Below are 115,343 nucleotides of genomic sequence, written 5' to 3' on the forward strand. Positions count from 1 at the left end.
TTTTAAAGGTTACTTCCACATCCGACCTGATTTCATCCATTTTAGAGGGTTCAATCCCCTGCAGCTGCATGCGCTTCTTTTCAATGATGCTGTTGATATCCTTGTTGATACTGTTTTCTATGGTGATGCTTGCCTGGCCGCTGCTGTAAAATTCAAAGCCGGAGGGCCTGTTGATATCAAACTCGGGGATATACAGCACTCCTTCATAGCCGAGATCACTGTAATGCAGTTTGAGGCTATCGATGGGCTGGTTTTGCACGTATTTGAAATATACGCCTTTGGAATCGGGGAACTTGTTTTCAAACAACCCGCTTTTGTCTACCACCGCAATGAGCTTATGTTCGCTGGAAGAAGTAGATAAAAGGATGGGCACAATGATCATGGCGGCAAAGGCCAGTGGTACCAGTATAGTGGTGATGAGGAATGATTTTTTACGCACGCGGGTAAAGAATTCCCTTTTTATAATGAGCCAGATTTTCTCCATAAGTAGCAGGTTAATCAGGCCAGCGGCAAAGCAGCTACGGGGGCGTTGCTGTTTTCGGTTTGCTGTACCTGGGTGATAAATACCTCGTTGATAGAAGGAAGGATTTCTTCAAAATATGTAACAGGAATGTCCTGGCGGATGAAATGCAGCAGGATATCGTTGGTACTGCTGTCTTCATTCATTTTTACGGTAAACGCCTTATCATGTGTTTGCACAATGTTAAAGTGATAAGTAGCCATTTGTGCAGGATTAGGCATTGTGCCCAGGCCTACTTTAAAAAGGCCCTGTTTAAAGTCCTGCTGGATCTGCTTTACACTGCCATCCAGTATTTTATGACCTTTGTTGATCAGCATGATATGGTCGCAGATTTCTTCTACCTGTTCCATGCGGTGGGTAGAAAAAATGATGGTGGTACCTTGCTGACTGAGGTTGAAAATTTCCTGTTTAATGAGATTGGAGTTGATAGGGTCCAGGCCGGAGAAGGGTTCATCGAGGATCAGCAGCCTGGGCTGATGTAGAACAGTGGAGATGAACTGCACTTTCTGCTGCATGCCTTTACTGAGTTCATCGACCCGTTTGTTGTACCAGGAGTTGATATCGAATTTATCAAACCAGTATTGGATCTTCTGTACCGCTTCTTTCCGGGAGAGTCCTTTGAGCTGGGCGAGATAGAGTGTTTGTTCGCCTACCTTCATTTTTTTATAGAGACCTCTTTCTTCCGGCATATACCCGATGTACTGCACATCGTTTTCCGGGTTGAATTTTTGCCCGTTGAAAATGATCTGGCCTTCATCGGGGTAGAAGATACCGGTAATCATGCGGAGCAGGGTTGTTTTACCGGCGCCATTAGGACCCAGTAATCCAAAGATGCTGCCCTGCTGTATATCAAAGCTAACATCATCCACCGCTTTGTGGGTGTCATAATGTTTTTTCAGGTGTTTGACTTCGAGTAGGTTCATGGTGAAAAATTAGTGATTAATCCCCAATAAATAAGTCGGAATATCGTTACGACAACTTTGCGGCAATGATGGCGGCCACGCGTTCGCCATCCATTGCAGCGGATACGATCCCTCCGGCATATCCGGCGCCTTCGGCGCAGGGATAAAGACCTGCCACCTGCGGGTGTTCCAGCGTATCATTGTTGCGGGGAATGCGTACCGGTGAAGATGTGCGTGACTCTGTGGCCACCAGTACAGCATTTTCGGTGTAGTATCCTTTCATTTTGCGGCCAAAGGCTTTAAAGGCGCCGGCGAGGCGCTGGTGTACTACTTTGGGTAATACGCTGCGCAGGTCCACGCTGTTGAGGCCAGGTACATACGAGCATTCAGGCAACGAGGCAGAAACTTTTTTATTGACAAAGTCGGTCATACGTTGTGCGGGCGCTACGAAATTGCCGCCACCGGCATGATACGCCTGTTTTTCAACCGCCTGTTGAAAGTACATCGCTGCGAGCGGGCCGTGATGTGCGAATGGTGCAAAGTCGGATTCATCAACGGTAACCACCATGCCTGAATTAGCGAAGGGGTTGTTTCGTTTGGAAGGCGACCAGCCATTCACTACCAGTTCGCCGGGATCGGTAGCTGCGGGGGCGATTATGCCACCCGGGCACATACAGAAAGAGAATACGCCGCGGCCTTCCACCTGTTCTACCAGGCTGTAACTGGCTGGCGGGAGATATTCGCCACGCACCTGGCAATGATACTGTGCATTGTCGATGAGTTCCTGCGGGTGCTCCACGCGCACACCGAGGGCAAAGGGTTTGGCTTCCAGCAAAATGTTTTGCTGGTGGAGCATGATAAATATATCGCGGGCGGAGTGGCCTGTGGCGAGAATGAGTTGTTTGCCTTCAAATATTTGCCCGGTGGCGGTTTGCACGCCTGTAACTGCGCCGTTGCTGATTTGTATGGCGCTTACTTTTTGTTCGAAGTGTACTTCTCCGCCGCTGTTGATGATTTGTTCGCGCATAGCGGTGATGATATGCGGGAGTTTGTTGGTGCCGATGTGCGGGTGTGCATCGATCATAATCTTATCTTCTGCACCGAAGTGTACGAATATGTTGAGGATGCGGTTAATATCGCCGCGTTTATTGGAGCGGGTGTATAGTTTACCATCGGAGTAGGTACCGGCGCCGCCTTCGCCGAAGCAGTAGTTGGAGTCGGGGTTTACGATACCTGTTTTATTGAGGGCGGCGAGATCACGGCGTCGTGCGCGTACATCTTTACCGCGTTCCAGTATAACTGGTTTTACGCCTGCTTCTATGAGCCGCAATGCGGCGAAGAGGCCCGCGGGTCCGGCGCCTGCAATCAGCACCCGTGGTGCATTGGCTGGCAGGGATGCATATACCGGATGGGTGTGTTGCCTTTCTTCAAAAGGTTCGTTAATGAATACCTGTATGGTAAGGACAAAGAACACCTGCTTGGAACGTGCGTCTATAGAGCGTTTCAGCAGATTGAATCCTGTAATGTCGGCAGGCTTTACACTTAGTGCGGCAGCAGCGTGCTGTATGATATTTGTATGAGAGGCGGCATCGGCCGGCAGTAATTTGAGAGATATTTGTTGTATCATATTAGCGGTTAGGTGTTTATCCTAAAACTGCGGCAAAGATAGCAAATGCGGGGTAATGTATAAAATGAGTAAAGCGAAGACATAAGGGGATGTAATCCGCTTATATCTTCGCTTCAATAGCTTTTGTGTGATGCTTTCAGCTTAGAAAGGCAGGTCGTCGCCGCCATCTCCGCCGCCTGCAGGCATCTGTGGAGTATTGTAGTTAGGCTGTGGATCTGTGCCCGGAGCAGGTGCTGCCATTACAGATTCCATACGCCATGCGTCCAGGTTGGTGATGTAGTTCACTTTACCATCTTTTTCCCATCTGGTGCCTTTGATATTGAAATAAACTTTAACGTTTTCACCTTCATTGAACCGGTCTACAATACCAGTGCGGTCTTGCACCGACTGAAACTTTATATAGTTGTTGATAACACGGCCATTGATGTCGTCGGACTTCTCAATAACGAACTCTCTTGTCTTAAAAGTTTCGCTACGTTGTACCGTGTTGTACTTCACAATCAGCTTTCCGGTAATTTCAAAACTCATAGAAAAATTATTTTAAATTCAGAAGGGTCAAAGATAAGGTATTCGGCTTAGTGCGGACAAATATTTTTTATTAATCCGGTGCGCGCGGATATAAATAAATACTTTCACAATTACTATCCCCTAATACATTTTTTTAAATGGAGATACTAACATAGTTTTGCACCCTCTCCCGAAAAAGTGTGAATATCTCATGACTTATCAGTGAACGTTTTTTTTTGAGAGAAAGGATACAATATTATTTTATCAATTATATATCCATATTTATGATAAAAAGGAGAATGGAAAAGATAAAGGTGCTGTTAATCAATGGGGTTTATAGTAATGAAAACCTTGTCACGTCTGGGCTGTAAAGCCACAGCAGTAGTGGAAAAAGGGGTTTTGGTACTCTGTAATCAGGAGAATATAAACAAGGGTAGATAAATTTTTTTTTTCAACATTTTCTACAGATATTCGTCGTCCTGTCTGAAAATTTTTCAACTTCCTGCGTTGGGGAATTTCGAATTCGAGAACTAAGCATCCTTAATTAAGAAACAACTAATTTTTTTTATCTCAATGAATAAAACTTGCGAACAAGTTTGGGAAAAGTGTCTTAATATAATTAGGGATATAGTAGAATGGCAGCCGTTTAAGACATGGTTTGAACCTATTAAACCCATTAAACTTGAAAACAATGTTTTAACCATCCAGGTCCCCAGCCAATTCTTTTATGAATACCTTGAGGAGCATTATGTGGGATTGTTAGGAAAAACCATCAAGAGAGAATTAGGTAAAGAAGCCCGGTTGGAGTATCGCATTGTAGTAGAGAACGGTACGCCACATCAGCATCCCAGAACAGTAAACATGCCCACGCAGTTTACCAAACCTCAGAAAGACAATGAAGTAGATTTTCCTTTAACGATTCACAACCCGGTTAAGAATCCCTTTGTTATTCCGGGCATTAAAAGGGTACAGATTGACTCGCAGCTCAATCCCAATTATACGTTTGATGCGTATGTAGAAGGAGACAGTAACCGTGTGGCAAGACGTGCAGGTAAAACAGTGGCCGAAAAGCCCGGTGGCACCTCTTTTAATCCGCTGGTAATATATGGTGGGGTAGGTTTGGGAAAAACGCATCTTGCACAGGCAGTAGGCAATGATGTAAAACGTATACATCCGAACAAAGCGGTGTTATATGTAAGTGCAGAGAAATTCATTAACCAGTTTATAGATCACTCCAAGAATAATATCATCAACGACTTTATCCACTTTTACCAGTTGATAGATGTGTTGATCGTAGATGATATCCAGTTCTTTGCCCGCGCAGAGAAAACACAGGACGCCTTCTTCGCTATCTTTAACCACCTGCACCAATCCGGCAAGCAGCTGATCCTAACGTCTGATAAGGCGCCTAAAGATCTGGATGGCGTACAGGAAAGATTACTGAGCCGTTTCCGCTGGGGACTGAGCGCTGATATCCAGATCCCCGATTTTGAAACCCGGATGGAAATCCTGGAAATGAAGATGCGGAACGATGGACTGGAAATGCCGAAAGAAGTAGTGAAGTATGTAGCCTATAACATCCAGACAAACGTACGTGAACTGGAAGGCGCACTGATTTCCCTGCTGGCACAATCATCGCTGAACCGTAAGGAAATTGACCTGGAACTGGCGAAGCGCGTATTGAAATCTTTTGTAAAAACATCTTCCAAAGAAATTACAATCGAGAGTATCCAGAAAATGGTCTGCGAATATTTTGATGTGCCTTATGATAAGCTGTTGCAAAAAACACGTAAACGTGAAATTGTGCAGGCCAGGCAAATCACCATGTATCTCGCTAAATCATTTACTAAAAATTCCCTGAAAACAATCGGTGAACATTTTGGTGGACGCGATCATACCACCGTTATCCACAGCTGTCAAACTGTAAAGGACCTGATGGATACTGACAATAACTTCCGTGACAGCGTAATTGAATTGCAACAGAAAGTACAACTGGCGGCCATGTAAAGCCTGCCTTAGCCCTGAGAACCTATTTTAAAAAGCCGTGCACAACTGCACGGCTTTTTCATGTTCACCCGCATGGGGACTGCCTTTCAGCGGATTTTTATATACTTAGGGCAAGTTTTTTTGTAAAAAACCGAATTTGCTTTTGGAGAATATAAAACTTTTCCTATTTTTGCAACCCCTTCAGGGAAATAATGGAGAGATGCCTGAGTGGCCGAAAGGAACGGTTTGCTAAACCGTCATACGGGTTAAACTGTATCGAGGGTTCGAATCCCTCTCTCTCCGCAAGGAAAAAGCCTTCAAATCGAAAGATTTGGAGGCTTTTTTGATTTGAGGGATTGAGATTGGATGGGCAGCAATCCCACTACCAAACCTTATCCGATCTTACGCGCTACCATCATATGTCTATAAATCTGGCATGTCGATTTTGATGTTTCGCTAATCTTAGGTGCTTGCTTAATAACATTCTCCAAAAAGCTGCGATTAGCATCACCCCATTGGTTCATGGCATCAATAATAGGCATCAGTGAACAGCCGATCTCCGTAAGCGAATACTCCACTTTAGGCGGTAGTTGCGGGTAGGTTTTCTTCTCTATCATTCCATGTCCTTCCAATTCTTTGAGTTGTACATTCAGCACCCTGCGGGTGGCGCCAGGAAATAAGCGTAGTATCTCGCTGGGACGCTTTACATCCATCGAAATAGCACGGAGGATGGCTGGCTTCCATTTGCCATTCAGCACTTCTTTAGTCAGGTGCAGTCCGCAATCTATTGTGAGGGGAGTCTTTCTTTCATACATATGCTGTTCACTTTATTCAAAAATAGGCATTGTATTTTAATTCCTTAATGGGATAAATTTATCCCTATGGTATTAGTTTTTCCCATATTGTAACGCTGGGGCATATGCCCGAAGTTTGCCTTAAAAAAACAATGGGAAATACAGCACAACCTCTGTTAGAGGAATATCAGATAGGTGATTTGAAATTGAAAAACCGGGTGGTAATGGCGTCACTTACGCGTGGACGTGCCACCAATAAAGGCCTGGTTCCTACACCATTGATGGCCAGGTATTATGCACAACGCGCTTCAGCAGGCTTAATTCTGAGTGAAGGTACCTGGGTGAATCCGAAGTCTATTGGTTTTATTAATGTGCCAGGCATTTATACGCAGGAGCAGATTGAAGGATGGAAACTGGTGACCCAGGCAGTACACAACAAAGGAGGACTAATCTTCTCTCAATTAGGGCATATTGGTGCTGCATCTCATCCGGATTTTTTTGATGGTGAATTGCCGGCAGGCCCTTCCGCCATTAATCCGCAAAATCATTCTTATACACCCCAGGGCTTTAAAGATACACAAACGCCCCGCGAGTTCACCGTTGCTGAAATTAAACAAACTATACAGGATTACAGGCAGGCGGCTAAGAATGCGAAAGAAGCAGGATTTGATGGCATTGAAGTACATGCACAGGCTGGCATGTTAATTCCTCAATTTTTAAGCCTGGCCACTAATCATCGTACCGATGAGTATGGTGGCAGTATTGAAAATCGCGCACGTATTATATTTGAAATACTGGATGCCATCTTAGAAGTATGGGAAAGCACAAGGGTAGCGATCAAGTTTACACCGGTCGCATATAGTCATGTAGGCATCGTGACGCCGGATGAAGAAACTATCCCCATGTTCCAGTACATCCTTAAAAAACTGAATGACTACAATCTCGCTTTCCTGCACATTGTTGGGCCTGCAGAAACTTTAACAGGTACCCCGGTAGAAGTATTGCAGGATAATTATTTCAGCCATTTCCGCTATCACTACAGCGGCAGGTTGATGGCTAATCTGGGCTTTACGCAGGAAAGCGGGAATGCCATCCTGAAAGAAGGCATAGCCGACCTGGTATCTTTTGGTGCACCATTCATTGCCAACCCCGATTTGGCAATCCGCTTTAAATATAATTTGCCATTGTCAGAAATCAACCGCGATACGTTGTATAGTGGGGGTGAAAATGGATATACCGATTATCCTGAAGCGATGTTTTAATATTCCGGACATTGAAGTAAATACTTCTTATATCAATGCAAGAAGTATTTACTTCAATGTCGTTACGTGAAGACAACTAGTCTTTGTAAAAAGACTATCATTTCATGAAAGAAGCGAAAGATTTAGAGGCTTTTTAATTCCAAACATAGTACCCTGACAAAATAACTTAATCTGTTTAGGCTTATAGTTAAACCCTGGGCTTGTAATACAAATGGTACCTCGTCGGGAACATGAATACTTTTCCTTTTTTACGATACGCTCTTATAGAAGAAAGAAGCCATTTTGAATAGAAGGAAAAGTCTGCATCACTGTAGTCGGAAACAAGCTCAAATATTTCACCGTGTCAGTCTACGACTACGTAGGAATAATACTCGCCAATTTTTCCTGCGCTCCACAAGAGACTGTCTGTAGTTCGATACATTGGGTAGCCAAAGGCTTCTGCCATGAATTTTTTATAGTTATCATCGTTCCAGTTGTAATCGCTGTCATATGCTCTGAAAAAGAAATGCATTTGAAAAACATCTTTCCCATTAGAGTACCTATCGTCTTCTCCGGTAGTATTGTCACCTTTTATTAATTTAAACCCCTTAGGAAAGGATGCTTGTCCTAGAGTAGTGATTGCGTAGAGCAAGAGGAGAAAACTAAATAAATATTTCATAAGTCGGATTGTGTTAGTTACTTGATAAATAAGTTCAATTAGTAATATTATCGACTATTCATTAAATAGCAAATAATCTCTCGTAAATTTTCATTAAATAGGTTCGAACTTTGCCCCTCATAGCCCGTTAAATAAATCGAAAGATTTAGCACATAGTTAAAAGCCTTTAGATAATGTCTGCTGCATAGTTTTGATCCTTTTCATCCCAAATATTTCCACTTACGTAACATTTTCATAGATCATTGGACTCATTCGTGTATTTTTAAAATCAATGCCAGGCGCATTGATTCAGGACACATTTAACAAATCTCAATGACTAGAGTAAAGTTGATCCATACCCTATTGTTACTATCGCTGATAATTTGCACTTCGCTCAATATTGCTTCAGCACAAAGCCTTGAAAGCAGGATGGATAGTTTGATTCTAACCCTGTTCAATGATAAAGATGGCCCCGGTGCTGTATTTATGGTTGCTCAAAATGGGAAGCCTATTTATCAGAAAGCGTTCGGCAAGGCTAACCTGGAATCAGACGTGAATTTGACGCCGGAGAACGTGTTCCAGTTGGGTTCCATGACCAAACAATTTACGGCTGTAGCGATTCTCATGTTAGAAGAACAAGGCAAATTAAGTGTAAAGGACCCTGTCTCCAAATACATAGCCGATTATCCTTCAGGAAGTAAAATAACGATACATCATTTATTGACCCATACTTCAGGCATTAAGGACTTCACCAGCATGAAATCTCTTTCGACGATTGCGCAGAAAGATATGAGTCCTGAAATGATGGTCAATTTTTTCAAAAACGAACCAGCTGATTTTGCACCGGGAGAAAGGTTTGCGTATAATAATTCGGGGTATGTGCTGCTGGGATATATCATAGAATTGGTTTCCGGAGAGACATATAAAGATTTCATCGGGAAACATATTTTCGATAAAGTTGGGATGAGTCAATCTTACTACTGCAGCGACAGACAAATCATCAAAAAAAGAGCATACGGGTATCACAAAAAGGAATATGGATACGTGAATAAAACGATGATCAGTTTCAGTGTTCCTTTTTCATCTGGTTCGCTCATGTCCACCACCGGCGATATGCTGAAATGGCAGAATGCTTTGAATCAGCACCTGTTACTCAATGCAGCAGCAACCCAAAAGGCTTTTACGAAGTATAAATTGAACAATGGAGAAGAGTTTGCCTATGGGTATGGCTGGCACATCAGGGAAATAAAAGGGATGCCGGCCAGGGAACATGGCGGCAGTATATTCGGGTTCAAAACAATGGGCGTTTATATTCCCGGTGAAGATATTTACGTAATTGGAATGAGTAACTGTGATTGTAATTCACCGACGAAAATAACAGAAGATCTGACGGCATTGGCGCTGGATGAGTTAAGAAAGCAGAAGTGACGAATGAAAATTTGTTATACCCTTAAGGGTATAACAAATAATGAAAAACCCCATACAATACACTCAACCCAATCAGGTATAAAATATTCATTTTAAACCTCAGCATCAGCACCAATGATACGATCATCCATACCAGCGCCAGGATATCCGGCTTGCTGAATAAAATGCCACCCGGAAAAATCACATCTTTCCCGAGATATAAAGTAAGATTTAGTATCACACCCACTACAGCGGCGGTAATTAATCCAAGAATACCTTCGATGATGTCAATACCGTGCGTTTTCTCAATCAGGGGAGCCCCGGCGAAAATCATCAGGAAACAGGGCAAAAAGGTAAAGTACGTAGTGGCGAGCAGTCCGGCTGCACCCATCCATAAAGAGCCGCCAAAATGGTTATAACCGGCCATAAAACCCACGAATGATAATACAATGATGAGCGGACCGGGTGTTGTTTCCGCCAGTGCAAAACCATCGATCATCTGTAGCTTACTGAGCCAGTGTAGTTTTGTAACACTGTATTGCGCCACATAAGGCAGCACCGTATACGAGCCGCCTACAGTCACAAACGCGGTTTGTGTGAAGAACAACCCCATATTTTTCCAGAAAGTAAAGTCGCTGAAAAACAACAGAAACAGTCCAAACGGAAGCAGCCAGGCGATAAAGGCAATACCCAGTAATTTCAGGAGCCGCCGTGCCTGGAAGCCCTCTCCGGGCGATACGGTGTTTTTATTCAGCACATACGTATGTTCTTCATCTCCGGTTGTTGCTGTATTTTTTTCCTGGTGTTGTAATGCGGCTGGCCATATCATGCGCGTGACGACACCAATAACAACTACGCCGCCAATGATGGCTAGTAAGGAAATATTGAAGAAGAAAATACATACAAATGCCAGCGCCGCCACGCCGTAATGCAGTGGTCCGTGTAACGCTTTCTGCCCGATCCTGAACATGGCGATAAGGATGAGGGCAATCACAGCAGGCTTTAATCCGGCGAACATGGCGGTTACCCACGGGATATTGCCAAAGAGCACGTAAATAATGCTTAGCCCAAGTAAAATGAACATCGATGGCAATACAAACAAGATACCGGCGGCAAGCCCCCCTTTTCTGCCATGCAGCAACCACCCGATATAAATGGATAATTGCTGTGCTTCCGGTCCGGGCAGGATCATACAATGATTCAGGGCATGCAGAAACTTACTGTTGCTGATCCACTTTTTCCGGTCCACTAAATAATCATGCATAATGGCAATGTGGCCGGCGGTACCGCCAAAACTTATCCATCCTAATTTAAACCAGAATTTAAGCGCTTCTCTAAACGCCGGCTTCTGTGTAATAATTTGTTCTTCCATATGATTATTCTTCCTGCCACTGCTACTTTAAAAGCAAATAATCCCCTCCTGTATCCGGAGATACCGTTTTTACATGCAATAAAAGCAGTTGAAAACAACCGGGCAATAACCACCGGCTGAGTGGCAAAAAAAGTAGCTGTTTTACGATTAAAAAAGACTGTCTGATGGCTTCCGGTAAGCAGCAACGAAGATACGAAAATGCTCCCGGTAATGCAAGGATTTTAGCCGGTAAAAGACTGATTTATTTGACATAGCAGGATAACCGTAAGTCCAAAAATAAAGAGACTATTTACCCGTGGAATTGCTCCTGATTTTATGCATGTATTGCGAAATAATATTTTTATCGGCAGCCGTTTTTGCCAGTTGCAAAGCGCTGGCAAAATATTGCAGCGCCTTTCCATCATCGATGCCGGTAGACTGCGGTCTTGTCCTTCATATAAAATATACGCGCCGGAATCACTGGTCCTGGCTTCAAACCGAGAGGCGTGGAAACACATCAGCGACATCAATGCCTTTACGGCTGGCGTATTGGTAGGCGTATTTTCCAACAGAAAATAATTCAGCCGTATGGCTTCCAGGCACAACTCTTTGCGCAGCACAAAGCCGCACAGGATACGGAGAGAAAGCCCTATCCGGGCTTCCGTAGGGATAGCCGGGTGACAGATGGCAAACATCATTTTCAACTGGCTGTCCTGAATGTTGGCGGCGGAGAGATCAATATCAATTTCCTCCGGTGGTGGCCGGTGCAGTTTCAGATCGGCAGCTATCTTTTCGCTGAAAATTTTATTTCTTCTGAGGTAATCTTTTGTTTTGTTTTTAGCAACGGTGTACAGCCAGGCGGAAGGATTCTCCGGAACGCCTTTTGAACTCCATGTTTTAGCTGCCAGCAGAAAAGCATCATTAACGACGTCTTCTGCCGTTTCCATGTGCGGGAGGCCGAATAGTTTACAGAGTACAGCAATAATTTTGCTGTACTCTGTTTTGAATAGTTAAGGAAGAAGATCATTATACACCGGACCTGATGATTGTGTTAATTCATTTTTATAATGTCCCTTACTTCCACATGGCCGCCTGCAAGGAGAATAGGACAACCATCAACCAGCTGCATCGCTTCTTCCAGTGAAGTGGCCTTTACAATCAGGTACCGCCTACTATTTCCTTTACTTCTGCATAAGGGCCGTCGGTAATCACGTTATCGGCCCGGAGCGTTTTTGCCTCCTGCCCCAGTTGATCGGTGCTTAAAAACTTCCCCTGTGCAGCAATACCGCCTATCCAGTCCTGCCGCTGCCGGAGGATGGCCTGCATTTGCCCGGGGCTTATCACCCGGTTGGGGTCCGGTGCATGTCGGAAGATCATCATGAATTCTTTCATTTTTTCTGAATTTTAACGTTAAATGATGTTGTTTACGACCTTATGACGAATGACATCCGGACTATTGGACAAATTATTTTTTGCGGAAATTAAGAGGCAGATTTTTGCAGCGGATTAAACCTGCAATCTGCAGGCAGGACAGGTTTAAAAATGAACATATTATGCTTTAAAACCGGACACATTATAAATACTTTAAAGTATAATTATCTAGCATAAAGATATTTCATATCTGGCACCTTGTTGGCTTTTCACAAAACAATCAATCTTGCACCCGTATGTTCAAAAGTTATCTGAAAACAGCCTTCAGAAACCTTTTCAGGAATAAGTTATTTTCCGGCCTCAATATTTTCGGATTAGCTACAGGCATGGCCTGCAGCATTCTTATTTTCCTGTGGGTGCAGGATGAACTGAGCTACGACCGCTTTAACGCTAACGCAGGGCATATTTACCGCCTCACGGCCCGTGTAGGGGATATAGCAGCAGCAGTGGTGCCCGTGCCTGCTGCAATGGCCATCAGGGAAGCTGTTCCGGGCATAAAGAACACCACCCGGCTGGCCGCCCTGCAAAGCATGGTAACAGTAAATAATCAAAAGTATGAGGAGAAAAACATCTACTACGCCGACAGTAATTTTCTCTGCATCTTCGATTATCCCCTTTTGCTGGGAGACGCGTCCAGCCTACTGTCCAGGCCCGATGGCGTGGTACTCACCGCCAGCAGTGCAAAGAAGTACTTTGGCAGCCCGGAAAATGCCATGGGCAAAACCCTGCACATTGACAATGATTACAATGGCAATAACCTGCTGGTAACGGGTGTACTGAAAGACATTCCCCGTAATTCGCACCTGCAGTTTGATATGTTGCTTCCCATTCAGCTCTATGAAAGAACCATCAACCTGGAACAGGGATGGGGTAATTTTGATGTATATACTTACCTGCTGATGGATGATCATTTCAGTGGCACACCAGCAGCCCTGGCATCGTTACAGCAGCAGATCCAGGCGCTTTACCGCCGCCTGGATATAACGAAAACAAATGGATTCCTGTACGTTCAGCCGCTAAAGGATGTGCATCTGCGTTCCCGCCTGATGCTCGATGTAGCCGGCCAGGGTAACTATCAACAAGTAAAGATCTTTTCCCTGATCGCGGTTTTTATTTTACTGATTGCCGGCATCAATTTTATGAACCTGTCCACTGCTTTGTCCGGGCAACGGGCCAAAGAAGTAGGGATGCGTAAAACAGTGGGCGCTTTGCGGTCGCAACTTGTAATGCAGTTTTTAAGTGAGGCGTTATTATTATCTTTTATCTCCCTGATTATCGGGCTGGTGATAGCATGGGCATTGATACCATTGTTCAACCAGCTGGCAGCGAAATCCATCTCCATTAACCTGCTGAATATAAAATTCATAGCGGGTCTTTTAGGAATAGCAACAGGTGTAGGTTTGCTTTCCGGAAGTTACCCCGCGCTGTTCCTTTCTTCTTTTAACCCGGTGAAAGTGCTGAAAGGTGTAAAGATGCTGCATGGCAGGAAAACGTTTTTCAGGAACAGCCTGATCATCGTGCAATTCTCCATTGCAGTGATCCTGATAGTGAGCACTATTGTAGTGTATAAACAACTGCACTTTATCCGGACCATGGATATCGGTTACAACAAGGAAAACCTCCTGTATATACCGATTCCCCGCCTGGGCGACCTGCAGCGGAACCAGGTGGCGCTGAAAGCTGTAATGAGCCAGTATCCGGAGATAGATGATTATACTTTTATCAGTCACCTGCCTACAGATCTGCCCACCGGTACCCGTTCGGTTGAATGGGAAGGAAAGGACCCACAGGCAAACCTGGTATTTCCACAAATGTGGGTGGATGATCATTTTGTGCATACTTTCAGGATGCAGTTAAAGGCCGGCAGGTTTTTTTCCAAAGATTTTAAAGGAGATGAAAATAACTATGTGCTCAATGAAACGGCCATAAAAGCAATGAAGCTAAACGTGGAAACTGCGCTGGGAACGAGAATAACCATGGATAGCCGTACAGGCATTGTCATAGGAATAGTAAAAGATTTTAACTTCAAGCCAGTGCAACAGCCCATACAACCACTGATTATCAGGAACGGCAGTTCCGGCAATTTTAACGGGAACACAGGGTATATTGTACAGCGGACTACGGCTGCCAATATGCAGCAAAGCCTGGCGACGATGAAAAAAGTATTTCAGCAGGTATATATCGATTTCCCATTTTCTTTCGGTTTTGTAAATGAAGACCTGTCGCGCTTATACCTCGCCGAGCAGCGCATGGGAAAGCTTTTCAATATTTTCTCTGTGTTATCTGTAATGGTGTCTTGCCTGGGACTTTTCGGCCTCGCTACTTTTGCCACACAAAAACGTATTAAGGAAATCGGGGTCAGGAAAGTGCTGGGCGCCAGCGTAGCGGGTATTGTAGGGATGTTGTCGAAAGATTTTTTAAAGCTGGTGGTATTTGCTTTGCTGATCGCCTTCCCCGTGGCGTGGTGGGTAATGAATAAATGGCTGCAGAATTTTGCCTATCATATCAGCATCCGCTGGTGGTTTTTCGCGTTGGCTGGTGTTATTGCCATTGTCATCTCCTTTATAACCGTCAGCTACCAATCGATCAAAGCGGCCAGGTCCAATCCGGTAAAAAGCTTGCGTACCGAATAAATTTTTCCGGAAAGGGATGGGCTTTGAGCGATCTTATTTCACAGGTTTGTTACTTTCTTGAGAAAATTGTCACCTCGTGTAATCCAGCGTAGCAGGGCATTCTATTATATTTTGCGTCTTTTTGTTAAAAAAATTTGTTTTTATGTTAAACATTTTCCTACATTTGCACTCCGCAATTGAAGCAAAGGTATTGCCGCAAGGGCAGCTGTTAATGCAGAAGATGCGGACTAAGAAGGGATTTCGGGGCGTAGCGTAGCCCGGTATCGCGCCTGCTTTGGGAGCAGGAGGTCGCAGGTTCGAATCCTGCCGCCCCGACTTAGCATTTAAAAGGCTTTCCGTAAACGGAAAGCCTTTTTTAATTATGTATAACCTCATAACTGCCTCACAGCACTATTTCAAACAAGCTGGAAGTACCCCCCTTATAATGCGCAGGTAACTCATCACTCGCCAACGGCGCCACAACACCAAGGTAGTTAAAGCCACAGCTTACATAATAATTGTTCAGCTTATCATTACCGCTGCCGGTATCCATCCTGATATAGTTTTTCCCGATACTTACTGCATAGTCCCTGGCCCACTGTACAATATGCTTTACATAACCATTGCCCCTGAAGTCCGGATGAGTGGCGATACGGTGAATGTAAATGGCCGGATCTTGATCTTTCTCTTTCCATATAAAGGGATCCTGGAATGTAAGAGAAAAGATGCAGGCAATCCGGTCGTCCTCCATTATCTTCCATAACCTCTTTTCACGGATATCTGTTTCCACCAGCGCCTGGTCAAATCCCTCCCAGTGCTTCTGTGCAATTTTCTTTTGAAGTTGTGTGCCGGCTTCATAAAGACTAAAGATTACATCGATATCTTCCGGCGTGCTGTTAATTATCTGCATCATAGAACAAATATTGAGACCGTAAAATTCAGCTATAAAAGGCAAATAAAACAGATTCAGTTTTCTTTATTTTAACCATATCAGATTTGTCGTTATACCTACTGGTGGAGAGTCTGTAAAATATGTCTATCTTTATAACATAACTAAGAACCACTGATGAAGCTAACGATATCAGGCTACTCTACCGCCTTATTTTCCACCTGGTACTTCCTGGAAGAACTGGGTATTTTAATGGATGCGGGAGATGGATTAACGGCTGCACTTTTGCAAAAAAGCAGGAAGATCAACTATGTATTTATTTCTCATGCGGACAGGGATCATTTAACGGGCCTGCTGCAGCTAAACCAGCTGAATGCACGGGATGGACTGCCGGTAATCTGTTATCCAAGGGACAGCAGTTCTTTTCCGGCGATGGAAGCATTCTCCAAAAATTTTGATCCTCATATTGCCGGTACACAATGGAGGGCGGTAGCACCGGGCGATGAAATATGGGTAAAAGACGATGTAGTGGTTATTCCTGTGCGTAACGAACATGTAACTACCGATGCGCACATCATCCGGAGCCTGAGCTATAAGGTAATGCAGGTGAAACAAAAAGTGAAGCCGGAGCTGGCAGCGCTTCCCCCCGAAACGATCCGGCAAATCATTATGGAGCGAGGAAAAGAAAGCACCACAATGGAAGTAAGAACCAACCTGGTCGGCTATTCGGGCGATACGCCTGTGCAGGATATGGAACGCTGGGATGGCACCGATATCCTGATCCATGAAGCTACGTTTCTAGCCAGTGAAGGGGATGTGAAAATAGTAGCACATAAGAATAAGCACAGCAAACTGGGAGAAGTGATGGATATGGTAAGCCATATCCGCGTAAAACAGCTGATCCTCGGACATTTCTCCTCCAGGTACAGCGCGGAACTCATTGACCGGAGCATTAAAGAACTGTGCAATAAATACGGCATCAGTATTCCCGTATTCCGTTTGTTACCCGGCCTAACGGTGAGGGATATACTTTCCGGTGCGCCTGTCAATAAATGAATATCATTACTGAAGTTTTTTTCAGCAGGATTTGTTTTTGTGGATATTTATTTCCTACATTTGCATCCCGCTACACAGCGTCGGAGACGGGGCGTAGCGTAGCCCGGTATCGCGCCTGCTTTGGGAGCAGGAGGTCGCAGGTTCGAATCCTGCCGCCCCGACTTAGAAAGATTAAAGCCTTACAGTTTGCACTGTAAGGCTTTTTTATGCTGCAAAATCCGTTGCTCTTTTAAACACAGTCCGGAGCCCACCATTCCTACAAAGTGTTAACCGAAAAAATGAACTGACCATCCTGCTGACCTGTTTCTTATCACTCCAAATAAATAAAGCCTGTCCCCCGGTACGTATATAGAATGCGTTGCATCCTTATATGTTTACTATAGCAACATCATATTTGTTTACCCTCTTAATTATTAATTATGATTATTCAAAACATTGATGCCCTTAAGGCACTAGCTTCCCCTGTAGCTACTGAAATTTATGAGGTATTATGCTATTATACCCCCGGCGATAACGGGGGCGGTTCATTTTACTGGGACAGTTTATCCGGAGAGGCCCCTAATAATGGAACTATCATTCAGGGTGTGGCATCAGGCCGGTGGAAAAGAATTTATACTACTTTCATTGATTTACGGTGGTTTGGTGTAAAAGATGGGATTGATTGTTCTGCATCTTTAACTGCGGCATTGGGACTCAGTAACATTGTGATATTAGAAAATAAGGTATTTACCACTAGTACAACTGTCGTAGTACCTTCAAATAAGCAATTATCCGGTAAAGGAGCCACTATTTCTTCTACCGCCAATCCGGTGTTATCTGTACAGGCATCTTCAGAAAGAATTGAGATTACAGGCTTATCTATCGCTGGAAACGGATCTAATACTGCTATCGAAATCACCGGAAATTATACGAACTCATATGCTTCAACCGCCAAAGCGTGTGATCTGAATTTTGTCCGGGTAACCAATTGTGCGTTAAGTCTCAAGCTCACTAATGCCAGAAAGATCAATCTCCAATCTTGTGAATTTAATTCCAAGTCCGGCATTTATTATTACGACAGAACCGCAGAAGTAAATATTGATAATTGCTTCATTGTTTCCAATTCAAGCGGTCCTGATGATTATGGATTGAAAGCAGAAGCTAATCCGGGAAATGCCCCGCAAACGCCTGAAGGCTTAACGGTATCCAATACGCTATTCTATTTATTCCCTGTGAATATATGGATTAAGGATCTTTTCATCAGCATGTTTTCGAACTGTTATTTTGATGCAACCGGCAGAGCACAGAATGTCCTCATGGAATATGAAATTAAAAATGAAGGGTCACAATTTAATAACTGTTGGTTCCTTAATCAAGGCATTTCCTATGCTCCTGTTGCTGCAACGAACGTTAAACCGTATAGATCGTCAGTTAGTAACTGTTATTTCCAGAGCCAGTCGGGAACAACTATTAATATCAAGTCATGGGCCCATGAAATAGCTATTTCTTCAAGCAGATTTAATGGTTTGCTTACAGGTACTCAGGTTGGGCTGGTTTGTGCTAATCTTAACAACAATATATCCCTTTCAGATTGCAACTTTTCATATTATGAAAGTGTAGCGCAGTTTAAGGGTAACGGGCAATTCAACACGGTGTCAAATATTGTCTGCAACGGAACAGTAGCGCCTTATTATTGTCAATACCCCGTTAACATTTCTAATGCTGAGGGCATGCCCCGCAGCTTGCAAAGCACTATAGCGCAAGGGTACAGCTTCCCGGTTGCGGGAAACATTTCAAGTATTACCGGAATCTTCTTTGGGGGTATATACAAGGTTGTGCTCAGCGGTGTTATTTCAACCAGTCATGCGGGATATGTTGTGCTTAATTTGCCAATGGGGTGCAAAGTGTTAGATGGAACATACAGGTGGCTGGAAGTTTCAAATACAGCAGTTGAAATATCCTGGATGGTACAAATGGCAGATTACGGAGTAAATGGCACTATCTCCCTCATGTCTGAAACTGGTGGTAATGGTTCAGCAGGTAGTTTTTCTTCATTTTTCAATTATTTTACTGCAGTAAAATTGACTTAATCCTATGATCATTCCTGCATAGCTTATTTTAGTCCCTATACCAACAATGACAAAATGGAGTATCTCATTTTGTCATTGTTGGTATAGGGATTTTGTGATTTAGAAATTAGTATTAATAATTATGTATTCCTGCCGGAATTAATAAAATCCACTGGGAAATGTGCCCTGCCGCCCCAACTTAGAAAAAAGCTTTGCATGTATGCAGGGCTTCTTTGTTTTAGCCATTCCCGGGCAGGTGAAGCTGATCAGTTCCGGATAAGAGAATTCTTCCTTAAGAGCCAACTTCAAGCCTATATCCTTTTCCTCGTATAACCACAATTTTGATATTCGGATCAAATTCCAGTTTTTTTCTAAGCTTTGATATGAACATATCCAGGCTACGCCCTACAATAACACCTTCATCTTCCCATATCTCTTTTTGCAGCCGGCTTCTCTCTATAGTCTCGTTAGGAGACAACGCGAAAATTTGTAGAACACGGGTTTCAGTTCCGGTTAAGTCTATCGTCTTTCCATCAATTATGAGCTTACGATTCTTCGCATCAAACAAAACCGAACCCAAAGTAATGATGCCCGTATCCTGATCATCCCCTGGTAAAGCGCTTTTCTCAGGTACAGGTCTCCGCGGCTTAACAGATCTCAAAAAAAGAAAACCAACAAATGCTAAAAAACGGCAGGCTGCCCAGGAGATATCCATTCTTTGCAGTATTTATACCCACCGGTTTGAATTTAACATTGATCATGTAACATCCTTTGGGCTGTTTTCTTCCCATACAGGTTACAATATCATCTTTTGTATTTTTGGAGATAGCGTATCCATAGGCTACACTGGAGTTGCTACAGTTCAGCACATTAACAACATAATCACGTGCGAGCGGGTCTTTGGCCAGCAAACGCCGGGTGGTATTCACCAGGGAGTCCGGTTGAAAAGTAAGATCATTCTCAAACGTGATCCGGTATTCATTTTCAGCGATCTTTTTTACCGGGAGCACCCTTGAGGTACTGTCGCCCGACTGTAAAAGTAGTTCATGTCCGATCCTGCGAAGTAAAACCTCCCTTCTGGAAATATCAAAATCGTCACTTCCACCCATAATGAAAGCCACGCAGATGACGGAGACAAACAAGAATAGGATCAATCCCAACAGGTATTTGCGTTTCCCCAGGAGGAGATTTTGACCAAGGTGCATAGTGTCAAGTTATTATTTACAAAGTTTACAATTTTATTTACAATCCAAGCTCCCTGTACTGAAAGATATCAAAGTAATTTCGCCAGATCAACTTTGAGCCCCGCAAAGGCGAAATCGTGGAGCTGGTTGCCCACCAGAAAGACAACCTGGTTGATACAATATAAATACATTATCAATAACAAATTGACATAATGATGTATAAATCTAACAAAACAATTATTCAGACAATCTTCCTTGGCGTCTTTATTGTCGCAGGCATCTTTAATGTTTCCTACGGACAAACTAAAACCGGACCTAAATCCATCACCCGAAATATCATGCAAGATAGAAAGGGCAACATCTGGATTGCCTCGTGGGAGGGAGTTTTTCGATACGATGGAAAATCTTTTACCAATATTACCAGTAAAGTGAGTACGGCCCGTTTTTTTTCTATTTTAGAAGATAGTAAAGGCAACTTGTGGTTCGGCTCTATTGGTTCAGGTGTTTATTATTATGATGGGAAATCCTTTCAAAATCTCACCACCAGGGATGGACTTCTCAATAATGATGTTGGTAGTATTTATGAAGATAAAAAAGGCAACATCTGGTTCGGTGTTTTTGGAGGAGCAAGCCGTTACGACGGGAAATCCTTCCGGAATTATATCATCAATGGAGATGTAATGAATGAGGACCGGACAGGGAAAACTTTTCCGGAGAGGCCCCCTTATGAAGTTACTGCTATTATTGAAGACAAAACAGGTAAGTTTTGGTTTGCTACAAGAGGCAACACTTTCGTGTATGATGGAAAAACATTCTCCGTTTTTACCCATGAGGACAAACCTTTTAAGAATGTTCGTTCCATAATCGAAGATAAAAAAGGTAATATCTGGCTTGGCGGACCTGATGGTCTTTGGCGCTATGATGGCAGTACATTTACAAATTTCACACAGAAGTTTGTTGGTTATATAGTTGAGGATAAAAAAGGTAATATCTGGACTAGTTCAGAGAGGGATCATAGCCAGGCTTTGGCAGTTCCCAAGTACGACGAAAAGTTTCTGCGCAATCAAGCCTGGGCACTTTCCCGGTATGACCAAAGGTCTTTGCCTGATCAGAGGCCAACGGTAACCGAAATAACGTATAACCCAATGTTCTTTGGGATTCTGGAAGCTAACGATGGAAGTATTTGGTTTGGATCTGTAAACGGAGTGTATCGTTATGATGGAAAGACCATTACGGATTTTAAAGGCAAAGAGGGTCAGAAGTAATGTGTAGAGAGCAACCTGTGATTACACCCTGACTACCAGATATACGAGCCGTTCAAAACAATAAGTTAACTTATCTTTGAACGCGCATAAAAAAATAATGAAGCCTGATATCCTTAAACAATGGTGCATCAAAAAAAAGTGGTGGCTCGCAGCGGCCGCTATTGTGCTCATTGCCTACTATTTTTGTTTACCCAAACAACTCTTTACCAGCCCTACCTCCTATGTGCTGGAAGACAGCAACGGCGATCTGCTGAACGCCAGCATTGCACCGGATGGCCAATGGCGGTTTCCGTACAATGCGCATGTGCCGGATAAATTTGAAAAGTGTATCGTCGCATATGAAGACAAACGTTTCTATTATCACTGGGGCATAGATCCTATCGCCATAGGCCGGGCTATTAATCAAAACGCCCGTGGCAGAAAAGTTGTAAGCGGTGGCAGCACCCTCACGATGCAGGTTATTCGCTTGTCGCGCAATCAGCCCCGCAATATCTGGCAAAAGATGATGGAAGCGGTGTTGGCCACGCGGCTGGAATTTGCGGCCTCTAAAAAGAAGATTATCGCGTTATATGCTGCTAATGCACCTTTCGGGGGCAATGTAGTTGGACTGGAAGCCGCCGCCTGGCGGTATTATGGCCGTAAGGCCGATTTATTGTCGTGGGGCGAAATGGCCGCGCTGGCGGTATTACCTAACAGTCCCTCGCTGGTACATCCCGGCCGCAACAGGGTAACGTTGCTGAATAAACGAAATCAACTGCTGAATAAATTATATCACCAGCGCACCATCGACAGCATCACCTGCCAGCTGGCAAAAATGGAACCCCTGCCGGATCAACCCTTGCCATTGCCACAGGAAGCGCCGCACCTGCTGGACCTGTTCCGCCGTGATTACCTGCAACAGCAAACGGACGAACCTACCCGCATCAAAACAACCCTGCAGGCCGACCTGCAACATAACGCCACCGCCATCGCCGAACGTTATCATAATGCTTATAAGGCGAACGGCATCAATAATGCAGCTGTATTGGTACTGGACGTAGAAACCGGCAACACCCTGGCGTATGTAGGCAACATTTATCATCCTTCAGACCCCGAGCTGGAAAGTCATGTGGATATTGTGCAGGCGAGAAGAAGTCCGGGCAGTACATTAAAGCCCGTGCTCTATGCCGCCATGCTCAACGACGGCCTCATATTGCCCAATACACTGATCCCCGATATTCCTACGCAGATAGCCGGCTATTCGCCGCAAAACTTTGATCTCGGTTACGATGGCGCGGTACCTGCTTCCCGCGCGCTGGCCAGATCCCTCAATATTCCCGCCGTACGTATGTTGCAGCAATACCGCTACGAACGGTTTCATTCCCTGCTGCAAAAAATGGGCATCACCACCCTCAACAAACCGGCCGACCACTATGGCTTATCACTGATCCTCGGCGGCGGCGAAACCACCCTCTGGGAAATGTGCGGTATGTATGCCAGCATGGCCCGCACCCTGATACACATGGATCAATATAAAGGCAGGTACGATATGGATGATATTCATCCTCCCAATTACCGGCTTAATATCCAACGCCCGTCGAAATACGGATTGAGTAAAGACGGCCTACTGGATGCAGGCTCCATCTGGTACGCCTTTCAGGCAATGACCGAAGTGATGCGGCCGGGCGAAGAATTGCTTTGGCAGCAGTTCTCCTCTTCGCAACGTATCGCCTGGAAAACAGGCACCAGCTTCGGCTTCCGGGACGGATGGGCGATTGGCGTAACGCCGCAATATGTAGTAGGCGTATGGGTAGGAAACGCCGACGGAGAAGGCCGCCCCGGCCTGATAGGGGTATCCACTGCCGCGCCTATTCTCTTTGATGTGTTCCGTTTATTGCATACCAGCGGCTGGTTTAACACGCCTTATCAGCAACTGAAAAAGATTGAAGTATGCCGCAAAAGCGGATTCCGCGCAGGCGAACTATGCGATGAAAAAGATTCGATTTATGTACCGGCGGCCGGGATCAGGGCAGGCGTATGTCCGTACCACCAGCTGGTACATCTCGACAGAACCGGCCAGTGGCGTGTAACAGAAGCCTGTGAATCACCCTCGCTCATGCAGCATAAATCCTGGTTTGTATTGCCTCCCTCACAGGAGTATTACTACCGCAGCAAAAACTATTATCAGCAGCTGCCACCGTATAAGCCGGATTGCCTCGCCTCACTGGGACAAGATAAGGCGCCTATGGAACTGATCTATCCCCGGCCAGGGGCGCGTATATTCGTGCCCGTTGAAATCGACGGAAAGCCTGGTCAAACCATCTTTACCGCCACTCACCGGAACAATGCCACTAAAATATTCTGGCACCTCGATAACAACTTCATAGGCGCTACCACAGAGTTTCACCAGATGGCGCTACACCCCGCAGCCGGGAAACATATTATTACACTGGTAGATGAAAACGGCGAAAGGATAGAACAATCATTTGAAATTTTAGATAAAGAAAGAGAGTAGTATAAGCACACTATCTTCCGGGAACCAGTAATACGGCATCTGCCACAATCACGCCACCCGCCTCATTATTGGAAATAGTGATGTCGGCTTTTTTGCCTGCCGGCAGATTAAATTTCCCTAAATGTACCCATTCACCACTGGTCTGACCGTTTACAATCACCTTCTCTTTAACAATAGTTATCTCCCTGGATTGTTTGCCATCAAATACCATTACTTTGGTAGCGGGAGATACATTATTTATCCGTGGCAACACATAGGTGTAGATGTCATAGTTTCCACCTTTCTTCACTTCCGGTATAAATTTTACGGATTTAGGCTCGTCATTTTCAGAAGAATAAAGAGCAGAAGGACCGTAAGTGCCTCCTTTTTTAAGCGACCACTTACCGGTGATTTCCACATGGGCAGCATCATCATTATCCACCAGGATCTCTGGCGTGCTGCCATCCATCAATGGATTTGCAGCCAGCAATGTCTGTATCTTTTTTACATCTACCTGCTGCACCGTGGTGTGCCCGTCAACCGCAAACGCAGCAGCCACCGCGGCCGACTGCCCCAGTACCATGAATACCGGTTCCATTCTTATAGAGCCATAACCAATATGACTGGCAGACAAACAAACAGGCACCAGCAGGTTTTTACATTCGTTCTCTTTCGGTGTCAGTGACCGGTAAGCAATAGGGTACGGACCAGCGCCGCCTTTTTCCACATCTCCCTCATTCTTTACCATCCCGTTAATAACAAGACGCTGGGTATTGTGAGAATCCATGCCATATGCGGCCATCCCTATACCATCCGTTACCACTTCCTTCCGCTCACAATTAGCCTGCGTCATTACATATACGCCGCGCATTCTGCGGGCTTCCCTGATGTACATTTGCGGGCTCCAGTGATTGTTATCAGCGTATTCATCTTTAGGGTATCCCCAGTTCAGCATAAACCGGCGCACACTGTCCGGTATACGGGGATCATGCCCGATAAAATACAGCAGCCCCTTGTTGTACAGTTCATGTTCCTTTTGGATTTTTTCCCTGGTAGCGTAATCTCCATCCGGATATTCCCAATTCCTGCCTATCATGTCGGTAGAAAAGCCGCCACCATTGTTGATGTCTGTTTTATGATTAGGCATCAGGTCAAATTTCAGGATCTCCCGGATATCATTCGGTGTAGTGAGCTTTGCTATATAGCGGGGCAATATTTCATACCGGCTGGAATCATAGTCCTCCGGGCGGGTAATAGGTATACGGTTAGCAGGATCGTCGGTTAAACAGATCCGGAAATTATAAGCCTGCACATGGTTATCGCCGCTTCCTATTGGCGCCAGCCTGGCATTGCTGATGCCCCACAGCAAGCCACTGGATGGATTGCCGGGTATCTTATACGGGTCTACGCCGTCGGGTACCTGGTTACCATGCTGCGGTGTAGCGGGAGGCTGCACCTGCACGCCATTGTACGATTCGTTGTAAACAGCGGAAGATTCCCTTCCTACCGTATAAGATACACCGGCCCTTGCCATCAGGTCACCTTCATAGGAACAATCAATAAACACGGTTGCACGGATATGTTTTTGTTGCTTCGATGGAGCCGCTGTGCTCTCCACTGAGATCTCCTTAATAAAACCATTTTCCTTTACCGCCGCCACCATCCTCGACTGGTAAAGCACCGGCACGTTGGCTTCCCTGATATACTGCATAAATACATCCTCTGCCACATGCGGCTCAAATATCCAGGACTCAAACTGCCCGTAATGATTACCCACCCTGCGGTAAAAATCAATACCCAAACCGGTAACCGCATACTTGTTGCCGATATCAGTGTATCCCAGTCCGCCGGATGACATGCCGCCAAGGTGCTTCCCCGGCTCAATCAGCAATACCGACTTTCCCATTTTCTTCGCCGTATAAGCCGCTATTACACCCCCGGAGGTGCCGCCATACACGCATATATCATACGTTTCCTGCGACTTTGCAGCTATCGAAAAAATAAGACCCGCCAGTAAAAGAAAGTTTTTCTTCCTCATTATATATGTTTTGAAGAGATAATAATTTATTCCGTGTAGTTAAGATCTTTGGAGAAAGTTTCTTCCATCTTCCATACTGCCAGCAGCGCAAGTATAATGGTAATAATGCCCACCATACCCGCAGCAACGGTAACACCTGAATGATTTTTCAGCAAAAGGAATGCAGGCGTAAAAATATTCACGCTGCCACGTACAAAATTGGGAACCGTAGTGGCCACCGTTGCCCGCATATTGGTACCAAATTGTTCTGCGGCAATCGTTACAAACAACGCCCAGTAACCAATGGCATACCCCAGAAAACCGCACAGTGAATAAAAGACAACAATACTCTGCGACCGCTGACTTAAGTAAACAACTATCGCCGCACAGGTGAGCATCACAAAAATAAGCACCGTTTTTCTCCTGCTTTTTAAATACTGGCTTAACAAGCCACTGCTCATATCTCCCAGCGAAAGCCCGATATAACAGAACATCACCGCTTTTCCTGCTTCCACAGCTGTAGCAAGGCCAATAGCCTTTCCGAACTCCGGCGAAAAAGTAATCAGGATCCCGATCACGAACCAGATAGGTAACCCGATCATAATACATCTCAGGTATTTAAAAAATATTTTACCGGAAGAAAATAAGGAGAAGAAATTACCGCGTGATCTTTGTGCTTTTTTTACTTCTTTAAAAATACCCGATTCAAATACATTAAACCGTAGTACAAGCAACGCCAACCCTAGTCCACCGCCAATAAAATAAGCGATCTTCCAGTCGAAAAGGTCTGCTATAAAATAGGCCAGGACTGCTCCCAGCACGCCTACTGACGCTACAATGGCGGTACCATAGCCACGTATTTCCTTTGGCAGTATTTCCGCCACCAAAGTAATGCCGGCGCCCAGTTCCCCCGCAAGCCCTATCCCCGCTATAAAACGCAACAGGGCATATTGATCCACTGTAGTCACAAAACCATTCAGGATATTGGCCACCGAGTATAAGAGAATAGAGCCAAACAATACAGACAGTCGTCCTTTCTTATCTCCTAATACTCCCCAAAAAATGCCGCCGAGCAACATCCCCGCCATCTGCATATTGATCAGGTAAATACCCTTTTCCATCAATTCATTTTCTGCCACGTGCAGGGCTCTTAAGCTCGGCATGCGCACAATGCTGAACAGCAGCAGATCGTAGATGTCAACAAAATAACCCAACGCCGCTACAATCACCGGGATGGAAAGCAGCTGGCCTGCCCTTGTACTCTTTTGCATAATGTTTAGTTGATTATTGGTGAATACCGGCCACTTTACGGGTTTCTGCAGGATTGTGCTGCATCCTGATCCGCCATAAAAGTTCTTCAATGGAAACAACCTTTGTTCCTTTATCAAGGAGATCCTTTGTCCATTTAACCGGTGTTACGCCGCGTTGGGCGGTAGTAATGCTTTTATCTTTAGTAACAATGGAATGATGTGTGGCAATGTCGCTGAAATGCGACCATGCATGTACAATGGTCCAGTTCAGTTGTTTGCTTCCTGAAGAAGATGATGCGTTGTCGTTGTTTATCCAGCCTGCCAGCTGCACCGGATCACCGGAGCCTTGCTTGCTCAGGTTGGCCCATAGCTGGTATTTACAGGTAACTACCGGTATCTCTGTTCCTTTTTTATTTTTCACCCAGAAAACTTTTCCATAACCGCCATTATAAGGCGAATACTGCACGGCTATCATACCGGTGAGGTCTTCTATCTCTTCCGCATAGATCCTGTAGGCTTCCAACGCCTGCTCACCTGAAACATCTTTACAGATAAATCCGAAAACTTTTGCGCCGGTTCTTTTCATCTGTGTGTTGATCATACCGGCATATTCCCGGAGCAGCTTAGCTGGTTCCGGTCTTGACCTGGCAAAGAGATCCGGGTAATAATAGCCGGCGCCATACTCCACTATGGAGTTGTGTTTGGGCTGGGACTTCGCCAGGCAGGTATATACATCGCTGCCCGCCTGGGCAAGGTTAAGCACGCAAGTGGTAAACGACATCGGGATATCTTCATTATAGGGGTTACTCCAATAGTCTTTATTGTGTATAAAATTGCCGAATGTCCACTGCATGTTGTCACCGTCGCTCATTACAAAGGCATGATAGTTTAGCTGCTCCTCCCAGTTAATTTTCCGGGGATCAAGAGACCGGATCTGCGGCAATTTATTTACCGGCGGTATCGATAACAATGCCAGGTTCATGCACCAATCTGAAGCAGTATTGATCAAACCCCATCTGGTGCAAGGTTCTACATGTTTAAATTCTTCTCCCTTATTCCATCCTATTACCGGAGAAAGCGGCTTTACCCACCTGATAATGGATTGGAAAATAGTATCCACGCCATAATAAACCATAGTTTTCTGCGCAATCGCGTAATCCCTGTTATTGGAATAAGCCGGGTTGGCAATCACCAGCGCATGAGGATTCAGCTCCGGCAGTAAGGCATGAAGAGTGGCTTCCTTAATATCAGCTTTGGTGGCATCATATAATTTTTTCAGCCCCTTACTGCTGGCCATGGCTTCCTGTGTAATATCTATCAGCACTCCTTTTTTAAGAGCGGCGTAAATGGTAGCAAGGTTAACGGAGTTATCATTCCTGTTGAAATCATACAGGATGTAACCTTTGATAATTCCCCTGGCCTTGTATCTTTCTACCAGTTGCCAGGGAGTAAACGTACCCGGCACTTTAGCCTTTAATCTTGCTACCAGTGAATGAAAATAAATGTTGTAGTCGGGATTGGATGTTTCAATCCACACACCTTCATCGCCGGTGCCTTCATTCAGCGCCTGTGCAGCCAGCCCGGCAACAGATTGCGCCAGGTTCATTTCACGGATATCCGAAGGATGTTTTATGGCAGCAATTACAATTGACCGTGGCACTTTTTGCCCTGGCCACCAGCCAGCATGGGCCGGCAGCCAGAACAGCAATAAAAAGATAAATACTCGCATTTTTAGTCTATTGACGCTGGTGCAGGCAAGTCGCTGAGTTGCTTTATTTTTGACTCCAGCTTAGCTCCCTGTGCTATTAATTTATTACCCAATACTTTCGTATCCACATCCTGCACGGCTTTATTTTCCTTAACAGCCAATGCCGCCGCTGCGCCTGCTGCCTGCCCCATGATCATATACTGCGGCTCCATCCGGATGGTGGCATATACCACATGACTTACCGATATACACACGGTTACCAGTAAATTGCTGGCTTCTTTTTTCTTTGGCAACAGCACGCGGTAAGGTATCTGGTAAGGAATATGCTTCATCCGTTCAGGTTCGGTACGTTGTAACCCGCCCTCATATTTGAGACGGCCTTTACTGTCGGCGTACCCTTGTACACGATGCACATCCAGGCCATAGGAGCCCAGGCCAACTGGATCGGGTTTCTGCATTTCTGAAATCACATCTTTCTGTGTCATCACCCAATCACCAGTCATGCGACGGGCCTCACGCACATATAACTCATAAGGCCAGTTATTATTATCTGCAAATTCATCTTTCGATAATCCCCATTGATTAAACACATTCCTGAATTCGGCAGGCAAACGTGGATCATTTGCCAGGAAATAAACATACCCGGCTACATAATCAATATGGTCCTGCCATATTGCTGCCCTGCGCTTATACGAACCATCAGGATAATCCCAGTTGCCACCAACATAATCCGCCATGTTAAGATCTACTTTACTGTTGGGTATTTTTCCCATGCCAGGGAACAGCTTTGCAGCGGCTTCCGCGGCGCCGAGTTTTTCAATGGCATCCATAGTAGAATAATAAAGTTCAATGTACCTGGCAGGATCATATTTGGCCGGTTTAGGATAAGGTACCTGGTTCGCTTTATTGTTGGTAAGGGAAAGTCTGAAGTTATAAGACTGGGTTTTCTTATCGCCAGCGCCTATTGGCCCCGGAGGTGTTGGCTGGATGCCAGGCAATAATTTCCCGTTTTCAAAAGCGCTCCTGGTCCCGGAGCCTTCCCTGATACCGGCAGAATATTCATCGTACAGGCTCTGTGCTTCCCGGCCCACGATATACGATACGCCTGAAAACGCCATCAGGTCGCCTTCATAGGTGGCATCAATAAATACTTTGGCAGAAAAAGAAGCGCCGTTCTCCATGGTAATCGCGGTTATTTTTCCCTCTTTCTTTTTAACGCCGTTCTTTTCTTTCAGGCGGTGATTAAAAAATACGGTCACGTTGGCTTCTTTCACCATATCGTTTAATATTTTTTCGGCTACATGCGGTTCAGGAAACCAGGCAACCGTATCAGTGAGACCGTAATATTTACCGCAGCGCTGGTATACTTCTTTCGCATATCCGCCGATCACGTCTTTACGCCCGAGATCAGTCGCAGAAAGGCCGCCGGTGACCATGCCGCCGAGATGCTTCTTTGGTTCCAGTATGGCTACTTTAAGCCCTTCACGCGCCGCTGTAACCGCCGCCATTACGCCCGACGCGGTGCCGCCGTATACTACCACATCATATTCAGCCGGCGCCATACTATTCGCGCTAACAGAAAATGGTAAGATCATTCCAATGATCCATTTGATTAATACGCTTCTTACTTTCATTTTAGTAATTCGGGTTTTGTTTAAAGTTTTCTTTGTTGGTAGACAAGTCTATTTCAGATTGTGGAATAGGAAACAGGTAATGCTTTGCCGGATCAAAACTGGTGGCTGTATTTACAATTTTTGTATTGCCGGCATCCCGGTTCTTTTTCAGGAATGCCTCAAACCTGCCTGTACGCGCGAGATCGAACCAGCGTTGAAATTCAAAGCAAAGCTCCCGGGCTCGTTCCATCAGTATTTCATCGGTAGTAATATCTGCAGCGGTATAATCATTAAAGCCCGGCGTTTGTGCGGCGGTAACAGGAACACCGCTGGCATCCAGTCCGCGGGCGCGTTGCCTCACTTTATTGATCGCAGCCAGCCCTTCTGCTGAAATGATTCCGTTCATTTTATAATCCGCTTCCGCAAACATCAGCAACACATCTGCAAAGCGCAGCACAATCACATTGTTAGGGCAATTGGAATACAGGTATTGCGAAGTGGTTTGCCAGGAAGCCCCCCAACGGTATTTGGTAACGCCGCAGCGTCCCAGGATAGTTTGGTTGTAAGCATCCGGCGAGTAGGGCGAAGTCCAGATATACGTCAATTTAGACGGTGCATTATTCGCCACATTGATCATGGAATCGGAAAGGTTCCATACCCTTCTTTTATCATAATCCACGTCTTTCGGCGTTTTCTTGTAGTAGGTGTAAAACTTCGGCACATACACGAGGTTATTCACGCCGGCCATAGAATTGGTATAGTAGAGCGGGTTACCATTCACCAGGCCGCCTGTGTAAGCCATACCATATTCCTTGGTCCACTGTGTGCCATAAGGAACGACCGGGCTAAACTGCAATTCAAACAACGATTCCCTGTTCACATTTTTATTCTCAATTTTGAACACATCTCCGTACACCGGCAGCAGATCCGCACCACTGTTATCTTTCACGTCCTTCAGCGCTTCCCAGGCTTTTGTATACAACGCTTTTACATCCATTGCTATATCCTTGTAGCCATCTACTTTGCCCGTTTGTTTGGTGAGTGCGGTTTCCTTTGCAGAGGCCATGGTGAGATATACTTTGCCCAGCAACGTTTTGGCGGCCCATTGATTGGCATGTCCGTCGTTTGTTTTTTGGGTTGTCAGCACACCATCCTGCGACGCAAAGGTGAGATCGCTGAGAATGAAGTCGTACACTTCTTTGAGGGGTCGTCTCGGAAGACCGTAATCAAATTTTCCACTGATTGGCTTCTCTATGATGGGAATATCCCCAAAAGCCTGTACCAGCCGGAAGTACACAAAGGCGCGGATAAAACGGGCTTCTCCTGTAATCACTTTCCTGTCGGCATCAGAGATGGTGGCAACTTTAGCGGCAGCATCAATAACAATGTTAGCCCTTGCCGCAATTTCATAGTGCCTGATCCAGTATTCATAGATCGATCCTTCGCTTACAGAAAAAGTATAACGGTCGAAATTAAAACGTACGCCGGAAGTCCCTTTGAACATGGCTTCATCTGTACCTATTTCTGTCATGAACAACGGGGTATTGGTGTATACGCCGAACAGGTCTTTTGCAGAAGAATACATTCCTACAATTCCTGCTTCCAGTGTGGACTTATCAACAAAAAAATTGTCGGTGGTATATTGAGTTTGCGGTTTTTCTTCCAGAAATTTTTTACAGGAAGAAAAAAGTACGATCGTACATGCAAGTATAATAGCTGATTTCATAACATTTAGAATTGAGCTTTTAAACCGAATGAGTATACCCTGGAGCGTGGATAAGAGGCGTAGTCCAATGATGGCATCAGGTCTCCGAAACCTCCCTGGCGGGTGTTTACCTCCGGATCATACCCGGAGTATTTTGTGCTGATCCAGAGATTTTTACCGCTTACAAAAAGCGTGATATTCCCTACATTCCGCGCAGTAAAATGATAGGACAAGGTTACATCGCTCAGGCGGATAAAACTGCCATCTTCTATCCAGTCGGATAACATCAGCAATTCTTCCGGACTACCGGGCATGCGGTAGCTGTTATTCGGATTCCCTTTTTCAACCAGTTCCCCTGATGTCATATCGTATAAAGACGGACGCCAGGCGTTAATGGATCCTTTCGACATATTATTTGTGCTCCTTCCGGCTTCCATTGCCACCCTGTTGGCATTGTACAGTTTATTGCCATAACTGTACTGCACCACCACATTCAGATTAAATGCTTTATACCGGAGTGAATTAGTGAGGCCGCCGGTAAAGGATGGTTGTCCCTGCCCCAGCACCACACGGTCGGCTGCATTGATGATACCGTCGCCGTTCTGGTCAATAAACTTCCTGGTTCCAGGCCGTATTTTACTGATGGCCTGTCCGTTGATAACGGTAAGCCCCGATGCATCTATTTCCGCCTGCGACTGGAAAATGCCATTGGTTTGGTATCCGAACCATTGCCCTATCGGCTGACCGTTCCTGATAATAGCGGTGGTACCAATTCCTGCTACCACGGCAGGATCGAGACCCAGATCCGGTCCTATTTCCACCGCCTTTGAGCGGTTAACGCCAATGTTAGCATCCAGGTTCCAGCCAAATTGCGCCCGGGTAATCAGCGGGGAGCTGATATTAAATTCGAACCCGCTGTTCTGGATGGAACCGAGGTTATTCCATGAACTCCTGTAGCCGCTGTAACCAGGCGTGATTTGTTGTATCAGCAGGTCTTTAGTCCGCTTCAGGTACCAGTCGGCCGTAATATTTACTTTATCATTCCATAATCCGAGGTCCATGCCGGCATCCACCTGTGTGGTGGTTTCCCATTTGAGGGAAGCGTTTTCAGGTCTTTCCACCACCACCCCAAAATCGGGAGTGTTGCCATCCATCGGGGAAAAGTAAGTAGTAATCGTAGATAGTGTCAGGTAAGACGGGATCGCCGTATTGCCGCTTTGCCCCAGGCTTGCGCGGAACTTCAGGTTACTGATTGCGTGTACAGATTTCAGGAACTTTTCATCGCTGGCTCTCCAGGCTACTGCGGCAGAAGGAAAGTAGCCCCACTTGTTATCTTTACTGAAGCGGGAAGACCCGTCGGCCCTCATGGTAAGTGTAGCCATATATTTTTGGCGGTAACTGTACTCCGCCCTTCCCAGGAAAGAGGCCATCGTCCATTTGGTAATGTTATAGGTGGGTATTACCGGCACGGTACCGTTTCCCAGGCCGTATGGTCCCAGCAACTCTATATCGTAATGCTGGTTTTCGGCGGTAACAAGGCTCGCTTTGTTCTGTTCAAAGATGGCGCCGCCCATGATGTTAATACTGTGATCCCTGCCTATATTGCCTTTATAGTACAGCAGGTTTTCATTCATCAGTTTATCAGTGGCGCCTCTCGCCAGCACTGCGCGCCCGCCGTACTTGGCGCCGGAAGATGTATTCTTGGGATAATAGGCATCTGTATTGGTATTTACAGCAGAATAATTGGCGGTTGTGCGAAAGGTGAAATGCCTGTTAATGTTCCAGTCCAGCGCCAGGCGCGTTACCCATTCGGCATTGGATCTTTTATTGGTAACATTCTTTGCCAGCGAATAGGGATTGGTGCTGATGTAACCTTCCACCCCTTCATTATCTTCAATATCGGAAAAGGTGAGCGGCTTTACCGGCTGCTGGCTGAACATACTGGTGATAACACTATTGGAGGTGATGCCGCCGTTCTGTGAACCGGAGATAAAACCGTTGATAGTAGTCCGGCTGCCGGAAATATTGCTGGTCAGGGTTACCGCAGGTGATAGTTTCTGTTGAAAATTAAACCGCCCGTTAAAGCGCTCATAGCCGCTGTAAACGATCAGTCCTCCCTGGTTGAGATAACCGCCCATAAAAGAAAACTTCGTGTCTTTTGAGCCTCCGGAAGCGATAATACGGTATTCCTGTATGGCGCTGTTCTGAAACATGGCCTTTTGCCAGTCGGTATTTGTTGAATCGGGGTTATTATAGTTGTACCAGTCGTGATATGTTTCATCGGTGGCTACTCCCCAGAAACCGGCGGGACTGCCCAGTGGGGCATCCCGGTAATAGGTGTAGCCGGTGAGTTCTGTGGCCGGCTTATTGGGATCTGTGGCATCTGCGGGCGTATAGGTATAGGCCGAAGCCAGGAAGCGGGCATGCGCGTACTCCGAAGCGTCCATTACGCCTACCAGGTGGCCGGGTGTCTGAAAACCGGTATTGGCGTACAGTTCCACCACTGTTTTTCCTGCCTTGCCGGTTTTGGTGGTGATCATGATAACGCCGTTGGCGCCCCGGGCCCCGTAAATAGCAGTGCCGGAAGCATCTTTCAAAATCTCAATGGATTCAATATCTCCCGGGTTAATATCATTGGCATTTTCCTGCATCACCCCATCTATTACATACAAGGGCGTGCTTCCGCCACTGATGGAGCTGGCCCCGCGGATGCGGATGGTGCTTTCAGAACCAGGCGTGCCATCGTTCTGGGTGATCTGCACACCCGCTGCTTTGCCTTTCATGGCATCTGCCAGGGAAAACAATGTTCTCTCCGACATGGCTTCCTTTGAGATAGAGGATACAGATGCGGTCACATCTTTCTTCTTCACCGTACCATAACCTATTACCAGCACGTCGTTCAGGGTAGATCCTTCGCCCATCAGGCTTACATTGATCTGCGAGCGGTTTTTCACGGCTACTTCCCGGCTTTGAAACCCGATATAAGATACCACCAGTATCCCCGCGCCGTGCGTAACATCGGGGATGTCAAATTCCCCTTTTTCATTGGTAACGCCACCCTTGTCGGTGCCTTTCAGTTTCACGGAGGCGCCGGGCAGCAGTACGCCTTTCTGGTCTGTGATCTTCCCCGAAATACGCATAACAGTATCCGTTAATGCAGGCGCATTGCGCGTGGAATCCGGGGGCAGACCTTCCTTTTTTTTAATGTAAATGACCTTGTCGCGGTACTGCCAGGTAAAACCGTTTCCCAATACGGCTTTCAGTACTTCCTGGAGAGCCGCCTCCTTCAGGTTCAGCGACACCTTTTGCTGGTCGTTGATCTGCTGATTGCTGTAAAATAAGTCGTAGCCGGTTTTAACGGTAATCTGATTAAAAATTTCTTTTAACGATACATTCCTGACATTCAATGAAATTTTGTCTGACGGTAATTGGCCACTGGCCGGGATAAAGTAAAAACATGACAATAGAAAAATAAAAGCACCTCGTACATAATGTGGCATACGTTCAGTTTTTCAAGTACGTGAAATTTGTTCTATAGACAACTTTTGTCTGTAACGGGTGACAAATTTTTTATACTGTTTTGAATATTTTTTTTGTTTAGGTTTGTAAGAGAAATTCCAACCTGTTCCTCGTTAGATTGCTGCTATAAGATGTCAGAACAAAACCAGAAAGCATTCGGTGAAATATTCTCTGTTCATTACAGAAGAATGGTAATGGAGGCATTTTACCTGCTGAGGGATGAGCAGCAGGCTAAAGATGTGGTACAGGAAATATTTATTGATCTGTGGCATAAACAAAACCTGGAAGATATTCTATCCATAAAAGCATACCTGACCCAAAGCGTCCGCAACAGGTGTCTTAATTTAAAAAAATCAGAGAAGTCGCGCGAGCAGAAAGAATTAGGATATCAATATGCGGTACAGTCAGATACCGCTGTAATAAAAGTACACGGAGACGAAGATCAGGCCGTGCAATATCAGCAGAGGGCCGATCATTTATTACAGGTAATGGGGGAATTGCCGCCAAAAACCGCGCGGATCTTCCAGTTGTATTACATAGAAAAGAAAAGCCGTAATGATGTAGCGGCAGAATTAGGGGTGAGCATTAATACTGTTAAAACAGTACTATCCCGTGCCCTGCAATTTTTACGAAAGAAAATGCTTTGAGCTCAAAATATATGGACCATACTGCAGAAGAAATAAAAAGCCTGATGATAGATAAACTGGACAATCATATTGATCCGGAAGATGAGCTGTTGCTACAGCGCCTGATTTCGGAACAGGAAGATGTACAGGTGATGTGGGAGGAAATGCAGCAGCTCTTCTCTGTTGGCAAAGGCAAGGTAATGATGGAGAAACTGGATACGCGCGAGGAATGGGCCAACCTGCACAATGAGTTGAAAAAAGCACGGAGAAAAAAAATCACCCGGTATATCGGCATGGCAGCCGGCATTGCTGCCGCTGCAACAGCCGTTTTGCTGTACCTGAAATTGCCCGGGGCTACTCACCAAAAATCCATCGCCGCTACGGCGCCGGCCAAAGCCATTCTGCTGAAAATTGACGACGGCAAGGAAATTGATCTTACTGGTAGCGGCAGCCAGGCTATTGTAGCCGGAGATGCCCGCTTTCATAACAACGGGAAGGTATTAACCCTGCAGGGAGGCGCCAGCAATCAATGGAGTACGATCAGCGTTCCAACCGGAATGGATTACCAGGTAAAGTTATCCGACAGCTCCGTACTTTGGCTGAATGCAGCTACCACCGCGCATTTCCCGGTGAATTTCACCGGCAACACCCGTGAAATAGAGATCAGGGGAGAAGCTTACCTGCAGGTGGCCAAAGACGCTTCGCGGCCTTTTATCGTGCATTTGCCCGGCGGCGCAGCCATTGAAGTACTGGGCACCGCTTTCAATATCAACTCCTATGACCCCGCAGCAGTAAAAGTTGCACTGGTGGAAGGAAGTGTAAACATGCGCACGTCCACGCAAACCGTAGGATTGAAGCCCGGTTACCAGGCACGGGTTACTGCCGGTGCGCCTGTACAAGTAGCTGCTTTTGATGAGCGGCAGGTGCTGTCGTGGATGAAAGGACAATATATATTTTACAATACGCCCGTACAGGAAATTGCACTGACCCTTCAGCGCTGGTACGATGTACAGGTAGTGATAGATAACCCCGCAGTAGGGAAGAAGTGCTTTACAGGGGTTATTAACAAACAAAAGAAACTCCAGGACTTCCTCGACAACCTCATTTCAACTGCTGAAGTGAGTTACTATTTCCAGGAAGGTGTTTTGCATTTCAAATAGGGGAAGTGTATAGGGAGTGTATGAGGCGTGTATCATGAGTGTATCACGAGTGTATGGGGAGTGTATCGGAAGTGTATAGGGACTGTATGGGGAGTACGACACATACGCTACTCCTAAGTATCTGAGAAGTATCCGAGAAGTATTGAAGAAGTATCCGGGAAGTAACGCCTGCATAAAGACAAAGCGGCCTGTTCAGCAAACTGAACAGGCCGCTTTGTCTTTAATACTTTATCTTTAATAATTATATTTTTCCTTCCACAAACTCTTCAGGTAATTCCTCAATTCATTTTCACGCGGGTTATTTCCCGGATCATAAAATTTCGTTCCCTTGATAGCATCCGGCAGAAATTCCTGTATCACAAAATTGTTTTCATAACTATGTGCGTATGCATACCCTTTGCCATAGTCCATCTCTTTCATCAATTTCGTAGGGGCGTTCCTGATATGCAAAGGCACGGGCAGGTCACCGGTTTTAGCGACTACCGACTGCGCCGCGCTGATAGCAGCAACCGCTGCATTGCTTTTGGCAGAAGCAGCGAGATAGGTAACGCATTGCGACAGGATAATCCTTGATTCAGGAAAGCCGATCAGGTTTACGGCCTGGAAGCAGCTGGTGGCCAGCAACTGTGCATTGGGATTGGCATTGCCGATATCTTCCGACGCCAGGATCACCAGCCTGCGGGCAATGAATTTCACATCTTCTCCGCCGTCGATCATCCGGGCGAGATAGTACAATGCCGCATTGGGATCGCTGCCCCGGATGGACTTGATAAACGCGGAAATAATGTCGTAGTGCTGTTCTCCTTTTTTATCGTAGATAGCTACCCGTTGCTGGGCGATGTCCATTACTTTTTTATCGGTAATCACAAGCGGATCTTCCCGTAAAGTAGTCACCACCAGCTCAAAAAGATTGAGCAGTTTACGTGCGTCTCCGCCGGAAATATTAAACAGGGCGCTGGTTTCCTTTATCTCGATATTTTTACTGCGCAGCCACTCATCCCGTTCCATGGCCTGTTGCAGCAACTGCATCAGCTGATCGTTGCCGAGAGGTTTCAATACATACACCTGGCTGCGGGATAATACCGCCGCATTTACCTCAAAAGAAGGGTTCTCGGTAGTGGCGCCGATAAGCGTAATGATCCCTTTCTCTACAGCGCCCAGCAGGGCATCCTGCTGTGATTTATTAAACCGGTGGATCTCATCAATGAATAACACCGCATGCTGTTGCCGCCTGGCCATTTCTATCACTTCCCTCACTTCCTTCACCCCGGCCGATATAGCACTGAGTGTGTAAAAAGGCACCTGTAATGTATGTGCGATGATATTGGCAATAGTTGTTTTTCCAACACCGGGAGGACCCCACAAAATCATGGAAGGAATCATTCCCTGCTCTATCGCTTTTCTTAAAATACTGTCCTTGCCGGTAAGATGCTCCTGCCCCACCAGTTCATCCAACGTTACCGGTCTTAACCGCTCCGCTAATGGTTGCATACTACACTTATTGGTTTATTGTTTATTGCCCGGGTTAACGAGCGGAATTTGATTGCCGGTACCAGGATGATTGATCTGGTTCATTTTAAACGACATAATCCCTTTTACAGACCGGGCGCGGGTAACTGCCAGTGCGGCTTTCTCTCCCGTAAAATTTTCGGCGACGGTGGCTTCAAACAGTTGCAGCCAGCGGTCAAAATAGGCAGGCTCCAATGGGATCAGTTTATTCAGCTTAAAATGAGGATCCATCACATTTCCCTTGTAATTACCGCCGTCCAGCAGAATCCCTTCCCAAAAATTATACATAATGGGCAGGTGATGCGGCCAGTCTACCTTTGCTACATCATTAAAAATAAAGCCGATCAGATCATCCGCTTTTACTTTATCGTAAAAACTGTTTACCAGTAATATGATATCATCCCTGTTGGCTATCTCCCGCTTTTCCATAACTCCGTTTTTTATTCTTCATGTTCTTCGCTCCTCCCGCCCTGCAATTGCAGCCACTGACGGAGATACCGGAACGACAACCCTATATTCAATGCGATCAAACTTCCCACCACCAGCAGAAAAACGCCTATCGGCGCTATCAGGGTTTGTTTAACCGCCGCCTGCTGATCCGGCGGCAGATTGTCGATCTCCGCTTTCATCTGCTCCGGCGTAACCAGCAATATGGTTAACCCCGACAAAATGAGCAGAACAGCAAATATCAGCCCTATTGTACCCATAAATCTCATGCCACCCGGCGTACTCTCTTTCAGCGGAATTTCCGGTAATAACAGGCTCCGCTGAAGATATAATGATAAAACGCTATGAATAAAACAGGCCCCCATAGAAAGCAGGAATACAATTGACCCGAAGTTGGTACCCAGAAAAAGTATGCTGGACAAGAGCATGAATGTGAAAATACCGGATATCATCAATACTATAGCCGTGGTAACCCTGTACAATTTAAACCTGAAATCCATTTATATGTTAATTTACGTAACACAAACCTACCTAATTATTTAGAGATTCCGGGATTTGATCGGCAACAGCCATCATGGCGGCGATTGCCGTTCATAAAAAACCTTTCATGCAACCTGACCCGTTTTCCATAACTTAGGATACTAAACCTGTTTTAAATATGAACAAAACCAATGCGGTAAAACTACCGTTGCTGGCTGCCATGGTTACATTTGCAGCCTGCAATTCCAACAGTTCCTCGCAGCAGGCGGAAACGGCCGACACCACCAAGGTGCCCGCTTTTAACCTGGCTGATATCGATTCTTCCTACAAAGCCTGTGATGATTTTGACAACTACGTGAATGGTAACTGGAAAAAAAACAACCCCATCCCTTCTACAGAAAGCCGCTGGGGAGCGTTTAACGTTCTCGATAAAGAAAACAAGGAAGTTCGCCTCAAAGGAATCATTGCTGAAATTACCAGCAAAACAGACCTGAAAAAAGGCACAGAAGAACAACAGATCGCCGACTATTACTCATCTTTCCTGGATACCGCTACTATCGAACAACGCGGCATCACCCCGCTGCAACCCTACCTCGATAAGATTGCCGCCATTAAAACACTCGCCGACTGGGCCAGCGTAACCGGTGAACTCCAGAAAATCGGGGTATCTTCCTTTACCGGTTTTGGTGCAGACGCAGACGCCAAAAACAGTAAAATGAATGTGCTTTACCAGGCACAGGATGGCCTGAGCCTCGGTGAAAAAAGCTACTACGAAAGACAGGATTCCGCTACCAAAAATGTGCGCAGCGAATTTGTTAGTCACGTTGATAAAATGTTTAAACTGGCAGGTTTCCCTGAAGCAAGCGCCGGACAAACCATCCTGGATTTTGAAACCAAACTCGCCGCTATCCAGCTGAGCAATGTAGAACTGCGCGATCCGGTTAAAACATACAACAGGGCCGCCTTCTCAGAACTGAAAACACTGGCGCCCGACTTCGACTGGGAAAACTTCGCCGCTAAACAGGATATCAAAACCGATACCCTCGTGCTCCAGAACAAGACCTATCTCACCAAAGCCAACGCTTTGCTGAAAGCTACGCCACTCGAAACACTGAAAACATATTCCAAATGGCAGCTGCTCGGCCAGTTTGCCGGTTATTTACCTGCTACTTTCGATAATGAAAATTTCCATTTCTACGGTACGGTAATGACAGGTAAAAAGTCGCAGAAAACCCGCGCAGAACGCGCTATCCGCTCCACCGACGGAAAAATGGGCATGCCGCTGGGTAAACTGTTTGCCAAAAAGTACTTCCCGGAAAGCAGCAAACAGAAAGTATCTGAAATGATCGAAAATGTGCGTAAAGTATATGGAGAAAGAATCGATAAACTCACCTGGATGGGCGATTCTACCAAACAAATGGCACACAAAAAACTCGCTTCCTTTACCTATAAAATCGGTTACCCCGACAAATGGAAAGATTACTCTTCCATCAATATAGAAAAAGGTAAACTGGTGGAAAATGTAATCGCCGCAAGCTTATATGTACACAAAGAAAATGTTGATAAAATAGGCAAACCGGTAGATAAAAGCGAATGGGGTATGACGCCTCAAACCGTAAACGCATACTACAACCCGTTAAACAACGAAGTAGTATTCCCTGCAGGTATTCTCCAGCCTCCTTTCTACAATCCTAATGCAGATGATGCCATCAACTATGGCGGTATCATCGCCGTTATCGGCCACGAATTTACCCACGGCTTTGACGACCAGGGCTCACAGTTCGATGCAGAAGGTAACCTGAAAAACTGGTGGACAGAAGCCGACCGCAAGAACTTCGATAAACTGACCAAGCGCTATATCGACTACTTCGGCAGCCTCGAAGCACTGCCTGGTTTCAAAATCAATGGCGCCTTAACCATCGGTGAAAACGTAGCCGACCTGGGTGGTTTAACGCTTGCTTATCATGCCCTCGTAAAATCGTTTGAAGGTAAAGGTGAACCCAAACCTATTGATGGATTTACCTGGCAGCAACGTTTCTTCCTGGGCTGGGCTCAGGTATGGCATGGCAATATCACAGATGCTGCCCTGCGCAACCAGATCCAGACAGATCCGCACTCACCGGCAAAATTCCGCATCAACGGACCACTGCCTCACCTGGCTGAATTCCAGGCTGCATGGGGCTGCGCTCCGGGCAATAAAATGGTGCTGCCGGAAGCAGAACGGGTAGTGATCTGGTAAGATAACTGCTGCAATTACTATATAGTATTACGGATTTGTTGGAAGAAGTGTAATCAGTTCACTATCTCCCGCAAATCCGTAATTCTTTTTTATCTATACCTTCGTTAAAAAATTCTATGAAATATATATTCATTACGTGTAGCGCCTTATTCCTGTTTGCCTGCGCACAAAAGCAGGCGCCCGCTGAAAATACTACTGCTCCCGCTGCCGAAACACCAGCAGCTATTGCAGTCAATAAACTTCCGGACCCCGTTTGTGAAATGCCCTACGATACCAGTTATAAAGAATGGGCAGTATATAAAACAGATACCCTGCATTTTTGCTCGGCTACCTGCAAAAATGTGTTTGAAAAAGCACCGGAGAAGTATATGGCTAAACTGGGCAAATAAAAAATAGCCGCCTGGGTAAAAACCCGGGCGGCCTAAGATTACAGTTTATGAAATTTAAATAAATACTATTTATCTGCAAATTTGGTCCAGCCTTTAAACCAGGTGTCACCTGCTGCTGCTGCACCCACATAGGTAGTGGTAGTAAAAGCGCCACCACCTAATTTCGCGTTGGTGAAATCCGCACCAGCCAACAGCGGAGAACCAGCTGCGGGGCTTGGATCAAAAGTAGTATACCCAGTATTGGTCAGTTTCACATCAGTAACAGCAGCCAGTGTTTTATTGGCAAATGCTGCAGTGCTGAACCAGGCCAGGGAATTAAATGTTGCGGTACCAGCAGCCACCACCAGTGGACTACCGGCAATGGTGTTATTCTTGTACTCCAGTGCATTGGAAGTAGCATTTGCTTCTGTCAGCGCACCATCCACAAACAAGCCAACAGGCCAGCCAACAAATACAGAGTTGAATATTGAAATTTTACTGTTCCTTCTGATATGCGCACCTCTTTTGTAAGGAGCAGCAGTAGCAGCCGGAGCGGCGTTAGCGTAAGGTCCTACAATAGTCATGTTGCTGAAAGTAGCAGCAGTTTGCGGCGTTTTGGTAGTACCGTCTGCATCGTTGTCAGATTCAAAACCGTTGGAAGCACCGCTCGGACCGAAATCAGCGATAGCAGCATCACGCAGTACCAGGCCAAACTGGATCTTTCCGGAGAAACCGTTATCAGTATCGAAATCGTCATCTGTACCGCGATAAGCGATCAGGTGCTTACAATTTACTGTACCACCAAACCATTCGAACGAATCATCGCCGGAATAACTTACCTGTACATAATCAATGGTAGTTCCGGAACCAACGCTACCAAAAGTAACACCATTGATTTCATCGTTTACGGCAAAGGCAATACCTGGATATTCTACTCTGACATATTTCAGTATGCCGGAGTTATCATCAGCTTTGGTACCACCATGTAAACCGTAACCAGTAGCCGTTTCATTTACACCGCCTTCAATGGCCTGTAAGCCGGCAATACCATCTTTTGCACCATTGTTAGGCGCATTACCCAACAGGATAATACCACCCCAGTCGCCACTGTTAGGAGTAGCCTGGCTGGATGTAAATACAATCGGAGCGGCAGCAGTACCCTGTGCATCAATCTTACCATTCCTGGTAATGATCAGCGCACCTTTATTCGGAGACTTGGATCCTTTAATGGTAACACCTGGTTCTATTTTAATAGTTGCACCGTTCAATACAAAAGTAAAATCAGTCAGCAGGTAAGTTTTACCTGTTTTCAAAACAGTATTGGAAGTGATCTGCTTTGGCAGTGTTTCAGGAGATTCCTTAAATTCACTGTTATCGCTGGTTCTTTCAATAGTAGCCTTAGTCATGTCTACTGGCTGAGCCGGTGGCGGAGTTGTAGGATCATCGTCTTTGCCGCAGGATGAGATAATCACCGCCAAAAACATTACAGGAAACAGAATTTTTTTCATGTCAGATGGATTGAAATTAAATGCAATTTTTAAAATCTACTATTCCTATTATTACGCTTCTCTTTATCAGAATTTATAAGAGAAAGAAAGATTCACATTGGTACCGCCTTTGGTACTTATTCTCAGGAAGTCTGATGTTTTGTCGTACTTGCCGTTGTCGTCATTATCCTGGTAAAAATTAGCCGGCTGATTCAGGATATCACTTACGGTCAGCTTGATTTCTCCTTTACGGAAAACCTTCTGCGCTACCATGAAGTCCAGTAAAGATCTCGGCGCTTCATATACATCAGGCTCCGTGTCGTTACCTACAATGAAAATCCTTCTGCCAATTCGGTTAAATAATACATTCGCCACAGTACCGGTAGATTCTTTTTCAAACTGTAAACCTACATTGATCACATAAGGAGATTGCCCCTGCATAGGCCGTGCTTTCAGCACTTTATCTTTTTCGAAAGAAACTTTATTATAGATATAGGCCACATTAGAAAACACCGTGAAAGAATGCCAGAATCCTGCATTATCAGGATTCAGAAAATCGAGATTCTTTCTAAATTCTACTTCGGCGCCGGCGCTATTCGCCTTAGGAGCATTCAGGTAGGTTAAGCCAACAGAACCCGCACCACTATTGTAAAATCTTTCAATAGGAGATTCAAAGTGCTTGTAGAAACCAGCAATGGTTAATACTTCTCCGGAGCGGGGATACAGCTCATAGCGCAGATCTACATTGGTCACCTTACTTCTCTTCAGGTTAGAGTTACCGGATTCGGTAGCCATGAGATCAAAGTTGTAGAAGGCAAACGGCGCCTGCTCACGGAACTCAGGCCGGATAACGGTTTGAGATGCGCTGAAACGGATATTTGTTTTTGCGTTCAGCAGGTAGGTCAGGTTCACGGAAGGTAATATATCCGTTACCGTAGTTTTATTATTCTGTGGTCCGTTCTGGTTATATTTAATCGACTGGTCAAAGTTCTCCACTCTCACCCCCCATACCAGTCGCCATTTCTCATAAATATTGTTATCAAACTGCAGGTAACCTGCGTTGAGCAGCGCATTGGCGCCATAAGCATCCGGCGTATTGGTAATTTCATCCATCCGCAATAAGCGGTCGGTAAAGTTCTCCGGTGCAAATAATTTATCGGGAGTTAAGCGCACCAGGTCATGTGCATAAGGATCGCCGGCATCAAAAAGGGTGTAGCCAAGCGCACGTGGCGTGAAACCACGTTCCTTACTCTGAACCAGGTAACCCATCTTTACCTGTTGTTGCCGGCCACCGATTTTCACAAACCGGCTCAGGTCCAGGATACCACCGTAAATATTATCATTCAGTTTGGAATAGAAACGGCCGGAACCAGTAAGGGTAGCGGAACCACCGGAAGATATATTGGCATAAAAATCATTCTTACCGGCAATGCTGTTATAACCCAACCGGCGAAGATCCGGCACATCCTGTTTCATGTTGGTGTAGCTGCCGTTCCATTTGATCTTCACCTTTGCTTTCTCCCAGAAATGCTCACCGGATAATTGCGAAGTATAGATGCGGTTGCTGTTGAATCCCAATTCATAAGCGCGTACATCTGTTTCGGATGGAATATCGTTACCAGTTCTTACTGTGGTAGCCACGGTAGAATTAACACTGTACAGGTTTTTGAAGCTGATCTTATTCTTGCCAAACTGGTAGGATAAATTAGCAAGTCCGCCCCACAATACATTCTGAGTAGATTTTTTATCGTAATAGTTGTAGATACGGGATCCGTCATTATCAAAGTCGGTACGGTAAGTATCGAAATTACGGTTGTTACGGTTATAGCTTAGCGACAGTACCGCACCAAAACGGTTACCTTCTTTTCCTTTATTGATACCGCCGGCAATCTGGAAATTAGAGTTAAGCGGTGTTGTTTTTGTATTTACCGACCATATATCCGGGAATGATTTGGATACAGCAATTTTATCTGCTGTTGACAGTTGATCATAACCGGCTTTAGTAGATGGAAATGAGGATGGGAGCTTTCTGGTATCATCGTCTACCCCAAGCCAGTCTTTGTTGCCGCCTTTATAAGTGTTAAAGTCCTTTCCGGCCGACATGGTATTAAAACCCGTACCGGCCAATACTGTCAGGAAATTTTCGGAAGGGATATCTTTTGTATTTACCTGTACAAGGCCCCCCGCAAATTCTGCCGGTAATTCAGGTACAGCTGCTTTATTGATGACGATGTTTTCAACAATATTGGATGGAAACAGGTCAAAGGAAAATGTTTTCCGGTCTGGTTCTGTACTGGACAACAGGGCGCCGTTAACCGTGGCCTGATTATAACGGTCGGCGAGTCCGCGTACAATGAGGTATTTACCTTCCTGCAAAGAGGCGCCGGATACTCGTTTCAATACTTCTCCGGTATTTCTGTCCGGCGATTTACGGATGGCTTCTGCAGATACTACCTGTGCTACTGTGTTGGTATTCTTTTGCAGCGTAAGCAGGGAATTGATGGTTTCCTGTTTGGCCGTTCCGGTGATTACCACTTCCTTCAGGCTTTTGGAGCTTCTTTCTTCCATTACAATGTCCAGGTACGTAGGTTTACCTGCACTTACGATTACTTCCGAAACTGATTTCGTCTGGTACCCCATGAATTTAAACTCCAGGGTATAAGTGCCGGGGTCAACTGAAATCTGGTACCTTCCTTCCACATCTGTTACTGCGCCTTTGCCGGTACCAGCTACTACTACAGTTAACCCGATAATGGCTTCACCTGTTTTCTTGTCGGTAACCTTACCGGTGATTTTGGCGGGATCAGCTGCAAAGGAAGCATTAGCGAAGGAGCAACACGCTAACAGTGTCCAGATAAGTATAGAAGAGATTCGTTTCACAATAATTTTTTAATCAGATTTTAATACGGTTTTAAGGCCGTTTTAATATTTGATGGCAAAAGTATTGGCACTACATTACCGCAGTGTTAACGGGGTATTACGAGAATGTTAATTGATAAAAGGTTTTTCGCGTAGTTAATTTTAAAGAGAAGATAAGCCGGGTCAGCTGAGAGGATATATAAGGGGGCGAACAAATAATTACCACATATTTTGCTGGGGCGACTGGCGGTTATTATTCGTCAGCATGTCAAGGGAAATATCCAGCTGGTAATTACGATCTGTGTTTCTGTCGGCTACCGGGCAGGCAATCTGGAATAAGTGCTGGCTTTTATTCATGAAGGGTTTGTTGTCCTTGTTGCACAACTCCAGTGAAAAATTGAACCTTTCTTCCACTTCTTCTTCAAACTCCCGCAAACTCAGTGTTTCATCGATAGGATATTCAATCAGAACATCTTCTTCAAAACCTGCGTCTTTTAATGTATCAAATGTATTGGCAAGCGAATTACGCACATACACGGCCACATTACAATAAAGCAAACGCTGGATCTGCATTTGCAATAGGGAGATCGTCATTAAAGGATGTAACTTCAATACTTTCATCTAGCTGTTTTTCTTGCTTATCTAAATGTGCCACTATCGTCACACTTAATTATTTCTCTGGCAAACTTAGTAGTCTACTTTTAATTTAATATTAAGCGCTTGTTATGATTTTGTGAAAATAGTATTTAAATATAAATATATTTAAAATATTTAAATGTAATAATACGAAAGAAAAAATCAGGAGCCGGGGAAGGTAATAATACGGGTAGCATCCCAGTCGGTGAGTCCATCATCGTCGTCCTCAGCGAGTACCGTGCCCTTCCGGGTAACGGGGTGTTGGTACAGGGCCCATTGCTGGTTGGTATATTCAAGGGAAGTAAGACTTTCCACCCAATCGCCCGAATTCAGATAGGTGATTGTTTTATCGCCCACCTGCATTTCTTTGATCAGAGGCTGGTGGATATGACCGCAGCACACTACATCAAACTCTTTATCGGCGGCTATTTCGGCAACGGTTTGTTCAAAATCGGAAATGAATTTTACGGCCGACTTCACCCCCTGTTTTACTTTTTTGGAGAAAGACATCTTTTCCCTCCCCATGCTTTCCAGCACATGATTGACGAGCCGGTTGAGGATAATCAGCAGATCATACCCTTTTCCGCCCAGCTTGGCCAGCCACTTGGAGTTTTTCATGGTTACATCGTACACATCTCCATGAAAGAACCAGTGCCTTTTGCCATCTACGTCCAGCACCAGCTTATTATCGATCGTAAAGTTACCCAGCTCAAACCCTGCGTATTTACGGAGGGCCTCGTCGTGGTTACCTGTCAGGTAATACACCTCGGTGCCTTTGCCGATCATCTTCAGGATTTTGCGGATCACTTTGGTATGCGCCTTTGGAAAATAGCGTTTGCTGAATTGCCAGATATCGATAATATCCCCATTCAGCACCAATATCCGCGGGTCGATACTATCCAGGTACTGAATCAGCTCTTTGGCGTGGCAGCCGTAAATTCCCAGATGAACATCTGAAATTACGGCTATATCTAATGGGCGTTTATCCGACATTATAGGTTTGTATGTACAGGTTGTAGGCAGCCTGTTTATGAGTATAATTTTCTATGCAAAGGAAAAATCGCTATATTACTTTTATATTAATCCAGTGTTAAGGAATTATTAATTCACGTTTTTTACTGGCTGGGATAGATTCTGAAAGCTATTTTTGCGGCAAATTTTATAAACTCAAACGTATGGGAGGCTTCAATTCTTTTGTTAAACTATTCATGCCGAAAGACCGGGTATTTTATTCTTTGTTTGAAGATGTAGCTTCCAATCTGGTAGAAATGGCGACTGTGCTCAATGAGCTGGTAGCCACCACAGATCTGGCTGTGAGAAAGGATAAGGTACACCTGATAGAACGCCTGGAACACAAAAACGACGATTACACACACCGCATATTTGTAGAGCTCGGACAAAACTTTATCACCCCGTTTGACCGTGAAGACATTCACTACCTGGCGGCAACACTGGACGATGTGGCAGATTATATCCACGGTTCTGCCAAAAGAATGGATCTCTATAAAGTACACTACATCAACGACAGCATCCGCAAACTGGCGGAACTGATCCACCTGGGTGTACTGGAACTTGCCAAAGCAATCCCCGAACTGCGCAATATGCAGAATATGCGCATCATTACCGATGCCTGCGTAAAGATCAACAGCCTGGAAAACCATGCTGATGATATCTACGATATGGCTATCGCCGACCTTTTTGATACAGAGCAGAACGCCGCAGAACTGATTAAAATGCGTGAAATCTACCAGGCCCTGGAAATCGCTACCGATAAGTGCGAGGACTGCGCCAACGTAATAGAAACCATTATTATCAAGTACTCCTGATAAAGGGGAATACAGTTCTGAACGCATAATTCTCCTGATGTCATGACTTTACTAGTAATTATTATCATACTGGCATTCATTTTCGACTATATCAATGGTTTCCATGATGCCGCCAACTCTATCGCCACTATTGTGTCGACCAAAGTGCTTACGCCTTTCCAGGCAGTTCTCTGGGCCGCAGTATTCAACTTTGTGGCCTTTTTTGTTGCCAAATACTACATCGGTGAGTTTAAAGTAGCCAATTCCGTAGCCAACTCGGTATTTGAGCAGTTTATCACGCTGAAAGTAATCCTTTGCGGCCTGGTGGCAGCTATTACCTGGAACCTCTTCACCTGGTGGCTGGGAATTCCCTCCAGCTCCTCGCATACCCTGATAGGTGGTTTCATTGGTGCAGCTGTAACCGCCTCCGGTGGCAATATTGACGTAATCAATTTCCACAAAGTTTTGCCCACAGTATATTTCATTGTACTGGCGCCCCTCATAGGCATGGTGGTGGCCTTTATAATAACACTCATCATTGTAAATATCTGCCGTAAGGCAAATCCATACCGGGCAGAAAGCTGGTTCAAACGCCTGCAGCTGGCCTCCTCCGCGGCATTAAGTCTCGGTCACGGTAGTAACGATGCCCAGAAAGTAATGGGGATCATCTCTGCTGCAATGGTATCTGCCGGCTATATCGGCAGCCTCAAGGAAATGCCGGACTGGGTGCCACTGGCGTGCTTTACCTGTATCGCACTCGGCACCATGAGCGGTGGCTGGAAAATTGTGAAAACAATGGGAACCCGTATCACCAAAGTAACCCCGCTGGAAGGCGTGGCTGCTGAAACCTCCGGCGCCATTACCCTCTTCCTCACGGAACACCTGGGTATTCCTGCCAGTACCACCCACGTTATTACGGGTGCTATCATGGGCGTAGGGGCTACCAAAAGGTTATCTGCCGTTCGTTGGGGGGTTACCGTATCACTGCTGTGGGCCTGGGTTTTAACCATTCCCATCAGTGGATTACTGGCCGCAGTCACCTATTTCATCGTAAACCTGTTCATTTAAAAAAGTGAACCAACAGATACTTTTAAAAGCTCTCCGTAACCTCCGGAGAGCTTTTTTTATAAAAAAAAGACGCCAATTGAAAGAGAGCCGCTATTTTTGTGCGGTTTTCTTCTGATTGGAAGAGTTAAGTTAGTGACCATCAAAAATTGATCTTGCAAATGAAAGGAATAATCCTGGCCGGCGGCTCCGGCACCCGGCTGCACCCCATTACGTATGCTATCAGCAAACAGATCATGCCGGTCTACGATAAACCAATGATCTATTACCCGCTGTCTACCCTGATGCTGGCGGGCATTAAGGATATCCTGATCATTTCCACCCCACACGATCTGCCGGCTTTTCAACGGCTCTTCGGTAATGGTCAACAATTGGGACTGAATTTAACTTATGCGGAACAACCCAACCCCAATGGGCTGGCCCAGGCTTTTGTAATCGGCGAGGAATTTATCGGCCAGGACACAGTAGCACTGGTATTGGGTGATAATATCTTTTACGGGGCAGGACTCGGTACACAACTGGCTCATAACACCAACCCCGACGGCGGTATCGTATATGCCTACCAGGTATCCGACCCGGAAAGGTATGGAGTAGTGGAATTTGGTCAGGACATGAAAGTACTGTCCATCGAGGAAAAACCCACACAACCGAAATCCCACTTTGCTGTACCCGGACTCTACTTCTACGATAATGAAGTAGTGGAAATCGCTAAAAACCTGCAACCCAGTCCACGCGGCGAATATGAAATTACAGATGTAAATAAAGAATATTTGCAGCGGGGAAAATTAAAAGTTTCTATCTTACCACGCGGAACAGCATGGCTGGATACCGGCACATTTGACTCGCTGATGCAGGCATCCCAATTTGTACAGGTAATAGAACAAAGACAAGGAATTAAAGTAGCCTGTATCGAAGAAATCGCCTACCGTAAAGGATTTATTGACGCCGGCCAACTAAAGGATCTGGCAAAGCCTTTACTGAAAAGCGGCTACGGAGCTTACCTCGAAACGGTGCTCAATCAAAAAGTTTTCTGAAATATCAAATAAACGTAAATCTGAAATATCATGAAGGTTCTTGTTACGGGTGGTTGTGGCTATATAGGCGCGCATACTATTGTAGATCTGATCAATAATGGATTTGATGTAGTATCTGTAGACAGTAATATCAGGAGCAGCACCCAATTATTAGATGGTATCGAAAAAATTACCGGAAAAAAGGTACGCAACTACAAAGTAGATCTTTGTAACCTGGAAGACACCAATGCGGTATTTCATGAAAACCGGGATATCGTTGGCGTCATCCATTTTGCTGCCCTGAAAGCAGTGGGAGAATCTGTAAACGAGCCCCTGATGTACTTTCAGAACAATATCACCTCGCTGGTCAATGTGTTGAAATGCGTGAAAGAATACAATGTACCCAACCTCGTATTCTCCTCTTCCTGCTCGGTTTACGGCAATACCAAAGCCCTCCCGGTAGTGGAAGAAACACCGCTCGGCGAAGCTCAGTCTCCATACGCCCGTACCAAACAAATGGGTGAACAAATCATCGAAGACTATAGCCGGGTAAATGAAACCAACTCCATCCTGCTCCGCTATTTTAACCCGGTAGGCGCACACCCATCTGCACTTATCGGCGAACTGCCGCTGGGAAAACCAGACAACCTGGTTCCCGTAATCACCCAAACCGCCATCGGTAAAATTCCAAAAATGACGGTATTCGGCACCGATTACGATACCCGCGACGGCTCCTGCGTACGCGACTATATCCACGTAATGGATATCGCCGCCGCTCACACGAAAGCGCTCCAATACCTTATAGAACACCACAATACCAGCAACTGTGAAGTGTTTAACCTCGGTACCGGCAACGGCGTAACCGTGCTGGAAGCTATCAAAGCATTTGAAAAAATTTCCGGCATCAAATTAAACTACACCACCGGCCCACGCAGGGAAGGAGATGTGATCTCTATTTACGCCAATAACAGTAAGGCGAAGGAAAAGCTGAACTGGGAGCCAAAAATTGGTATCGAAGACAGTATGCGCACCGCCTGGCAATGGGAAGTGAGCCTGCGTAATAAAGTACTGAGTAACTAGGATCCTCATTTTTTAATGTTTACATTTACGCTTCATTTTTAAAAAGACCACAATGGTAAAAGATATTCAACCACTAAATGAAAAAGAAACCCGTGGCGGGTTTGGTGAGGGCATACTCGAAGTAGGTCGTAAAAACCCCAATGTAGTTGCACTGACAGCAGATTTGCTCGGTTCTATGAAACTGAACGCTTTTATTAAAGAATTCCCCGATCGCTTTGTACAGGTAGGTATCGCAGAAGCCAACATGATTGGCATCGCTGCAGGCTTAACCATCGGCGGTAAAATACCATACACCACTACTTTCGCTAACTTCTCTACCGGAAGGGTATACGACCAGATCCGTCAGTCTGTTGCCTATTCCAACAAGAACGTAAAAATATGCGCTTCCCACGCAGGACTTACCCTGGGTGAAGATGGCGCCACCCACCAGATCCTGGAAGATATCGGCATGATGAAAATGCTGCCCGGAATGACTGTCATCGTACCTTGCGATTTCAATCAAACCAAAGCCGCTACCATCGCCATCGCCGACTACGAAGGACCGGTATACCTCCGTTTCGGTCGCCCGAAATGGCCCAATTTTACCGCGGAAGACCAGAAATTTGAAGTGGGTAAAGCACAGATCCTCCACGAAGGAACAGATATCACCTTATTCGCCTGCGGTCACCTGGTTTGGATTGCCATCGAAGCCGGTAAAGTTCTGGAAGAAAAAGGCTACAGCGTGGAAATCATCAACATACACACCATTAAACCACTGGACGAAGCAGCAGTAATCGCTTCCCTGAAAAAAACCGGTTGCGCCGTTACTGCTGAAGAACACAACGTACTCGGTGGCCTTGGCGACAGTATCGCACAGGTAGCCGCCCGCCATACACCCGTTCCCATCGAATACGTGGGTACCAACGATACCTTCGGCGAAAGCGGTAAACCACTGGACCTGCTGAAAAAATATGGCCTCGATGCAGATCACATCGTTGCAGCAGCAGAAAAAGCCATCCAGCGCAAGAAACAGGCGTAAGCGGATTTTGTCTTTCTCAGGATTACGCTGATTATACTGATTAGCTGGATTTTTACTTTTGGATTTTTTTGATTTTCATAAGATATAATTAAGGGAGATAGAAGCGAATATATCCGCTTCTATCTCCCTTAGTCGTTATTAAATCTAAAAATCCAAAAAAATCCAAAAGTAAAAATCCAGCTAATCAGTATAATCAGCGTAATCCTGAGCCAAGACAAAATTCGCGCATTAAACTTCGCTCCAATCTCCGCGTCTTATGAACAGGTTTTTATTTATATTCAATGAAATAAAACCTGTTAAGAACCATTTAACCTATGGCCGTTTCACAGGACGATAAATCACTCTTGGCATTATACCGTATACCTGATACAAAGGAAAAAGGGTTTACCCTTATTATCCAAAAGTACCAGGAAAGGCTCTACTGGCATATCCGCAGGATGGTAATGGATCACGACGATGCCAATGATGTGCTGCAAAACGTTTTTATTAAGGTGTGGAAAAACCTGGAAAACTTCCGGGAAGATGCCCAGTTGTATACCTGGCTGTATAAAATAGCCACCAACGAAAGCCTCACTTTCCTGGAGCAGCAAAAACGGAAAACGTCGGTTTCATTGTCTGATGTGGAAAACGGCCTAAGCAACAAACTCAGGGCAGATCCGCAGTTTGATCCCAATAAACTGGAGTGGAAACTGCAGCGCGCTATCCTCAGTTTACCCGATAAACAAAGGATCGTATTTAACCTGCGCTACTATGATGAAATGCCCTACGAGGAAATGAGCAAAGTGCTGGAGACCTCGGAAGGCGCCCTGAAAGCCTCTTATCACCATGCTGTTAAGAAGATCGAAGAGTTTATCCGCAATGGCTGACCATAAATTTTACAAATATTTATTTTAAGTAATTTTTAAAGAATTTTACCAAAAGATTAAAATCACATTAAACTATTAATACCGTTTACTGTCTAAAAAACAGCAAATATGAACAGGCAGACCTACATAACAAATGAATTAATGCAAATAGCGCCAGGCACCAACTGGCCGGCAGAAGTACCATTTACGGTACCAGCAGGCTATTTTGAACACCTGCCCGCCGCTATCCTGCTGCAAATTCAACTGGAAGATCTGCGTTCCGGAACAGCCGCTGTTCCAAACCAGCCGCCAACTATTCCTGCCGGCTACTTCGAAGGATTACCACAGGCCATCCTGCAACGGATCCAAACGGAAGAAGGAACCAGCTCCCTCACCTCCGTACACACGGAACTGGAAGCCATTTCGCCCTTCCTCGCGGCAATACCCAAACAGACGCCATTTACAGTACCCACCGGTTATTTTGAGTCCCTGCGGGCCAGTTCCAGCCCCGTTATTCCACTGCGGGCAGCCCACCGGAACCGGACCGCCACCTGGTTGAAATGGACCGTAGCCGCCTGTCTTACCGCTTTCATCGGTAGCAGTGCCCTGCTGTTCGTGATCAACAACAACAACCATCATAATGCTATAGAAAGACAACTGGAAGACCTGAATGACCAGGATATCGTTAATTACCTGCAAACCCACACTGATCCCTTTGATAATGAAGCTTTCTTCGCCAGTTCCGCGGAAATAACCCCGGTGCAAAGTCAGCTGAAAGAAGCAGTTCCACTGGAAGCCATCGAAAATTACCTGCAAAAAACCGATTTATCAAAGGAAGTGTTACCTGAAAATAAATGATGAAACATCTTTACTTTATATGGATTACAATGTTTGTGCTCCTCACCCATGCCGGCGTGAGTAAGGCCCAGCAAAACCCGTCGGAAAGTGCCGCCGAAAAAATAAAAGCCATACAGGTCCAATACCTGGCCCAGAAATTAAACCTCACCCCGGAAGAAGCCCAGAAGTTCTGGCCGGTTTATAATAATTATACCCACGAAGTGGAACAACTGATCGCAGAACGCCACCAGAAAAGAGACCAGGAAAAATTAGCCACCGACAACGCCGATGATGCCGCCCGGAAAAATATGGACAAGGAGCTGAAATACGAAAAACGGATGCTGGACATCAAATCACGCTACAGTACAGAATTCCAGCGTGTACTCCCCGGTAGAAAAGCAGGCATGGTGTTTAAAAGCGAAAGAGAATTCCGGACCATCATGGTAAACCACCTCAATACCCAACGCATGAACAGGATGGGCGGAGGCCCAAGAAGACGACCATAAAAGAATTACGGGGAACTACCCCGCAATTCCCCCTTACTCTATTATTTATAATGTGCCCTTACTTCACTCACCAGCCCCTTTTCATTAATCACCATCATCTCCGTACTTAATTTATCATTGATGCTTTTATAATAAAGCACAATAGAATTCACCCCTTCCAGGATATGGTATAACTCAAAATGCAGATCAGGATAGGCTTCCAGCCCACGGGTAAAGTAAGCCTTCAGGTTCTCTTTCCCCCGGATACAACCGGTAGGATCATTGTTGATTCTTTTAATTAACGGGGAATAGAAAATAACATCCGCATCGTAATGCGACATGATCTCGTTGAGGTTGTGGGAATTCCAGGCCTGTAGCCAGGCTTCACCAATTTTGGTCAAACTTTCCATTGTCTTTTTTTTCACAATGTAAGCCATCCGCCGGCACAACTATTTGCTGAAAAGATCAGTTTCCATTTTACGCCATTGCAATGGCGTTGCTTTAAAACAGCGGCGAAACTGCCGGTAAAAATGGGTCACATCTTCAAAACCCGTACTGTAAGCTATTTCCGCGATCGGCTGTTCTGTGGTGCGCAGCAGGAAACCCGCCATCTGCAGCCGCTTCTCCAGCACCCAATGCATGGGGGAACTATGATAGATATCCCGGAAACGGCGTTTCAATGTGGCCGTACTCATATGCCCCATAGCGGCCACGTCTTCCAGCAGCCGCACCTCCGCAATCCCGGTACTGAGCTTCTCCATCACCTCCGGAAGCGGGTACATGGCCGCTTTGGCAAGCATGGCACTTATTGCCTCCTCACCGGAAATAAGGTGAAGCGCGTGTGAAAGTATGTTGTAATAATCAGGTGTGGTAAGGGTATCGTCTGCAAAGTGGCGCAACAGCGATTGTGAGAAGTCGTGCCAATGGCTGTTTACCGGCAGTGTAGTTAATGCCCGGCCAACTGTATGAGCTTTATTTCCCGGCCTTTTGAGCAGGCCCAGGATCATTTCATCCGGGATCACGAGGTTAATACTTCCGTATTGCCGCTGTGGCTGCAATATCTCTGAGCAAAGCAGGCTTCCGGCCGGAATCACCATCGCATCCCCGCTGCGCAGGTAATGTACCTGCCTGCCGTCGTACATTCTTTTCTCTCCCTGTACTACCAGGTTAAGCACCGTTTGCGGAATATACAACTCATGCGTGGCCTGATCGCGGTAAACGCTATACGATGCCCAGTTCCGGCCTTGTTGCTCCCATGTTTTATTGGTATGCTGTCCTGTAAGTGACAAGCTGTCAAACGGCGTATACATCTTGACATCTCATAAAATCCAAAAAATTCCGGTAATCAGCAAAATCAGTGTAATCCTGAGTAAGACAACCTCCGCTTAAAACTTAGCAAAAGGTTCTTTGGTATCATGATAAAAAAGGAATGTCCAGCCTTCCTGTTTGCCGCGCTCCAGGAACTCCTGGCGGAGCTCCATACTGCGCTTGCCATCGTAATCATATTTGGCTGCAAACCGGCTTCTCATCTGGGATATCTGTGGCGCCACATCTCCCCCGAAAAATATTTTATCTGCTCCATCATCTACCAGAAATACCTGGTGATAAGGACAGTGACCACCGGTCACTTCGTAATGAATATACCCGTCGATAGTCCCATTACCGGTTGTAAACACCACGTTATCCCGCTGTTGTAATAACATAATATCTTCGGAGAGATAAGATTTGCCGGAATGCTCCACGGCGTAAAGCATTTCCTCGTTGTTTACATAATACGTAGCCCCGGGGAAATTGAGTGTGCGTTCTCCCGTGATAGGATCTTCTGAAGAAACGCCGCCGGAATGATCTTTATGTAAATGGCTCATCAATACTTTGGTGATTTCCATTGGGTTGATGCCATTGTCTATCAGGTGCTGATGGATTTGCAGTACGCCATCGGGGTTACGAAATCCCAGCCCGGTATCAAATAAAATATAATCGCGGTCCGTGATTACAAGGAACGGCTGTATTTCAACCAGCAACGAACCATGCGGGCGATCCTGCATGCTGTCTGTCCCCAGCTTAAAAGGAAAAAATTTCTTGGTCCCGTCTACGGTAAATGACCCTTCTGATAATGGAATAATACGTGCCATTTTGCAAAGATACTATCTTAACACCATCTGCCGGTCGGCATCGAGCCGCAACAGTATAAATATCAGCATGGTAAAGGTCATCAGGGAAGAACCGCCATAGCTCACCAGGGGCAGGGGGATCCCTATCACCGGCGCAAGCCCGATCGTCATCGCGATATTAATAGCCAGGTGGAAAAAAATGATACTGGCTACCCCATAGGCATAGACTCGCGTAAAGGTCGATCGCTGTCGCTCCGCCACAAAAATGATCCGGAAAAGAAGGGCTACATATATACCCAGGAAAATCACGCTTCCGAAGAAGCCGAAATCTTCTCCCACAGTACAGAAGATAAAGTCGGTGCTTTGTTCAGGCACAAAATCGTAACGGGTTTGGGTGCCTTTCAGGTATCCCTTTCCCCAGAAGCCACCGGAGCCAATGGCAATCATACTCTGCCGGGTATTATAGGTCGCCTTCGGATCGTTTTCCTTACCCAGCATTACTTCGATACGGCGTACCTGGTAGTCCTTCAGTACTTTGGTAAATACAAAGGGAATGATGAACATCACAAAGAGTCCGCAGAAGGCGTATACGCCCAGGATCAGCGCGAGTTTCGATCGCTTTCGTTTTATTTCGCGCCGCATAAAGTAGATGACCAGCGCGGTGATGACCGTAAAAATAATAAAGAGTATCGTTCGGTCCACCAACAGCGCCGACAACACCAGTACAATTCCCGAAAAGGCGATTACCAGCAGTACGCCGGGCAATCCTTCGCGAAACATCACCAGGAAAAAGGAAAAATATACCAGGGCCAATCCTGTTTCGTCCTGCAAAATGATGATACCGGCAGGTATCAGGGCCAATGCAGCGGCAATCAGTCTTGATCGTAGTTTCGTAAAATCAGTTTCCTGCGACGACAGGTATTTGGCGAGCGCCAGGTTGGTACAAAGCTTGGTCAGCTCCGCCGGCTGAAACTGGAATCCACCAATCACCAGCCAGGAATGCGATCCCTTCACATCTTTACCGATCCCAAGCACCAGCAATAGCAGCAACAGCCCGCCTGCGTACATCAGGTTGGCCGTGGCCGTAAAAAATTTACTGTCTGTAAGCCATATCACCGCAGCCAGTACAATGGATACGCCAAACCAGATCAGTTGTCTCGAATAGTTTTTACTTGGATGAAGGATATCCTGCCACACGTTATCATCACCCCGGTATTCCGCAGCAAAAATAGACATGATGCCTATGATCACCAATGCCAGGTACAGGCCAACTATTGGCCAGTCAATCCCTTGTGTCAGTTTGGCTTGCGAGCGGTTCATTATTGATTAATCGGTTTATTCGATGATTGGTTAAGGCTTGTTCTTCTTAATAACAGCATTCTGATTCAATGAATCCAAATGCGATTTAGCCAGCATGGCCTGATCTATTGTTACTGTTTCCATTACTGATTTCAACAGCGGCTGACGTTTGGTGGAGATACTGTCTTTCAGGTATTTCTCCATCATCAAACTGGCAATAGGCGCTGCATACTTGGCACCAAAACCGGAGTTTTCCACTATCACGGCAATGGCTATACGTGCTTTTTCAGCAGGAGCAAAAGCCACAAACACCGCGTGGTTCTTCAGTTTTGTTCTTACACCGTTTACAATACCATAGTTTTCTGCTGTACCGGTTTTACCGCCAACGGTAATACCTTCAATCTGCGCAATACGCCCGGTACCACTTTCCACCACGTCTGTCATACCATGAATAACCGCGCTGTAGGCCGTATCAGAGATATGCGCTACATCGTGCTTTTGTTTGTATTTATCCAGGAGATGGGTGTTATCGTTATCAATGCTGGCTACAAAATGCGGGATATAGTAGGAGCCGCGGTTAGCCACAATACACATGGCATTGGCCATTTGCAGCGGCGTTAGCAGCAATTCACCCTGACCGATTCCCAGGAATACGGATGTACACGAGTTCCAGCTGCCTTTGTACCGGGCATCGTAATATTTTTTATCCGGTACCAGTCCGCGGCCTTCACTGGGAATATCCACCCCTATCTTATGCCCGAAGCCAAAGTTGTTCATATAGTCGGCCCACTTCTGCATGCCGCCTACCTTGATACCCCCGAATTTGCCTGCATCCACACTCAAACGGTATACATGCGAAAAATAGGAGTTACAGGAATGCGATAGTGCCAGGCGGAGGTTAGCCGCGTGACCAGCATCGTGGTGTTCGCATTTGATAGGTCTTGAACAGCCGTAGTAAGCGCCGCCACAGGGGTATCCGAAGCTGGGGGTAATTACGCCTTCATCGAGTCCTACCAGTGCGATCATGGGTTTAAACGTGGAGCCCGGCGGATAGGTAGCCTGGATAGCACGGTTAAACAGTGGCTTGGTGGTATCTGTATAAAGTTTGCTGAAATTGGCGCTTCGATACGAACCTGTGAGCAGGTTAGGATCGAAGCTCGGACCGCTTACCATGGCCAGGATACCGCCTGTTTGCGGATCGATGGCCACAATACTGCCCGATTTGCCTTTCATTAATTTTTCACCGAGTACCTGTAACTCAATGTCCAGGGAAAGCCGCAGGTTTCTGCCGGCTACTGCCGCACTGTCAAACTCCCCGTTTTCATAAGCTCCCTGCGGTCTGTTCAGGTTATCTTTAACCAGGTATTGTATGCCTCGTTGCCCCATCAATACGGTTTCATAGGTCTTTTCCAGCCCCGTGAATCCAAGATAGTCGCCGGAGCTATAAGAGGCGTAAGTACCAGTATCCTTTAACATGGCCGGGGATATTTCCGCTATATACCCGAGTATATTAGCTGCGGCCGAATAAGGGTAGGAGCGGATTTGCCTGGGTACCAGTTCAAATCCCGGCTGGAAGAGATACATGCTTTCCTGTAGCTGCCCGAATACTTCCGGCGCCAGCAGGGGAGCGAAAACTGATTGTCTTACCCGGCCATTTTTGATAATGGCGGTAACGATCCGTTTCCTGAATTCTTCCTTATCTATTTTTAAAATATTACAGAGATAGCCTGTATCGATGCTTTTTACGCTGGCAGGGGTTACTACGAGGTCGTATAATACGTCGTTGCCGAGGATGCTGCGGTTCTGCCGGTCGTAGATGATACCCCGGCTTGGATAAATGACTTTACGAAGCACGGCATTGGCATCCGCCAGCTTGGCGTACTTCTTTTCCACTACCTGCAGAAAGAATAACCTGGTGATAATCAGTATTACCATCCCAAGTATAATCATCTGTATTACTCTCTTCCTGGGCTGATTGAATACTGACATGCTATTAAGGACGGAATTATTTTAAGTTACAAACCTACGTTAAAAAGCAGAAACTATTTCTTCGAGAAGAACAGCAATTCATACAGCACAATCAGGAAAAGACTGGCCAATGTTGAAGAGACGATCTTCATCACCAGGTATAATGGGTTGCCCATACCAAACACTTCCAACGTAAAGAAAAGTGCATGGTGCAGGAATACCAGGATAGCGGCATAGATGAGAAACTGGGACACACCCATACTGGTCATCGAAGGCGTTTTCTGGGTAGTTTCAAAACCTCCCTGTGGTGACAGGATATTGATAATAAACGGACGCAGATAAGCAATGAACACACAGGCGGCAGCATGCATACCCGGCGTATTCATAAACATATCCAGGGAAAGCCCCATCAGCAATCCCAGGAGCATCAGCCCGGGGCGTGGCAGATTAAAAGGCAGCGCCAGGATAAACAGCATATAAAGATAGGGGCTCACCAGCTGGTGCAACAATATTTCATTGAGCACAAACACCTGAATCAGCAGCAGGAGCACGAAGCGGATTATATTTCTTAACAGTATACTCATTTAATCAACTTATACGTTGAATCTTCCAATCTTTGTTGTTCTTCTCTCAACAGGTTTTCTATCACGTATACATATTGCAGGTTGAAGAAATTGGTAGCCAATTTCAACCGGATAGTAAACGAGGTGCTGGCTTTGTCTCCTACGGCAATGCTTTCTACATAGCCGATCGGAATATTTTCAGGGAACAGGGCAGAGAAGCCGCTGGTCACCACGGTATCACCTTTATGAATTTTGGCGCTTTTCGGCACGTCTTTCAGCAGGGCATAGCCGGCGTCTTCACCATCCCAGTGCACGGAACCCATTTCTTTTCCCTGGCCCAGGCGGGCGCTGATGGATACAGAATTGGATTTAGAGAGCATCGACAATACCACGGAGTAGTTGTCGCTCACACTTCTCACCACACCCACCACGCCGCTGCTGCTGATAACGCCCATATTAGGACGGATCCCCTGCAGGCTGCCGCGGTGAATAGTAATATAGTTGACGGGTTTGTTAATGGAGTTGTTGATCACTTTGGCGGAGAAGTACTCGTACCGGCGGATCTGCGTGCCAACAACGCGGTGGGCGGTATCATCGCTGTATTGCCGGATGGTGTCAGTTTTGATCCCGTTGGTGGTTATCATGCTGTCGTAGCTGGTACGGAGCAGGTTGTGCAGGCGCATGTTTTCATTCACCAGGCTGTCGTTGGTCGACTTCAGGTGAAAGTAATACTGTACATTATTATACTTGTCATATAATTTACCGCTGATATCATTTGCGGAACTGAGGTAGGCGGCTCGCTGAAAGTTGTTATGCTGGAATACCAATACCATACAAATCACTTCCAGCAGCAGAAATAAGAAGAAGTTAAAATATCGCCTAAAGAAAATGATTAGATTTCGCACAAGCGCGCACTATTTTAGGATTTGGTTATCCGGATACCCTGTAATTCCCTCCCAATGGGATGAATAACAAAATATCCGGATCACAAATAGTTTTATTGCATCAGGAACGGATACTTACCTACATGCTTTAAGGCAATACCTGTACCTCTTACCACTGCGCGTAACGGATCGTCTGCTACATGCACCGGCAATTTGATTTTTTGGGTAAGACGTTTATCCAGTCCGCGCAGCAATGCACCGCCACCGGTCAGGTATAAACCCCTGCGGTAAATATCTGAGGCCAGCTCAGGAGGCGTTGTTTCCAGCGCTTTCAGGATGGCTTCTTCGATTTTAAAGATAGATTTATCAAGGGCTTCCGCAATTTCCTGGTAAGATACCATGATTTGCTTGGGGATGCCGGTTACCAGATCCCGTCCGTTAACAGGAATATCATCTGGTGGGTTATCCAGTTCTTTCAGGGCTGATCCGATGTGGATCTTAATCTGTTCAGCAGTTCTTTCACCGATCAGGAGGCTATGATAGCGGCGCAGGGCTTCCATGATATCAGCCGTGAACTCGTCACCGGCGATACGGATACTCTGGTCGCAAACAATACCCGCCAGTGCTATTACCGAAATACCGGTAGTACCACCGCCTATGTCAATGATCATATTACCTACAGGCTCTTCTACATCAATGCCGATACCCAGGGCAGCTGCCATTGGCTCGTGCAACAAGTATACTTCCTTTGCGCCGGCCTGTTCAGCAGAGTCACGTACAGCTCTCTTTTCCACTTCCGTAATGCTGGAAGGAATACAGATCACCATCCGCCAGCTTGGTGCAAACAAGGGCTTTTTGGGGTAAACCATTTTTATGAGTTCCCTGAGCATTCCTTCAGCGGCATTAAAATCCGCTATCACGCCATCTTTCAGGGGACGTATAGTACGAAGATATTCGTGTGTTTTTTCGTGCATCATCATGGCCTTTTTTCCAACTGCCACAATTTTGCCACTAGCCCGTTCTATCGCTACAATGGAAGGCTCGTCCACTACCACCTGGTCATTATGAATTATCAGCGTGTTCGCTGTACCAAGATCAATCGCGATTTCCTGCGTTAAAAAATTAAAAAATCCCATTGTTGATACGGTCAAAAATTAGAATGCAAAAATGAATAATTCCAACGAATATACGATGCAAAAAATGGATATTCTTGCAATAATACAGCTAAATATTAAAAAAAGTTATTTGTTGTACAAACGGCATAGTAACTGCTCTCTTTATGCTCCGACCAGATGAACGGGATAACCCCGTTTTAATTGTTCCTACTGCCTAAAATTGTGCCTTTACAAGTCCCGCTTCTCAATTGTCCTGTACCAGTCCTCCCTACTGTAAATTAACTCCGGCTAACGTCTAAACAAATTCGTACCCGATATCCCTGCGGTATACCTTACCATCAAATGCAATCTGCTCCGCTGTTTGTACAGAATGAGCCAGTGCCATCGACAGGTCAGACGCCAGTGAAGTAATGGCTAATACCCGGCCGCCGTTGGTCAGCACCTCATCGCCTTCCTGCCGTGTACCGGCATGAAACACGATCTGGTCGCGGGTAGGCGCCGGAATTCCATGGATCACCTTATTCTTTTCGTATGCTTCGGGATATCCTTTTGATACCAGCATCACCGTAGCAGCGGCACGCTCGTCGGCGTAAATCGTTTGCCCGCTCAGTTTGCCGGTCATTACTGCAGTAAACAGTTCCAACGCATCATTCTTCAAACGTGGCATCACAACTTCCGTTTCCGGATCGCCCATACGGCAGTTGTATTCAATTACAAAGGGCGAACCCTCTACATTAATCAGGCCAAAAAACACAAAGCCATGATACACAATACCTTCCTTGGAAAGGCCTGCTATCGTGGGCCGGATCACTTCATCCTCCACTTTTTTCATAAACGCTGCATCGGCAAACGGTACCGGCGACACCGCACCCATACCACCGGTATTCAACCCAAGGTCACCTTCTCCAATCCTTTTATAATCCTTTGCTTCCGGTAATATCTTATAGGTATGACCATCGGTGATCGCAAATACAGACAACTCAATACCCGTCAGGAACTGCTCCACTACTACCGTTTTACTGGCATCGCCAAACTTGGCTGATTTGATCATCTGCTCAAACTCCTCGGCCGCCTCTTCATAAGAAGTTGCTATCACCACACCCTTACCTGCCGCCAGGCCATCGGCCTTTAATACAATTGGTAAGGAGTGCTGCTGAAGATAGGCCAGCCCTTCCTCATAATTCTTTTCACTGAATTCACGGTAAGCAGCAGTAGGTATATTGTTCCGCTGCATAAACAGCTTGGCATAAGCCTTACTGCCTTCCAGCTGGGCGCCTTCCTTTGAAGGACCCAGTACCGGGATATGCTGTAACAGTTCATCTTTCTGAAAGAAATCATAGATCCCGTTTACCAGGGCCTCTTCAGATCCGGGCAATACCAGGTCTATCGCATTATCCAGGCAAAAGGTCTTTATCTTATCAAATTCACTTACACCCATGTTAACGTTCGTGCCGCATTGAGCGGTACCAGCATTACCCGGTGCTATAAATAGTTGACCGCAAAGGGTGCTTTGTGACATTTTAAGGGCCAGTGCGTGTTCCCGGCCACCACTTCCAAGTAATAGTATGTTCATATGAATTGCCTAATAAATGCAGATGCGAAAGAAAGTGCAAAGAAAGATCAAAAAACCGCAAAAAATGAGCATTTATACCATTTTTTTACGCAGATTAACGATTTTATTTAACTTGCCATATTTAAAGGTTCACGAAATCTGAAACAACTATTGCTAAAACTAACCAATTTATGATGCAAACTACTGTTGCACAAGAGTCCCCTATTGCCTCTGAGAAGGGCCACCCTAAAGGGCTCTCAGTATTATTTGCCACGGAAATGTGGGAACGGTTTAATTTTTATGGTATGCGGGCGTTACTTACGCTCTTCCTGGTAAATGCACTGGCTTTCTCTGAAGCAGATTCCTCTATCATTTACGGGGGCTTTCTCGGCTTATGTTATCTCACCCCCATGCTGGGAGGATACATATCCGACAGGTATCTCGGTAACAGGAACTGTATCATATTAGGCGGTTTTATAATGGGCGTTGGCCAGCTCCTCATGGTCCTCAGCGCCACCATCTATGCCTCCAATGTGGAAACAGCCAAAACCATCGTTTGGCTCGCCCTTTTCATCATCATCTTTGGTAACGGCTTCTTTAAACCCAACATCTCTTCTATGGTGGGCCAGCTGTATCCGAAAAACGACGGCCGCCTCGATTCCGCTTTCACCATCTTTTATATGGGTATCAACATGGGCGCCTTCCTCGGCATGCTCATTTGCCCTATCCTCGGCGACGTGAAAGTAGACGGCGTGAGAATGGTCAGCGCTTTCAAATGGGGCTTCCTCGCCGCCAGTATAGCCATGTTCACCGGAACCATCCTGTTCTTCTTCCTGAAAGATAAATACGTGGTAAAACCAACCGGTGAAGCTATCGGCGCCAAACCGGATTTCTCCAAAGTTTCTGCCGTAACCGGCGAAGCCGATAAAGCCAAATTTACTACCAGCGCTATCCTCGGTGTACTGGTGTTAATGGTGGTACTGTTTTTCGGTATCCACTACCTGTCGCTCGATCCCAACCCCATCAAATCATGGGTGTATCCTTTTATATATGCAGCCGGTATCAGCCTCGCTGTACTGATCCTTACCGATAAATCTATTACCAATGTAGAAAGACAACAGATCACCGTTATCTACTTCGTGGCCTTTTTCGTGATCTTCTTCTGGGCCTGCTTCGAACAAGCCGGTTCCTCCCTTACCTTTGTAGCTGATTACCAGACAGATCGCCGCCTCTTCGGCTGGGATATGCCTCCTTCCTTCGTTCAAAACGCCAACTCTATTTTCATCATCGTATTTGCATTGCCCTTCAGCTGGTTATGGCTCAAATTACAGCAACGCAACCTGGAGCCGATCTCCCCGATGAAACAATCACTTGGATTGGCATTACTGGCGCTCGGATTTTTTATCATCGCCATACAAATGAAAAATCTCGGACCTAATGAGAAACTGGGCGTAAGCTGGTTGATCCTGATGTACCTTTTCCATACCCTCGGCGAATTATGCCTGTCTCCGATAGGCTTGTCACTGGTATCCAAACTGGCGCCTCACCGTTTCTCCTCCCTGCTCATGGGAGTATGGTTCCTCGCCAATGCCGCCGGTTATGCACTGGCCGGCACCCTGGGCGCATTGCTGCCTCCAACCCTGGATAAATACAAACTCGCTACCGATAACGGTATCGACCTGAAAGGCATCCTGGATGGTACCATCACCGCTACCGCACAGCAAATGGATAAATTACAGGAACTTAAACTGGCTACACATTACCCAACCTTCGCAGGCTTCACCATCCACAACCTCTATGAGTTTTTCATGGTGTTTGTAATCCTGCCAGGCGCCGCAGCGGTGCTGCTGTTCCTGTCTACCAGCTTCCTGAAAAAATGGATGCACGGTATCAGGTAAGTCAACCTTATTACAAAAAGGAAAGGAGGAAAGCTGATAACTTTCCTCCTTTCCTTTTTTAAAAGTAAATTCATTGCTTATAACATCTCTACCTGTAAATCCATAAACGATCTTATGTCCGATAACAACTTCAAACCCTTTGTTTCACCCGGCGTACAAATGAAAGAATTTACGCTGAAATCCATTTTGCTCGGCTGTATCTTCGGTATCATCTTCGGTGCTGCCACCGTGTACCTGGCGCTGAAAGCAGGTCTTACCGTTTCTGCTTCCATTCCTATTGCCGTTATCGCTATTACCTTAGGAAGAAAATTTTTCAAGACCACCATTCTCGAAAACAACATCATCCAAACGACCGGGTCTGCCGGCGAATCCATCGCTGCAGGCGTGGTATTCACCCTGCCGGGATTCCTGTTCCTCAGTGACGGCGGCGGCACACAGTTCTTTAATTACTTTACCATCCTCATCCTGGCCATCTTCGGTGGTATCCTCGGTACGCTGATGATGATCCCGCTGAGAAAATCACTGATCGTAAAAGAACATAAAACCCTGCCTTATCCTGAAGGCACCGCCTGCGGTGATGTGCTGATAGCAGGAGAGAAAGGCGGCGACTTTGCCAAAACCGCCTTCTACGGGCTGGGCTTTGCTTTTGCCTATGCCATCCTTCAAAAGATTCTGCATGTGATTGCCGAAACACCGGAATACATGACCAAACAGGCCAGTAAATTTTTCCCTTCCGCCAAACTCAGCGCCGATATCACCCCGGAGTATATGGGCGTTGGTTATATCATCGGACCACGCATTGCCGGAGTACTGGTAGCCGGCGGCGTACTGTCGTGGCTGGCACTCATTCCTTTGCTCGCATCATTGCTGCCGGCAGATGTGATCGCCACCCAGCTGGTCAAAATAGGCTACCTCGCTAATTTGCAAACACCGGGCGGGCAGGGCGACTGGAACCCGCTCACCCATACTTTTGCAGATTATTCTTCCGCTGTTTATTATGCATACGTAAGACAAATCGGTGCCGGAGCAGTAGCAGCAGGCGGTTTCATCACCCTGCTGAAAACCATCCCTACTATCATTTCTTCTTTCAAAGGAAGTATCGGCGCTATCAAAGATGGCTCGGGCAATACAGATGAGAAAGGAAATGTACCCAGAACAGAAAGAGACCTCAGTTTGAAAGTAGTGCTGTTCGGCAGCCTTGCCCTCATCCTGCTGATGGCTTTCTTACCACAGCTTCCAGGTGATTCTATCGGCAAAAAATTACTGGTAGGTCTGCTGGTAGTGGTGTTCGGCGCCTTCTTCGTTACCGTATCCAGCCGCATTGTGGGCCTCATCGGCTCTTCCAATAATCCTATTTCCGGTATGACCATCGCCACACTGATGGGCACCTGCCTGGTATTCATCGCAGTAGGCTGGACCGGCAAATTATATGAACCAATGGCCCTGGTGGTAGGCGGTATGATCTGCATTGCAGCGGCCAATGCCGGCGGTACTTCCCAGGACCTGAAATCAGGCTACATCGTAGGCGCAACGCCCATGTACCAGCAAATAGCACTGTTCATTGGCGCCATTGTATCGTCTGTGATGATAGGTTTAACAGTGAAGTTCCTGGATAAGCCTACGGCAGATATGATTGCGCACGGGGTTACTGAACACGCAATCGGCAGCGCATACTATCCTGCCCCGCAAGGCACGCTCATGGCTACACTGGCGAAAGGTATCCTTTCATTTAACCTCGACTGGCAATTTGTATTGGTGGGTGTGTTTCTGGCGATAACGATGGAACTATGTAATATTAATTCGCTCTCCTTCGCAGTAGGCGCGTATCTTCCATTGTCCACTACACTGCCCATCTTTGTTGGCGGCGCTATCCGTGGTGTGGTTGATCACAAACAAAAGAAAGCCAATAAAAAATTATCTCCGGAGGAAGAAGAACTGGGCAAAGGCAACCTTTTTGCTACAGGTCTTGTGGCCGGGGGCGCCGTTGCCGGCGTGATCATCGCCATCCTCGCAGGTTTCGACTGGTCGGCCGTCATTCTTGCCAAACTCAATAGCCAACAGCTGCTCACAAATATCCTCGGGCCGGGTGGGTATTACATAATAGGATGCGCCTTTTTTGCGTTTATGGGCTGGTACCTGTACCGCACCGCCCGCAAAGCCTAGATCCAACTTTTCAAGATCAATACCGATGCCGGTAACAGGGTGTAACAATCCATTACCGGCATCCGTTTTTATTTTTTAAATGTTTAATTTAGCCGGGGATTAATTAAAACTGATTATAATATAACCTATGCGCATATTAGTTACCGCAATGCTCAGCGCCATTGTTTTACTGGGCATCTCCTGCGGCAAGGATAAAGATGATAGCCGCCAACGCAGATTTATATCATTGAAGCTGGACGACCGGGTTTATCTTTCAGAAAATCCAAAAGGCATTATCACCCTGCCAAATCTTACGGATGAAAACCCGGACAATGATTATCCTACTATGGAAATCACCGGCCAGAGCTATAACGGGGATGTGATCACCTTTAGCTTAGCTACCGCATCCATGCCCTTCAAACCAGGCGTATATCCCGCTACCCAGAAAGGAAACGGTTTACTGATTGCCCTCAACAGCACTTACTACACCAACCTCACCTCTGCAGGAAGCACTGATTTTCAAATCACCATCACCCACATAGACAACCTCAACGTAGAAGGAACCTTTTCCGGAACACTCAAAGACGCCAGCGGCGCTGGCGGAACACGCGTTACCAAAAACGGCGCGTTCAGAGCGATGATTAGTCAGCAGGGCCAGTAGGCGGAGGGATCGCCTTCGGCGATTTTAAATTGTCTTGGAGCACTGATTACGCTGATTATACTGATTGGCTTGATTTGATTACGTTTGATTTTTTTGATTTTTTATAAGATGATAAAGGGAGATAAAAGCGATATCCGCATTTATCTCCCTTTATCTTATAAATTCAAAAATTAAAATCAAACGTAATCAAATCAAGCCAATCAAGCCAATCAGTATAATCAGCGTAATCAGTGCTCCAAGACAATTTAAAAGCGCCGAAGGCGCTAAACAAACGACAAATGTGGGTACGTTGCCTTCAGCACCGCCTTGTCATCAGCGCCCAGCCAGTTGGATAGCAGCGTGGCGTACACGCTTTTGAAGTCAACCTGGTATTGCAGGTCCCCGTCTTTCAGGTTAAGCAGGTCTGGACCATCGTTGATAAGTCCGGGTTGCTTTAAACTGCCGCCCACCAGGAACATATTATTCGCGGTGCCATGATCAGTACCTCCACTGGCGTTCTGACTTACTCTTCTTCCAAATTCAGAGAAAGTCATTACTACCACATCTTCAAAACGATGATTCGCTTTCAGGTCATCTGTAAATACTGTTAACGCATCGCTCAGCTGGCCAAATAAACGGGCTTGCTGGTCCTGCTGGTTTACATGGGTATCAAAACTGCCATGCGACACATAATATACTTTGGTATTGATATCCGACATCACCAGGTTGGCAATGGTGCGCAGGTTCCTTCCCAGCTCTGTATTGGGATAGGGGGCAGAAGACTTATATGTTTTAAACTGTTGCTGGATATAGGCTGCGGAAGAAATGGTTTCACCCATCGTTTTGTACAGGTAATCCGCATTATTATGATGATCGTTATCTGTGGTATGCTGCTTTAAAAGCTCCGCAAAATATTTATCATTACTGGTGCCGTAAAGCCTTGCAGGGTCTGTCATGGCAAGACCCTTGTCGCTGTCGCCTTTCAGCGCCAGGCTCAGGGTATCATCTATTTCCAGCGCCTGTGTTGGTTTATCGCATCCCTTGCATTGGGCGTCGAGATAACGGCCTATCCAGCCATCCGACCAGTACTCGTTCGACTGGCTCGCCGAATGCCAGATATCCATGGAGCGGAAATGCGAGCGGTCGGGGTTAGGATAGCCTACGTTATTGAGAATACCCAGTGCGCCGTCATCATACAGGGCCTTTAATCCTTTCAGCGCAGGGTGTATTCCCAGGTCGTCATTCAGGGAAAGGGCTGCTTCCTTTTTTATGCCCAGCGCCGGGCGCGCCTTATAATAAATATCGTTGCGATAGGGAATAACTGTATTCAATCCGTCGTTACCGCCGGATAGCTGGATGATCACCAGTACTTTGTTGCCCGGGGGCGCCAGATGCCCTCTTTCCAGGGCTTTCAGGAATTTCGGCATCATCACCGCGGCAGAAGCCAGTGAACCCACCTGTAAAAAACGACGCCTGTTGAGAATCAGCATAGCATAACTTTTAGCGGTTAGTAGTTAACACAATTGATATTCCGGTGTACTCATCACATCAATTGTTACCGTTTTAATATAGTTTTCCCGGCTGCTGCTATCAGCATATTTTTCCAGCAGCTGACGGCTTATATTGCCGGGCTGCTGTAACAAAACACCGGCAATTTCATCGGCGAGCCGCTCTCTTGGTACCTTTTCGTAGCCGGCCACATAAGGGTCCCAGTTTATATTTGCGTTCACCTTCTTTGCGAATTGCCGCTTCAGGAAATCATTGATCTGCAGCGTCATTTTATAGTTAGCGCCTTCGCCCATTTCAGGAGTCAGCTCTTTAGGCTTCACATTAAACGCCTGCGAGTATAATATCACCTGGGGCACACGTAGCCGGAACATCAGGCTGGAGCTGTCGATCCAGTTCCGCCCGCCAGGCCAGCCGGCTACATTAGGCGGATAAAAAAGCAGCTGACCCAATACCCGCTGAAACAACAACATCACTTCTTCCTTTTCAAACGTCATGGGAATAGTTCTGCGGATGCCTGCCAGCAATTCCACGGGCGATTTTATCCGGTTGCCGATGATATCGGGACTGTAAAACCAGTCGGCCATAAATATTTCCCGCATCAGGGATTTGATGTTGTAACCCGACTGGTAAAACTTTTCCGACAGCGCGGTGATACGTGCTTCATCAGGGGTTTCAGACACAAAATACTGATATATTTTTGCGGTAATGAACCTGGCGGTATGCCGTTGCTCCAAAAGTATTTTCAGTACATCATCTCCATTAAAATTTCCCTGTTTGCCCAGGAAATTTTTCACGCCTTCGTCGTGCTGTTTTTGCCGGAAAACAAAAGCGCCTGTTTCATCAAAGCCCCATCCGGTAAAGGCTCTTGCCGCTTCTTTCACATCCTGTTCGGAATAATTGCCTCTTCCCATCGTGAACAGTTCCATCACTTCGCGGGCAAAATTTTCGTTGGGATGTTGTTTACGGTTCTGCTGATTATTAAGAAATTGCAGCATAGCCGGGCTTTTAGATACCGCACCGAGCAGATCTCCAAAATTGCCGAGTGCATTTTCACGGACCACCGACAACAACTGCTGATTAAATAATACATTTTGCGTACGGCAGGCGAAATGCCCATGCCAGAAAAGACTCATTTTTTCGCGGAGAGGATGCTCGCTCTGCACCATGGCATTTACCCAGGATACATTCAGGTCTTTAATGCCCTGGTCATTCATTTGCCGCACACTTTTCTTTTCCTCCGGCGTCATCGTTTTCTGCTTCCGGTAATCCGGAAGATCATCTGCGGCTACTACATCCACAGAAGTAACTGACGCTCTTGCAGGGCCGATAAGTATCTTATTCACAATTTTTTCCCGCCTTTTGCTTTCCCAGTGAGAGATCACGGGGAGGGTTTCTCCAAAGCCAGCGCGCCAGGCGAGATGTTGCATCTGAATTTTACGGGCAACTTCAGCCATAAGCATTAATTTATGATGAGACTATCAAATGCAGAACGGGTTTAACCAATGAAAGGCTTCTCACAGAAATAATTACCGGGAACGGTTGTTAACGGAACCTCCACACCTGGTAACTGCTTCCTTTCTCAAAAACACTTTCTTCCAATGGCAGGGTGAGAAAAGCATCTGCTTTAAGCAAACTGGCCAGATCGCCCGAACCCTGGTAGGGCTGCGGTATGGCCAGCAGCACGCCATTGGGTTGTGATTGCAGCTTTACCGGCAAATAATATTCCAGGGCTGCATCGAAAATAACTTTCTCCGATAGCTGTGCGTAACAAGGCTCCGGTAAGGCCGCTCCCATAGCGGATTGTATCCACGCGTGAATGTACCTGTAAAAACACATAAAGCCCGATACGGGGTTGCCGGGTAAGGCAAACACAACGGGACCGTCATTAAAAGTACCAAACAGGAACGGCTTGCCCGGCCGCTGCTGTACTTTGTGAAATACCTGTTGCATTCCCAGCTGTTGCAGCACAGCAGGCAGGTAGTCAAACATGCCTGCACTTACCGCACCGGAGCTGATCCAAATATCGGTTTCGTCCAGCAGTGGCTGGAGCTGGTCTTTCATGGCTGCTTCATCGTCCAGGAGGTGTACATAACGGGCAGGAACACCCATTTCTGCCAGTGAGGCCAACAGGCTGTATACATTGGAAATGCGCACCTGGTGGGGCTCTGGCGTTTCGTGTACCGCTACCAGTTCATCCCCTGTAGCAATTACCACCACCCGCGGAAGTTTGCTTACTTCTACTATGGTCTGGCCCACTGTGGCCAGCACACCGGCTTCAGCCGGGCCAATACGGGTACCGGGTTTAATCAGCACCGTGCCGGCATCCACATCTGAACCTTTTTTATGAATATTCTGTCCCTTCTTCACGGCGCCCTGAATAGTAAAACGCCGGAACCCTTCGTGTTCCGAAGGTGTAAGGTGTTCATACTGAACAACGGTATCTGTCATTTCCGGTAAAATGGCGCCGGTCATCACTTCTATACAATTGGCAGTATTGGAAAGCTGCAGCTGCGGAGTGCCTGCAGCCTGTACATCTTCCACGCCAAAAATATGCTGCCCGCGGGCAAAGCTGTCGTAGTTAACAGCAATACCGTCCATCGTTACACGGTCAAATGGCGGAAAGGGCCTGTCGGCCAGTACAGGCTCCCGCAAAATACGGCCGGCAGCGGATTCAAACGGTACCATTTCAGTACCGGGGTCCCGCACAGTTTGCATCACAGCCTCAAATGCAGCAGCAACAGTCAACATCATTTTGAATTACTTTTGTATCAGGTGAACTTGTTTAAATTTATGCTTTTATGTCCAATGAATCAAGTAATGCTTTTTCACATCTGAACGAGAGCGGCCAGCCTGCAATGGTCGACATCAGCGGCAAACTGGATACTTATCGTATAGCCGTTGCCGAGAGCCGTGTTTACCTCCCGCAGGTGATACGCGACCAGTTCCAGGGACAGGACATCCAAACCCGCAAAGGTGGCGTGTTTCAAACCGCTATCATCGCCGGTATTATGGCCGCGAAAAAAACACCGGAACTCATCCCGCTTTGTCATACCTTACTGCTGGATGGTTGCGATGTACAGATCCACCTCCAAGGAGAAGAAGCCATTATCCGCTGCACCGTAAAAACCAACGGTAAAACAGGCGTGGAAATGGAAGCCCTCACCGGCGCCAGCGTGGCGGCATTGACCATTTACGATATGTGCAAAGCGCTTACCCAGGATATGGTTATCCGGGAAACAAAACTCATCAGCAAAACAGGCGGCAAACATGACTATAACCGGTAATAAAGCGCCACTGAAAGGACTGGTGCTCTGCGGCGGCTTCAGCACCCGCATGCAGGAAGATAAAAGCAGCATTAACTATCATGGGATGCCTCAATGGCAATACCTGGTTACTTTACTGCAATCGTTGCTGCCGGAAGTATACATTTCCTGCCGTGGCGATCAGCAGGAACATTTTGCCGGTTACCCTAACCTGGTACCGGATTCGGTGCCTTTTGGCGGGCCATCCGCCGGATTGCTGAGCGCACACGCGCTGCAACCGGAAGCAGCCTGGCTGGTGCTTGCCGTTGACCTGCCCCTGCTCAGTAAACAAAGCCTGGAACTGCTTATCACCCAACGTGACGTCACCAAAGCGGCTACCACTTTTGTGAGTCCGGTCAACGATTTGCCGGAACCACTCATTGCCATATGGGAACCAGCTGGTTTAATTGCGCTGTTGGAAAATGTAACCGCCGGGAAAAACTGCCCGCGGAAAACCATGCTGAGTAACAGCATCGCCCTTCTTAAAAATCCATATGCAGCAGAACAGTTTAATGCCAACACGCCCGAAGAAAAGGCGGAAGCATTGAAGGACCTGGAGAAATAAGCAACGGGATATTATTCAATCATTGCAGGACTACACAATTTCACCATCTGCAAAAAATTCCTTTTTCCAGATAGGTACCGTTTCTTTGAGGGTGTCTATCGCAAATTCACAGGCGTCGAACGCTATCCCCCGGTGAGCAGAAGCCACTGCTATTACCACTGCGAGGTCGCCGGGATACTTATCCCCAACGGCATGCAGCATGGCCAGGCGCTGTACATCCCATTTTTCCGCTACCTGCGCCGCTATTTTCTGCATTTCAGAAATAGCCATCGCCTCATAACATTCGTAAAATAATTTTAATACCGGCCGTTGTTTGGTGTGATTACGCACGGTACCGGCAAAAATTACCTCTCCGCCGCATTCCGGCGCCTGGATGAAGGCCAGCGCTTCTTCCACGGTAATGGTATCTTTAATATCTATTAATATTTCCATCTCTTAAATACTAAAACTGAAAACTATACTCAACCTCCGCTTACCGGCGGGATCACCGCAATTTCATCCTGGCCGCTTATCTCCTGTGTATCAGCCGCGTACGTCCGGTTTACCGCTATCATCACGGAACGGAGCTGCTGCAACGACGGATATACCTCATACAACCAGGCTTTCAAAGTGGCTACATCTGTAATATGTTCCGGTTTCTCCAGTACCGGCACACCAGCAATATCTTTTGCTGCTCCAAACAATAATATGCCCATACATTGTAAATTGTTGGTTAAAACTACAATATAGCCCGATAAAGTAGTAATTTTAATACGGCAGAAATCAATTTTATGAAAATACGGTTAAGAGGCAACAGCATAAGATATCGTTTGGATAAAGCGGATGTGGAACTCCTGGAAACTACAGGAAAAGTGGAATCAATTACGCATATAGGCGCCGGTGCCCTCCATTTCTGCCTCCGGGGAAAAGATATTTCCGATCCCATCATAAAGATGGAACACGATGGTGTACACCTGCTGCTCCCGCTTCCCCGTCTTGCTGCCTGGTACGCACCCGACCAGGTAGGTTTTGAACTGATCCTGCCCAACGCCGATGGATCATCACTGACTATCCTGGTGGAGAAAGATTTTAAATGTCTTACAGACAGAAATGAGGACGAAAGCCAGTCATTCGATAATCCGATGGCGGGGAAAAACTGCTGATAAATGCTAACAGATGCACATCATCGTATCATAGATTACGTACGCTTGTCGGTAACAGACCGGTGTAACCTCCGTTGCACTTACTGTATGCCGGAAAATATGCATTTTGTGCAACGCAAGGCATTACTTACCGACGATGAAATTTTACGGCTGCTGCAAACTCTCGCAACCGCCGGTATCTCTAAAATAAGGATCACCGGTGGTGAACCTTTTCTCCGGCCGGGCCTGATGACCCTCCTGGAAAAAATAAAAGCCATTCCAGGTATCAGCGAAATAGCTATCACCACAAATGGCGTCTTAACACAGGCATATATCTCTGCTTTGCAGCAACTTGGCATCACGCATATCAACCTGAGCCTGGATACCCTGCAGGCCGACCGCTTTCTGCAAATCACCCGGCGCAACCGGTTCTCCGCAGTAATGGACACCCTGCAAAGCCTGCTGCAACACAACATGGAGGTGAAGATCAACGCCGTGGTAATGGAAAACGTGAATACCGATGAACTCAATGCCTTCACCGCACTTACACGCGATAATGCACTGTCCGTAAGGTTTATAGAAGAAATGCCCTTTAACGGGCAGGGACATACGTTTTCAGGTATCGTATGGAACTATCATAAAATCCTGTCTGTAATAGGCGAAAATTATACGCTGCAAAAAATAGCGGATGCGCCACATTCCACTTCTCTCAATTATCACATCCCCGGCCATAAAGGCAATATCGGCGTAATTCCCGCTTATAGCCGCACTTTTTGCGGCACCTGTAACCGTCTTCGTATATCCGCTACCGGTAGTATGAAAACATGTTTGTATGGCAACGATGTGTTAAACGTAAAAGAGATGATGAGAGATGAACTGCAGCAACATCTTCTGCTGCCGGCCATACAATCAGCCATCCATGCACGTTTTGCCAATGGCTTCGAAGCAGAACAGCATCATACCGAAAAAAATATGGAAAGCATGTCGGTAATAGGTGGTTAACTATTTACTTCAGCAACATCTGCACACCCGCATACAGGATCAGCAACGCCGTAGCACCAGCCACCCACCAGGGATTCAACACTCTCGCACTCAGCCGCGCACCAATTTGTCCGCCGGCAATAACCGCCAGCAGCAAAGGCCCTGCAAACTTCACATCAAACACAATGGCATGCTTTGCCGCCTGGCCGCATAAACCGGCAATAGAATTTACGAGAATAAAAAAACTGCTCAACCCCGCAATATTCTTAGCGGTGTCGTATTTGCCCAAACGCAGCACGGGCGAAAGATAGATGCCGCCGCCGATTCCCGTCATACCGGAGAGCAACCCAATACCGCCGCCAATAATCCCATACGCTACACCATTCCCTTTATTGGCAGGGATAATCGGCTCTTCTTTCTCAAAAAACAAACGGTAGCACATCAGCACCGCCGCCAGCGTAAGCGCAAGTCCCAGCAACAGGAAAAAGGTAGCCTGCTTCATAGGTAAGTAACTGCCCGCAAAAGCCAGCGGCACGCTTACCAGCGACAACTGCCACGCTTTTTTTAAAGGCAGGTGGCCGTTTTTGTAAAAATGATAAACGCCGCCGGTCACCACTGCTACATTACACAGCAAAGCAGTAGACTTCATCAGCTGAAAATCTACTGCCCAGAAAGGCAACGACAAAATAGCCAGGTAGCTGGAACCGCCGCCAAAACCTGCAGCAGAGTAGGCCAATGCCACTATAAAAAAGAGGATACAAAGTTCAGGGATCACGGTTAATAGGTTTGCATCTGGTGATCAATAACACTGGCCCAGGCATGAATACCGCCTTCCACATTGTATATACGGTTAAAGCCCAGTTCCGTTAAACGTTGTGCCACAGCGCGACTTCGCATGCCGTGATGACAAAGCACCGCTACCGGCACATCATCAGGGATAGCAGACATTTGCTGTAATACGCGCCCCATCGGGATATGCACGGATTGCGGAATACGACAGATCTCCCACTCATCATCTTCCCGCACATCCAGCAGCATAAAACGGATATCCCGCTGCAACCAGTCGTTTAATTGCTGTACGGATAAAGATTGTACCCCTTCCAGTTCACAAACTGTTTGCTGGTAGTTTGCCTGCAGCGCCGTGATTTCCCGGTTGGCTGCTACCGGGGTGATATTAAAGGTAAGATGGGTATTGTTCAGGGTATCAATGGTCATCAGTTGATTGCGCAGCGGTGTGCCGATACCGGTAATTACTTTCACTGTTTCATTGGCCATATAACAGCCGATGATACCTGGCAAAACGCCCAGCACGCCTATGTCGTTGCAGTTGAGCATTTCACCGCTTTCCGGCGCCTCGGGGAAAATACAGCGGTAGGTAGCGCCCTCCTGGTAGTTAAATACGCTTAGTTGGCCTTCGTATTTATAGATGGCGCCGTATACCAGTGGTTTGCCGGTAATTACACAGGCGTCGTTCACCAGGTAGCGGGTGCCGAAATTATCTGAACCATCCACAATGACGTCGTATTCCTGGAAAAGCGCCAGTGCATTATCTGTAGTGAGCCAGGTGTCGTGTATCACATGGGTTATCTCCGGATTCAACTGCTGCAGGCGTTTTACGGCCTGTTCTACCTTGGATTTCCCCTGGTCGGCAGTAGTATATAATACCTGTCGTTGCAGGTTGGTGATGGAAACAACATCATGCTCCACAACGCCTATTTTCCCGACTCCCATGGAGGTAAGATATTGCAACACGGGTACACCGAGGCCGCCGGCGCCGATTACCAGCACTTTTGCCTGTTGCAGTAATGCCTGTTTTGCGGAGCCAAATCCTTCCAGTCTTGTTTGCCTGTCATATCTGTCCATACTGCTTCATTTAGACACTAAAATTAATTGTATTCGGAGAAATTTTCCAGGTGTTTTTCGGGAGAAGGATTCCTACACCTCCGGGGTGTTGCGGGCAGCTTGTCAGCGTTTTAACTCCAGGTACATGGTTACCAGGTCTACATAACTGCCGTCTTTCTGCATAATGCCATTGGGCAGGCGGCCACATTCCATGAAGCCGAAATTGCGGTACAGCTGCATGGCTTTTTCATTGGTGGAAAAAACATGCAGGTAAATCAGGCGCAGTGCGGGGCGCGATTCAGTCCACCGCAGCATGGCGGTGAGCAGGCGCCGGCCAATACCCATATTGTTCCATTGCTTTTCCACGGCAATGCCTATCTCCGCGGTATGCGCTTTTTTATGCAAACCGGTGTGGTTTACGTTGATGGAGCCAATGATCTGGTCCTTTACAACGGCTACCAGCAGGAGCTGGTTGGGATTATCGGTGTAAGACTGGATATAATCCTCTTCAGACGCAATGTCCAGCTCCATGGATTCACTGCGGGTAAAGAGCAGGTAATCCGTTTCCCGGGTCAGGCGCTGGAAACTGGCCAGCAGCGCTGCTGCATCATTGTGTTCGGGAGGGCGAATGATGAGTTCGTCGCCGGTGGGCAGGAAATGTTTCATAATAGAATACCGGGTGGAAATTACGAATTCCAAACGACGAATGACGGATTTCAGGCAATTGTTAGCGGGCATTACTCCGTTTACAATCTCCCTGCGAATCCGTCATCCGTTAAAGATTATCCGTAATGGCTTATATCTTGTGGCTGCCGAAATAGGTTTGCAGCACGGTTGGTATCTGTATGCCTTCCGCGGTTTGGTTGTTTTCCAGCAGGCAGGCCATGATACGCGGCAATGCCAGGGAACTTCCGTTCAAAGAGTGCAGCAGCTGCGGCTTACCATTGTTTTCTTTGAACCGTATTTTCATGCGGTGGGTTTGGTAAGCTTCAAAGTTGCTCACAGAGCTTACTTCCAGCCATTTCTGCTGGGCAGCGCTGTATACTTCGAAATCGTAGGTAATAGCAGAAGTAAAGCCCATATCACCGGCGCATAAACGAAGAATGCGGTAAGGCAGCTCCAGCTGGTTCAGCAACGCTTCTACGTGCGCTACCATTTCATCCAGTGCCTCATAAGATTTATCGGGATGTACCAGTTGCACAATTTCTACTTTATCAAACTGGTGAACACGGTTCAAACCACGTACATCTTTACCATAGGAACCGGCTTCACGGCGGAAACAAGGCGTATACGCAGTCATCTTCACCGGCAGGTCGGTATCTTTTATGATCTCATCGCGGTAAATATTGGTCACCGGTACTTCTGCAGTGGGAATGAGATAATAGTTATCCGCCGTTGCATGATACATCTGGCCTTCTTTATCCGGCAGCTGGCCGGTGCCATAGGCAGATGCTTCGTTCACCAGGTATGGCGGCGCATATTCAGTATAGCCGTTGAGGGTATTATAATCCAGGAAGTATTGGATCAGCGCGCGTTGTAAGCGGGCGCCCCTGTTTTTGAAGACAGGAAAACCACTGCCGGTAATTTTGTTCCCCAGCTCAAAGTCAATGAGGTCGTACTGTTTGGCCAGGTCCCAGTGTGGAACGGCGCCTGCATACAGGTCAGGAATTTTTCCACCCTTGCGGATTTCCACGTTTTCTTCCGGCGTTTTACCGGCGGGCACCATCGCAGCGGGCAGGTTAGGAAGTTTCACCAGGGCATCCTGCAATGCTTTTTCGGTGGCATTCAGCTCTTCATTCACAGGGCCGAGGCGGTCTTTCAAAGCCGCTACAGCAGCACGTTGCGCTTCTCCTTCTTCCTTTTTCCCCTGGGCCATCAGTTTACCGATTTCTTTGGATAAACTGTTCACCTGGGCCTGTGTTTCATCGTATTCGAGGGTTAACTTCTTGCGCTTGTCATCCAGCGCCAGCACTTCTTCTACTACTTCCAGCTCCTTGAAATTCTTAAATGCCAGGCGCTCCAATACCAACTCTTTATTTTGACGTATAAACGGTACTTGTAACATGTTGTATGATCAAATTTTAGCAAATATATTAAAATAGCTTAACTCAGGTACTTCCCTACAATGGGCACTCTGCGGCCTACACCAAAGGCTTTGGAGGATACCCGTATAATAGGGCAGAATTGATTTCTCTTGTATTCATTGGTATTCACCATCTTTAAGGCCCGCGAAACCAATGCAGCATCGAAGCCCTGAGCAACTATTTCGCGCGGTCCCTGACGGCGCTCTATGTACTGATAAAGTATCCTGTCGAGGATCGCATAGTCCGGTAAACTGTCGCTGTCCTTCTGATCCGGCCGTAGCTCCGCAGAAGGCGCTTTGTCAATAATATTGGCCGGTATGATCTCTTTCTCCCGGTTAATATATCTTGCCAGTGAATATACCTGCATCTTATACACATCTCCCAAAACGCTCAATCCGCCCGCCATATCTCCATATAACGTACCATAACCGGTAGACAGCTCACTCTTATTGGATGTGTTCAGCAGGATATAACCAAACTTGTTGGATAAGCCCATCAGCAGGTTACCCCGTATGCGCGACTGCATATTTTCTTCTGCCACATTAAATGGCAATCCTTTGAAATAAGGCTCCAGCGTGGTTAAAAACGTTTCGTAAATATCGTTGATACGGATAACATCATGCGGGTTATCCAGGTTTTCGGATAGCGCCACGGCATCATCTACAGAATGACTGGTAGAGTAGGGAGAAGGCATCAGGATAGCCCGCACATTTTCCTTACCCAACGCATCGCAGGCAATAGCCAGTGTTACGGCACTGTCGATTCCGCCTGAAGAGCCGAGGATAGCCTTTGTAAAGCCCATCTTACCAAAATAATCTTTAATTCCCAACACCAGGGCATCATAGATGCGATCAATATTATGGTCAAATACCAGCTCGGTGAGCGGCGTAAAATCAACAGGTTTCACCGGTGGCAAATGGCTGCCAACCAGCATTTCCAACTCCATGCCGCCCATCGCTTCTTCAAAGTAAGGCAGCTCTTTCACTACATTACCCTGCGCATCATAAATGAGGGAGCCTCCGTCAAATACAATTTCCGTTTGGGAACCCACGGTATTGCAGTAATACATCGGGATCTTATACTTCAATACATTGGCGAGAATAATTTCTTTGCGGTCTTCATCATGATCATAATCAAACGGAGAAGCGGAGAGGTTAATCATCACATCCGGCTCCTGTGCAATCAGCTGGTCCATCGGGCAAACACGGTACAGGGGATTATCTCCCAGGTTCCAGATATCTTCACAAATGGTAACAGCCAGCTTTTTGCCTTTAAACGGGATGATATTCCATTCAATAGACGGTTCAAAATAACGGTATTCATCAAACACATCATAGGTAGGCAACAGCGTTTTATGCACCACCTGTTTTACTTCGCCTTCATATAAAAACCAGGCGGCGTTAAACAGGTCTTTGCCCTCCCGTTGCGGGTTGCGGGCCGGACCGCCCACCAGCACGGCAATATCTTTGGTATGCGCTTTTATAACATCTATCGCATGATAGCATTGCGCAATAAAATCTTCAAATTCAAGAAAATCACGCGGAGGGTAACTACATACACATAACTCGGAAAACACTACCAGGTCGGCGCCCTGTGCCTTTGCCGCATGGATGCCGTCGATGATCTTTGCCGTATTCTTTTCAAAATTGCCAATATGATAATTCTGCTGTGCCAGTATAATATTCATGGTAAAAATATTCAATTAAAAAAGAGGGAAAACTAGAAAAATACACCCAGCCGGAGAGCAAAGCTATTCATATTCACCCTTCCGTCGTCCCATTTGCCGTTACGGGTTACGTCCACAAAACCGTTCTGGTAGGTAATGCCTGCCATACCAGTAAGATTGGCGCCCAGCGGATATTCTATGCCCGCTCCTAATAACATGCCTATGTTGATACGGTTCATTTGGGGTAAGATATTCACCTTATCATAGGTTTGCCCCATCGACACTACATCTGCGCGGCCGGTGATAGGAAAATCCAGGTAGGTGCCAAACTGTCCCCAGAAACCGATACCACCTTCATCCGGCAAGGTTTTCAGCTTCAATGCCAGCGGTATTTCTATATAGGAAAGCTTCATATTATACTCAGCAGGATTGGCTTTATAATCGCCTAAACCCTTACCTGCATCATATTTCAGCTTGCTGCCGGCCAGTAATACCTGGAACCCCGACGAAAATGCATAAGTACCTTGTTCGTTCAGCTTAAAATCGGCCATCAGTCCGAAGTTCAGGCCTGCTTTGGCACTGTTCCTGTTTACGCCCGATTCCTGTGGCTTCAGGATGGAAACCATCGGGCTCACTGTAAATCCAAGCTTTACTTTTTCCCTGAAAGAATTACCGCCATATTGCGCCATACCAGCTTTCGCCACTCCCATTATCGCCAGTAAAAAGATGATCTTCTTCATAGATGATGCTAATTCGTAATTTTTTATAATACAAGGTAAATAATAATTTTACCTTAGATGAGTTTTAAGAATGATGCAAAGTTACATTAATAAATATACCCTGCTGATAAGTTGCGTGGCAGCCCTGCTGGGTACCGCAGCCTGTAATTCCGGTAATAAAGCGCCGGACGTTAGTCATATAGCCATGAACGTTAGTTTATCGCGTTTCGACTCCGCCCTGTTTACTATTGATACCAATAATATACAACCCGGACTGGCAAAGCTGCATGAAGCATACCCGGTATTCCTGCCCCTGTATATTACGGATATCCTTAACCTGGGCGCGTATTCCGACAGCAACGCAGCGGTACAGCAACAACTGCACCTGTTTTTAACCACACCCGATTTCCGCCAGCTGGAAAAAGCAGTATCTGCCAAATACGGCAGTCATTCCACACTGAAACCAGAACTGGAACAGTGTTTCCGCTATATCAAATACTATATACCTTCTTTCCGTCCGCCCAGAGTAGTCACTTTTATTTCGGGTATCGCCAACTATGGCGCTATCACAGTGGATTCTATCCTGGGCATTGGTTTGGATATGTACATGGGAGAAGATTTTCCACCCTATGCACAGATCCCCGATTACCCGGATTATATGGTGCACCGGTTTGCCCCTCAATACATTACCACCAACTGTATGCAGGTAATCCAGCAACAGTTGTATCCCCCTGCGCGTAAAAACGGGAACCTGCTGGAACAGATGATGGAGGCCGGTAAGCAACAATATTTCCTGGACAAAGTATTACCGGAAACACCGGATACTATCAAGCTGGGATATACGAAAAGCCAGCTGGACTGGTGCCGGGAAAACGAGCGCATGATCTGGCAGTTTTTTGTGCAGAATAACCTGGTATATTCCAGCGACTGGCAGCAGATCAATCATTTTATTGGCGATGGCCCGTCTACACAGGGTATGCCCGAGGGCGCCCCAGGCAAAATTGCCAATTTTGTGGGCTGGCAGATCATAAAAAAGTATATGAGTGAACACAAGGATGTGACCTTGCAGCAATTAATGGAGTCAAAAGAAGTGACGGAGATCTTCAAAGCCTCGAAGTACAGGCCCTGAGAAAGGATTACAGGCTAAACGAAAACGGGTATTAATTCAGTTTAAAGGGAACGACCATCTGGAACTCAGGAATTTTCACTTCCAGTATTTTCTTGTCCAGCTGGTTTTCCATTTGATAAGTACCGTACATCTTGCCGATCTCAGTCCGTAAATTGGATCCCGAGACGTACTGATAAGTTTCACCTGGCGCCAGCAGTGGTTGAACACCTACAACACCTTCTCCTTCTACTTCACGGTGTGTGCCATTGGAATCAATAATGTACCAGTGACGGCGAAGCAGTTTGATAGGGAAAATGTTGTTGTTCTCAATGGTAATACGGTAAGCAAACATGAATTCGCTTCCAATAGGATTTGAATAATCCGGCTGGTAGAATGTTTCCACGCTGATGGTGATGCCCTCTGTTACCTTCTTAACCATAAAATCAACCTTTAACGTAAAAATAAGAAAAATAAAACCAGTGGCTGGAAATTTTCTGACTTTAACGATTCTTTAGACTATTTCAATATCATCCAGTATAGCAGGATCTTCCTCTGAAGCCCTGGCGGCCACCTCTAAAGTGTTATTATAGTAGCCCCTCCGCAGGTATTCGGACAAATATCTCCATAAAAATCCAAAAAAGCCCAGATGCTGGTATTGTTTGATATGACAAGCTTCATGCCGCATCCAGGCTGTATCCGCTAAAAAGCGTTCCCGGGACGCCCCATGTAAGTGGATGGTGCGTCCCAGGACCATGGCTACAGACTGCACCCGCATGAAGCGGGCGGCTGTTTTGGCTAACCATGAATTTTCACGTATGCGGCATTTTATTTTTTCCAATCTTTCTTCCCGAATAACGTAAATCTACGGGAAATATTGAAACCCCAACGGAATTGGCCCTGTAACCAGGAAGTAGTGGTTTCAGGAATAAACTGACTTTCCTGTATGGCAGTGGAGTTGGTGAAAGTAATGCTGAATACGTGACCACCTGTTTCTATTTCCAGTCCGACGGCCAACGGGTTGTAAAAAGAGATGCCCTTCGCAGATTTGAAATAGTCTTTGCTTTCCTGGGAACGGAACGGATAATAGTATTCTGCCAGAAGTCCCATCCTTTTGCTGAGCTTCAGCCTGCCGGCCGCTCCCAGGGCAAACATATTATTCATGTCCATGTATGCCACGTGATTACGGTGCACATAAGTAGGCGACAGGGTAAGTGATAACTTGTCGCCAAATTTCCTAGATACAATAGCCTGGGCCACATACATGAGCCGGTCGGCCCCGTCTTCAAAATAAGCCGCCGAGGTTTTATCCGTGGCAGAAGGCATCCCGCTGATAACGGCGTTACCAAATACGGCCAGCGATAACGGGATATGGTTATCAGTTGTTTGCTGTAAAAAACGGTACTTCACCAGTCCTTCGTACAACTGCTGCAAATCCCCGCTGCCCTTAGTCCGGCTGATACCCACCATGAGGTCGTCGCTCACCCCATATTCAAAAGCAATGCGGATATCGGTTGAATTATCTGTACCGAAAAACGTTTTGGTCCCGCCAAACTCACCACCGGCATCGCCAAAACGGTGGGTAACACGGAAATCCAGTTCGTGCTTGCGCAGCATTTCGGTCGACTGCCCCTGTACAATGCGGGTACTTTTATAGGTATCCCGCACTTTGGTATGACCGGTGGCCGTAGAATCAAAAAGCTTGTCGAGGCTCTGTGCATGTGCACATACAGAGAGCACACAGCATAATAAGATGGTTGATATATACTTCATGGATTGAATGTTGTTATTTACTGTAAGGTGTATAAACTGCATTAACCGTAACGGCTACTACTTCTGCTACATTCTGCACTACCAGGGAAGGTATCTTGATACCGTGATCGGCTACACGAACATTAAAGGTGGATACAGCGGTAAGCGTTGTGCCCTGTGCAGTAATAGTGCCTTTGGCGGTGTAGCTCTTTTCTACCCCGTGAATATTCAGTGTGCCCGTAATCGTTACCGGGTAAGTGCCGTCTTTGCTGAATTCCGGTGATTCATTGATCTTTCCCTTGAATTCTGCAAACGGATATTTATCACTTTCAAGGTAATTTTCGTTAAAATGCTCCTGCATCAGCTTCTTTTTAAACTGGAAAGAACTGATAGGTACTTTAAAAAAAACTTCCTTCGTTTTTGTGTTAAGTGCAGAAGCGCCTTTATCTGTTTTAGCTTCTATATCCTCCAATGGAGAAGACGAAAAAAATGATAAACGGGTATTTTTGCAGGAGTAAACATCCTGTGCAGATGCAGTAACAACCGGTAGCAGGGCAACTGCAAAAATCAATAAGTATTTCATGTTTATCTTTTTTAGGTTATTGATCCGGAAGCCCTTTTGCGATCCAGCAGGCGATAGAGTCTTTTAAACCCTGGCTGAGTGCAGGAAAAGACATTGATTGTGGCATATCTGCCTGTGGACCGGTTACACGGGCCTCAAAAACAGTACGGTTGGCATTAATAAATGTTTTCAGTTTTGCAGCGGTGGAAAAATCTGCCAGAGCGGGCGAGTTGCCGCCCGGATGACAGCCACGGCTGGTACAGTTAGCTTGTATGATCGCAAAAACGGTGGCTGTTGTGATATGGGCTGCATCACAGTCTACCCCGCCACTTACCGGCGCAGGGGCCTGTTCATTTTTACAGGCAGCCAGCAGCAGGCATGCCATTAAAAAAAGCTTGTTCCTTGTCATTGGTCTTTCAAATTTGATTGTAGATAGTAAGTACGGGATGATGAGAGAATTGGTTGCTTCACAGGCAGATAAAATTCTGCTATATTACATGATTAACCACTTATTTTTGTACCAAATAAGATCTGACCGTGAATATTGAACAACTATACAGCATCTATGAGCAGCATCGCTCCGTACAAACAGATACCCGTAAACTGAAAGCCAATGATATTTTCTTTGCGCTGAAAGGAGGCAATTTCAATGGTAACGAATTTGCCGCCCGGGCGCTGGAAATGGGCGCCGCCTTTGCCGTGGTAGATGAAGCAGCTTATTTTACCATACCGGATAAAATGATGCTGGTAGACGATGCCCTCACCGCTTTACAGCAACTGGCTTTACATCACCGCAAACAATTAAATATCCCGTTCCTGGCCATCACCGGTACTAACGGTAAAACCACTACGAAAGAACTGATCAATGCAGCATTGTCTGCCGGATTAAAAACATATGCCACCATTGGCAATCTCAATAACCACATCGGCGTACCTCTTACTATTTTAAGTATACTCCCGGGCGTAGAAATAGCCGTAGTGGAAATGGGCGCTAACCACCAGCGGGAAATAGCCGGTTATTGTGAAATTGCGTTGCCTACCCACGGCATCATTACCAACATCGGGAAAGCACACCTGGAAGGCTTTGGCAGCGAAGAAGGCGTTAAAAAAGCAAAAGGGGAACTGTATGATTTTTTACGCGCCAACAATGGCACCGTATTCGTATGCAACGATTATGGTTACCTGCTTGAAATGGCGCACGGCATCCCGGAAATTATTACCTATGGCAGCAGCGAAGCCGATTACGTAGGCGAAGCCATCGCCGACAGCGCCTTCCTGGCCGTGGAAGTACGGGGCAGCAGCCAGGTAGGATTTATACAAACACAACTGACAGGCGCTTATAATTTCCCCAATGTAATGGCCGCAGTAGCAGTAGCCAGCCACTTTAACGTGCCGGAATCAGCGATTGCACCGGCTATTGCACATTATACCCCTTCCAACAATCGCTCACAGGTAATAAAAAAAGGCAGCAATACCATTATCATGGATGCCTATAATGCCAACCCCTCCAGTATGAGAGCCGCTATTGAAAACTTTGCCGGTATCCAGGCTGATAAAAAAGTGCTGCTGCTCGGCGCCATGATGGAACTTGGAACAGATAGCGTTAAAGAACACCAGGACCTGGTAAACTTACTGGAACGCACACACTGGGAGGCAGTGGTACTGGTTGGCGGCGACTTTAAAAAAGTTACCCACCCTTACATCTTCCTCGAAAATGCCACCGAAGCCGGAAAATGGCTGCAGCAGCAACAGTACCAGGATACACATATACTTATCAAAGGCTCCCGGAGCACCGGTATGGAGAAAGTGCTGGCCTGATAACCAGGGGCGATTCAGCAGGCAGACCCGAAGCGTTCAAAATATTTGTTAACGATTTCATAATTGTATTATTTTTAATACTTCAATCTGTCATTTGAACTTTACCAAAATCTGAATCGCAATGCACAAAAAAATCTGGCATTACCTTATTAGTATGCTTTGCTGCGTACTATTGATCCCTGCTGCCCTGTTTGCCCAGGAAACAACCGCCGACATAGCCGGTATTATTGTAAGTAAAGAAGGGCCTGTTCCCGGCGCAAGCATTACTGCTACCCATGTGCCCACCGGCACAAAATATAACACCGTTTCCCGGAAAGACGGCCGTTATAATTTACCCAACCTCCGCGTTGGTGGTCCTTATACCTTATCTGTTTCTTATATTGGCTTTAAAGACGAGAAACGCGACAACATTTTCCTGTCGCTGGGACAGGATTTCAAATCAGACATCAACCTGCAATCCAGTACCAGCACCCTCACAGAAATAGTGGTCACTTCTGTAACCCAGAACAAAGTGATTAACAGGGCCCGCACCGGCAGCCAGGAAGTAATTACCCGCTCCCAGATGGACCGCCTGCCTACGATCAGCAGGTCTATGCAGGACTTCACCAAACTCACACCCTCTGCCAACGGCCTGAATATCGGCGGCAGAAGCAATCAGCTGAACAACATCACCGTCGACGGTGCCAACTTCAACAACTCATTCGGTTTGCAGCCCACACTCGGCTCCCAAACAGCATCCCAGCCTATCAGCCTGGAAGCGCTCGAACAGATCCAGGTAAACGTATCTCCCTATGACGTAAGACAAGGCGGCTTTTCCGGCGCCGGTATCAACAGCGTTACCAAAAGCGGTACCAACACGTTCAAAGGAGCCGTGTACACTTACATTCAAACACCCGGATTACAGGGGTTGAAAGTAGGCAACGCCACTGTTCCCAAACCCGACTTTAACTATAACCTGCGCGGCTTCAATGTGGGCGGCGCCATCATCCCCAACAAATTGTTCTTCTTCGTAAGTGCAGAACAGGAAAGGATTAAAGCACCCGCTACCAGCCTCGTAGCCAACAAACCCGGCGGAGTGGCCGGTGGCAACGTATCACAGGCAGTAGCAGATACACTGGATGCACTCAAACAATTCCTGATCAGCAAATACGGATATGATCCCGGCGATTACCAGAATTATACCTACCGCACGCAAAGTGATAAAGTAACACTGAAGGTCGACTGGAACGTGAATGAGCATAACACCTTTACGTTTAAATACAGTTACCTGAAATCATTTAAAGATATTCCTGCCAGCAACAGTGGCGCTCCCGGCGGCGGTGCTGTTGGAAGTGGCCGCCAGCCCAGTGCTACCGGTCTTCCTTTCAGCGGAAGCGGCTATACCATCAACAATAACTTCAACATTTTTATTGCGGAACTGAATACCCGCATCGGCAACCGCGCTTCCAATAAACTGCAGATCGGCTACTCTGCTATGCGCGATTTCAGGAATGCTTTGTCACAAAGCAATTTCCCCCTCGTGGATATCATGAACGGCCAGGGCGCCAGCTATACCGCCTTCGGATATGAGCCGTTCACCTATAATAACAAGCTCAATACCGATGTATACCAGCTGTCTGATATCTTCACCATGTACAAGGGAAAACATGAAATCACGATAGGAACACAAAACTATTATAAAACGTTCCTCAATGGCTTCGCTCCAAACTACAATGGCAACTACCGCTTTAATACACTCACGGATTTTTATGCCAGCGCCAACAGCAACCTGGCAACGGCTTCCCGTTATGCAGTGTCTTATGCAACTACCAAAGACGGATCCTTTCCATACGCAAAAATCAACATGCTGGAACTGGGCGCGTTTATCCAGGATAAGTGGAGTGTTACCAACTTCTTTACCTTCACCTACGGATTACGTATAGACGTACCAGTTATAGGCAGTACATTCTCTAAAAATGATTCTCTCACTGCTTTGACTTTCAGGGATGGAGTAAAGGTAGATGTAGGCCAGGCGCCAAAAACAACACCGCTCCTGTCGCCAAGGATTGGATTTAACTGGGACGTTACACATGACGGCAAAACGCAGCTCCGTGGTGGAGCAGGTTTATTTGCCGGTCCGCCGCCAGCTGTATGGCTGAGCAACCAGGCCGGTAACAACGGCGTACAGTTCGGATCGTTTGTAGCGCAAACAAGTGCCACTGCGCCCACCATTCCTTACCCGTTCAGTTCTGATCCGAATACTTACAAAGCCGGTACAGAAGGACGGTTATCTTCCCAATATAATATAGCCGTTACCGATAAGAACTTTAAATATCCGCAGGTATTAAAAGCAACACTGGCTGTTGACCGACAGTTACCATGGGGCGTAATCGGTACCCTGGAATTCAACTATTCCAAAGATATCAATGCGGTATATTTCCAGAACGTAAACCTTCCTACTGCAGGGTTTCAGCTGGATAGCACCCCCGATCACCGCACACGCTATAATTCTTCCAAAATATACGCAGGCAACAGCCTGAGTAATCCTAATATCAGCGATGCCATCCTGATGCGCAATACCAACAAGGGCTATTCGTATTTTGCCACCATCCAGTTGCAGAAAAACCTGCCTAATCTTTACCTGAGTGCAGCCTATACTTACAGTAAATCTCGCAGTGTAAATGATGGTGGCAGCATCGCACAAAGCAACTGGCGCGATCGCCCCGTTGCCGGCGATCCTAATGCCAATGCTCTGGGCTACTCCAATTACTACATGCCCCACCGTATCATCGCAGCCGCTACCTACCGCTTTACCTGGGCGAAACATTTCGCTACGTCTGTTGGTATTGTGTATGAAGCCGCTCCAAGTATAAACGGACTTTACAGCAACACTTCCTATACTTACAACGGCGACGTAAACAACGATGCTTCCGGTGGTAACAACGACCTGATCTACATTCCAAAAACCAGGAACGATATTAAACTGGTGCCGGTTGGTTATGGCGACAAAACCTACAACCCCGCTACCAATGCAGATAAACGCACCGCAGATATCATCTGGAATCAGCTCGATAATTTTATCAAACAGGATAACTACCTGAGCGGTCACCGTGGAGAATATGCAGAACGCAACGCGGTAGTATTACCTTTCGCCAAACGCATGGACCTGAATATTACACAGGACATCTTCGTATTCAGCGGCAAAGAGAAAACCAAACACACGCTGCGTATCAGTTTCGATATCATCAACTTCGGCAACTTCCTCAATAAGCGCTGGGGTATTTCCAAAATTCCGAACCTGCCCTCTTTCCTGAAATACGAAGGACAATATAAAGACGCTTCCGGCACCGCTACGGCTGCCGCAGCCTACTCCTTCCCTTACCTGGATGCAGCGAACCAGATTCCGCTCACCAGTTCATTCAGAGACAATACCGGCACTATTTCCAGATGGCAGGGACAGCTTGGTATCAGGTATATGTTTAATTAACGCGGGTTTTGTCTTGGCTCAGGATTACGCTGATTATACTGATTATCTGGATTTTTACTTTTAGATTTTATAAAGGATTAAGGGAGATAGAAGCGGATATCCGCTCTTATCTCCCTTAATTATATTATTTTAAGAAAATCTAAAAATCTAAAAAAAATCCAAAAGTAAAAATCCAGATAATCAGTATAATCAGCGTAATCCTGAGCCAAGACAAAACCCGCCCGGGATACAATTTATCGGAGTAATAGTGCGTTAATATTTCTTGAAATTAATCCCTCTATTTGTGAGAAGTAGCTTAAAAAAAAGACCTGCAAGCTAAAAAACCCGCAGGTGTTCATAACCTATGCCAACTTTAGAGTAATCTTTAAAACTTAAACTGTTAGAATCTATAAAGCCTAAGTCTTGTAATATTTTGAGTATTGATGTTTTTTCTATTTTGTATATAAGAGATAACGTAATGGAAAATGTATTTGTTCAAAAATTCGTGAAAAAATTTTGGTCTTAACATTTTGGGCCCTTCTTTCCGGGGTGTCTCTCTATTACTTACGGAGGATAAATTCCTTTGGATTGCTAAAATGGAAAAAAAATTAAAAAAAATATTATTATTTAAATTTTAAATATATAAGTAAATGCTTACTTGATATCCTGGCAAATTTCTATCAAAACCCCGTTGCTGTGCTTAGGATGCAGGAAACAGATCAGCTTATTATCAGCCCCCTTTTTTGGCGTTTCCTGTAATAAAACAAACCCTTCTTCCTGTAACCGTTTCATTTCTGCATAAATATCCGTTACTTCAAAGGCGATGTGATGCATGCCTTCTCCTTTCTTATCCAGGAACTTTGCAATAGCGCTGTCCGGCCCTGTGGCTTCCAGCAATTCTATTTTGGTTTCGCCCTGCCGGAAAAAGGCGGTCTGCACCTGCTCGCTGTCCACCTCCTCCTGCTTGTAACATGGCGTGTTCAGCAGCTTTTCAAAAAGCGGAATGGACACAGATAATTTATTAACGGCAATGCCTATATGTTCTACCCTGAGCATGTTTATAAATATTAATAGTGGTACAAATCCGGTATCCGTACCGCTTTCCGGAATATGCTTAACCCGGTAAAAATAGAACTTATGTTGTAAATTTGTTAGGCCCGGATTTTAATATAAACAGAAAGACATTATGCTGCAGCTGCCCGTTTACCTCGATAATAATGCCACCACTCCCTGCGATCCCAGGGTAGTAGCGGCCATGTTACCCTATTTCACCGAAATATTCGGCAACGCAGCAAGCCGCAGCCACCTCCTGGGATGGGCTGCCGAGGAAGCAGTAGACAATGCCGCGTGAACAGGTAGCCAAACTGATTGGGGCAACACCTAAAGAAATTGTCTTTACTTCCGGCGCCACAGAAGCCGTTAACCTTGCCATTAAAGGAGTGTATGAAACATACGCCGGCAAAGGCAATCATATTATTACTGCCGTCACCGAACATAAAGCCGTCATTGACACCTGCAAACACCTCGAAAAACAGGGCGCACAGGTAACCTGGCTTCCGGTAAACCACGAAGGACTTATTGACCTCAACGAACTGGAAGCGGCTATTACGCCCCAAACTATCCTGATCAGCCTGATGTATGCCAATAATGAAACCGGTGTCATCAACCCCATACGCGCCATCAGCGATATTGCCAGAAAGCATGGCGTATTATTTATGACAGATACCACCCAGGCAGCAGGGAAAATTCCGGTAGACGTAAACGACGATGGTATAGACCTGCTTACCCTCAGCGCCCATAAAATGTACGGTCCTAAAGGAACAGGCGCCTTATATGTGCGCAGACGTTCCCCCCGCGTAAAGCTCACCGCACAGATCGACGGAGGCGGCCACGAAAGAGGTATGCGCTCCGGCACCCTGAATGTGCCCGGCATCGTAGGACTGGGAAAAGCCTGCGAACTATGTATGGAAGAAATGGCGGCCGACACACAACGCATCCTTCCCATGAGAAACAGGCTGGAAAAGGCTTTGCTGAAAATAGAGCAAACATATTTAAATGGCGCCCCCGGCCAGCGCCTGCCACATACCTGCAACCTGTCATTTAAATACGTGGAAAGCGAAACCCTCATGATGGGCTTCAATAAAAAGATCGCCCTTTCCTCCGGATCAGCCTGTACCTCCGCCTCCATGGAACCCAGTTACGTGCTGAAAGCAATGGGCCTCAGCGACGACCTCGCACACGCCTCCCTCCGCTTTGGCCTCGGAAGGTTTACCACAGATGAACAAATAGATTTTACTATTCAAACCATTACAGACGCCGTTTCCCAGCTAAGAACCATCAGCCCCATATGGGAAATGTATAAAGATGGCGTGGACCTTTAAGTCCACCTTTCCCCCGGGTCAACGCCGTAGATACTCCGTACATACTCCCCGTATAAAGCCCCTTAAAAACCTCCCATACAATAGCCGGAAAGGTAATAGCGTTTACCCTATATTTGTATCTTTACTAATATCCTAATCCTTACAAACTGTTCATGCTAGCCATCTTTAAGAAAGAGATTAACCAGTTTTTCAGCAGTGTTACCGGCTATGTAGCCATCATACTGTTTTTACTGGCGAATGGATTAATGTTGTTCGTTTTCCCGGAAACCAGTTTACTGGACACCGGGTATGCCAACCTGGATCCGCTGTTCAACCTGGCGCCGCTTATTTACCTCTTGCTCATACCGGCCATTACCATGCGCTGCTTTGCAGATGAATTTAAAACCGGTACCATGGAATTGCTGAGCACCAAACCACTTACCGGCTGGCAGATTGTAATGGGTAAATTCTGGGGCAGCCTGCTCATTGTAGCCATCTCCCTGCTTCCTACCATCGTTTATTTTTTTGCTATAAAACAATTGAGTGTAGATAACCAGCTGCTTGATACCGGCGGTATCACCGGCTCCTACATCGGGCTTTTACTGCTGGGGGCAACATTCACCGCTACCGGTATCTGGTCTTCTTCTTTAACCAACAATGCCATGATCGCCTTTCTCATTGCACTGTTTACCTGCTTTATACTTTATAACGGCTTCGATGCCGCCAGCAAAATACCGGCGTTCAGCGGCGGAGCCGACTACTACCTGCAAATGGCTGGGATTAAATTCCATTACGCCTCCATCAGTCGTGGTGTAATAGATAGCCGCGATATCGTTTATTTTATCAGCATCATAGGCCTGATGCTCTATCTCACTAAATTATCCCTGCAAAGAAAACTCTGGCAAAACGGTTAATGACCGTCCTTACTAAACAACATGGCTACACGAAAGAAATACATACAACGTGCAATAGCAGTTATACTGGTACTCACGGGCATTAATATAGCAGCAGCTTATTTTCATGGCAGATGGGACCTGACAGCAGAAAAAAGATACACGCTCACCGCCAGCACCCGGCAAATGCTCCGCAAACTGGACAGCCCGGTGGAAATTGAGGTATTCCTCAAGGGCGATTACCCCGCCAGCTTCCGTCAGCTGGCACAATCCACTTCCGAACTGCTGGAAGAGTTCCGCGAATACGGTAAACAAAACCTCCGGTTTACATTTATCAATCCCGGACAGGGGCTGACGGACTCCGCACGCATGAAATTCCTCGGTGAACTCACCGCACAGGGCATCATGCCGTTTAATATGAAAGTGCAGCAGGAAGCCAACGACGGCTTCGCCGAAAAGCTGATCTTCCCCGGTGCACTGGTACATTACAAAGGCAAAACGGTAGGGGTGAATCTCCTGAAAAACCAGGGCGGGCAGGATCCCATGCAAACCATGAACAGCTCGGAAGCGTTGCTGGAATACCAGTTTGCCTATGCCATCCATAAATTGCAGGAAAAGGAAAAACCACTCATCGGGTACATGCTGGGGCATGGAGAATCACTTGGCGCCGAAGTATACGACGCCCTGAGTACCCTTCAAAACAGCTACGGCCTGGATACCCTCACCCTGCAGGCCGCTTCCTACATACCCCGCGATTTTAATGTAATCCTCTTTGCCAAACCGGCAGGCACTTTCTCTGATGCAGATAAATTTAAAATAGACCAGTATGTAATGAACGGCGGCAAAGTACTGTGGTTCCTGGATGAATCCAGCGCCACCATGGACAGTTTACATGAGCACCCGGAATTCTTTGCCATGGATCGCGGGCTGAACCTGGAAGACCTCCTGTTCCGCTACGGCGTGCGCATTAACCAGGACCTGGTACTGGACCTGCAAAGCGATGTAGTGCCGCTGGTAGTAGGCAATGTGGGCAACCGGCCGCAGATACAGCCGATGCCGTTCCCATACTTCCCCATGCTGATGCCTACCAAAGCGCATCCTATCGTAAAAAATCTGGATATGGTGCTGAGCCGCTTCGTAAGTTCTATCGACACTATAAAAAACGACGCCATCCGCAAAACCATACTGCTCACCACTTCCAGGAACAGCCGTACCACACGCCTGCCGGCACAGGTAAGCTGGGACATCGTAAAAACACAGCCCAATCCGCGCGAATACCGCCAGAAATACCTGCCCACAGCCGTTTTGCTGGAAGGGAAATTTACTTCCCTGTTCCGCAACCGCGAAAATCCTGATGCGGTAAACCAGCTGTTTCACGCATCCGGGCAACCTTTCAGGGAATCATCCGATACTATCAACAAAATGATTGTGGTAAGTGATGGCGATGTAATTTCCAATGCCGTATCCCGCAAGGAAGGTCCGCTGCAAATGGGCATCAACGAATTTAACCCGGGCTTTGCCTTTGCCAATAAAGAGTTTTTTCTCAACTGCCTGGAGTATCTCAGCGGCAACAGCGGTATCATGGAAGCCCGGAACAAGGAGCTGACACTGCGTTTGCTGGATGGAGAAAAAATCCGGCAGGAAAAAACCAAATGGCAGGTCATCTGTTTCCTCGTACCCGTTGGGCTGGTTTTGCTATTTGCCATGGTATTCCAGTTTATACGGCAACGTAAATTTGCTGAATAGGCTGAAGTGCTGTAAGACACTGGCTTTCAGGGCATACAACAGTGGCCGCTTCCTGGAAATGGCAACCTTAAACCGGAAACCTAGCTGCCGTTTTCCTATCTTTGCTGCTCATAAAATGCAAATCACGTGGGAAAAACAGAAGTAACATATCTGGTATTTTTTATTGTGATCATCCTGGCAGTAGTATTTGACCTTGGTTTTTTTAGTAAGAAAAATACGAAAACAAGCTTGAAGACTGCCCTGTGGCAAAGCATTTTCTGGGTAGTTTTATCTATGCTCTTTTTTGGGTTCATGTGGCTGGAAGACGGCGCAGAACCCGCCATCAGCTTTTTGAGCGCATACCTGATGGAGAAATCCCTGTCGATAGATAATATCTTTGTATTTATACTCATCTTTAGTTTTTTTAAAATAAAAGAAGAGTACTATTCCAGGGTATTGCTGATAGGTATACTAATGGCCATTATTTTCAGGGCTTTATTTATCTGGCTGGGAATTGAGCTCATAGAAAGATTTGAATGGATATTATACATCTTCGGTGCTTTTCTCATTTATACCGGCATTAAAATGTTTGTCACAAAAGAGGATGACGAATTTAAACCGGAAGAAAATGCGATTTACCGTTTTATGAATAAATACATGCGGGTAACTACAGAAGAGCCGAAAGGCAAATTTGTGATCCGTAAACATAATAAGGCATATCTCACTACGTTATCACTGGTTGTGGTGATGCTGGCAGTAACAGATATCTTATTTGCGGTAGATTCTATACCGGCTGTATTTGCCATATCACGGGATCCGATGGTAGTATATACCTCTAATATATTTGCGGTTTTGGGACTCAGGTCCCTGTTCTTTTTACTGAGGGGAGCGGTAGATAAATTTGATTATCTGCCCCAGGGTATTGCCATCGTCCTGGTTTTTATAGGACTGAAAATGCTGGCAGAGTATTTTTTGCACAAGCACAATATTCATATACCGGTATACGTATCATTGATAGTGATAGTGTTATGCCTGGGAGGTTCCATCCTCTATTCTCTCTATCATCAGAAAAAAGAATTACCGGAAGGAGAAGTGAAGTAAAAAGCAGCGCAGACATTAATTTTGCAGCAGCTAAGTGATTATTCAAACCTGATAAACGTGTATAACGCAGCCAGCATCAACAAAACTTTGAAAGGGGAATTGTTGCAAGAGACCGGATTTTCTGAAATTGACCATCTTTTATTGGACAGCAGGAAGCTCAGCTTCCCCGAAACATCTCTGTTTATTCCATTGGTTAGCCCGCGGCGCAACGCGCATCAATACATTGAAGAATTGTACCGCAAAGGGGTGAGCAATTTTGTGGTGAGTGAACAAGTGCCACTGGAGAAGTATCCTAAAGCCAACTTCATTCTCGTAAAAGACACCCTGCAGGCGCTGCACGCACTGGTGGCCTTTCACCGGCACCAGTTCCATATACCTGTTATTGGCATCACCGGCAGCAATGGCAAAACCATTGTAAAGGAATGGCTGTACCAGCTGCTGGAAAAAGATTACAATATTGTTCGCAGTCCTAAAAGCTATAACTCCCAGATAGGAGTACCGCTTTCTGTATGGCAAATGAAACCGGAACACCAGCTGGCCATCTTTGAAGCCGGCATTTCACAACCCGGTGAAATGGTGAACCTCGAAAAAATTATCCGTCCCACTATCGGCATCTTCACCAATATCGGGGAAGCTCACAGCGAAGGATTCTTAAATATCCGCCAGAAAATAAATGAAAAGCTGGTACTGTTCGCTAAAAGCGATATCCTCATTTACTGCAAAGACTATCTCGCTCTCAATGAGTGTGTGCTGGCCTTTCACAACCAGGTAGGCAAAAAAGAAAACCAGGAAGGCGGACCGGAATTATTTTCCTGGTCACGGAAAACCGATGCCGACCTCCGGGTAACCAGTGTGGATAAACACGATAACCATACCCGTATAGATGCCCTTTACAAACAGGAACCCCTGCATTTCCAGATTCCTTTTGTAGATGAAGGCTCCATTGAAAATGCCATTCACTGCCTGGCGCTCATGCTGTACCTCGGCAAGGAACAAGCCGTTATCCAGCAACGGATGGATCAGCTCAGCAATATCGCCATGCGCCTGGAACTGAAACAGGGAATCAATAACTGCTCGGTGATTAACGACAGCTACAGCCTGGACCTCGGCTCTTTAACCATTGCGCTCGACTTCCTCCAGCAACAGCAGCAGCACGCTACCCGCACGGTTATCCTCAGCGATATCCTCCAAAGTGGCAAAAGCGACGCCACCCTGTATGAAGAAGTTGCAGACCTCCTGCAAAAGAAAGGCATCAATAAATTAATTGCTATCGGTAAAAATATAGGCAGGGAGAAAAAAAGCTTCCAGCAGATAGAAGGCCTGAAAACACAGTTCCTTACCACCACCGATGAATACATACAACAATTCAACGCAGATGATTTTCAGAATGAAACCATCCTGGTAAAAGGCTCCCGCATCTTCCAGTTTGAACGCATCGGCAAACTGCTGGAACAAAAGGCGCATCAAACCATCCTGGAAATTAATCTCACCGCTATTTCCCATAATGTAAAGCTGTACCAGTCGCTGTTAAAACCAAACACCAAATTAATGGCCATGGTAAAAGCGTTCTCCTATGGCAGCGGCAGCTTTGAAATAGCCAATCTCCTACAGTTCCACGGAGTCGACTACCTCGCGGTAGCCTACGCCGACGAAGGAGTGGAGCTGAGAAGGGCCGGCATTACCATGCCTATCATGGTGATGAACCCGGAACCTGCCAGTTTCGACGCCATCCTCCACTGGAACCTGGAACCGGAAATTTATTCCATGCAGATCCTCCTGCAGTTTATGGAGGAAATCACCACAGCAGGCAAAACAGAGTTCCCCGTTCACATCAAGCTCGATACCGGTATGCACCGCCTGGGATTCGTGAAAAGCGAAATTGCCGAACTGGCGCAAATACTCACCGCCACCCCGCTGATGAAAGTGCAATCCATTTTCAGCCACCTGGCTGCCAGTGAAGATCCTGCAAAGGATGCTTTCACACAGCAGCAAGGCCGCCTGTTTTATGATATGAGCCATGAACTGCAGAAAGCATTGGGCTATACTGTAATCCGCCATATTGCCAACAGCGCCGCCATCAGTCGACACCCCGACCTGCAACTGGATATGGTGCGGCTGGGTATCGGCATGTACGGCATCGACAGCAGCAACGGCATCCAGGACCAGCTTCGCAATGTAAGCACCCTGAAAACCACCGTAGCACAACTAAAACGCCTGGAAGCCGGCGATACCGTGGGTTATGGCGCCAAATGGGAAGCCAAAGGCCCGGCAGTGACTGCTACCGTGCGTATTGGCTATGCCGATGGCTACCCACGCAGACTGGGCATGGGCGTTGGTAAAATGCTGGTTCGTGGCAAACTGGCGCCTGTAGCCGGTGTAGTGGCGATGGATATGCTCATGCTCGATGTAACACATATCCCCGACGTATCGGAGGGAGACGAGGTTATTGTTTTTGGCCAGGATTTGTCCGTACAGGACCTCTCTACCTGGGCTGGAACCATTCCCTATGAAATATTAACAGGAATTTCACAGCGCGTAAAAAGGGTATATTTCCAGGAATAATGATATTGCAGGCTTCGACTTTGAAATAAACTATTATTTTTGATAAAATTCTAATATCAGTTGAAATATCGTCACGTAGTATTTATCGTTATCCTGATCCTGGTTATTGACCAGACACTGAAATTCTGGATCAAGACGCATATGTTTATGCAACAGGAGTTTGTGATTTTCCCCAATTGGTTCCGGATCCATTTTATTGAAAATGAAGGAATGGCCTATGGTCTTAAATTCGGAGGCGACTTCGGGAAGATCCTTCTTACCATGTTCCGCCTGGTAGCTGTAGTGGTGGGCTTTGTGTACATGAAAAAGCTCATCAAAGAAAAATACAGTACCGGCCTGCTGATTTGTGGATCCCTGATCCTGGCAGGAGCAGCCGGCAACCTGATAGACAGTATGTTCTACGGCCTTATTTTTAACGATAGTGTAGGGTATGAAGTAGCGAAGTTTATGCCTGCCGGCGGCGGTTATGGCAGCTTCCTGCATGGCCGTGTGGTGGATATGTTATACTTCCCTATCTACGAAGGCTACCTGCCTAAATGGGTACCGTTTAAAGGCGGCGACTACTTCGTGTTTTTCCGCCCGGTATTCAACGTTGCTGATGCAGCTATTTCTACCGGTGTAATCACTATCCTGCTGTTCCAGAAACGCTTCTTCGGAAAACACATGCAGCCTAAAGCCGTTGAACACTCTGATGCTGTAGCAAAAGATCCCGTAACTTAATTATCAACTTATTTATATAGAAAGCGCTCACCGGTGGTAAGCGCTTTTTTTATGCTATTACTTTAAAGCATAGGAAGATGACCGGCAAAATATCCGTCTTTCATCTTCCAAAATCTTCTGAAATTTCCGCAAAATGCCCGAAATTGGATTTATACTAAGATACCCGTAAACCAAAATCAGGATTATTTCACCGGGGGTGTAAACCTATTTCAGGACGTGACAGTGTATAGAGAGTGTATGGGGAGTGTATCATGAGTGTATAGGGAGTGTATAGGAACTATATAGGGACTATATGGGGACTATAACACATACACGAGTCCTAAGTATCCGGGAAGTATCACAGAAGTATCCCCGCATATTAAACATAGTTATAAAGCGACGCCTCCAATAAAAAAATATGGCCTTCCAAGCCTTTCACGCTGAGGAGGTTACAAACGCAAATGCTATTCCCACCGCAGTTCCGGACACACCTTTTTCCAAATAATCACCCCATTTGCTTTGAAATGAAAAATACCCGGATTATATTTGTCTACTAATTCTATAGACTATATGATAATAAATTTTACAAATCATTCATTTTCAGTACGATGTTGCGGCACGACATCGTAAAAAGGTCCCCCTTATCATTTTCTCATTCCAGAATCAATAATGTTTACAGCACATGCAAAAGTTTTTAATGCTGGCAAAATACCTGTTCTTAATATTGGCATTCAGTCCGGCACTGGTACATGCTCAACTTAACGGCTCTTATGTCATCCAGGGCAAAATTACAGACGATCATGGGGCAGCCCTTCCAGGCGCCTCCGTACAAATCAAAGGCACTTCCTTCGGCGCTCAAACAGATACCACCGGCCGTTTTGAAGTAACCACCAATTCTAAATTCCCGCTGAAGCTGGTCATCAGGCTCATAGGCTATCAACCCCAGGAGTTTGAAGTAAAAAGCAGCAGCAGCAAACTGGCCATCCAGTTATATACACAATCACTATTGGTAAATGAAGTAGTGGTGTCCGCTTCCCGTCAGCAGGAAAAACTGCTCCGCTCACCAGTTGCCATCGAAAAACTGGACATCAGGGCGCTGAAAGAAACCCCTTCTTCCACGTTCTACGACGCCCTCGGTAACCTGAAAGGCGTGCAAATGACCACCGCCGGCCTTACCTTCAAAGTATTCAACACCCGCGGCTTCAACGTTCCCAACAACTTCCGCTTTATGCAGCTGGTAGATGGTGTGGACAACCAGGCAGCCACCCTCGGCGTGCCACTGGGTAACGCCATCGGACCTACGGAGCTTGATATTTCCAGCGTGGAAGTTACACCCGGTGCATCTTCCGCCCTGTATGGCATGAACGCCATCAACGGAATGTCCAATCTCATCACTAAAAACCCCTTCCAATACCAGGGCGTAAGCGTATACCAGAAAGTAGCCGTGAACCACGTTGGCGACGACGGTGGCGCAAAATTACTCACGGAAACGGCTGTACGCTATGCACAGCAATACTCTTCCTGGTTTGCCTGGAAAATTAACCTGAGCTACATGCAGGGTACCGACTGGTACGCTGATAACCACAGCGACTTTTCCCCGCAATCCAAAGCCAACCCCGACTTTCCACAACTCAGCGGCGCCAACAACATCGCCAACGATGCATGGAATAAATATGGCGATAACTCCAACCTCCAGGTTATCGATAAAGACGGACGCGCCTACAATGTACACCGCACCGGCTACTGGGAAAAAGATATCGTGGGCGACTTTACCGTTAAGAATAAAAAGGCCGACGTGTCTTTTAACTTCCGCTTACCCCACAAACTGGAACTGTCCGCGTCTTACCGCTACGGGGAAATGGACGGCTTCTTTCAACGTGGTAACCGTATTGGCCTCAGAGGCGTAACTGTACAAAACGGCAAACTCGAACTCGTACACCCCGACTTCACCGTGAGGTCGTACATCTCCATTGAAAATACCGGCGATTCCTATAACATGAATCCCCTGGCCGACAACCTCGAAAAATCATTCAAACCAGATAAAAAATGGCTGGCCGATTATACCTCCGGCCTGAACAATGCGCTCACTGCAGGCTCCGACCTGGTAGCCGCACATGCCGCCGCCCGCGCCTTTGCAGACGCCGGCAGATGGACGCCCGGCACTCCCGCTTTTGATGCACAGGTGGCCAAAATAAAAAGTATCAACGACTGGGATATTTACCCTACTTCCAAGAACCCTGAAAATACCAGTGGTGGCGCCGCTCTCCTGCAAAAGAGCCGGTTCTACCACACAGAAGGTACCTGGAACCTGCGTAAATACATCCATTTCGCGGATGTACTGGTAGGCGCCGATTACCGCACCTATGAAATCATCCCGGACGGTAACAACTTCGTGGATTTCTCCCGCCCCGCCGACAAACGCAACCAACCAGGCGGTAAACACATCTGGTACGGTAAATACGGCGGCTTCGCACAAATCAGCAAAACATTCTTCAACGACGCATTAAAGCTCACCGGCTCCCTGCGCTACGATAAAAACGAACAGTTCGAAGGTAAAGTAAACCCACGCATCGCAGCAGTTTACAGCATCAAAGACAAACATAACTTCCGCCTTTCCTGGCAAAACGGATTCCGCTTCCCTTCACTGTTTGAAGCGTATTCCTTCGTAAACAACGGCCAGGTAAGACGTGTAGGCGGACTCGCATTCATTGAAGAAGGACTGGGTTACTTCAAAAACTCCCTCCTCACCAGCTCCGTAGATGCGTTTGGTGTAGCGGTAAATAAAACCATCAACGCGGAACACATCTCCAAAGATGCTGCCGCCGCAAAAAATGCAGGCGTATTGAAAGTGGCCAACCTGGATCCTATCGTTCCGGAACAGATCACCTCTTTCGAAGCCGGTTATAAAGCGGTACTGCTCGATAACAAACTTTTTGTAGACATAGATGGATACTACAGCTCTTATAAACATTTCATAGGCCAGATTGAAGCAGTAGTGCCTAAAACAGGTAACGTTAACAATCCCGATCAAACAGTGCTGAACCAGATGCTGGATAAGTCTTTACAGGATCGCTACCGCGTATGGACCAACAGTAAATCCACCGTAAACAACTACGGTTTCGCTGTAGCAGTTACTTATGACCTGTATAAAAGCTACACCATCAGCGGTAACGCCAACTACAACAAACTGGCGCAGGATAAAACCAAAGATGATGCGTTGATTCCCGGTTTTAACACACCAGACTGGTTCACCAACGTAAGCCTAGGTAACCGCAATGTGTACAAAAATATTGGCTTCACCGTAGTATGGCACTGGCAGAATACTTTCTACTGGCAGAACCTTTTTGGTAATGGCGACGTGCCTTCCTACAACACTGTAGATGCGCAGATCACCTACCGTGTACCAAAGATCAAAACATCCTTTAAACTGGGCGCTTCCAATATCCTGAACTCCAAGTACTTCCAGTATGTGGGAGGTCCCACTATTGGCGGATTATACTACCTGGCGTTAACATACGACAATGTGTTCCAGCGGAAATAATAAATAATAGTTGCTGAGATACAGGGATGCAGCGATATCGCTGCATCCCTGTCTTTAAAAAACTACCTAAAAATAACTGGTATGACTATACGTACAACAGCCGTTGCAGGCACCGTTACCGAAAAGCCGCAGTCCTCCTTCAAATGGTGGCAGATAGGGGTTGTATCGTTGTTGATAGTCACCGCGCTGATTGCCCTTTATTATTACGAAGTACCGGATGCCGTACAGGGAAATGTACGCCGGTTCTTTCACTCTCTCTTTACAACAGAGCTGCTGTTTTATATTGTGGTGGGATTATGCGCGCAACTGGTAGACGGCGCATTGGGTATGGCATACGGCGCTACCTCTTCTTCTTTATTACTGGGACTGGGCGTATCGCCTTCAGTAAGCAGCGCCAGCGTGCATGTGGCAGAAGTATTTACCACCGGCGCTTCAGGGTTTGCACATTTTAAACTGGGCAACGTAAATAAGAAACTGTTTTTATGCTTGTTGATCCCGGGAATGATCGGCGCCATCTCCGGCGCTTACCTGTTATCCGACAAGATTGACGGGGATGTGATAAAGCCCTTCATCAGCGCATACCTGCTGATACTCGGTATTATAGTTATCCGGAAAGGCATCCAGAAAAATAAAAGAAAAACCAAAACAAAAAGACTCGGACCATTGGCGTTTGCCGGGGGATTTATGGACGCCATCGGCGGCGGAGGCTGGGGCCCCATTGTTACTTCCACCTTGCTGAGTAAAGGCCGTACCGTACATTATACCATCGGTTCCGTAAATGCAGCAGAGTTCTTTATTTCCCTTTCCAGCGCTGCCACCTTCCTGATCTTCACCGGTATCTCCAGCTGGCAGGTAATTGTAGGCCTTGTAATCGGTGGTGTGATCGCTTCTCCTTTTGCTGCCATCCTGGTGCGGAAAATAAAACGGAAACCACTGATGATTATGGTAGGCGTCCTCATTATTATTCTGAGCCTGCGTACAATTGTCGCTACGCTACTTCACCTCGTTTAACAATATGCCTTCTTTTTCAAAACTACGTATATTGTTCAGCGTTACCTCTGCTATTTGTGTGAGCGCTTCTTTTGTAAAGAAGCCCTGGTGGGCAGTTACCAGCACATTAGGGAAGGTAGTTAATCTTGATAGTACATCGTCCTGGATAATACTTCCGGAGAAGTTCTGAAAAAACAGGTGTTCTTCCTGCTCATATACATCTATTCCAAGTGCGCCGATATGGCCATCTTTAAGCGCTGCCACCACTGCAGCCGTATCTATTAATCCGCCGCGGCTGGTATTGATCAGTACTACGCCCATCTTCATAGATGCAATAGCATTCGCATTGATCATGTGCCGTGTACGCTCCATCAGCGGGCAATGCAGCGATATCACATCCGACTGTGCAAAAATAGTATCCAGCGACACATACTTTACGCCTGATTCCAGCAGTTCTTCATTCTCATAAATATCATGCGCATACACCTTACAACCGAAGCCCAGCATGATCTTGCAAAACACTGAACCGATATTGCCTGTCCCCACCACGCCGATTGTTTTACCAAAGAGATCAAAACCTTCGAGTCCGTTCAGTGTAAAGTTGCCATCACGTACACGGTTATACGATTTATATATTTTCCGGTTCAGCCCCAGGAGCAAGGCCACCGCATGCTCCGCCACCGCATGGGGCGAGTAGGCCGGCACCCGCACTACCTTTATACCGGCTGCTGCTGCAGCCTTGAGATCTACATTATTAAACCCGGCGCAGCGCAATGCAATAAGACGTACGCCTTTTTGCTGAAGCACGCTGATCACAGCAGCATTCACCTTATCATTCACAAATACGCAGATCACGGGTTCATCTTTTATCAGGGCGGCATTATCTTCATTTAACTGCACTTCCAGGAAACGGAAACGGTGCTCCTCCTGGTGGTTACCCTGGTTGAAGTAATGAATATCGTATGGCTGCGCGCTGAAAAAGACTATATCCATGATCGTGGTACTTGTTTGCATTGAAGGTAATAAAAAAAGAGTCCCGTTATTGGCGGGACTCTTTTCTTCCATAAATATGATCTGTTATTACTTGATTTCTCCTACCATGTTTGCTGGTACTACCCATTCATCAAATTCAGCCGGGGTCACATAACCCAGTTTCACGGCCATTTCTTTAAGGGTAGTTCCTTCCTTGTGGGCTTTCTGCGCAATTTCGGCTGCTTTGTAGTAGCCAATTTTGGTATTCAGTGCCGTTACCAGCATCAGGGAATTTTCCACATGTTTTTTGATATTGGCTTCAATAGGTTCGATGCCTTCTGCGCATTTATCATTGAAGCTTACGCAGCCGTCGCCGATAAGGCGTGCAGAGTGCAGGAAGTTGAAGATCATTACCGGCTTAAATACGTTCAGTTCAAAGTGTCCGTTGGAACCTCCGATACTGATAGTAACATCGTTACCCATTACCTGGGCAGCAATCATGGTGAGGGCTTCGCACTGGGTTGGATTCACTTTACCCGGCATGATAGACGATCCCGGTTCATTGTCGGGAATATGAATTTCGCCGATACCCGCGCGTGGGCCGGAGCTCAGCATGCGTATGTCGTTGGCTATCTTCATTAAACTTACCGCCACTGTTTTCAGCGCACCATGTGCTTCTACGATGGCATCGTGTGCGGCCAGGGCTTCAAATTTATTTTCTGCCGTAATAAAAGGTAAACCGGTTAACAGGGCGATATTCTTTGCCACATTTTCGGAATAGCCTTTTGGCGTATTGATGCCGGTGCCTACTGCAGTGCCACCCAATGCCAGCTCGCTCAGGTGAGCCAGTGAATTGTTGATGGCTTTCAGGCCGTGATTCAACTGGGCTACATAGCCGCTGATTTCCTGCCCGAGAGTAAGCGGGGTGGCATCCATAAAATGGGTACGGCCAATTTTCACTACGTTTTTAAACGCTTCTGCCTTTTTCGCCAGCGTGTCGCGGAGCTTTGTGATGCCGGGAATGGTAACTTCCTGCAGCATTTTGTAAGCAGCGATGTGCATAGCAGTAGGGAAGGTGTCGTTGGAAGACTGTGACTTGTTCACATCATCGTTGGGGTGAACAAATTTGTCTTTATCAGTAAGCTGACCGCCATGAATTACGTGGGCGCGGTAAGCCACCACTTCGTTTACGTTCATGTTAGACTGGGTACCGGAGCCTGTTTGCCATACTACCAGCGGAAACTGATCGTCCAGTTTACCTTCCAGGATTTCATCGCAAACCTGGCCAATCAGGTCACTTTTTTCCTTGGGCAGTACGCCTGCTTCGAGGTTAGTGATAGCTGCCGCTTTCTTCAGGTAAGCGAATGCCTTGATAATTTCCTTCGGCATTTTGTTGATATCCTGCGCGATCTTGAAATTTTCAATGGAGCGCTGTGTTTGAGCGCCATAATAGGCATTTACAGGCACTTTAACCTCGCCCATTGTGTCTTTCTCTATTCTGAATTCCATGACTTAAACTTTTAAGGCTACAAAAGTACGGCTTTACGGGTTGGGCTGCAAGCTATTCCCCGGTAAAATTCGCCTGTCTTTTCTGAATAAAGGCAGCAGCGCCTTCCTGCAGATCTTTTGTAGCGAAGCAGGCCCCGAATTCCTTCAGTTCCAGCTCAAAGCCGTCCATGTCCTTATCCAGTGCGGCATTAGCGCATTTAATCACGCGGGCTACTGCCAGCGGCGCTTTTGTTTGTATTTTTTGTAAGATGGATTTCGCTTTGGGCAGTAATTCTTCGAGCTTTAAAACATGGTTCACCAATCCCCAGGCCTGTGCTTCTGTGGCATTGATCATGTCCCCGGTGAGCATCAGTTCCAGGGCTTTTCCCTTTCCTATGAGCTGCGTAAGACGCTGTGTACCGCCATAACCCGGAATGAGCCCGAGGTTTACTTCCGGCTGGCCAAACTTTGCGTTGTCGCTGGCAATCCGGAAATGGCAGGCCATCGCCAGTTCGCAGCCCCCGCCCAGTGCAAAGCCGTTTACAGCGGCAATGATGGGCTTAGGGCTGCTTTCTATACGCTGGAAAATTACATGCCCTTTCTTGGCCAGTTCTTCTCCTTGTTTATCTGATAAAGTAAGAAACTCGCTGATATCTGCACCTGCCACAAAAGCTTTTTCACCTGCACCGGTAATAATGGCGCCCTTGATTTCCCGGTTGCTGTATATTTCATCTACCGCCAATGCCAGGTCGGCCAGCACCTGCTGGTTGAGGGCATTCAGCTTTTCCGGGCGGTTGATCGTAATCGTGAGGATATTGTTTTCCAATTGTGTGCTTAACGTCTGATACATGTGCCGTATTTTAGTTTATCAATATTAAGCAATATTCAATAACCTAACGAATCAGCCCGATAGCCGCCTCCCCTCATTTTGGTGATAACCGCTATCGACAAAAAAAACCGGAACCAATTTTACAATTAGTTCCGGTTTGCTAAAAATAGCGGATATATTTCTTAATAGTTCACTTCAAACTCTGCTTTGCCATTTTTCATCTTCATATAGTGTCTTTTCTTCTTTACTTTAAAATAATCGATACCGCTGAAGTTATAATTGAGCGTAACGAACATCATATTTGCTTCTAAGTTTTTATATGGATAAACGGAATTACCGTCTTTATCTTTTGTTTTAAAGTCTTTGTTAAAGAAATTCTGCGGGTAGTATTGCACTTTCAGTCCGAAGCCGGGGTTAATGCGGAACCCGGCAAAAAAGGAGGGCATCAGCAGCGGTGTACGGTCGCTGAACCATTCATTGAACTTATGGACTTTATCACCATCTACAAATTGTTTCTCTTTATAATTAACGGCCAGGTCTATTTCTCCACCGGCAAAAAAGAAGAAGCTGCCGGAAGTCACATCACCTATCTTTATCCCCAGCGGAACACCAAGGGTATACACCCGCTGTTTAAGCTTCAGAGAGTCGGTAGGTTTGGAGATCAGACCAATATTTTTGATATTGATGCCCGTAAAAACTCCAAAGTTTTTAGAGAAGTCTTTATTAAAGTTAGAGCCAACATTAAGAAAGAGGGTAAACCGGGGGATGTTGCGCAGGTGCTCCCCGTTTTCTTTCATAGAAGCAAAGGACAGCAGGGGGCCGTCGCCACCGTGGGTTACGTATACCCCTTCCCGGTGTTTGGGATATTTTCCGAAAATGATGGAAAAAACGGTTTTCCCGGTAGTAGTATCGGGGGCAGCAGCATTGGCTGAATCTTTTTTCTCCTGGGCAAATACATTACAACACAACATCAACAGTAACAGGAATAACGGGCACAACTTACATTTCATAAAAACGGGTGTTATGGTTTTTAGATATTTGGTGGACTATTTCCATTAAAGACGACCCGGTTTAGAAAATGTTACGGCAACAGGGAAATATTTTTAAAAATTCCTATGACTGGCCACCCAGCTGGTGATATACTCGGAAATATCTTTGGTGTTGGTGCCGGGAGGGAACAGTTTTCCTACCCCCATTTCCTGCAGTGTTTCCATATCGGCATCGGGGATAATGCCGCCACCGGTCAGCAGTACGTCGTTCATACCCTTTTCCTTCATCTGGGCAATGATCTTGGGGAATACGGTCATATGGGCGCCGGAGAGGATACTGATACCAATAGCATCCACGTCTTCCTGCAGGGCTGCATTCACCACCATTTCCGGGGTTTGGCGTAAACCGGTATATATTACCTCCATTCCGGCATCCCGCAGTGCTGCCGCAATTACTTTTGCGCCCCTGTCGTGGCCATCCAGGCCTACTTTAGCTACCAATACACGAACAGGACGATTTAACGGGTTGACCATACCATTATCATATTAAGGAAGTAAATGTACGAAAAAGCAGAAAGCTTAAGCTCTCGGCTTTTTTGTACATTTGCCGTCCAAGATAAAATCATTATGAGCGAAGAAAGATCCCTCAATTTTATAGAACAAATTGTTGAAGAAGACATAGCGAACGGCGTTAATGACGGAAGGGTACTGACCCGTTTTCCGCCAGAACCTAATGGCTACCTGCATATAGGTCATGCCAAATCCATTGTGCTGAACTTTGGACTGGCCCAGAAATACAATGGAAAAACCAATCTCCGCTTCGATGATACCAACCCGGTAACAGAAGATACTGAATACGTGGATTCCATTAAAGAGGATATCCGCTGGCTGGGATTTGAGTGGGAAAAGGAATTGTATGCCTCCGACTATTTTGAACAACTTTACGCATTTGCCGTAAAAATGATAGAAAAAGGACTGGCCTATGTAGAAGATGCCAGTGCCGATGAAATTGCCGCAGCCAAAGGTACCCCCACCGTACCCGGTACGCCCACGCCGGCCAGAAGTCGCTCTGCAGCGGAAAACCTGGACCTGTTTGAGCGGATGCGCAAAGGCGAATTCAAAGACGGGGAAAAAACACTCCGCGCCAAAGGAGACCTGGCTTCCCCCAATATGCACATGCGCGACCCGCTCATGTATCGCATTAAACATGCCCATCACCATCGTACCGGCGACAAATGGTGCATCTACCCGATGTATGATTTTGCGCACGGACAGAGCGATAGCATCGAACATATTACCCATTCCATCTGTACGCTGGAGTTCATCCCGCACCGCCCGCTGTACGACTGGTTCATCAAAGAACTGGAGATCTTCCCCAGCCGCCAGTACGAGTTTGCGCGTTTAAACCTCACCTATACGGTGATGAGTAAACGAAAACTGAAACAACTGGTGGAAGAAGGTCACGTAAGCGGATGGGACGATCCCCGCATGCCTACCATCAGTGGTCTGCGCCGCCGCGGCTACACCGCCGCCAGCATCCGCCAGCTCTGCGAACGCGTAGGTGTACAGAAACGTGACAACATGATTGAACTCGGCCTGCTGGAATTCTGTATCCGCGAAGAGCTGAACAGAACCGCCAACCGCGTAATGGCAGTGCTGGACCCGGTAAAGCTGGTGATCACCAATTACCCGGAAGGACAGGTAGAAGAAATGGCTGCCGATAATAACCCGGAAGATGAAAACGCTGGCTCCCGCACGCTGCCTTTCAGCAATACCCTGTACATTGAGCGGGAAGACTTCATGGAGGCGCCTCCTAAAAAGTTCTTCCGCCTCGGTCCCGGCCTGATGGTACGACTGAAAAATGCCTATATCATCAAAGGCGAAAGCTTTGAGAAAGATGCCGATGGCAATATCACTACCATTTACGCCACATACCTGCCCGAAAGCAAAAGTGGCGGCGACCAGAGCGGCTTAACCGTTAAAGGTACCATTCACTGGGTAAGCGCAGCACATGCCGCTACCGCTGAAGTGCGGATCTACGACCGCCTGTTTACCGCGGAAAATCCACAGGCAGAGGAAGCCGACTTCAAAACGCTCATCAACCCGGATTCGCTGCACATCATCAAACAGGCGTATGTGGAACCAGGACTGCTGCAGGCTGCCCCGGGTGAACGATTCCAGTTCCTGCGCAAAGGCTACTTTGTGGTGGATAAAGACAGCACGCCGGAAAAAATAGTGTTCAACCGGACCGTAACGCTGAAAGATGCCTGGGCAAAAGAAAACGCCAAAGGGAAATAAATATTTTTAAAAAAAAAGTGAAGGCCGGGCAGTTACTGTCCGGCCTTTTTATGTGTATAATTATATGTATTTTTATTTACAGTAAATCACTTATATGTCCAAAACTAATATAGACTTAGACGATAAGCTGATCAAAGAAGCGATGAAGCTTAACAAGGGTAAAACCAAAGAGGAAGTGGTAAACGAGGCGCTGAGGAAGTATATCTTAGGTATGAATCAGCGTAAATTTTTAGATCTGAAGGGAAAGATTGAATGGGATGGAGATTTAAACGAAATGCGAGGTAAATAATGCGACCACTACTCTTCGACACATCCGTTTGGATTGATGCTTTACGGCGGAAGGAAACACCACACCAACCTGTTAACTCATTACATCGATAATGATTTTGAAATTCCGCTTATTCCCATTGTTGTTCAGGAATGCCTGCAAGGAATAAGAGATGATAACCAGCATCAGAAAGTAAAGGAAACATTCCGCCGTTTTACAAGACTGGAAATAGCGCCTATAGCAGCCGCTATAGGCCCCTCCTCCTTATTCCCTTCACTCCGCAAAAAAGGTATTACCATTCGCAAAAGCAACGATTGCGTAATTGCTTTTTATGCCATGAGCTTTGATCTGGAAGTGGTGCACAACGACAGCGACTTTGAGCTGATCAGCACGCACTCGGAATTAAAAACATGGAAAAATAAATGAAGGCTAAGCGACTCACGTCGCTTAGCCTTCATTTATTTGAAACTACTAACAATTCTACTTAAACGCTGCCAGTCCCTTTGCAATCCTGTTACGGGTTTCCGCTACACCGAGCGTGGCCACGATATCAAATACAGGAGGGCCGAATTTACCGCCGGTCAGCATAATGCGGAACGGCAGTTGTACATCTCCCATTTTAAGATTCTTTTTCAGCAGCCAGCGCTTTGAAGGCAGTTTCCAAATCGGCTGCTGCAGCAGCAGATAACGATTCCAGCTGTTCAGACCAGGTATGGAAAAATGCTTCTTTATCTGCATTCCATTTTGGTTTTACAGCAGCTTCATCATAGCTGTCAGGGCTTTGGAAGAAGAAAAATCCGTGATCCCATATTTCATTCACAAAATAGCAGCGCTCCTTTACCAGGCCAGCAACGGTAGCCACATAAGCAGGATCGGCGGTAACACCTTTTTCATCCAGCACCGGCTGGAACAAGGCTGCCAGGCTTTCATTGTCTTTGTGGTGAATATACTGGTGGTTAAACCATTTGGCTTTTTCAAAATCGAATTTAGCACCCGCCTTATGCACGCGCTCCAGGGAGAACTTTTGGATCAACTCCTCCAGGGAGAAAATTTCCTGTTCGGTACCATCATTCCAGCCCAGCATCACCAGCATATTAATAAATGCTTCCGGCAGGAAACCGCGTTCACGGAAGCCTTTCGTTACTTCTTTACTCACAGGATCTGTCCAGTTCATGGCGTATACGGGGAAGCCTAAACGATCGCCGTCACGTTTGCTCAGTTTACCATTGCCATCCGGTTTCAGGATCAGTGGAAGATGCGCCCATTGCGGCATATCCGCTTCCCAACCCAGGAATTTCCAAAGCAGGAGATGTACCGGCGCCGAAGGCAGCCATTCTTCTCCGCGGAAGGCATGGGTTATTTTCATGAGATAATCGTCCACTACCACAGCAAGGTGATAGGTAGGCATACCATCTGCTTTCAGCAAAACTTTATCATCTACCTGCGAAGTATGGAAGGTAACTTCTCCGCGAACCAGGTCGGTAAAAGTAACTTCTTCATTGGCAGGCATATTTATACGGATAACATGTGGCGTATCCTTCGCCAGCAGGTCCTGTACTTCAGCATCGGAGAGCGTAAGGGAATTACGCATTTTGGCCCTTACAATATGGTTGTATTGCGGAGAAGGATTCTCCGGCGTTTTCAGGCGCTCACGCATACTTTCCAGTTCTTCGGGGGTATCGAAGGCGTAGTATGCATGGCCGGCTTTTACCAGCTGTTCCGCATATTGACGGTATAAGTGCTTGCGCTCACTCTGACGGTAAGGAGCAAACGGTCCGCCTGCTTCCGGGCTTTCATCAGGAATAAGGCCACACCAACGCAAACATTCATTGATATACTCTTCCGCGCCGGGAACGTAACGGGTTTGGTCTGTATCTTCTATACGCAGCACAAAATCGCCGTTATGCTGCTTTGCAAACAAATAGTTGAACAATACAGTGCGTACACCTCCAAGATGTAAGCCACCAGTAGGACTGGGCGCAAAACGCACTCTTACTTTTTTGTGATCCATAGGCCGCAAAGATAAGGATTTAGCTTTTAGGTGGAAGTTATTGCCAGGGAGATAATTGGGAGATTAAAATTTTTTAATACGAAGCCCTGCTAACAGACATTAAGTATATTGCAATACTAAAGCTCATCGCTAAAAAGCCAAAGGCTATATGTTCTATCTTACTAAAACTCCCGGCATCCTGAAAGCCTTATACAAAAGCTGTGTCTGGAATCTGTCCCCAGCAGGGAATAAGGTATATCTTACTTTTGATGA

101 protein-coding genes, 3 tRNA genes and 1 pseudogene (2 of these 105 running past the window's edge) are annotated in these 115,343 nt (G+C 46.4%); 46 read left to right on the forward strand and 59 right to left on the reverse strand.

Annotated elements, in window-relative coordinates:
• The 4 genes from QFZ48_RS08065 to QFZ48_RS08080 form a co-directional block, all read right to left on the reverse strand.
• Nucleotides 1-484 carry the beginning of an ABC transporter permease gene (locus QFZ48_RS08065; RefSeq protein ID WP_370911099.1) on the reverse strand. 812 nt of this gene lie to the left of the window's left edge, so the window shows 484 of its 1,296 coding nt (coding positions 1-484); its start codon is at nucleotides 482-484; its stop codon lies beyond the left edge, outside the window.
• Nucleotides 485-498: 14 nt separating this feature from the next.
• Complete coding sequence (locus QFZ48_RS08070) at nucleotides 499-1,443, reverse strand: ABC transporter ATP-binding protein (protein WP_429044206.1); 945 nt, start codon at nucleotides 1,441-1,443, stop codon at nucleotides 499-501.
• 46 nt (nucleotides 1,444-1,489) lie between these two features.
• A complete protein-coding gene (locus QFZ48_RS08075) occupies nucleotides 1,490-3,049 on the reverse strand; it encodes an NAD(P)/FAD-dependent oxidoreductase (protein WP_429061886.1) in 1,560 nt (519 codons plus the stop codon).
• Nucleotides 3,050-3,190: 141 nt separating this feature from the next.
• Nucleotides 3,191-3,577, reverse strand: coding sequence for a DUF3127 domain-containing protein (locus QFZ48_RS08080; protein WP_079469647.1), 387 nt, complete (start codon nucleotides 3,575-3,577; stop codon nucleotides 3,191-3,193).
• Between the two features lie 552 nt (nucleotides 3,578-4,129).
• Between QFZ48_RS08080 and dnaA the strand changes: the two genes are divergently transcribed.
• Nucleotides 4,130-5,563, forward strand: coding sequence for a chromosomal replication initiator protein DnaA (gene dnaA / locus QFZ48_RS08085; protein ID WP_079469646.1), 1,434 nt, complete (start codon nucleotides 4,130-4,132; stop codon nucleotides 5,561-5,563).
• 193 nt (nucleotides 5,564-5,756) lie between these two features.
• Nucleotides 5,757-5,845, forward strand: a tRNA-Ser gene (locus tag QFZ48_RS08090).
• A gap of 89 nt (nucleotides 5,846-5,934) precedes the next feature.
• Here QFZ48_RS08090 and QFZ48_RS08095 read toward each other — a convergent pair.
• Nucleotides 5,935-6,357 carry a winged helix-turn-helix transcriptional regulator gene (locus QFZ48_RS08095; protein ID WP_429044200.1) on the reverse strand — a complete coding sequence of 141 codons (423 nt, stop codon included), beginning with the start codon at nucleotides 6,355-6,357 and terminating at the stop codon, nucleotides 5,935-5,937.
• A gap of 131 nt (nucleotides 6,358-6,488) precedes the next feature.
• Here QFZ48_RS08095 and QFZ48_RS08100 point away from each other — a divergent pair, with 131 nt between their 5' ends.
• Nucleotides 6,489-7,598, forward strand: a complete 1,110-nt coding sequence (locus QFZ48_RS08100) for an alkene reductase (protein WP_429061888.1) — start codon at nucleotides 6,489-6,491, stop codon at nucleotides 7,596-7,598.
• A gap of 343 nt (nucleotides 7,599-7,941) precedes the next feature.
• On the opposite strand, the gene QFZ48_RS08105 is transcribed toward QFZ48_RS08100, so the two are convergent.
• A complete protein-coding gene (locus tag QFZ48_RS08105) occupies nucleotides 7,942-8,256 on the reverse strand; it encodes a hypothetical protein (RefSeq protein WP_429061889.1) in 315 nt (104 codons plus the stop codon).
• A 312-nt stretch (nucleotides 8,257-8,568) separates the two neighbouring features.
• Between QFZ48_RS08105 and QFZ48_RS08110 the strand changes: the two genes are divergently transcribed.
• Entirely contained in the window at nucleotides 8,569-9,663 is a 1,095-nt protein-coding gene (locus tag QFZ48_RS08110) for a serine hydrolase domain-containing protein (protein WP_429044192.1), read from the forward strand.
• A 22-nt stretch (nucleotides 9,664-9,685) separates the two neighbouring features.
• On the opposite strand, the gene chrA is transcribed toward QFZ48_RS08110, so the two are convergent.
• The 4 genes and pseudogenes from chrA to QFZ48_RS08130 form a co-directional block, all read right to left on the reverse strand.
• On the reverse strand, nucleotides 9,686-11,014 hold the full coding sequence (gene chrA, locus QFZ48_RS08115) for a chromate efflux transporter (protein ID WP_429061891.1): 1,329 nt from the start codon (nucleotides 11,012-11,014) through the stop codon (nucleotides 9,686-9,688).
• 221 nt (nucleotides 11,015-11,235) lie between these two features.
• Nucleotides 11,236-11,691 (reverse strand): DUF6596 domain-containing protein, encoded by a 456-nt coding sequence (locus QFZ48_RS08120; protein WP_429065480.1) that lies wholly within the window; start codon nucleotides 11,689-11,691, stop codon nucleotides 11,236-11,238.
• A 117-nt stretch (nucleotides 11,692-11,808) separates the two neighbouring features.
• Nucleotides 11,809-11,991 (reverse strand): annotated as a pseudogene (locus QFZ48_RS08125) (sigma factor); the annotation flags it as partial.
• Between the two features lie 160 nt (nucleotides 11,992-12,151).
• Nucleotides 12,152-12,385 (reverse strand): YciI family protein, encoded by a 234-nt coding sequence (locus tag QFZ48_RS08130; protein ID WP_429044187.1) that lies wholly within the window; start codon nucleotides 12,383-12,385, stop codon nucleotides 12,152-12,154.
• A gap of 275 nt (nucleotides 12,386-12,660) precedes the next feature.
• Here QFZ48_RS08130 and QFZ48_RS08135 point away from each other — a divergent pair, with 275 nt between their 5' ends.
• Both QFZ48_RS08135 and QFZ48_RS08140 read left to right on the forward strand, forming a co-directional pair.
• Nucleotides 12,661-15,057 (forward strand): ABC transporter permease, encoded by a 2,397-nt coding sequence (locus QFZ48_RS08135; RefSeq protein WP_429061893.1) that lies wholly within the window; start codon nucleotides 12,661-12,663, stop codon nucleotides 15,055-15,057.
• A 241-nt stretch (nucleotides 15,058-15,298) separates the two neighbouring features.
• Nucleotides 15,299-15,372: transfer RNA gene (locus QFZ48_RS08140), tRNA-Pro, on the forward strand.
• A gap of 67 nt (nucleotides 15,373-15,439) precedes the next feature.
• Here the strand turns inward: QFZ48_RS08140 and QFZ48_RS08145 are convergent.
• Complete coding sequence (locus QFZ48_RS08145) at nucleotides 15,440-15,949, reverse strand: GNAT family N-acetyltransferase (RefSeq protein ID WP_429061896.1); 510 nt, start codon at nucleotides 15,947-15,949, stop codon at nucleotides 15,440-15,442.
• Between the two features lie 153 nt (nucleotides 15,950-16,102).
• On the opposite strand from QFZ48_RS08145, the gene QFZ48_RS08150 reads away from it, so the two are divergent.
• The 3 genes from QFZ48_RS08150 to QFZ48_RS08160 all read left to right on the forward strand — a co-directional run bounded on the left by QFZ48_RS08150 (nucleotide 16,103) and on the right by QFZ48_RS08160 (nucleotide 19,050).
• The gene (locus tag QFZ48_RS08150; protein WP_429061898.1) at nucleotides 16,103-16,981 is read left to right on the forward strand and encodes an MBL fold metallo-hydrolase; all 879 of its coding nucleotides are present in this window, start codon (nucleotides 16,103-16,105) and stop codon (nucleotides 16,979-16,981) included.
• Nucleotides 16,982-17,068: 87 nt separating this feature from the next.
• Nucleotides 17,069-17,142, forward strand: a tRNA-Pro gene (locus tag QFZ48_RS08155).
• A gap of 258 nt (nucleotides 17,143-17,400) precedes the next feature.
• Nucleotides 17,401-19,050, forward strand: a complete 1,650-nt coding sequence (locus tag QFZ48_RS08160; protein ID WP_429061900.1) for a hypothetical protein — start codon at nucleotides 17,401-17,403, stop codon at nucleotides 19,048-19,050.
• Nucleotides 19,051-19,321: 271 nt separating this feature from the next.
• Here QFZ48_RS08160 and QFZ48_RS08165 read toward each other — a convergent pair whose 3' ends face one another.
• Together QFZ48_RS08165 and QFZ48_RS08170 are read right to left on the reverse strand one after the other, a co-directional pair.
• On the reverse strand, nucleotides 19,322-19,744 hold the full coding sequence (locus QFZ48_RS08165; RefSeq protein ID WP_429061901.1) for a winged helix-turn-helix domain-containing protein: 423 nt from the start codon (nucleotides 19,742-19,744) through the stop codon (nucleotides 19,322-19,324).
• The gene (locus tag QFZ48_RS08170; RefSeq protein ID WP_429061903.1) at nucleotides 19,677-20,234 is read right to left on the reverse strand and encodes a hypothetical protein; all 558 of its coding nucleotides are present in this window, start codon (nucleotides 20,232-20,234) and stop codon (nucleotides 19,677-19,679) included. Before QFZ48_RS08170 ends, QFZ48_RS08165 begins: the two co-directional genes overlap by 68 nt.
• Before the next feature lie 191 nt (nucleotides 20,235-20,425).
• On the opposite strand from QFZ48_RS08170, the gene QFZ48_RS08175 reads away from it, so the two are divergent.
• Both QFZ48_RS08175 and pbpC read left to right on the forward strand, forming a co-directional pair.
• Complete coding sequence (locus QFZ48_RS08175) at nucleotides 20,426-21,478, forward strand: ligand-binding sensor domain-containing protein (RefSeq protein WP_429061905.1); 1,053 nt, start codon at nucleotides 20,426-20,428, stop codon at nucleotides 21,476-21,478.
• A gap of 97 nt (nucleotides 21,479-21,575) precedes the next feature.
• Nucleotides 21,576-23,972, forward strand: a complete 2,397-nt coding sequence (gene pbpC, locus QFZ48_RS08180) for a penicillin-binding protein 1C (RefSeq protein WP_429061907.1) — start codon at nucleotides 21,576-21,578, stop codon at nucleotides 23,970-23,972.
• 10 nt (nucleotides 23,973-23,982) lie between these two features.
• Here pbpC and QFZ48_RS08185 read toward each other — a convergent pair whose 3' ends face one another.
• Genes QFZ48_RS08185 through QFZ48_RS08210 form a run of 6 tightly spaced genes read right to left on the reverse strand, consistent with a single transcriptional unit; the run spans nucleotide 23,983 to nucleotide 35,744 of the window.
• Nucleotides 23,983-25,989 carry an FAD-dependent oxidoreductase gene (locus QFZ48_RS08185; RefSeq protein ID WP_429061908.1) on the reverse strand — a complete coding sequence of 669 codons (2,007 nt, stop codon included), beginning with the start codon at nucleotides 25,987-25,989 and terminating at the stop codon, nucleotides 23,983-23,985.
• A 26-nt stretch (nucleotides 25,990-26,015) separates the two neighbouring features.
• Nucleotides 26,016-27,239 carry an MFS transporter gene (locus QFZ48_RS08190; protein WP_429044162.1) on the reverse strand — a complete coding sequence of 408 codons (1,224 nt, stop codon included), beginning with the start codon at nucleotides 27,237-27,239 and terminating at the stop codon, nucleotides 26,016-26,018.
• Between the two features lie 13 nt (nucleotides 27,240-27,252).
• Nucleotides 27,253-28,947, reverse strand: a complete 1,695-nt coding sequence (locus QFZ48_RS08195) for a hypothetical protein (RefSeq protein ID WP_429061910.1) — start codon at nucleotides 28,945-28,947, stop codon at nucleotides 27,253-27,255.
• A 2-nt stretch (nucleotides 28,948-28,949) separates the two neighbouring features.
• Nucleotides 28,950-30,560 carry an FAD-dependent oxidoreductase gene (locus tag QFZ48_RS08200; protein ID WP_429061911.1) on the reverse strand — a complete coding sequence of 537 codons (1,611 nt, stop codon included), beginning with the start codon at nucleotides 30,558-30,560 and terminating at the stop codon, nucleotides 28,950-28,952.
• 1 nt (nucleotide 30,561) lies between these two features.
• Nucleotides 30,562-32,265, reverse strand: a complete 1,704-nt coding sequence (locus tag QFZ48_RS08205) for a RagB/SusD family nutrient uptake outer membrane protein (RefSeq protein WP_429044154.1) — start codon at nucleotides 32,263-32,265, stop codon at nucleotides 30,562-30,564.
• Nucleotides 32,266-32,270: 5 nt separating this feature from the next.
• The gene (locus tag QFZ48_RS08210; RefSeq protein WP_429061913.1) at nucleotides 32,271-35,744 is read right to left on the reverse strand and encodes a TonB-dependent receptor; all 3,474 of its coding nucleotides are present in this window, start codon (nucleotides 35,742-35,744) and stop codon (nucleotides 32,271-32,273) included.
• A 150-nt stretch (nucleotides 35,745-35,894) separates the two neighbouring features.
• Between QFZ48_RS08210 and QFZ48_RS08215 the strand changes: the two genes are divergently transcribed.
• Nucleotides 35,895-36,410: an RNA polymerase sigma factor gene (locus QFZ48_RS08215; protein WP_429044150.1), complete on the forward strand. Its 516-nt coding sequence runs from the start codon at nucleotides 35,895-35,897 to the stop codon at nucleotides 36,408-36,410.
• 11 nt (nucleotides 36,411-36,421) lie between these two features.
• Nucleotides 36,422-37,549, forward strand: a complete 1,128-nt coding sequence (locus QFZ48_RS08220) for a FecR family protein (RefSeq protein WP_429061915.1) — start codon at nucleotides 36,422-36,424, stop codon at nucleotides 37,547-37,549.
• Between the two features lie 234 nt (nucleotides 37,550-37,783).
• Here QFZ48_RS08220 and QFZ48_RS08225 read toward each other — a convergent pair whose 3' ends face one another.
• The 3 genes from QFZ48_RS08225 to QFZ48_RS08235 are packed head-to-tail and all read right to left on the reverse strand — an operon-like array spanning nucleotide 37,784 to nucleotide 40,005.
• Nucleotides 37,784-39,040, reverse strand: a complete 1,257-nt coding sequence (locus tag QFZ48_RS08225) for a replication-associated recombination protein A (protein WP_370911128.1) — start codon at nucleotides 39,038-39,040, stop codon at nucleotides 37,784-37,786.
• A 15-nt stretch (nucleotides 39,041-39,055) separates the two neighbouring features.
• Entirely contained in the window at nucleotides 39,056-39,487 is a 432-nt protein-coding gene (locus QFZ48_RS08230) for a group III truncated hemoglobin (RefSeq protein WP_429044146.1), read from the reverse strand.
• An 11-nt stretch (nucleotides 39,488-39,498) separates the two neighbouring features.
• Nucleotides 39,499-40,005 (reverse strand): hypothetical protein, encoded by a 507-nt coding sequence (locus tag QFZ48_RS08235; protein WP_429044143.1) that lies wholly within the window; start codon nucleotides 40,003-40,005, stop codon nucleotides 39,499-39,501.
• Between the two features lie 158 nt (nucleotides 40,006-40,163).
• Between QFZ48_RS08235 and QFZ48_RS08240 the strand changes: the two genes are divergently transcribed.
• Nucleotides 40,164-42,224: a M13 family metallopeptidase gene (locus QFZ48_RS08240; protein WP_429061917.1), complete on the forward strand. Its 2,061-nt coding sequence runs from the start codon at nucleotides 40,164-40,166 to the stop codon at nucleotides 42,222-42,224.
• A 116-nt stretch (nucleotides 42,225-42,340) separates the two neighbouring features.
• Complete coding sequence (locus QFZ48_RS08245) at nucleotides 42,341-42,613, forward strand: YHS domain-containing protein (RefSeq protein WP_429061919.1); 273 nt, start codon at nucleotides 42,341-42,343, stop codon at nucleotides 42,611-42,613.
• A gap of 65 nt (nucleotides 42,614-42,678) precedes the next feature.
• On the opposite strand, the gene QFZ48_RS08250 is transcribed toward QFZ48_RS08245, so the two are convergent.
• From QFZ48_RS08250 to QFZ48_RS08265, 4 genes are all read right to left on the reverse strand, one after another.
• The gene (locus tag QFZ48_RS08250; RefSeq protein WP_429044137.1) at nucleotides 42,679-44,100 is read right to left on the reverse strand and encodes a hypothetical protein; all 1,422 of its coding nucleotides are present in this window, start codon (nucleotides 44,098-44,100) and stop codon (nucleotides 42,679-42,681) included.
• Nucleotides 44,101-44,166: 66 nt separating this feature from the next.
• Complete coding sequence (locus tag QFZ48_RS08255; RefSeq protein WP_429061921.1) at nucleotides 44,167-46,959, reverse strand: TonB-dependent receptor domain-containing protein; 2,793 nt, start codon at nucleotides 46,957-46,959, stop codon at nucleotides 44,167-44,169.
• A gap of 198 nt (nucleotides 46,960-47,157) precedes the next feature.
• A complete protein-coding gene (locus QFZ48_RS08260) occupies nucleotides 47,158-47,559 on the reverse strand; it encodes a hypothetical protein (protein ID WP_370911135.1) in 402 nt (133 codons plus the stop codon).
• 177 nt (nucleotides 47,560-47,736) lie between these two features.
• Nucleotides 47,737-48,567, reverse strand: a complete 831-nt coding sequence (locus QFZ48_RS08265) for a UDP-2,3-diacylglucosamine diphosphatase (RefSeq protein WP_429044131.1) — start codon at nucleotides 48,565-48,567, stop codon at nucleotides 47,737-47,739.
• A gap of 182 nt (nucleotides 48,568-48,749) precedes the next feature.
• On the opposite strand from QFZ48_RS08265, the gene QFZ48_RS08270 reads away from it, so the two are divergent.
• From QFZ48_RS08270 to QFZ48_RS08305, 8 genes are all read left to right on the forward strand, one after another.
• Nucleotides 48,750-49,400: a DUF47 domain-containing protein gene (locus QFZ48_RS08270; protein WP_079469694.1), complete on the forward strand. Its 651-nt coding sequence runs from the start codon at nucleotides 48,750-48,752 to the stop codon at nucleotides 49,398-49,400.
• A gap of 42 nt (nucleotides 49,401-49,442) precedes the next feature.
• On the forward strand, nucleotides 49,443-50,447 hold the full coding sequence (locus QFZ48_RS08275) for an inorganic phosphate transporter (RefSeq protein ID WP_370911137.1): 1,005 nt from the start codon (nucleotides 49,443-49,445) through the stop codon (nucleotides 50,445-50,447).
• Nucleotides 50,448-50,605: 158 nt separating this feature from the next.
• Nucleotides 50,606-51,478 (forward strand): glucose-1-phosphate thymidylyltransferase RfbA, encoded by an 873-nt coding sequence (rfbA, locus tag QFZ48_RS08280; RefSeq protein WP_429044128.1) that lies wholly within the window; start codon nucleotides 50,606-50,608, stop codon nucleotides 51,476-51,478.
• A 30-nt stretch (nucleotides 51,479-51,508) separates the two neighbouring features.
• A complete protein-coding gene (galE, locus tag QFZ48_RS08285; protein ID WP_370911139.1) occupies nucleotides 51,509-52,537 on the forward strand; it encodes a UDP-glucose 4-epimerase GalE in 1,029 nt (342 codons plus the stop codon).
• 52 nt (nucleotides 52,538-52,589) lie between these two features.
• On the forward strand, nucleotides 52,590-53,555 hold the full coding sequence (locus QFZ48_RS08290) for a transketolase family protein (protein WP_429044125.1): 966 nt from the start codon (nucleotides 52,590-52,592) through the stop codon (nucleotides 53,553-53,555).
• A gap of 314 nt (nucleotides 53,556-53,869) precedes the next feature.
• On the forward strand, nucleotides 53,870-54,421 hold the full coding sequence (locus tag QFZ48_RS08295) for an RNA polymerase sigma factor (protein WP_370911141.1): 552 nt from the start codon (nucleotides 53,870-53,872) through the stop codon (nucleotides 54,419-54,421).
• Nucleotides 54,422-54,529: 108 nt separating this feature from the next.
• Nucleotides 54,530-55,258, forward strand: a complete 729-nt coding sequence (locus QFZ48_RS08300) for a hypothetical protein (protein ID WP_429061923.1) — start codon at nucleotides 54,530-54,532, stop codon at nucleotides 55,256-55,258.
• Entirely contained in the window at nucleotides 55,255-55,743 is a 489-nt protein-coding gene (locus tag QFZ48_RS08305) for a hypothetical protein (protein WP_429044120.1), read from the forward strand. Before QFZ48_RS08300 ends, QFZ48_RS08305 begins: the two co-directional genes overlap by 4 nt.
• Before the next feature lie 41 nt (nucleotides 55,744-55,784).
• On the opposite strand, the gene QFZ48_RS08310 is transcribed toward QFZ48_RS08305, so the two are convergent.
• From QFZ48_RS08310 to purD, 9 genes are all read right to left on the reverse strand, one after another.
• Nucleotides 55,785-56,132, reverse strand: coding sequence for a nuclear transport factor 2 family protein (locus tag QFZ48_RS08310; RefSeq protein ID WP_429044119.1), 348 nt, complete (start codon nucleotides 56,130-56,132; stop codon nucleotides 55,785-55,787).
• Between the two features lie 39 nt (nucleotides 56,133-56,171).
• On the reverse strand, nucleotides 56,172-57,032 hold the full coding sequence (locus tag QFZ48_RS08315) for a helix-turn-helix domain-containing protein (protein WP_429061924.1): 861 nt from the start codon (nucleotides 57,030-57,032) through the stop codon (nucleotides 56,172-56,174).
• A 75-nt stretch (nucleotides 57,033-57,107) separates the two neighbouring features.
• Nucleotides 57,108-57,854, reverse strand: a complete 747-nt coding sequence (locus tag QFZ48_RS08320) for an MBL fold metallo-hydrolase (protein ID WP_370911146.1) — start codon at nucleotides 57,852-57,854, stop codon at nucleotides 57,108-57,110.
• 12 nt (nucleotides 57,855-57,866) lie between these two features.
• Nucleotides 57,867-59,153, reverse strand: a complete 1,287-nt coding sequence (rodA, locus tag QFZ48_RS08325; protein WP_429044113.1) for a rod shape-determining protein RodA — start codon at nucleotides 59,151-59,153, stop codon at nucleotides 57,867-57,869.
• A 30-nt stretch (nucleotides 59,154-59,183) separates the two neighbouring features.
• The gene (mrdA, locus tag QFZ48_RS08330; protein ID WP_429044111.1) at nucleotides 59,184-61,121 is read right to left on the reverse strand and encodes a penicillin-binding protein 2; all 1,938 of its coding nucleotides are present in this window, start codon (nucleotides 61,119-61,121) and stop codon (nucleotides 59,184-59,186) included.
• A 53-nt stretch (nucleotides 61,122-61,174) separates the two neighbouring features.
• Nucleotides 61,175-61,684 carry a rod shape-determining protein MreD gene (gene mreD / locus QFZ48_RS08335; protein ID WP_370911148.1) on the reverse strand — a complete coding sequence of 170 codons (510 nt, stop codon included), beginning with the start codon at nucleotides 61,682-61,684 and terminating at the stop codon, nucleotides 61,175-61,177.
• Nucleotides 61,681-62,568 (reverse strand): rod shape-determining protein MreC, encoded by an 888-nt coding sequence (mreC, locus tag QFZ48_RS08340; RefSeq protein ID WP_429061926.1) that lies wholly within the window; start codon nucleotides 62,566-62,568, stop codon nucleotides 61,681-61,683. Before mreC ends, mreD begins: the two co-directional genes overlap by 4 nt.
• 92 nt (nucleotides 62,569-62,660) lie before the next feature.
• Nucleotides 62,661-63,683: a rod shape-determining protein gene (locus QFZ48_RS08345; RefSeq protein WP_079469708.1), complete on the reverse strand. Its 1,023-nt coding sequence runs from the start codon at nucleotides 63,681-63,683 to the stop codon at nucleotides 62,661-62,663.
• Between the two features lie 274 nt (nucleotides 63,684-63,957).
• Entirely contained in the window at nucleotides 63,958-65,235 is a 1,278-nt protein-coding gene (purD, locus tag QFZ48_RS08350; protein WP_429044107.1) for a phosphoribosylamine--glycine ligase, read from the reverse strand.
• Between the two features lie 170 nt (nucleotides 65,236-65,405).
• On the opposite strand from purD, the gene QFZ48_RS08355 reads away from it, so the two are divergent.
• From QFZ48_RS08355 to QFZ48_RS08365, 3 genes are all read left to right on the forward strand, one after another.
• Nucleotides 65,406-67,112 carry a peptide MFS transporter gene (locus QFZ48_RS08355; protein ID WP_429061928.1) on the forward strand — a complete coding sequence of 569 codons (1,707 nt, stop codon included), beginning with the start codon at nucleotides 65,406-65,408 and terminating at the stop codon, nucleotides 67,110-67,112.
• Between the two features lie 114 nt (nucleotides 67,113-67,226).
• Nucleotides 67,227-69,275 (forward strand): OPT family oligopeptide transporter, encoded by a 2,049-nt coding sequence (locus QFZ48_RS08360; protein ID WP_429061929.1) that lies wholly within the window; start codon nucleotides 67,227-67,229, stop codon nucleotides 69,273-69,275.
• A gap of 127 nt (nucleotides 69,276-69,402) precedes the next feature.
• Nucleotides 69,403-69,915: a hypothetical protein gene (locus tag QFZ48_RS08365; protein WP_370911153.1), complete on the forward strand. Its 513-nt coding sequence runs from the start codon at nucleotides 69,403-69,405 to the stop codon at nucleotides 69,913-69,915.
• A gap of 263 nt (nucleotides 69,916-70,178) precedes the next feature.
• Here the strand turns inward: QFZ48_RS08365 and QFZ48_RS08370 are convergent, their stop codons facing one another.
• From QFZ48_RS08370 to QFZ48_RS08380, 3 genes are all read right to left on the reverse strand, one after another.
• A complete protein-coding gene (locus QFZ48_RS08370; RefSeq protein WP_429061930.1) occupies nucleotides 70,179-71,384 on the reverse strand; it encodes a DUF1501 domain-containing protein in 1,206 nt (401 codons plus the stop codon).
• A 24-nt stretch (nucleotides 71,385-71,408) separates the two neighbouring features.
• A complete protein-coding gene (locus QFZ48_RS08375) occupies nucleotides 71,409-72,857 on the reverse strand; it encodes a DUF1800 domain-containing protein (protein ID WP_429044095.1) in 1,449 nt (482 codons plus the stop codon).
• 88 nt (nucleotides 72,858-72,945) lie between these two features.
• The gene (locus tag QFZ48_RS08380; protein WP_429061931.1) at nucleotides 72,946-74,154 is read right to left on the reverse strand and encodes a molybdopterin molybdotransferase MoeA; all 1,209 of its coding nucleotides are present in this window, start codon (nucleotides 74,152-74,154) and stop codon (nucleotides 72,946-72,948) included.
• Nucleotides 74,155-74,201: 47 nt separating this feature from the next.
• Here QFZ48_RS08380 and moaC point away from each other — a divergent pair, with 47 nt between their 5' ends.
• Nucleotides 74,202-74,687, forward strand: a complete 486-nt coding sequence (gene moaC, locus QFZ48_RS08385; RefSeq protein ID WP_429061932.1) for a cyclic pyranopterin monophosphate synthase MoaC — start codon at nucleotides 74,202-74,204, stop codon at nucleotides 74,685-74,687.
• Entirely contained in the window at nucleotides 74,671-75,270 is a 600-nt protein-coding gene (locus QFZ48_RS08390; RefSeq protein ID WP_429061934.1) for an NTP transferase domain-containing protein, read from the forward strand. The genes moaC and QFZ48_RS08390 overlap by 17 nt, the downstream gene beginning before the upstream one ends.
• A 30-nt stretch (nucleotides 75,271-75,300) precedes the next feature.
• Here QFZ48_RS08390 and QFZ48_RS08395 read toward each other — a convergent pair whose 3' ends face one another.
• Together QFZ48_RS08395 and moaD are read right to left on the reverse strand one after the other, a co-directional pair.
• The gene (locus tag QFZ48_RS08395) at nucleotides 75,301-75,702 is read right to left on the reverse strand and encodes a molybdenum cofactor biosynthesis protein MoaE (RefSeq protein ID WP_370911159.1); all 402 of its coding nucleotides are present in this window, start codon (nucleotides 75,700-75,702) and stop codon (nucleotides 75,301-75,303) included.
• Nucleotides 75,703-75,731: 29 nt separating this feature from the next.
• Nucleotides 75,732-75,965 carry a molybdopterin converting factor subunit 1 gene (gene moaD / locus QFZ48_RS08400; protein WP_370911160.1) on the reverse strand — a complete coding sequence of 78 codons (234 nt, stop codon included), beginning with the start codon at nucleotides 75,963-75,965 and terminating at the stop codon, nucleotides 75,732-75,734.
• A gap of 75 nt (nucleotides 75,966-76,040) precedes the next feature.
• On the opposite strand from moaD, the gene QFZ48_RS08405 reads away from it, so the two are divergent.
• Nucleotides 76,041-76,412, forward strand: coding sequence for a DUF7009 family protein (locus QFZ48_RS08405; RefSeq protein ID WP_429061936.1), 372 nt, complete (start codon nucleotides 76,041-76,043; stop codon nucleotides 76,410-76,412).
• Nucleotides 76,413-76,415: 3 nt separating this feature from the next.
• Nucleotides 76,416-77,393, forward strand: coding sequence for a GTP 3',8-cyclase MoaA (gene moaA, locus QFZ48_RS08410; RefSeq protein WP_429061938.1), 978 nt, complete (start codon nucleotides 76,416-76,418; stop codon nucleotides 77,391-77,393).
• Nucleotides 77,394-77,397: 4 nt separating this feature from the next.
• Here moaA and QFZ48_RS08415 read toward each other — a convergent pair whose 3' ends face one another.
• The 6 genes from QFZ48_RS08415 to QFZ48_RS08440 all read right to left on the reverse strand — a co-directional run bounded on the left by QFZ48_RS08415 (nucleotide 77,398) and on the right by QFZ48_RS08440 (nucleotide 83,704).
• Nucleotides 77,398-78,147, reverse strand: a complete 750-nt coding sequence (locus QFZ48_RS08415; protein ID WP_429061940.1) for a sulfite exporter TauE/SafE family protein — start codon at nucleotides 78,145-78,147, stop codon at nucleotides 77,398-77,400.
• A gap of 2 nt (nucleotides 78,148-78,149) precedes the next feature.
• The gene (locus tag QFZ48_RS08420; RefSeq protein ID WP_429061941.1) at nucleotides 78,150-79,235 is read right to left on the reverse strand and encodes a ThiF family adenylyltransferase; all 1,086 of its coding nucleotides are present in this window, start codon (nucleotides 79,233-79,235) and stop codon (nucleotides 78,150-78,152) included.
• Between the two features lie 102 nt (nucleotides 79,236-79,337).
• Nucleotides 79,338-79,880 carry an N-acetyltransferase family protein gene (locus tag QFZ48_RS08425; RefSeq protein ID WP_429061942.1) on the reverse strand — a complete coding sequence of 181 codons (543 nt, stop codon included), beginning with the start codon at nucleotides 79,878-79,880 and terminating at the stop codon, nucleotides 79,338-79,340.
• 130 nt (nucleotides 79,881-80,010) lie between these two features.
• Nucleotides 80,011-81,279 carry a serine--tRNA ligase gene (gene serS / locus QFZ48_RS08430; protein ID WP_370911166.1) on the reverse strand — a complete coding sequence of 423 codons (1,269 nt, stop codon included), beginning with the start codon at nucleotides 81,277-81,279 and terminating at the stop codon, nucleotides 80,011-80,013.
• A gap of 38 nt (nucleotides 81,280-81,317) precedes the next feature.
• Nucleotides 81,318-82,985: an NAD+ synthase gene (locus QFZ48_RS08435; RefSeq protein WP_429061943.1), complete on the reverse strand. Its 1,668-nt coding sequence runs from the start codon at nucleotides 82,983-82,985 to the stop codon at nucleotides 81,318-81,320.
• Between the two features lie 32 nt (nucleotides 82,986-83,017).
• Nucleotides 83,018-83,704, reverse strand: a complete 687-nt coding sequence (locus tag QFZ48_RS08440) for a porin family protein (protein WP_429061944.1) — start codon at nucleotides 83,702-83,704, stop codon at nucleotides 83,018-83,020.
• Between the two features lie 70 nt (nucleotides 83,705-83,774).
• Between QFZ48_RS08440 and QFZ48_RS08445 the strand changes: the two genes are divergently transcribed.
• Entirely contained in the window at nucleotides 83,775-84,812 is a 1,038-nt protein-coding gene (locus QFZ48_RS08445) for a hypothetical protein (protein WP_429044061.1), read from the forward strand.
• A 31-nt stretch (nucleotides 84,813-84,843) separates the two neighbouring features.
• Here the strand turns inward: QFZ48_RS08445 and apaG are convergent, their stop codons facing one another.
• The 5 genes from apaG to QFZ48_RS08470 form a co-directional block, all read right to left on the reverse strand.
• Complete coding sequence (gene apaG, locus QFZ48_RS08450) at nucleotides 84,844-85,230, reverse strand: Co2+/Mg2+ efflux protein ApaG (RefSeq protein ID WP_079469727.1); 387 nt, start codon at nucleotides 85,228-85,230, stop codon at nucleotides 84,844-84,846.
• 72 nt (nucleotides 85,231-85,302) lie between these two features.
• Nucleotides 85,303-85,629 (reverse strand): DUF4157 domain-containing protein, encoded by a 327-nt coding sequence (locus QFZ48_RS08455; protein WP_429061946.1) that lies wholly within the window; start codon nucleotides 85,627-85,629, stop codon nucleotides 85,303-85,305.
• Nucleotides 85,617-86,561: a DUF5777 family beta-barrel protein gene (locus tag QFZ48_RS08460; RefSeq protein WP_429044056.1), complete on the reverse strand. Its 945-nt coding sequence runs from the start codon at nucleotides 86,559-86,561 to the stop codon at nucleotides 85,617-85,619. Before QFZ48_RS08460 ends, QFZ48_RS08455 begins: the two co-directional genes overlap by 13 nt.
• A 13-nt stretch (nucleotides 86,562-86,574) precedes the next feature.
• The gene (locus QFZ48_RS08465) at nucleotides 86,575-87,123 is read right to left on the reverse strand and encodes a YceI family protein (protein ID WP_429061947.1); all 549 of its coding nucleotides are present in this window, start codon (nucleotides 87,121-87,123) and stop codon (nucleotides 86,575-86,577) included.
• A 16-nt stretch (nucleotides 87,124-87,139) separates the two neighbouring features.
• Nucleotides 87,140-87,511, reverse strand: coding sequence for a hypothetical protein (locus QFZ48_RS08470; RefSeq protein ID WP_370911173.1), 372 nt, complete (start codon nucleotides 87,509-87,511; stop codon nucleotides 87,140-87,142).
• A 128-nt stretch (nucleotides 87,512-87,639) separates the two neighbouring features.
• Between QFZ48_RS08470 and QFZ48_RS08475 the strand changes: the two genes are divergently transcribed.
• Nucleotides 87,640-88,920 (forward strand): UDP-N-acetylmuramoyl-tripeptide--D-alanyl-D-alanine ligase, encoded by a 1,281-nt coding sequence (locus QFZ48_RS08475; protein ID WP_429061948.1) that lies wholly within the window; start codon nucleotides 87,640-87,642, stop codon nucleotides 88,918-88,920.
• A gap of 121 nt (nucleotides 88,921-89,041) precedes the next feature.
• Complete coding sequence (locus QFZ48_RS08480) at nucleotides 89,042-92,386, forward strand: TonB-dependent receptor (protein WP_429044049.1); 3,345 nt, start codon at nucleotides 89,042-89,044, stop codon at nucleotides 92,384-92,386.
• Between the two features lie 633 nt (nucleotides 92,387-93,019).
• Here the strand turns inward: QFZ48_RS08480 and mce are convergent.
• Nucleotides 93,020-93,421 (reverse strand): methylmalonyl-CoA epimerase, encoded by a 402-nt coding sequence (mce, locus tag QFZ48_RS08485; RefSeq protein WP_079469734.1) that lies wholly within the window; start codon nucleotides 93,419-93,421, stop codon nucleotides 93,020-93,022.
• A gap of 130 nt (nucleotides 93,422-93,551) precedes the next feature.
• On the opposite strand from mce, the gene QFZ48_RS08490 reads away from it, so the two are divergent.
• The 9 genes from QFZ48_RS08490 to QFZ48_RS08530 all read left to right on the forward strand — a co-directional run bounded on the left by QFZ48_RS08490 (nucleotide 93,552) and on the right by QFZ48_RS08530 (nucleotide 106,257).
• Entirely contained in the window at nucleotides 93,552-93,716 is a 165-nt protein-coding gene (locus tag QFZ48_RS08490) for an aminotransferase class V-fold PLP-dependent enzyme (RefSeq protein WP_429061950.1), read from the forward strand.
• Nucleotides 93,706-94,746: an aminotransferase class V-fold PLP-dependent enzyme gene (locus QFZ48_RS08495; RefSeq protein WP_429061951.1), complete on the forward strand. Its 1,041-nt coding sequence runs from the start codon at nucleotides 93,706-93,708 to the stop codon at nucleotides 94,744-94,746. Before QFZ48_RS08490 ends, QFZ48_RS08495 begins: the two co-directional genes overlap by 11 nt.
• Before the next feature lie 152 nt (nucleotides 94,747-94,898).
• Nucleotides 94,899-95,639: a gliding motility-associated ABC transporter permease subunit GldF gene (gldF, locus tag QFZ48_RS08500; protein ID WP_429044043.1), complete on the forward strand. Its 741-nt coding sequence runs from the start codon at nucleotides 94,899-94,901 to the stop codon at nucleotides 95,637-95,639.
• Nucleotides 95,640-95,660: 21 nt separating this feature from the next.
• Nucleotides 95,661-97,364: a gliding motility-associated ABC transporter substrate-binding protein GldG gene (gene gldG, locus QFZ48_RS08505; protein WP_429061953.1), complete on the forward strand. Its 1,704-nt coding sequence runs from the start codon at nucleotides 95,661-95,663 to the stop codon at nucleotides 97,362-97,364.
• A 126-nt stretch (nucleotides 97,365-97,490) separates the two neighbouring features.
• The gene (locus QFZ48_RS08510; protein WP_429044038.1) at nucleotides 97,491-98,444 is read left to right on the forward strand and encodes a TerC/Alx family metal homeostasis membrane protein; all 954 of its coding nucleotides are present in this window, start codon (nucleotides 97,491-97,493) and stop codon (nucleotides 98,442-98,444) included.
• A gap of 57 nt (nucleotides 98,445-98,501) precedes the next feature.
• A complete protein-coding gene (locus QFZ48_RS08515) occupies nucleotides 98,502-101,006 on the forward strand; it encodes a bifunctional UDP-N-acetylmuramoyl-tripeptide:D-alanyl-D-alanine ligase/alanine racemase (RefSeq protein WP_429044035.1) in 2,505 nt (834 codons plus the stop codon).
• A 60-nt stretch (nucleotides 101,007-101,066) separates the two neighbouring features.
• Complete coding sequence (locus tag QFZ48_RS08520; RefSeq protein ID WP_429044033.1) at nucleotides 101,067-101,726, forward strand: lipoprotein signal peptidase; 660 nt, start codon at nucleotides 101,067-101,069, stop codon at nucleotides 101,724-101,726.
• 661 nt (nucleotides 101,727-102,387) lie between these two features.
• Complete coding sequence (locus QFZ48_RS08525) at nucleotides 102,388-105,246, forward strand: TonB-dependent receptor (RefSeq protein WP_429061954.1); 2,859 nt, start codon at nucleotides 102,388-102,390, stop codon at nucleotides 105,244-105,246.
• A gap of 81 nt (nucleotides 105,247-105,327) precedes the next feature.
• Nucleotides 105,328-106,257, forward strand: coding sequence for a sulfite exporter TauE/SafE family protein (locus QFZ48_RS08530; protein WP_429044029.1), 930 nt, complete (start codon nucleotides 105,328-105,330; stop codon nucleotides 106,255-106,257).
• On the opposite strand, the gene QFZ48_RS08535 is transcribed toward QFZ48_RS08530, so the two are convergent.
• The 5 genes from QFZ48_RS08535 to QFZ48_RS08555 all read right to left on the reverse strand — a co-directional run bounded on the left by QFZ48_RS08535 (nucleotide 106,240) and on the right by QFZ48_RS08555 (nucleotide 111,048).
• Complete coding sequence (locus QFZ48_RS08535) at nucleotides 106,240-107,229, reverse strand: 2-hydroxyacid dehydrogenase (protein WP_429044027.1); 990 nt, start codon at nucleotides 107,227-107,229, stop codon at nucleotides 106,240-106,242. The two genes, QFZ48_RS08530 and QFZ48_RS08535, sit on opposite strands and share 18 nt — an antisense overlap.
• Nucleotides 107,230-107,316: 87 nt before the next feature.
• Nucleotides 107,317-108,717: a class II fumarate hydratase gene (gene fumC / locus QFZ48_RS08540; RefSeq protein ID WP_370911185.1), complete on the reverse strand. Its 1,401-nt coding sequence runs from the start codon at nucleotides 108,715-108,717 to the stop codon at nucleotides 107,317-107,319.
• A 52-nt stretch (nucleotides 108,718-108,769) separates the two neighbouring features.
• Nucleotides 108,770-109,546 carry an enoyl-CoA hydratase/isomerase family protein gene (locus tag QFZ48_RS08545; protein WP_370911186.1) on the reverse strand — a complete coding sequence of 259 codons (777 nt, stop codon included), beginning with the start codon at nucleotides 109,544-109,546 and terminating at the stop codon, nucleotides 108,770-108,772.
• Between the two features lie 161 nt (nucleotides 109,547-109,707).
• A complete protein-coding gene (locus tag QFZ48_RS08550) occupies nucleotides 109,708-110,535 on the reverse strand; it encodes a hypothetical protein (protein ID WP_429044024.1) in 828 nt (275 codons plus the stop codon).
• A 93-nt stretch (nucleotides 110,536-110,628) separates the two neighbouring features.
• Nucleotides 110,629-111,048, reverse strand: a complete 420-nt coding sequence (locus QFZ48_RS08555) for a cobalamin B12-binding domain-containing protein (RefSeq protein WP_429044021.1) — start codon at nucleotides 111,046-111,048, stop codon at nucleotides 110,629-110,631.
• A gap of 93 nt (nucleotides 111,049-111,141) precedes the next feature.
• Between QFZ48_RS08555 and QFZ48_RS08560 the strand changes: the two genes are divergently transcribed.
• The 3 genes from QFZ48_RS08560 (at nucleotide 111,142) to vapC (ending at nucleotide 113,506) form a co-directional block, all read left to right on the forward strand.
• Complete coding sequence (locus tag QFZ48_RS08560; protein ID WP_429044020.1) at nucleotides 111,142-112,812, forward strand: glutamine--tRNA ligase/YqeY domain fusion protein; 1,671 nt, start codon at nucleotides 111,142-111,144, stop codon at nucleotides 112,810-112,812.
• A 94-nt stretch (nucleotides 112,813-112,906) separates the two neighbouring features.
• Nucleotides 112,907-113,101 carry a type II toxin-antitoxin system VapB family antitoxin gene (locus tag QFZ48_RS08565; protein ID WP_429044017.1) on the forward strand — a complete coding sequence of 65 codons (195 nt, stop codon included), beginning with the start codon at nucleotides 112,907-112,909 and terminating at the stop codon, nucleotides 113,099-113,101.
• Nucleotides 113,102-113,137: 36 nt separating this feature from the next.
• Nucleotides 113,138-113,506: a type II toxin-antitoxin system VapC family toxin gene (gene vapC, locus QFZ48_RS08570; RefSeq protein ID WP_429061956.1), complete on the forward strand. Its 369-nt coding sequence runs from the start codon at nucleotides 113,138-113,140 to the stop codon at nucleotides 113,504-113,506.
• Between the two features lie 54 nt (nucleotides 113,507-113,560).
• Here vapC and QFZ48_RS08575 read toward each other — a convergent pair whose 3' ends face one another.
• Together QFZ48_RS08575 and gltX are read right to left on the reverse strand one after the other, a co-directional pair.
• Complete coding sequence (locus QFZ48_RS08575) at nucleotides 113,561-113,698, reverse strand: hypothetical protein (protein WP_429061957.1); 138 nt, start codon at nucleotides 113,696-113,698, stop codon at nucleotides 113,561-113,563.
• A gap of 1 nt (nucleotide 113,699) precedes the next feature.
• Nucleotides 113,700-115,091, reverse strand: coding sequence for a glutamate--tRNA ligase (gene gltX / locus QFZ48_RS08580; RefSeq protein WP_429061958.1), 1,392 nt, complete (start codon nucleotides 115,089-115,091; stop codon nucleotides 113,700-113,702).
• A gap of 148 nt (nucleotides 115,092-115,239) precedes the next feature.
• On the opposite strand from gltX, the gene QFZ48_RS08585 reads away from it, so the two are divergent.
• On the forward strand, nucleotides 115,240-115,343 hold the beginning of the coding sequence (locus QFZ48_RS08585) for a polysaccharide deacetylase family protein (RefSeq protein WP_429044010.1). 520 nt of this gene lie beyond the right edge of the window; the window shows 104 of its 624 coding nt (coding positions 1-104); it begins with the start codon at nucleotides 115,240-115,242; the stop codon falls past the right edge of the window.

Origin of the sequence: Chitinophaga sp. W2I13, from assembly GCF_050434005.1 — a bacterium.
In the GTDB taxonomy this organism is placed as follows: Bacteria; Bacteroidota; Bacteroidia; order Chitinophagales; family Chitinophagaceae; genus Chitinophaga.

Excerpts from the sequence above, each read along its gene's own strand:
- QFZ48_RS08440 (WP_429061944.1), bottom strand. The coding sequence starts at position 83,704 with ATGAAGAAGATCATCTTTTTACTGGCGATAATGGGAGTGGCGAAAGCT.
- QFZ48_RS08210 (WP_429061913.1), bottom strand. The coding sequence starts at position 35,744 with ATGCCACATTATGTACGAGGTGCTTTTATTTTTCTATTGTCATGTTTT.
- QFZ48_RS08165 (WP_429061901.1), bottom strand. The coding sequence starts at position 19,744 with ATGGATATCTCCTGGGCAGCCTGCCGTTTTTTAGCATTTGTTGGTTTT.
- QFZ48_RS08205 (WP_429044154.1), bottom strand. The coding sequence starts at position 32,265 with ATGAAATCAGCTATTATACTTGCATGTACGATCGTACTTTTTTCTTCC.
- moaD (WP_370911160.1), bottom strand. The coding sequence starts at position 75,965 with ATGGGCATATTATTGTTTGGAGCAGCAAAAGATATTGCTGGTGTGCCG.
- QFZ48_RS08290 (WP_429044125.1), top strand. The coding sequence starts at position 52,590 with ATGGTAAAAGATATTCAACCACTAAATGAAAAAGAAACCCGTGGCGGG.
- QFZ48_RS08100 (WP_429061888.1), top strand. The coding sequence starts at position 6,489 with ATGGGAAATACAGCACAACCTCTGTTAGAGGAATATCAGATAGGTGAT.
- QFZ48_RS08435 (WP_429061943.1), bottom strand. The coding sequence starts at position 82,985 with ATGAATATTATACTGGCACAGCAGAATTATCATATTGGCAATTTTGAA.
- purD (WP_429044107.1), bottom strand. The coding sequence starts at position 65,235 with ATGAACATACTATTACTTGGAAGTGGTGGCCGGGAACACGCACTGGCC.
- moaC (WP_429061932.1), top strand. The coding sequence starts at position 74,202 with ATGTCCAATGAATCAAGTAATGCTTTTTCACATCTGAACGAGAGCGGC.
- vapC (WP_429061956.1), top strand. The coding sequence starts at position 113,138 with ATGCTTTACGGCGGAAGGAAACACCACACCAACCTGTTAACTCATTAC.
- QFZ48_RS08355 (WP_429061928.1), top strand. The coding sequence starts at position 65,406 with ATGATGCAAACTACTGTTGCACAAGAGTCCCCTATTGCCTCTGAGAAG.
- QFZ48_RS08560 (WP_429044020.1), top strand. The coding sequence starts at position 111,142 with ATGAGCGAAGAAAGATCCCTCAATTTTATAGAACAAATTGTTGAAGAA.
- rfbA (WP_429044128.1), top strand. The coding sequence starts at position 50,606 with ATGAAAGGAATAATCCTGGCCGGCGGCTCCGGCACCCGGCTGCACCCC.
- QFZ48_RS08495 (WP_429061951.1), top strand. The coding sequence starts at position 93,706 with ATGCCGCGTGAACAGGTAGCCAAACTGATTGGGGCAACACCTAAAGAA.
- QFZ48_RS08265 (WP_429044131.1), bottom strand. The coding sequence starts at position 48,567 with ATGTCGGATAAACGCCCATTAGATATAGCCGTAATTTCAGATGTTCAT.
- QFZ48_RS08260 (WP_370911135.1), bottom strand. The coding sequence starts at position 47,559 with ATGAAAGTATTGAAGTTACATCCTTTAATGACGATCTCCCTATTGCAA.
- QFZ48_RS08370 (WP_429061930.1), bottom strand. The coding sequence starts at position 71,384 with ATGCTGATTCTCAACAGGCGTCGTTTTTTACAGGTGGGTTCACTGGCT.
- gldG (WP_429061953.1), top strand. The coding sequence starts at position 95,661 with ATGGCTACACGAAAGAAATACATACAACGTGCAATAGCAGTTATACTG.
- mce (WP_079469734.1), bottom strand. The coding sequence starts at position 93,421 with ATGCTCAGGGTAGAACATATAGGCATTGCCGTTAATAAATTATCTGTG.
- QFZ48_RS08460 (WP_429044056.1), bottom strand. The coding sequence starts at position 86,561 with ATGAAGTATATATCAACCATCTTATTATGCTGTGTGCTCTCTGTATGT.
- QFZ48_RS08275 (WP_370911137.1), top strand. The coding sequence starts at position 49,443 with ATGACTTTACTAGTAATTATTATCATACTGGCATTCATTTTCGACTAT.
- QFZ48_RS08480 (WP_429044049.1), top strand. The coding sequence starts at position 89,042 with ATGCACAAAAAAATCTGGCATTACCTTATTAGTATGCTTTGCTGCGTA.
- QFZ48_RS08225 (WP_370911128.1), bottom strand. The coding sequence starts at position 39,040 with ATGCAACCATTAGCGGAGCGGTTAAGACCGGTAACGTTGGATGAACTG.
- gldF (WP_429044043.1), top strand. The coding sequence starts at position 94,899 with ATGCTAGCCATCTTTAAGAAAGAGATTAACCAGTTTTTCAGCAGTGTT.
- QFZ48_RS08240 (WP_429061917.1), top strand. The coding sequence starts at position 40,164 with ATGAACAAAACCAATGCGGTAAAACTACCGTTGCTGGCTGCCATGGTT.
- QFZ48_RS08320 (WP_370911146.1), bottom strand. The coding sequence starts at position 57,854 with ATGGCACGTATTATTCCATTATCAGAAGGGTCATTTACCGTAGACGGG.
- QFZ48_RS08095 (WP_429044200.1), bottom strand. The coding sequence starts at position 6,357 with ATGTATGAAAGAAAGACTCCCCTCACAATAGATTGCGGACTGCACCTG.
- QFZ48_RS08425 (WP_429061942.1), bottom strand. The coding sequence starts at position 79,880 with ATGAAACATTTCCTGCCCACCGGCGACGAACTCATCATTCGCCCTCCC.
- QFZ48_RS08405 (WP_429061936.1), top strand. The coding sequence starts at position 76,041 with ATGAAAATACGGTTAAGAGGCAACAGCATAAGATATCGTTTGGATAAA.
- gltX (WP_429061958.1), bottom strand. The coding sequence starts at position 115,091 with ATGGATCACAAAAAAGTAAGAGTGCGTTTTGCGCCCAGTCCTACTGGT.
- QFZ48_RS08375 (WP_429044095.1), bottom strand. The coding sequence starts at position 72,857 with ATGGCTGAAGTTGCCCGTAAAATTCAGATGCAACATCTCGCCTGGCGC.
- QFZ48_RS08465 (WP_429061947.1), bottom strand. The coding sequence starts at position 87,123 with ATGAAATACTTATTGATTTTTGCAGTTGCCCTGCTACCGGTTGTTACT.
- QFZ48_RS08345 (WP_079469708.1), bottom strand. The coding sequence starts at position 63,683 with ATGGGATTTTTTAATTTTTTAACGCAGGAAATCGCGATTGATCTTGGT.
- dnaA (WP_079469646.1), top strand. The coding sequence starts at position 4,130 with ATGAATAAAACTTGCGAACAAGTTTGGGAAAAGTGTCTTAATATAATT.
- QFZ48_RS08565 (WP_429044017.1), top strand. The coding sequence starts at position 112,907 with ATGTCCAAAACTAATATAGACTTAGACGATAAGCTGATCAAAGAAGCG.
- QFZ48_RS08305 (WP_429044120.1), top strand. The coding sequence starts at position 55,255 with ATGATGAAACATCTTTACTTTATATGGATTACAATGTTTGTGCTCCTC.
- QFZ48_RS08150 (WP_429061898.1), top strand. The coding sequence starts at position 16,103 with ATGAAGCTAACGATATCAGGCTACTCTACCGCCTTATTTTCCACCTGG.
- QFZ48_RS08360 (WP_429061929.1), top strand. The coding sequence starts at position 67,227 with ATGTCCGATAACAACTTCAAACCCTTTGTTTCACCCGGCGTACAAATG.
- QFZ48_RS08295 (WP_370911141.1), top strand. The coding sequence starts at position 53,870 with ATGGCCGTTTCACAGGACGATAAATCACTCTTGGCATTATACCGTATA.
- QFZ48_RS08170 (WP_429061903.1), bottom strand. The coding sequence starts at position 20,234 with ATGCACCTTGGTCAAAATCTCCTCCTGGGGAAACGCAAATACCTGTTG.
- QFZ48_RS08175 (WP_429061905.1), top strand. The coding sequence starts at position 20,426 with ATGATGTATAAATCTAACAAAACAATTATTCAGACAATCTTCCTTGGC.
- QFZ48_RS08230 (WP_429044146.1), bottom strand. The coding sequence starts at position 39,487 with ATGGAAAAGCGGGAGATAGCCAACAGGGATGATATCATATTACTGGTA.
- QFZ48_RS08555 (WP_429044021.1), bottom strand. The coding sequence starts at position 111,048 with ATGGTCAACCCGTTAAATCGTCCTGTTCGTGTATTGGTAGCTAAAGTA.
- QFZ48_RS08070 (WP_429044206.1), bottom strand. The coding sequence starts at position 1,443 with ATGAACCTACTCGAAGTCAAACACCTGAAAAAACATTATGACACCCAC.
- QFZ48_RS08075 (WP_429061886.1), bottom strand. The coding sequence starts at position 3,049 with ATGATACAACAAATATCTCTCAAATTACTGCCGGCCGATGCCGCCTCT.
- QFZ48_RS08190 (WP_429044162.1), bottom strand. The coding sequence starts at position 27,239 with ATGCAAAAGAGTACAAGGGCAGGCCAGCTGCTTTCCATCCCGGTGATT.
- galE (WP_370911139.1), top strand. The coding sequence starts at position 51,509 with ATGAAGGTTCTTGTTACGGGTGGTTGTGGCTATATAGGCGCGCATACT.
- QFZ48_RS08470 (WP_370911173.1), bottom strand. The coding sequence starts at position 87,511 with ATGACAAGGAACAAGCTTTTTTTAATGGCATGCCTGCTGCTGGCTGCC.
- QFZ48_RS08535 (WP_429044027.1), bottom strand. The coding sequence starts at position 107,229 with ATGGATATAGTCTTTTTCAGCGCGCAGCCATACGATATTCATTACTTC.
- QFZ48_RS08120 (WP_429065480.1), bottom strand. The coding sequence starts at position 11,691 with ATGATGTTTGCCATCTGTCACCCGGCTATCCCTACGGAAGCCCGGATA.
- QFZ48_RS08220 (WP_429061915.1), top strand. The coding sequence starts at position 36,422 with ATGGACCATACTGCAGAAGAAATAAAAAGCCTGATGATAGATAAACTG.
- QFZ48_RS08200 (WP_429061911.1), bottom strand. The coding sequence starts at position 30,560 with ATGAAAGTAAGAAGCGTATTAATCAAATGGATCATTGGAATGATCTTA.
- QFZ48_RS08235 (WP_429044143.1), bottom strand. The coding sequence starts at position 40,005 with ATGGATTTCAGGTTTAAATTGTACAGGGTTACCACGGCTATAGTATTG.
- QFZ48_RS08080 (WP_079469647.1), bottom strand. The coding sequence starts at position 3,577 with ATGAGTTTTGAAATTACCGGAAAGCTGATTGTGAAGTACAACACGGTA.
- QFZ48_RS08105 (WP_429061889.1), bottom strand. The coding sequence starts at position 8,256 with ATGAAATATTTATTTAGTTTTCTCCTCTTGCTCTACGCAATCACTACT.
- apaG (WP_079469727.1), bottom strand. The coding sequence starts at position 85,230 with ATGGTTAAGAAGGTAACAGAGGGCATCACCATCAGCGTGGAAACATTC.
- QFZ48_RS08530 (WP_429044029.1), top strand. The coding sequence starts at position 105,328 with ATGACTATACGTACAACAGCCGTTGCAGGCACCGTTACCGAAAAGCCG.
- moaA (WP_429061938.1), top strand. The coding sequence starts at position 76,416 with ATGCTAACAGATGCACATCATCGTATCATAGATTACGTACGCTTGTCG.
- rodA (WP_429044113.1), bottom strand. The coding sequence starts at position 59,153 with ATGAACCGCTCGCAAGCCAAACTGACACAAGGGATTGACTGGCCAATA.
- QFZ48_RS08315 (WP_429061924.1), bottom strand. The coding sequence starts at position 57,032 with ATGTATACGCCGTTTGACAGCTTGTCACTTACAGGACAGCATACCAAT.
- serS (WP_370911166.1), bottom strand. The coding sequence starts at position 81,279 with ATGTTACAAGTACCGTTTATACGTCAAAATAAAGAGTTGGTATTGGAG.
- QFZ48_RS08135 (WP_429061893.1), top strand. The coding sequence starts at position 12,661 with ATGTTCAAAAGTTATCTGAAAACAGCCTTCAGAAACCTTTTCAGGAAT.
- QFZ48_RS08110 (WP_429044192.1), top strand. The coding sequence starts at position 8,569 with ATGACTAGAGTAAAGTTGATCCATACCCTATTGTTACTATCGCTGATA.
- QFZ48_RS08270 (WP_079469694.1), top strand. The coding sequence starts at position 48,750 with ATGGGAGGCTTCAATTCTTTTGTTAAACTATTCATGCCGAAAGACCGG.
- QFZ48_RS08575 (WP_429061957.1), bottom strand. The coding sequence starts at position 113,698 with ATGGGAGATGTACAACTGCCGTTCCGCATTATGCTGACCGGCGGTAAA.
- QFZ48_RS08185 (WP_429061908.1), bottom strand. The coding sequence starts at position 25,989 with ATGAGGAAGAAAAACTTTCTTTTACTGGCGGGTCTTATTTTTTCGATA.
- QFZ48_RS08525 (WP_429061954.1), top strand. The coding sequence starts at position 102,388 with ATGCAAAAGTTTTTAATGCTGGCAAAATACCTGTTCTTAATATTGGCA.
- QFZ48_RS08215 (WP_429044150.1), top strand. The coding sequence starts at position 35,895 with ATGTCAGAACAAAACCAGAAAGCATTCGGTGAAATATTCTCTGTTCAT.
- mreD (WP_370911148.1), bottom strand. The coding sequence starts at position 61,684 with ATGAGTATACTGTTAAGAAATATAATCCGCTTCGTGCTCCTGCTGCTG.
- QFZ48_RS08545 (WP_370911186.1), bottom strand. The coding sequence starts at position 109,546 with ATGTATCAGACGTTAAGCACACAATTGGAAAACAATATCCTCACGATT.
- QFZ48_RS08245 (WP_429061919.1), top strand. The coding sequence starts at position 42,341 with ATGAAATATATATTCATTACGTGTAGCGCCTTATTCCTGTTTGCCTGC.
- pbpC (WP_429061907.1), top strand. The coding sequence starts at position 21,576 with ATGAAGCCTGATATCCTTAAACAATGGTGCATCAAAAAAAAGTGGTGG.
- QFZ48_RS08250 (WP_429044137.1), bottom strand. The coding sequence starts at position 44,100 with ATGAAAAAAATTCTGTTTCCTGTAATGTTTTTGGCGGTGATTATCTCA.
- QFZ48_RS08365 (WP_370911153.1), top strand. The coding sequence starts at position 69,403 with ATGCGCATATTAGTTACCGCAATGCTCAGCGCCATTGTTTTACTGGGC.
- QFZ48_RS08195 (WP_429061910.1), bottom strand. The coding sequence starts at position 28,947 with ATGCGAGTATTTATCTTTTTATTGCTGTTCTGGCTGCCGGCCCATGCT.
- QFZ48_RS08380 (WP_429061931.1), bottom strand. The coding sequence starts at position 74,154 with ATGATGTTGACTGTTGCTGCTGCATTTGAGGCTGTGATGCAAACTGTG.
- QFZ48_RS08550 (WP_429044024.1), bottom strand. The coding sequence starts at position 110,535 with ATGAAATGTAAGTTGTGCCCGTTATTCCTGTTACTGTTGATGTTGTGT.
- chrA (WP_429061891.1), bottom strand. The coding sequence starts at position 11,014 with ATGGAAGAACAAATTATTACACAGAAGCCGGCGTTTAGAGAAGCGCTT.
- QFZ48_RS08420 (WP_429061941.1), bottom strand. The coding sequence starts at position 79,235 with ATGGACAGATATGACAGGCAAACAAGACTGGAAGGATTTGGCTCCGCA.
- QFZ48_RS08390 (WP_429061934.1), top strand. The coding sequence starts at position 74,671 with ATGACTATAACCGGTAATAAAGCGCCACTGAAAGGACTGGTGCTCTGC.
- QFZ48_RS08300 (WP_429061923.1), top strand. The coding sequence starts at position 54,530 with ATGAACAGGCAGACCTACATAACAAATGAATTAATGCAAATAGCGCCA.
- QFZ48_RS08160 (WP_429061900.1), top strand. The coding sequence starts at position 17,401 with ATGATTATTCAAAACATTGATGCCCTTAAGGCACTAGCTTCCCCTGTA.
- QFZ48_RS08145 (WP_429061896.1), bottom strand. The coding sequence starts at position 15,949 with ATGATGCAGATAATTAACAGCACGCCGGAAGATATCGATGTAATCTTT.
- mrdA (WP_429044111.1), bottom strand. The coding sequence starts at position 61,121 with ATGTCAGTATTCAATCAGCCCAGGAAGAGAGTAATACAGATGATTATA.
- fumC (WP_370911185.1), bottom strand. The coding sequence starts at position 108,717 with ATGGAATTCAGAATAGAGAAAGACACAATGGGCGAGGTTAAAGTGCCT.
- QFZ48_RS08310 (WP_429044119.1), bottom strand. The coding sequence starts at position 56,132 with ATGGAAAGTTTGACCAAAATTGGTGAAGCCTGGCTACAGGCCTGGAAT.
- QFZ48_RS08490 (WP_429061950.1), top strand. The coding sequence starts at position 93,552 with ATGCTGCAGCTGCCCGTTTACCTCGATAATAATGCCACCACTCCCTGC.
- QFZ48_RS08445 (WP_429044061.1), top strand. The coding sequence starts at position 83,775 with ATGATGCAAAGTTACATTAATAAATATACCCTGCTGATAAGTTGCGTG.
- QFZ48_RS08395 (WP_370911159.1), bottom strand. The coding sequence starts at position 75,702 with ATGGAAATATTAATAGATATTAAAGATACCATTACCGTGGAAGAAGCG.
- QFZ48_RS08130 (WP_429044187.1), bottom strand. The coding sequence starts at position 12,385 with ATGAAAGAATTCATGATGATCTTCCGACATGCACCGGACCCCAACCGG.